This window comes from Mucilaginibacter gracilis (genome assembly GCF_003633615.1).
Classification (GTDB): Bacteria; Bacteroidota; Bacteroidia; order Sphingobacteriales; family Sphingobacteriaceae; genus Mucilaginibacter; species Mucilaginibacter gracilis.
This window is the reverse complement of the sequence record NZ_RBKU01000001.1, coordinates 1,384,113-1,499,455: the sequence shown is the minus strand read 5'-3', so window position 1 is coordinate 1,499,455 and position 115,343 is coordinate 1,384,113. Positions and strand designations below refer to the sequence as shown.

At 40.6% G+C, this 115,343-nt stretch carries 99 protein-coding genes and 1 pseudogene (1 of these 100 only partly in view); 56 read left to right on the top strand and 44 right to left on the bottom strand.

The features are described from left to right. Nucleotides 1–89: 89 nt before the first annotated feature. The 3 genes from BDD43_RS06315 to BDD43_RS06305 all read left to right on the top strand — a co-directional run bounded on the left by BDD43_RS06315 (nt 90) and on the right by BDD43_RS06305 (nt 3,483). Nucleotides 90–1,187, top strand: a complete 1,098-nt coding sequence (locus BDD43_RS06315; protein WP_121196879.1) for a Nif3-like dinuclear metal center hexameric protein — start codon at nt 90–92, stop codon at nt 1,185–1,187. Further along, nucleotides 1,187–1,930 carry a zinc ribbon domain-containing protein gene (locus BDD43_RS06310; protein ID WP_121196878.1) on the top strand — a complete coding sequence of 248 codons (744 nt, stop codon included), beginning with the start codon at nt 1,187–1,189 and terminating at the stop codon, nt 1,928–1,930. The genes BDD43_RS06315 and BDD43_RS06310 overlap by 1 nt, the downstream gene beginning before the upstream one ends. Nucleotides 1,931–1,995: 65 nt before the next feature. Continuing rightward, nucleotides 1,996–3,483, top strand: a complete 1,488-nt coding sequence (locus BDD43_RS06305) for a tetratricopeptide repeat protein (RefSeq protein WP_121196877.1) — start codon at nt 1,996–1,998, stop codon at nt 3,481–3,483. Between the two features lie 4 nt (nt 3,484–3,487). Here the strand turns inward: BDD43_RS06305 and BDD43_RS06300 are convergent, their stop codons facing one another. From BDD43_RS06300 to ffh, 4 genes are all read right to left on the bottom strand, one after another. Beyond that, nucleotides 3,488–4,558 (bottom strand): PA0069 family radical SAM protein, encoded by a 1,071-nt coding sequence (locus tag BDD43_RS06300; RefSeq protein WP_121196876.1) that lies wholly within the window; start codon nt 4,556–4,558, stop codon nt 3,488–3,490. A 58-nt stretch (nt 4,559–4,616) separates the two neighbouring features. Further along, nucleotides 4,617–5,393 (bottom strand): sensor histidine kinase, encoded by a 777-nt coding sequence (locus BDD43_RS06295; protein WP_121196875.1) that lies wholly within the window; start codon nt 5,391–5,393, stop codon nt 4,617–4,619. 630 nt (nt 5,394–6,023) lie between these two features. Then, on the bottom strand, nt 6,024–6,368 hold the full coding sequence (locus BDD43_RS06285) for a hypothetical protein (RefSeq protein WP_121196873.1): 345 nt from the start codon (nt 6,366–6,368) through the stop codon (nt 6,024–6,026). A 238-nt stretch (nt 6,369–6,606) separates the two neighbouring features. After that, nucleotides 6,607–7,935, bottom strand: coding sequence for a signal recognition particle protein (gene ffh, locus BDD43_RS06280; RefSeq protein ID WP_121196872.1), 1,329 nt, complete (start codon nt 7,933–7,935; stop codon nt 6,607–6,609). Between the two features lie 201 nt (nt 7,936–8,136). Between ffh and BDD43_RS06275 the strand changes: the two genes are divergently transcribed. After that, on the top strand, nt 8,137–10,587 hold the full coding sequence (locus BDD43_RS06275) for a DUF5916 domain-containing protein (protein WP_121196871.1): 2,451 nt from the start codon (nt 8,137–8,139) through the stop codon (nt 10,585–10,587). 27 nt (nt 10,588–10,614) lie between these two features. On the opposite strand, the gene BDD43_RS06270 is transcribed toward BDD43_RS06275, so the two are convergent. The 7 genes from BDD43_RS06270 to ruvX all read right to left on the bottom strand — a co-directional run bounded on the left by BDD43_RS06270 (nt 10,615) and on the right by ruvX (nt 15,532). Continuing rightward, complete coding sequence (locus tag BDD43_RS06270; RefSeq protein ID WP_246001478.1) at nt 10,615–11,550, bottom strand: DUF3078 domain-containing protein; 936 nt, start codon at nt 11,548–11,550, stop codon at nt 10,615–10,617. A gap of 148 nt (nt 11,551–11,698) precedes the next feature. Beyond that, a complete protein-coding gene (locus BDD43_RS06265; RefSeq protein ID WP_121196869.1) occupies nt 11,699–12,445 on the bottom strand; it encodes a hypothetical protein in 747 nt (248 codons plus the stop codon). A gap of 62 nt (nt 12,446–12,507) precedes the next feature. Continuing rightward, nucleotides 12,508–13,344, bottom strand: a complete 837-nt coding sequence (locus BDD43_RS06260; protein WP_121196868.1) for a glucosaminidase domain-containing protein — start codon at nt 13,342–13,344, stop codon at nt 12,508–12,510. A gap of 63 nt (nt 13,345–13,407) precedes the next feature. Beyond that, nucleotides 13,408–13,944 (bottom strand): glucosaminidase domain-containing protein, encoded by a 537-nt coding sequence (locus tag BDD43_RS06255; protein ID WP_121196867.1) that lies wholly within the window; start codon nt 13,942–13,944, stop codon nt 13,408–13,410. Further along, entirely contained in the window at nt 13,941–14,585 is a 645-nt protein-coding gene (locus BDD43_RS06250) for an O-methyltransferase (RefSeq protein WP_121196866.1), read from the bottom strand. The genes BDD43_RS06255 and BDD43_RS06250 overlap by 4 nt, the downstream gene beginning before the upstream one ends. Nucleotides 14,586–14,629: 44 nt before the next feature. After that, nucleotides 14,630–15,034 carry a GxxExxY protein gene (locus BDD43_RS06245; RefSeq protein ID WP_121196865.1) on the bottom strand — a complete coding sequence of 135 codons (405 nt, stop codon included), beginning with the start codon at nt 15,032–15,034 and terminating at the stop codon, nt 14,630–14,632. 87 nt (nt 15,035–15,121) lie between these two features. Beyond that, nucleotides 15,122–15,532, bottom strand: a complete 411-nt coding sequence (ruvX, locus tag BDD43_RS06240) for a Holliday junction resolvase RuvX (protein ID WP_121201897.1) — start codon at nt 15,530–15,532, stop codon at nt 15,122–15,124. A 144-nt stretch (nt 15,533–15,676) separates the two neighbouring features. On the opposite strand from ruvX, the gene BDD43_RS06235 reads away from it, so the two are divergent. Genes BDD43_RS06235 through BDD43_RS06225 form a run of 3 tightly spaced genes read left to right on the top strand, consistent with a single transcriptional unit; the run spans nt 15,677 to nt 18,738 of the window. Then, nucleotides 15,677–16,822: a DNA polymerase III subunit gene (locus BDD43_RS06235; RefSeq protein WP_121196864.1), complete on the top strand. Its 1,146-nt coding sequence runs from the start codon at nt 15,677–15,679 to the stop codon at nt 16,820–16,822. Nucleotides 16,823–16,825: 3 nt separating this feature from the next. Further along, the gene (locus BDD43_RS06230) at nt 16,826–18,250 is read left to right on the top strand and encodes a PSP1 domain-containing protein (RefSeq protein ID WP_121196863.1); all 1,425 of its coding nucleotides are present in this window, start codon (nt 16,826–16,828) and stop codon (nt 18,248–18,250) included. Next, nucleotides 18,250–18,738, top strand: coding sequence for a gliding motility lipoprotein GldH (locus tag BDD43_RS06225; RefSeq protein ID WP_121196862.1), 489 nt, complete (start codon nt 18,250–18,252; stop codon nt 18,736–18,738). Before BDD43_RS06230 ends, BDD43_RS06225 begins: the two co-directional genes overlap by 1 nt. Before the next feature lie 3 nt (nt 18,739–18,741). On the opposite strand, the gene BDD43_RS06220 is transcribed toward BDD43_RS06225, so the two are convergent. Beyond that, nucleotides 18,742–20,034: a tetratricopeptide repeat protein gene (locus BDD43_RS06220; RefSeq protein WP_121196861.1), complete on the bottom strand. Its 1,293-nt coding sequence runs from the start codon at nt 20,032–20,034 to the stop codon at nt 18,742–18,744. Between the two features lie 134 nt (nt 20,035–20,168). On the opposite strand from BDD43_RS06220, the gene rmuC reads away from it, so the two are divergent. Continuing rightward, complete coding sequence (rmuC, locus tag BDD43_RS06215) at nt 20,169–21,530, top strand: DNA recombination protein RmuC (protein ID WP_121196860.1); 1,362 nt, start codon at nt 20,169–20,171, stop codon at nt 21,528–21,530. 3 nt (nt 21,531–21,533) lie between these two features. Here rmuC and BDD43_RS06210 read toward each other — a convergent pair whose 3' ends face one another. Then, nucleotides 21,534–22,403, bottom strand: coding sequence for a hypothetical protein (locus BDD43_RS06210; protein ID WP_121196859.1), 870 nt, complete (start codon nt 22,401–22,403; stop codon nt 21,534–21,536). 143 nt (nt 22,404–22,546) lie between these two features. On the opposite strand from BDD43_RS06210, the gene BDD43_RS06205 reads away from it, so the two are divergent. Beyond that, the gene (locus BDD43_RS06205; RefSeq protein WP_121196858.1) at nt 22,547–23,314 is read left to right on the top strand and encodes an exodeoxyribonuclease III; all 768 of its coding nucleotides are present in this window, start codon (nt 22,547–22,549) and stop codon (nt 23,312–23,314) included. A gap of 8 nt (nt 23,315–23,322) precedes the next feature. On the opposite strand, the gene BDD43_RS06200 is transcribed toward BDD43_RS06205, so the two are convergent. The 5 genes from BDD43_RS06200 to BDD43_RS06180 form a co-directional block, all read right to left on the bottom strand. Beyond that, nucleotides 23,323–23,823, bottom strand: a complete 501-nt coding sequence (locus BDD43_RS06200; protein ID WP_121196857.1) for a GNAT family N-acetyltransferase — start codon at nt 23,821–23,823, stop codon at nt 23,323–23,325. 7 nt (nt 23,824–23,830) lie between these two features. Next, nucleotides 23,831–24,553, bottom strand: coding sequence for an ABC transporter ATP-binding protein (locus BDD43_RS06195; protein WP_121196856.1), 723 nt, complete (start codon nt 24,551–24,553; stop codon nt 23,831–23,833). A 2-nt stretch (nt 24,554–24,555) separates the two neighbouring features. Next, nucleotides 24,556–26,028, bottom strand: a complete 1,473-nt coding sequence (locus BDD43_RS06190; RefSeq protein WP_121196855.1) for a DUF5687 family protein — start codon at nt 26,026–26,028, stop codon at nt 24,556–24,558. Between the two features lie 92 nt (nt 26,029–26,120). Beyond that, complete coding sequence (locus tag BDD43_RS06185) at nt 26,121–27,401, bottom strand: replication-associated recombination protein A (RefSeq protein WP_121196854.1); 1,281 nt, start codon at nt 27,399–27,401, stop codon at nt 26,121–26,123. Nucleotides 27,402–27,469: 68 nt separating this feature from the next. Then, nucleotides 27,470–29,137, bottom strand: coding sequence for a MutS-related protein (locus BDD43_RS06180; RefSeq protein ID WP_121196853.1), 1,668 nt, complete (start codon nt 29,135–29,137; stop codon nt 27,470–27,472). A gap of 38 nt (nt 29,138–29,175) precedes the next feature. Here BDD43_RS06180 and BDD43_RS06175 point away from each other — a divergent pair, with 38 nt between their 5' ends. From BDD43_RS06175 to BDD43_RS06140, 8 genes are all read left to right on the top strand, one after another. Further along, nucleotides 29,176–29,799: a DNA-3-methyladenine glycosylase family protein gene (locus BDD43_RS06175; protein WP_121196852.1), complete on the top strand. Its 624-nt coding sequence runs from the start codon at nt 29,176–29,178 to the stop codon at nt 29,797–29,799. Between the two features lie 71 nt (nt 29,800–29,870). Further along, entirely contained in the window at nt 29,871–30,485 is a 615-nt protein-coding gene (locus BDD43_RS06170) for a hypothetical protein (RefSeq protein WP_147425581.1), read from the top strand. A 21-nt stretch (nt 30,486–30,506) separates the two neighbouring features. Then, on the top strand, nt 30,507–31,130 hold the full coding sequence (locus BDD43_RS06165; RefSeq protein ID WP_121196850.1) for a response regulator: 624 nt from the start codon (nt 30,507–30,509) through the stop codon (nt 31,128–31,130). A gap of 319 nt (nt 31,131–31,449) precedes the next feature. Next, on the top strand, nt 31,450–33,597 hold the full coding sequence (locus tag BDD43_RS06160; RefSeq protein ID WP_246001476.1) for a carboxy terminal-processing peptidase: 2,148 nt from the start codon (nt 31,450–31,452) through the stop codon (nt 33,595–33,597). A gap of 136 nt (nt 33,598–33,733) precedes the next feature. Beyond that, on the top strand, nt 33,734–34,483 hold the full coding sequence (locus BDD43_RS06155; RefSeq protein ID WP_121196849.1) for a hypothetical protein: 750 nt from the start codon (nt 33,734–33,736) through the stop codon (nt 34,481–34,483). A gap of 88 nt (nt 34,484–34,571) precedes the next feature. Further along, nucleotides 34,572–35,708: a ligase-associated DNA damage response exonuclease gene (locus BDD43_RS06150; protein ID WP_121196848.1), complete on the top strand. Its 1,137-nt coding sequence runs from the start codon at nt 34,572–34,574 to the stop codon at nt 35,706–35,708. Continuing rightward, nucleotides 35,705–37,318 carry an ATP-dependent DNA ligase gene (locus tag BDD43_RS06145; protein WP_121196847.1) on the top strand — a complete coding sequence of 538 codons (1,614 nt, stop codon included), beginning with the start codon at nt 35,705–35,707 and terminating at the stop codon, nt 37,316–37,318. The genes BDD43_RS06150 and BDD43_RS06145 overlap by 4 nt, the downstream gene beginning before the upstream one ends. Nucleotides 37,319–37,362: 44 nt before the next feature. Next, on the top strand, nt 37,363–38,115 hold the full coding sequence (locus tag BDD43_RS06140; protein WP_121196846.1) for an SDR family NAD(P)-dependent oxidoreductase: 753 nt from the start codon (nt 37,363–37,365) through the stop codon (nt 38,113–38,115). Between the two features lie 16 nt (nt 38,116–38,131). Here BDD43_RS06140 and BDD43_RS06135 read toward each other — a convergent pair whose 3' ends face one another. Continuing rightward, nucleotides 38,132–39,622, bottom strand: a complete 1,491-nt coding sequence (locus BDD43_RS06135; protein WP_317128750.1) for a glycoside hydrolase family 10 protein — start codon at nt 39,620–39,622, stop codon at nt 38,132–38,134. Nucleotides 39,623–40,023: 401 nt separating this feature from the next. On the opposite strand from BDD43_RS06135, the gene BDD43_RS06130 reads away from it, so the two are divergent. Then, a complete protein-coding gene (locus tag BDD43_RS06130; RefSeq protein WP_121201895.1) occupies nt 40,024–40,935 on the top strand; it encodes a hypothetical protein in 912 nt (303 codons plus the stop codon). 175 nt (nt 40,936–41,110) lie between these two features. On the opposite strand, the gene BDD43_RS06125 is transcribed toward BDD43_RS06130, so the two are convergent. The 4 genes from BDD43_RS06125 to BDD43_RS06110 form a co-directional block, all read right to left on the bottom strand. Further along, the gene (locus BDD43_RS06125; protein ID WP_121196844.1) at nt 41,111–44,827 is read right to left on the bottom strand and encodes a sensor histidine kinase; all 3,717 of its coding nucleotides are present in this window, start codon (nt 44,825–44,827) and stop codon (nt 41,111–41,113) included. A 54-nt stretch (nt 44,828–44,881) separates the two neighbouring features. Next, nucleotides 44,882–45,760 carry an ACP S-malonyltransferase gene (fabD, locus tag BDD43_RS06120; RefSeq protein WP_121196843.1) on the bottom strand — a complete coding sequence of 293 codons (879 nt, stop codon included), beginning with the start codon at nt 45,758–45,760 and terminating at the stop codon, nt 44,882–44,884. Between the two features lie 108 nt (nt 45,761–45,868). Next, nucleotides 45,869–46,510 carry a GTP cyclohydrolase I FolE gene (gene folE, locus BDD43_RS06115; protein WP_121196842.1) on the bottom strand — a complete coding sequence of 214 codons (642 nt, stop codon included), beginning with the start codon at nt 46,508–46,510 and terminating at the stop codon, nt 45,869–45,871. A 5-nt stretch (nt 46,511–46,515) separates the two neighbouring features. Then, on the bottom strand, nt 46,516–46,932 hold the full coding sequence (locus BDD43_RS06110) for a 6-pyruvoyl trahydropterin synthase family protein (protein ID WP_121196841.1): 417 nt from the start codon (nt 46,930–46,932) through the stop codon (nt 46,516–46,518). A 69-nt stretch (nt 46,933–47,001) separates the two neighbouring features. Here BDD43_RS06110 and mqnB point away from each other — a divergent pair, with 69 nt between their 5' ends. From mqnB to aat, 5 genes are all read left to right on the top strand, one after another. After that, nucleotides 47,002–47,631, top strand: coding sequence for a futalosine hydrolase (gene mqnB, locus BDD43_RS06105; RefSeq protein WP_246001473.1), 630 nt, complete (start codon nt 47,002–47,004; stop codon nt 47,629–47,631). Between the two features lie 11 nt (nt 47,632–47,642). Then, nucleotides 47,643–48,485 (top strand): menaquinone biosynthesis family protein, encoded by an 843-nt coding sequence (locus BDD43_RS06100; RefSeq protein ID WP_121196839.1) that lies wholly within the window; start codon nt 47,643–47,645, stop codon nt 48,483–48,485. Nucleotides 48,486–48,715: 230 nt separating this feature from the next. Next, complete coding sequence (locus tag BDD43_RS06095; RefSeq protein ID WP_121196838.1) at nt 48,716–50,689, top strand: DUF3857 domain-containing protein; 1,974 nt, start codon at nt 48,716–48,718, stop codon at nt 50,687–50,689. Nucleotides 50,690–50,706: 17 nt separating this feature from the next. Next, nucleotides 50,707–52,629, top strand: coding sequence for a DUF3857 domain-containing transglutaminase family protein (locus BDD43_RS06090; RefSeq protein ID WP_121196837.1), 1,923 nt, complete (start codon nt 50,707–50,709; stop codon nt 52,627–52,629). Nucleotides 52,630–52,639: 10 nt separating this feature from the next. Further along, nucleotides 52,640–53,278: a leucyl/phenylalanyl-tRNA--protein transferase gene (gene aat / locus BDD43_RS06085; RefSeq protein WP_121196836.1), complete on the top strand. Its 639-nt coding sequence runs from the start codon at nt 52,640–52,642 to the stop codon at nt 53,276–53,278. 44 nt (nt 53,279–53,322) lie between these two features. Here aat and BDD43_RS06080 read toward each other — a convergent pair whose 3' ends face one another. The 3 genes from BDD43_RS06080 to dapF all read right to left on the bottom strand — a co-directional run bounded on the left by BDD43_RS06080 (nt 53,323) and on the right by dapF (nt 58,060). Beyond that, the gene (locus BDD43_RS06080; RefSeq protein WP_121196835.1) at nt 53,323–56,217 is read right to left on the bottom strand and encodes a DEAD/DEAH box helicase; all 2,895 of its coding nucleotides are present in this window, start codon (nt 56,215–56,217) and stop codon (nt 53,323–53,325) included. A 185-nt stretch (nt 56,218–56,402) separates the two neighbouring features. After that, the gene (locus BDD43_RS06075) at nt 56,403–57,083 is read right to left on the bottom strand and encodes an NAD-dependent epimerase/dehydratase family protein (RefSeq protein ID WP_121196834.1); all 681 of its coding nucleotides are present in this window, start codon (nt 57,081–57,083) and stop codon (nt 56,403–56,405) included. Between the two features lie 191 nt (nt 57,084–57,274). Beyond that, nucleotides 57,275–58,060: a diaminopimelate epimerase gene (dapF, locus tag BDD43_RS06070; RefSeq protein WP_121196833.1), complete on the bottom strand. Its 786-nt coding sequence runs from the start codon at nt 58,058–58,060 to the stop codon at nt 57,275–57,277. A 197-nt stretch (nt 58,061–58,257) separates the two neighbouring features. On the opposite strand from dapF, the gene BDD43_RS06065 reads away from it, so the two are divergent. Next, entirely contained in the window at nt 58,258–59,790 is a 1,533-nt protein-coding gene (locus tag BDD43_RS06065) for a Do family serine endopeptidase (protein ID WP_121196832.1), read from the top strand. 249 nt (nt 59,791–60,039) lie between these two features. Here the strand turns inward: BDD43_RS06065 and BDD43_RS06060 are convergent, their stop codons facing one another. The 4 genes from BDD43_RS06060 to BDD43_RS06045 form a co-directional block, all read right to left on the bottom strand. Continuing rightward, entirely contained in the window at nt 60,040–60,972 is a 933-nt protein-coding gene (locus BDD43_RS06060; RefSeq protein WP_121196831.1) for a bestrophin family protein, read from the bottom strand. Between the two features lie 18 nt (nt 60,973–60,990). After that, nucleotides 60,991–61,488: a hypothetical protein gene (locus tag BDD43_RS06055; RefSeq protein ID WP_121196830.1), complete on the bottom strand. Its 498-nt coding sequence runs from the start codon at nt 61,486–61,488 to the stop codon at nt 60,991–60,993. A 96-nt stretch (nt 61,489–61,584) separates the two neighbouring features. Continuing rightward, entirely contained in the window at nt 61,585–62,937 is a 1,353-nt protein-coding gene (locus tag BDD43_RS06050; protein WP_121196829.1) for a sensor histidine kinase, read from the bottom strand. Nucleotides 62,938–62,939: 2 nt separating this feature from the next. Then, nucleotides 62,940–63,623, bottom strand: a complete 684-nt coding sequence (locus tag BDD43_RS06045; protein WP_121196828.1) for a response regulator transcription factor — start codon at nt 63,621–63,623, stop codon at nt 62,940–62,942. Between the two features lie 155 nt (nt 63,624–63,778). Between BDD43_RS06045 and pdeM the strand changes: the two genes are divergently transcribed. Beyond that, on the top strand, nt 63,779–64,438 hold the full coding sequence (gene pdeM / locus BDD43_RS06040; RefSeq protein WP_121201894.1) for a ligase-associated DNA damage response endonuclease PdeM: 660 nt from the start codon (nt 63,779–63,781) through the stop codon (nt 64,436–64,438). Here pdeM and BDD43_RS06035 read toward each other — a convergent pair whose 3' ends face one another. Beyond that, nucleotides 64,439–65,575, bottom strand: a complete 1,137-nt coding sequence (locus BDD43_RS06035) for a TlpA family protein disulfide reductase (protein WP_121196827.1) — start codon at nt 65,573–65,575, stop codon at nt 64,439–64,441. It abuts the gene before it with no gap. A 162-nt stretch (nt 65,576–65,737) separates the two neighbouring features. Here BDD43_RS06035 and BDD43_RS06030 point away from each other — a divergent pair, with 162 nt between their 5' ends. The 3 genes from BDD43_RS06030 (at nt 65,738) to BDD43_RS06020 (ending at nt 69,346) form a co-directional block, all read left to right on the top strand. Then, on the top strand, nt 65,738–66,514 hold the full coding sequence (locus tag BDD43_RS06030) for a succinate dehydrogenase cytochrome b subunit (protein ID WP_121196826.1): 777 nt from the start codon (nt 65,738–65,740) through the stop codon (nt 66,512–66,514). A gap of 40 nt (nt 66,515–66,554) precedes the next feature. Continuing rightward, the gene (locus BDD43_RS06025; RefSeq protein ID WP_121196825.1) at nt 66,555–68,489 is read left to right on the top strand and encodes a fumarate reductase/succinate dehydrogenase flavoprotein subunit; all 1,935 of its coding nucleotides are present in this window, start codon (nt 66,555–66,557) and stop codon (nt 68,487–68,489) included. A 74-nt stretch (nt 68,490–68,563) separates the two neighbouring features. Beyond that, nucleotides 68,564–69,346, top strand: coding sequence for a succinate dehydrogenase/fumarate reductase iron-sulfur subunit (locus BDD43_RS06020; RefSeq protein WP_121196824.1), 783 nt, complete (start codon nt 68,564–68,566; stop codon nt 69,344–69,346). A 111-nt stretch (nt 69,347–69,457) separates the two neighbouring features. Here BDD43_RS06020 and BDD43_RS06015 read toward each other — a convergent pair whose 3' ends face one another. Both BDD43_RS06015 and BDD43_RS06010 read right to left on the bottom strand, forming a co-directional pair. Beyond that, nucleotides 69,458–69,682 carry a twin-arginine translocase TatA/TatE family subunit gene (locus BDD43_RS06015; protein WP_121196823.1) on the bottom strand — a complete coding sequence of 75 codons (225 nt, stop codon included), beginning with the start codon at nt 69,680–69,682 and terminating at the stop codon, nt 69,458–69,460. 68 nt (nt 69,683–69,750) lie between these two features. Then, a complete protein-coding gene (locus BDD43_RS06010; RefSeq protein WP_121196822.1) occupies nt 69,751–72,255 on the bottom strand; it encodes a PIG-L family deacetylase in 2,505 nt (834 codons plus the stop codon). Nucleotides 72,256–72,516: 261 nt separating this feature from the next. On the opposite strand from BDD43_RS06010, the gene BDD43_RS06005 reads away from it, so the two are divergent. From BDD43_RS06005 to BDD43_RS05990, 4 genes are read left to right on the top strand one after another with little or no spacing between them, the layout of a single operon-like run. After that, entirely contained in the window at nt 72,517–73,152 is a 636-nt protein-coding gene (locus BDD43_RS06005) for a TetR/AcrR family transcriptional regulator (RefSeq protein ID WP_121196821.1), read from the top strand. Further along, complete coding sequence (locus BDD43_RS06000) at nt 73,149–74,519, top strand: TolC family protein (protein ID WP_121196820.1); 1,371 nt, start codon at nt 73,149–73,151, stop codon at nt 74,517–74,519. The genes BDD43_RS06005 and BDD43_RS06000 overlap by 4 nt, the downstream gene beginning before the upstream one ends. 11 nt (nt 74,520–74,530) lie before the next feature. Then, nucleotides 74,531–75,586 carry an HlyD family secretion protein gene (locus tag BDD43_RS05995; RefSeq protein ID WP_121196819.1) on the top strand — a complete coding sequence of 352 codons (1,056 nt, stop codon included), beginning with the start codon at nt 74,531–74,533 and terminating at the stop codon, nt 75,584–75,586. A 4-nt stretch (nt 75,587–75,590) separates the two neighbouring features. Further along, nucleotides 75,591–77,138 (top strand): DHA2 family efflux MFS transporter permease subunit, encoded by a 1,548-nt coding sequence (locus BDD43_RS05990; protein ID WP_121196818.1) that lies wholly within the window; start codon nt 75,591–75,593, stop codon nt 77,136–77,138. A gap of 237 nt (nt 77,139–77,375) precedes the next feature. Here BDD43_RS05990 and BDD43_RS05985 read toward each other — a convergent pair whose 3' ends face one another. The 3 genes from BDD43_RS05985 to BDD43_RS05975 form a co-directional block, all read right to left on the bottom strand. Next, entirely contained in the window at nt 77,376–79,073 is a 1,698-nt protein-coding gene (locus tag BDD43_RS05985; RefSeq protein ID WP_121196817.1) for a M56 family metallopeptidase, read from the bottom strand. A 4-nt stretch (nt 79,074–79,077) separates the two neighbouring features. After that, nucleotides 79,078–79,455, bottom strand: coding sequence for a BlaI/MecI/CopY family transcriptional regulator (locus BDD43_RS05980; protein WP_121196816.1), 378 nt, complete (start codon nt 79,453–79,455; stop codon nt 79,078–79,080). Between the two features lie 81 nt (nt 79,456–79,536). Further along, nucleotides 79,537–81,099: a M28 family metallopeptidase gene (locus tag BDD43_RS05975; protein WP_121196815.1), complete on the bottom strand. Its 1,563-nt coding sequence runs from the start codon at nt 81,097–81,099 to the stop codon at nt 79,537–79,539. Between the two features lie 165 nt (nt 81,100–81,264). Here BDD43_RS05975 and BDD43_RS05970 point away from each other — a divergent pair, with 165 nt between their 5' ends. The 9 genes from BDD43_RS05970 to BDD43_RS05930 all read left to right on the top strand — a co-directional run bounded on the left by BDD43_RS05970 (nt 81,265) and on the right by BDD43_RS05930 (nt 92,027). After that, on the top strand, nt 81,265–82,644 hold the full coding sequence (locus tag BDD43_RS05970; RefSeq protein WP_121196814.1) for a M20/M25/M40 family metallo-hydrolase: 1,380 nt from the start codon (nt 81,265–81,267) through the stop codon (nt 82,642–82,644). A 194-nt stretch (nt 82,645–82,838) separates the two neighbouring features. Continuing rightward, nucleotides 82,839–83,648, top strand: a complete 810-nt coding sequence (locus BDD43_RS05965) for a polysaccharide biosynthesis/export family protein (protein WP_121201893.1) — start codon at nt 82,839–82,841, stop codon at nt 83,646–83,648. 2 nt (nt 83,649–83,650) lie between these two features. Continuing rightward, nucleotides 83,651–86,014, top strand: coding sequence for a GumC family protein (locus BDD43_RS05960; RefSeq protein ID WP_121196813.1), 2,364 nt, complete (start codon nt 83,651–83,653; stop codon nt 86,012–86,014). A gap of 21 nt (nt 86,015–86,035) precedes the next feature. Beyond that, on the top strand, nt 86,036–87,412 hold the full coding sequence (locus tag BDD43_RS05955; RefSeq protein ID WP_121196812.1) for a lipopolysaccharide biosynthesis protein: 1,377 nt from the start codon (nt 86,036–86,038) through the stop codon (nt 87,410–87,412). Between the two features lie 6 nt (nt 87,413–87,418). Beyond that, entirely contained in the window at nt 87,419–88,120 is a 702-nt protein-coding gene (locus tag BDD43_RS05950) for a CatB-related O-acetyltransferase (RefSeq protein ID WP_162846992.1), read from the top strand. Between the two features lie 21 nt (nt 88,121–88,141). Then, on the top strand, nt 88,142–88,774 hold the full coding sequence (locus tag BDD43_RS05945; RefSeq protein WP_121196810.1) for an acyltransferase: 633 nt from the start codon (nt 88,142–88,144) through the stop codon (nt 88,772–88,774). A gap of 22 nt (nt 88,775–88,796) precedes the next feature. Further along, a complete protein-coding gene (locus tag BDD43_RS05940; protein ID WP_162846991.1) occupies nt 88,797–89,570 on the top strand; it encodes a glycosyltransferase family 2 protein in 774 nt (257 codons plus the stop codon). 40 nt (nt 89,571–89,610) lie between these two features. Then, nucleotides 89,611–90,927 (top strand): O-antigen ligase family protein, encoded by a 1,317-nt coding sequence (locus BDD43_RS05935; protein ID WP_121196808.1) that lies wholly within the window; start codon nt 89,611–89,613, stop codon nt 90,925–90,927. Next, a complete protein-coding gene (locus BDD43_RS05930; protein WP_121196807.1) occupies nt 90,924–92,027 on the top strand; it encodes a glycosyltransferase family 4 protein in 1,104 nt (367 codons plus the stop codon). Before BDD43_RS05935 ends, BDD43_RS05930 begins: the two co-directional genes overlap by 4 nt. A gap of 1 nt (nt 92,028) precedes the next feature. On the opposite strand, the gene BDD43_RS05925 is transcribed toward BDD43_RS05930, so the two are convergent. Beyond that, a complete protein-coding gene (locus BDD43_RS05925; RefSeq protein WP_121196806.1) occupies nt 92,029–93,162 on the bottom strand; it encodes a glycosyltransferase in 1,134 nt (377 codons plus the stop codon). 173 nt (nt 93,163–93,335) lie between these two features. On the opposite strand from BDD43_RS05925, the gene BDD43_RS05920 reads away from it, so the two are divergent. From BDD43_RS05920 to BDD43_RS05910, 3 genes are all read left to right on the top strand, one after another. Beyond that, nucleotides 93,336–94,445: a glycosyltransferase family 4 protein gene (locus tag BDD43_RS05920; protein WP_211339659.1), complete on the top strand. Its 1,110-nt coding sequence runs from the start codon at nt 93,336–93,338 to the stop codon at nt 94,443–94,445. A 777-nt stretch (nt 94,446–95,222) separates the two neighbouring features. Next, entirely contained in the window at nt 95,223–95,528 is a 306-nt protein-coding gene (locus BDD43_RS29680) for a hypothetical protein (RefSeq protein ID WP_147425580.1), read from the top strand. A gap of 152 nt (nt 95,529–95,680) precedes the next feature. Beyond that, nucleotides 95,681–97,030, top strand: a complete 1,350-nt coding sequence (locus tag BDD43_RS05910) for a sugar transferase (RefSeq protein ID WP_121196803.1) — start codon at nt 95,681–95,683, stop codon at nt 97,028–97,030. A gap of 28 nt (nt 97,031–97,058) precedes the next feature. On the opposite strand, the gene BDD43_RS05905 is transcribed toward BDD43_RS05910, so the two are convergent. The 3 genes from BDD43_RS05905 to BDD43_RS05895 form a co-directional block, all read right to left on the bottom strand. Further along, the gene (locus BDD43_RS05905; protein WP_121196802.1) at nt 97,059–97,481 is read right to left on the bottom strand and encodes a response regulator; all 423 of its coding nucleotides are present in this window, start codon (nt 97,479–97,481) and stop codon (nt 97,059–97,061) included. Then, nucleotides 97,450–98,535 (bottom strand): helix-turn-helix domain-containing protein, encoded by a 1,086-nt coding sequence (locus BDD43_RS05900; RefSeq protein WP_121196801.1) that lies wholly within the window; start codon nt 98,533–98,535, stop codon nt 97,450–97,452. The genes BDD43_RS05905 and BDD43_RS05900 overlap by 32 nt, the downstream gene beginning before the upstream one ends. A gap of 855 nt (nt 98,536–99,390) precedes the next feature. Further along, nucleotides 99,391–99,585, bottom strand: a complete 195-nt coding sequence (locus BDD43_RS05895) for an Arm DNA-binding domain-containing protein (RefSeq protein WP_121196800.1) — start codon at nt 99,583–99,585, stop codon at nt 99,391–99,393. Nucleotides 99,586–100,128: 543 nt separating this feature from the next. On the opposite strand from BDD43_RS05895, the gene BDD43_RS05890 reads away from it, so the two are divergent. From BDD43_RS05890 to BDD43_RS05840, 11 genes are all read left to right on the top strand, one after another. Then, nucleotides 100,129–101,358, top strand: a complete 1,230-nt coding sequence (locus BDD43_RS05890) for a site-specific integrase (protein ID WP_121196799.1) — start codon at nt 100,129–100,131, stop codon at nt 101,356–101,358. Nucleotides 101,359–101,416: 58 nt separating this feature from the next. Further along, the gene (locus BDD43_RS05885) at nt 101,417–102,733 is read left to right on the top strand and encodes an ATP-binding protein (RefSeq protein WP_121196798.1); all 1,317 of its coding nucleotides are present in this window, start codon (nt 101,417–101,419) and stop codon (nt 102,731–102,733) included. A 133-nt stretch (nt 102,734–102,866) separates the two neighbouring features. Beyond that, on the top strand, nt 102,867–103,970 hold the full coding sequence (locus tag BDD43_RS05880) for a hypothetical protein (protein WP_121196797.1): 1,104 nt from the start codon (nt 102,867–102,869) through the stop codon (nt 103,968–103,970). 68 nt (nt 103,971–104,038) lie between these two features. Continuing rightward, nucleotides 104,039–104,341 (top strand): helix-turn-helix domain-containing protein, encoded by a 303-nt coding sequence (locus tag BDD43_RS05875; protein WP_121196796.1) that lies wholly within the window; start codon nt 104,039–104,041, stop codon nt 104,339–104,341. Then, nucleotides 104,338–105,204: a toprim domain-containing protein gene (locus tag BDD43_RS05870; RefSeq protein WP_121196795.1), complete on the top strand. Its 867-nt coding sequence runs from the start codon at nt 104,338–104,340 to the stop codon at nt 105,202–105,204. The genes BDD43_RS05875 and BDD43_RS05870 overlap by 4 nt, the downstream gene beginning before the upstream one ends. 170 nt (nt 105,205–105,374) lie before the next feature. After that, on the top strand, nt 105,375–105,758 hold the full coding sequence (locus BDD43_RS05865; RefSeq protein ID WP_121196794.1) for a plasmid mobilization protein: 384 nt from the start codon (nt 105,375–105,377) through the stop codon (nt 105,756–105,758). Nucleotides 105,759–105,853: 95 nt separating this feature from the next. Further along, nucleotides 105,854–106,609, top strand: a complete 756-nt coding sequence (locus BDD43_RS05860) for a relaxase/mobilization nuclease domain-containing protein (protein WP_394339622.1) — start codon at nt 105,854–105,856, stop codon at nt 106,607–106,609. 10 nt (nt 106,610–106,619) lie between these two features. Beyond that, entirely contained in the window at nt 106,620–107,150 is a 531-nt protein-coding gene (locus BDD43_RS05855) for a hypothetical protein (protein WP_121196792.1), read from the top strand. Between the two features lie 30 nt (nt 107,151–107,180). Then, nucleotides 107,181–107,597 carry a hypothetical protein gene (locus BDD43_RS05850; RefSeq protein ID WP_147425579.1) on the top strand — a complete coding sequence of 139 codons (417 nt, stop codon included), beginning with the start codon at nt 107,181–107,183 and terminating at the stop codon, nt 107,595–107,597. A gap of 8 nt (nt 107,598–107,605) precedes the next feature. Further along, nucleotides 107,606–109,024, top strand: coding sequence for a zeta toxin family protein (locus BDD43_RS05845; protein WP_121196790.1), 1,419 nt, complete (start codon nt 107,606–107,608; stop codon nt 109,022–109,024). A gap of 98 nt (nt 109,025–109,122) precedes the next feature. Further along, a complete protein-coding gene (locus BDD43_RS05840; RefSeq protein ID WP_121196789.1) occupies nt 109,123–109,362 on the top strand; it encodes a hypothetical protein in 240 nt (79 codons plus the stop codon). Nucleotides 109,363–109,662: 300 nt separating this feature from the next. On the opposite strand, the gene BDD43_RS05835 is transcribed toward BDD43_RS05840, so the two are convergent. Continuing rightward, nucleotides 109,663–110,256, bottom strand: coding sequence for a master DNA invertase Mpi family serine-type recombinase (locus BDD43_RS05835; protein ID WP_121196788.1), 594 nt, complete (start codon nt 110,254–110,256; stop codon nt 109,663–109,665). A 231-nt stretch (nt 110,257–110,487) separates the two neighbouring features. On the opposite strand from BDD43_RS05835, the gene BDD43_RS05830 reads away from it, so the two are divergent. Continuing rightward, on the top strand, nt 110,488–111,267 hold the full coding sequence (locus BDD43_RS05830) for a TaqI-like C-terminal specificity domain-containing protein (RefSeq protein ID WP_211339658.1): 780 nt from the start codon (nt 110,488–110,490) through the stop codon (nt 111,265–111,267). On the opposite strand, the gene BDD43_RS31180 is transcribed toward BDD43_RS05830, so the two are convergent. From BDD43_RS31180 to BDD43_RS05820, 3 genes and pseudogenes are all read right to left on the bottom strand, one after another. Then, nucleotides 111,207–112,079, bottom strand: coding sequence for a TaqI-like C-terminal specificity domain-containing protein (locus tag BDD43_RS31180; RefSeq protein ID WP_449406650.1), 873 nt, complete (start codon nt 112,077–112,079; stop codon nt 111,207–111,209). The two genes, BDD43_RS05830 and BDD43_RS31180, sit on opposite strands and share 61 nt — an antisense overlap. Nucleotides 112,080–112,196: 117 nt before the next feature. Continuing rightward, a pseudogene (locus tag BDD43_RS31175) lies at nt 112,197–114,059 on the bottom strand (type IIG restriction enzyme/methyltransferase); the annotation flags it as partial. 30 nt (nt 114,060–114,089) lie between these two features. Next, nucleotides 114,090–115,343, bottom strand: the 3' portion of a protein-coding gene (locus tag BDD43_RS05820) for a transposase (protein WP_121195838.1). The gene runs 219 nt beyond the window's last position; the window shows 1,254 of its 1,473 coding nt (coding positions 220–1,473); the start codon falls outside the window, past its right edge; it ends in the stop codon at nt 114,090–114,092.

The following is a 115,343-nucleotide window of genomic DNA, read 5'->3' as shown; positions in this document are numbered from 1 at the left end:
GGTACAACTGGGGATTTATAGAAACAAACTTTATGATTAGTTAATATTGGGGTTGCCACTATTGCTATTTATTCTGACTTTTGGTTGATATGAAACTTGCCGAACTTACCAGCTATCTCGAAAGCATTGCCCCGCTCAGCTATCAGGAAGATTACGATAACTGCGGCCTCATTGTGGGTAGCCCTGAAATGGAAATAAGCCAGGCCCTTGTATCGCTTGATTGTACCGAAGCTGTGGTTGACGAGGCTATTGCCAAAAACTGCCAGGTTATAGTATCGCACCACCCCATTGTATTTAAGGGACTGAAAAAATTTAACGGCAAAACCTATGTTGAGCGCGTTATTGAAAAAGCCATTAAGCACAACATAGCCATATACGCCATACACACCAATTTAGATAGTATTGATACCGGTGTAAACGCCCGCATTTGCCAAACCCTTGGTTTGCAGGCCTGCCGTATTTTATTGCCCAAACATGGCTTGTTAAAAAAGCTGGTTACTTTTGTTCCGGCGGCTTATGCGGTTAAGGTGCGCAATGCCTTGTTTGCAGCCGGGGCCGGCCATATTGGCAACTACAGCGAATGCAGCTTTAATGTCGATGGAACCGGAACCTTTAAAGGCAACGAAGGTACCCAACCATTTGTTGGCCAGCCGGGCAGCAGCCATAACGAGCCCGAAGTGAGGATAGAAACCGTTTACCCCGCAAACCTGGAAAGCAAAATACTGATGGCGCTTTTTATGGAACACCCTTACGAGGAGGTTGCTTACGATTTGTACCCCATTACCAACCAATACCAAAACGTAGGCTCGGGCATGGTAGGCGAATTGGAAACGCCCATGACCGAACTGGATTTTTTGCAGTTTGTAAAATATAAAATGAATGCAAGTGTGATAAGGCATACTAATTTGCGCGGTAAAAGCGTTAAAAACGTAGCGGTATGCGGAGGCTCGGGAAGCTTTTTATTGAAGCACGCTATTGGTGCCGGAGCGGACGTTTTTATAACGGCCGATTTTAAATATCATGAGTTTTTTGATGCCGAGCAAAAGATAGTTATTGCAGACATAGGACATTTTGAAAGTGAGCAATTTACGCAGAATTTAATATCTGAAATTATTCGAAAAAAATTTGCTAACTTCGCCGTCCGTTTAACAGAAGTAAATACAAACCCCATCAAATATTTGATTTAATGGAACAAACCGTAGAACAGAAGCTTAAAGCTTTATACGACCTACAAACAATCCACACAAAGGTTGACAAAATACGCCAGGTAAGAGGTGAACTTCCAATGGAAGTTTCGGATCTGGAAGATGATGTTGCCGGGTTGGAAACTCGTATTCAAAAAATAAAAAGTGAATTAGATGACCTGGAAGACTCGATAGTTACCAGGAAAAATCTAATCAGAGATGCGCAGGCAAATGCTAAAAAGTATGAAACTCAGCTAAATGATGTTAAGAACAACCGTGAATATGATGCAATTTCGAAAGAAATTGAAATTCAAGGTCTTGATATCCAGGTGAGCGAAAAAAAGATTAAGGAATATGGTTTTGAAATAACCAGTAAAACCCAAATCTACGAAAAAGCAGTTGCCGACCTTGAAGAGCGCCAAAAAGACCTCGATGTGAAAAAAGCAGAATTGGATACCATTACTGCCGAAACACAAAAAGAAGAACAAGAATTGGTGGCTTTAGCCGATAAGGCAAAAGGTGGTATTGAAGAACGCTTGTTAATAGCTTACACCCGCTTGCGCCAAAATGCAAAAAATGGCCTGGCTGTAGTTACCATTCAGCGCGATTCGTGCTCGGGTTGCTTTAACCAGATCCCTCCGCAAAGACAGTCGGACATTCGTCAAAGAAAAAAAATCATTGTGTGCGAACATTGTGGACGTATTTTGGTTGACGAACAAATGGCTTTGGATGCCGAACCAGCTTAATACGAAATTATCGTAATTAAATGAATAGATTTGGCGCCCTTTAAAGGCGCCATTTTTTTTATCAAATGTTTCGCAAAGTATTATCTATCGCTCTCGTTTTTGTTTGTTTTAGTTCAACAGTTTTAGCAAACTTTGATTTTAACAGCAACTGTATCCATGCCTATAAAAGCATACTCGCGCTCCGTTTAAACGAAGGAAGGCTGCTAATTGATAAAGAGAAGGCACTGCACCCGCAAAACGCCATAACAACCCTGCTTGATAATTATTACGATTTTTTTTTAATACTCACCAACGAAAACAAGGCCGAGTTTGGAAAATTAAAAGAAAATAAAAGCATCCGCATAAACCGCCTGGAAGACGAAGACCCTAACTCGCCCTACTACAACTTTTGTATAGCACAGGTAAATTTACAATGGGCCCTGCTGCATAGCCATTTTGGCGAATATACTACCGCCGGTTTAGAAGTTAACCGGGCCTATCGTTTGCTACAAAGCAACAATAAAAAGTACCCGGCTTTTTTGCCCAATGGCATCCCGTTGGGTGTGGTAAATGTTTTATTAGGTTCATTACCGGGCGGCGCACTAAAATCAATTTTAAGTTTTTTAGGGATAAAGGGCGATACGCAAACAGGCGTTAAAATGCTTGAGCAATTATCGGTTGATTTACCAAAGTCGCCCTATTCGTATCATTACAACGAGCTGATCTATTACCTCACCTATATACAAACAGATGTAGTAAACAACCCGTTTGCGTACAGCAAAATGTTGCAAATGGTTACTGTTGCCGATAGTACAAGCCTCCTAACCGATTATATTAGGGGTTATGTGGCATTACGCACCGGCCATAGCGCGGAAGCTATTGGCTGGCTCCAAAACCGCCATCAGGGTAGTGATTACCTGCCGTACCCTTACCTTGATTATTTGATAGGCATTGCCAAGATGAACCGTGAAGATACTGGCGCCAATAATTACTTCTACAAATTTTTACAAAGCAATACCGGGGTGAACTTTATTAAGGATGCCTACCTGCATCTGGCCTGGAAATGTTTGCTTGAGGGCGATATACACCGATACAACGGTTTTATACAATTTGTAAAAGCAAAAGGCTATTTATTTAACGATAAAGACAAGCAAGCACTTGACGAAGCTAACGATACGGCCCCAAACTTGTTTTTACTGCGCGCCCGCTTACTATGCGATGGAGGTTTTTATGCCAGGGCCCTTGCTGCTTTAAAAGGCAAAACCGTTGCCGATTTTTCGCTTGAGCGCGATAGGATAGAATATTACTACAGATTGGGCCGTATTTACGACGCCATGAACGAGGACGACACCGCCCTGAAGTTTTACCAAAACGCCATTAATATAGGTAAAAACTCAAACTACCATTACGCGGCAACATCGGCAATAAAAATGGGGGTTATATACGAGGAACAAAACCAACCCGTAAAAGCACGCGAAGCCTACCACCATGTTTTTGATTTTAAAAACCAGCAGTTTAAAAACAGCCTCGAACAAAAAGCTAAAGAGGGCCTAAAACGCCTGGCCGCTAACTAACCTTTTAAAAAAGCGATGTTTGCTTTCCCTTTAAAGGGGTAAAATGCTGCATATTATACTCGGGCATTTGCCTATCCGCCAAAAAGCGGGTGCAGGCAAGCTTAAAAAGCTGATGGATAGATTCGGCAATGTTGCCTTCGCCGCTGATGCGGGTTCCCCAACGGCTATCATTTAAGTTACCACCGTGGCAGGAAGCCACCATATTTAAAATTTTTTCGGCACGGTTCGGAAAAGCTTTTTCTACCCAGTCGGTAAATATTTCGCCAATACTACCGTTTAGCCTAACAATAGTAAAACCTGCTGCCAGCGCACCACGGTTAGCAGCAGCTTTAATAATATTGGGTACCTCGTTGCTGGTTAAACCCGGAATAATTGGAGCCACCATTACCCTTACGGGGATATTACGTTCTGATAATTTCTCGATAACGGCTAAACGCCCGCTTGCTGTAATGGTGCGCGGTTCGAGCTTTTGGCGCAATTGCTCATCTAACGAGTTAAGCGATACGTTTACATGTACCAGGTTAAGTTTGGCAAGGCTATCTAAAATATCAATATCGCGCAGTATTAAATTGTTTTTGGTGATGATGCTTACCGGGTTTTTGTACTTCAAAAATACTTCGAGCAATGAGCGGGTTATTTTTAATTTCCGCTCAATGGGTTGGTAACAATCGGTATTGCCGGATAGCATAATTACCGTGGGCTGGTAATTTTTTTTATTGAAATGTTCTTCAAGCAAAGCGGCGGCATTTCGCTTTACAATAATTTTGCGTTCAAAATCTAAGCCCGCGCTAAAGCCATAGTATTCGTGCGTGTTGCGTGCGTAGCAGTAAATGCAGCCATGCTCGCAACCCTGGTAGGGGTTGATAGAACTCAAAAAAGGCAAATCCGGACTGTTTGATTCGCTTACAATTTTTTTAGGATGTTCTTCAAATATCTGGGTATTGCCGTTTTGGAGCATAGGTTCGTCAAGCCCCTCCATGTGCTCCAGTACATATTTGTTTTTTAAAAACTTGTTGTGCGTATTTACCTGCGCCCCCCGTCCCTTAAAATACTCCGGATTATCCTCATGTGACATAGAAACAAATTTGCTAATAAATTTAGTAAAAGCAAATTGTTTTTAGTTGATATTTAATTTAGCGTTTAAGGCTGATGGTTAACGATGTACCCTCGTTTTCGCTGCTGGTGGTTATTGCCCCGGCGCCAATTAAACCGGCCCTGGTGTGCATGTTTTTTAGGCCCGAGCCGTTTTGTTTTTGTTTAACATCAAACCCAATACCATCGTCGGTTAATTTAAGTACCAATTTATCAGCACTAAATTGCAGGTTGATAACCAAAATTTTGGCTTTGGCGTGCTTTAAGGTATTGTTAATAAACTCCTGAATAATACGGAACAATACCAGTTCCTGATGTTCGCCAATGCTATAAACTTCGCCATCAATATCTAAACGGGCTTCAATTAAGCGGCTTTTATTTAAGCGCGCAACCTCGGCTTTAACAGTGGCTGTTAAACCGTTGCTGATTATATTATCCAAACTAAAACTTTTGGATAAGTCGCGTAAATCATTCATTGATTGATTTACGAGCGTTCGGCTTTCGGTTATCAAACTATTTTTTTGCGCATCGCTTAAATCTGTCGCCCTATCAAGGCTAAGGGATACGTATGATAACACCTGGCCAATGTTATCGTGTATTTCCTGGCTAACGTTGCGTAGGGTTTGGTCCTGTATTTCAAACTGGGCCTGTAAAATAGCTTGTTGGTAGGTAACTTTTAAAAGTTCTTTTTCGCGTATCAGGCGTTTTTTGCTGTTGGTGTAATAAACGGCTATAGCAAGCATAATTACGGCAATTAACACCAACAAGGCAACAACAACAAATATGGTTAAGACTGCTTGACTGTTAGTTTCCTGCATAGTATAAATGCGTAGCTATAGCTAATGTACAATACAAAATTTAAAGCTTTTGTTACGTATTGATAAATGTGCTTTCCATAAAGGAAAATCTTTTTTTCGATGATATAATCTGATAAACCCATAATAAACAGTATTCCTAAGCCAAAAATTACGGTGGATCCGTTTATCCAAAAGTAAGGATGTTCATTCAACATCGTGGCGGCATCGTCTTCTAAAAATTGTCTGAATATGGCTATTAACGACCAAATAACCATAAAGGATTCAACCGTTAAATACGAATATGTGTCTATTTTGTGAAGGCCCTGCAAAAAAAATGTGTTATACGTAACAAAAAGCATCAGACAGCTATTTATTAACCAGTATATTAATTGCCCTTTTTTTTTAAAGGCCAACATGTTATTTAGGATGTACAATAATATTGGGGTAGATAAAATAAAATACAGGTCGTAGACTATGTAATTGCTAGGCCAGCCCCACATTTTGTAATTACCCGCAATAAACTCAACAATACAAACAAGAATTAAAAGGGGGACAAAAGCAGTTAACTTGAATTTTTTGAGCCCCTTATAACAAAAAATAGCAGTGATGAGACTAATTAGCTGGACAGCCTGATATAAACCGAATTCCATATCACGGTTGACTACTACCCAGATTAAAAGGGTCGCCAGTTGGAGGCACAGGGTTTCCTAAACCACCACCGTGGCCTTTGGATGATTCAAGGTAAAGGAAAAGGCTCATCCGCCCCTCTTTAGCACCGTCGTACTGCTTGGCAAACTCTTGCGTATAAATACCGGGTACTATTGTAAGCGTGTCGCAATCGGGTTGGCTTTTAATAAAAGCCAGAATTGATTCTATAGGGAAGGAAACTGCCGACGTGTAAGCTTCTTTACAAGAGGGGTTATCAACTTCCTGATATTCATACTGATATTTTAAAACGCATTCGGCTGCGGGTTTTGCATCTACTATTTGTGCCATTATAATTAGGGGTTAGTTTTTATTAATGCTTAAAAGTACAAACAAATAAATTAATCTGCGGGTTATGCGGCACTTAGTTTGATATAATTTAATGCTTTTTTAAGCCTCAAAGCATTAAATTACTAAAGGCAAAAGCATGAACGAGCTTTCCACATCGGGCAACACAGGCAGTAATTTAAAATGCTACAATAGCACGGCTGTAAATAAAAACAAACCCGCTTGTGTCACTATCTTAAAACTACATTTTTGGCATACGCTTCATCATATTGGCCATAGCTGCCGGGTTGCTCATTTGTTTCATCACCTTGCGCATATCGTCAAACTGCTTAATAAGGCGGTTAACTTCGGCCAAATCTGTGCCCGAGCCTTTGGCAATGCGGTTGCGGCGGCTTTGGTTAATGCTATCGGGGTTTTCTTTTTCAAAAGGTGTCATGGACGAGATGATGGCTTCGATTGATTTGAAAGCATTATCGTCTACTTCAATATCTTTCATGGCCTTGCCTACGCCCGGTATCATGCCCATCAAATCTTTCATGTTACCCATTTTTTTGATCTGCTGTATTTGCCCGTAAAAGTCGTTAAAGTCAAATTTGTTTTTCCGTATCTTTTTCTGGAGCTCGGCAGCCTGTTTCTCGTCAAATTGTTGTTGGGCACGCTCAACAAGCGATATAACGTCGCCCATACCCAATATCCGCGATGCCATCCTATCCGGGTGGAAAACATCAAGGGCATCCATTTTTTCGCCGGTACCAATAAACTTAATGGGCTTGTTAACTACCGATTTGATTGATAAAGCCGCACCGCCGCGTGTATCGCCATCAAGTTTGGTTAATACAACGCCGGTAAAATCAAGCCTGTCGTTAAATACCTTGGCGGTATTCACGGCATCCTGGCCGGTCATGGAGTCAACCACAAACAATATTTCGTGCGGGTTAAGCGCAGCTTTAACCTGCTCAATTTCAACCATCATGGCCTCATCAATAGATAAGCGGCCTGCGGTATCCACAATTACCACATTGTTTCCGTTTTGTTTAGCAAGAGCCACACCTTCGCGGGCAATACTTATCGGATCCTTAGATTCCATATTGGCATAAACCGGAACTCCAATTTGCTCGCCCAATACCTTTAATTGCTCAATAGCCGCCGGGCGATAAACGTCGCCGGCAACCAATAAAGGCTTTTTACCTTTTTGGGTTTTTAAAAAGTTAGCGAGTTTACCGGTAAACGTAGTTTTACCCGCACCGTTTAAGCCGGCAATTAAAATAATTGTTGGCGTAGCCGGAAAGCTCAGTTCGGCGGTAGCGCCACCCATAAGCTCGGTAAGCTCATCGTTCATTATTTTAGTAAGCAATTGCCCCGGCGAAATGGTAGTTAACACATTTTGCCCAATAGCTTTTTGCCTTACATCATCGGTAAAAGCTTTTGCTGTTTTATAATTTACGTCGGCATCCAAAAGGGCTTTGCGAATTTCCTTCATGGTTTCGGCCACGTTTATTTCTGTAATTGTTCCCTGGCCCTTTAGTACTTTAAACGCCCTGTCGAGTTTATCCGAAAGATTTTCAAACATCTTTTTATCTTATTATAAAATCGTAAAATTAAGGCCACAAAGTTATGATTTTGAAACAAAACCACATGCAGGATTGCGCCTCATTTTTGCTTTTAACCAAAAAACATTAAATATAGCTATCAAGTATTTGCGTTTTGGCAATTTGGGTTGTAACCTATTTTAAATTCGGTAGTCTTATAATCATAAACGTTTACTAACTGCATGAAATATTTTTACCTTTTTATTGTATGTTCAACCTTTTACTGCACTGCATTAGCGCAGCCGGTAATAAAAAAAATGTCCGCTAAAAAAGCCGAAACAGCACCTAAAATTGATGGTATTTTAGATGACGCCGTTTGGAAGGATGCACCCGTTGCAACCGATTTTGTTGAGCTAAACCCCGTAGCCGGAAGGCACGAGAAAACCGAGGAGCGTACAGAAGTACGCATTTTGTATGATAACACAGCCATTTACATAGGGGCGCGCATGTATGAAACCAGCGCCGCAAAAGTAGCGCACGAGTTAACAACCCGCGATAACATAGGCAACTCCGACTTTATAGGTGTTGTGTTTGATACTTATTTGGACGGACAAAATGCATCGGGCTTTTACGTTACCGCAGCAGGTGTACAATTTGATGCCAAATACTCGCCAAGTGCTGGCGGCAACAATGAAGACGCTAACTGGAACGCCGTTTGGCAAACCAAGGTGGTAATTAACAACGACGGCTGGACAGCCGAATTTAAAATACCTTATTCGGCCCTGCGTTTCCCTAAAAAGGATATTCAAACCTGGGGGATGAATATGGTGCGCAAACGCCAGTTTGAGCAAAAGCAACTGTTTTGGAACGAGCTTGACCCTAAAAAGAACGGTTTTGTAAACCAGGAAGGGCAACTTGCAGGTATACAAAATGTTACACCGCCGGTTAGGCTTGCCTTTTATCCTTATTTTTCTACCTATGTTAACAACTATCCATACAACACACCGGGGGTTAAAAACACCACAAGCTCGGTTAATGGTGGCATGGATTTTAAGTATGGGATAAACCAAAGCTTTACGCTGGATATGACACTGATACCCGATTTTGGGCAGGTGCAATCCGACAATCAGGTTTTAAATTTAACACCTTTTAGGGTGAAGTATAACGAGAACCGCCCTTTTTTTACCGAAGGCACGGAATTGTTTAATAAAGGCAACCTGTTTTACTCGCGCAATATTGGCAGTACCCCTATTGATTATTACAACGTTAGCTTAAACGCACACGAGGAGATTATTAAAAACCCTTCGGAAACGCGCTTGCTTAATGCTACCAAAGTATCTGGCCGGTTGGCAGGTGGTTTGGGTATAGGTATTTTTAACGCGGTTACACAAAATGCCGAAGCGGTTGTACAAGATACACTTACGGGTAATAAACGGTTGGTTAAAACTGCGCCTACTACCAATTACAACATTTTGGTGCTGGATCAAAACCTGATCAACAACTCGTCGGTAACGTTGATAAATACCAATGTTACCCGTTTTGGCAATGATTATAATGCCGATGTTGGCGGTTTTGCATTTAATTTACAAAACAAAAAAAATTCGTATGCCCTAACGGGATATGGTTTTATGAGCAATTTATCTTATCCGGATAAACCGGATGTATCCGGCTATACCTATGAGTTTGGTGTTAATAAAAACCTGGGTAGTTTTACCTGGAGCGTGATTGAGGATTTTGCCAGCCCCAACTATAACCCCAACGATTTGGGATATTTAACCAACCCTAATTATTTAGATCATACCATTAACTTGCAATACGCCGATTACAAGCCTAAAAAGTTTTTAACCTTTTGGAATATATGGTCGTATGTTTACTACTCGAGGCGATACCAGCCTTCGGCTTTCCAAACCATGGATGCAGCAATTGGCGGTAACGCAAGGTTTAAAAACTTTTGGAGCATTAATATTAACACGCACCTGCAACCTGGCGGTCGCGATTATTATTCGCCCGAAATAGCTGGCATGTACTATAACACACCGGCAAGTTACCGTTTTAATGTATCGTTAAATACAAACCAGGCCAAACGCCTAAGCGGAGGCTTTTTTGTGCAGGTGCGCCCGGTAAACAACGGACAAAGCTCGTTTACCAATACCGACGAGATTTTTTATAATTTACGCATCAGCAATAAGTTTTCGTTTGGCGAAGATGTTACTTATAACCCCGAGCACCACTCTTACGGCTTTTACACTATCGACGGAGGCAACAACTCCATATTTTCGTTATACAACCGCAGCACGGTTGAAAATATATTTAACCTGAAATATACCTTTAACAATAAAATGGGACTAACCTTGAGGTTAAGGCATTATTGGAGCCAACGGAATAATCAGTCGTTCCAGATGTTGCAAACCGACGGATCGTTAAAGGCGTTAACCACAACCGACTATACGGCGGCTAATGATGAAAACTTTAACACCCTGAATACCGATATGATATATACCTGGGAATTTTCGCCGGGTAGCCAATTGAGTATTGCTTACAAAAATTCGGCCCTAAGCGATAACAACGAAGCGCGCGACGGTTATTTTTATAACGTACACAAAACATTTACCAATCCGCTTAACAATAACTTATCCCTTAAAATATTGTACTATATAGATTATCAGGATTTACGCAAAAAGCATAAAGGTTAAAAAAAAATCTTACAATTTCCCCCCTCATTAGTTAGGGAACTTGTAGATGAGGCCCAAAGCCAGGCCCTGTGATGCTTGCACGCTTTTATTGGTGGTAATATCGTAAAGCACTGTTCCGTTAAGGGTAACGTTAATTAAGCGGTTAACCTTTGCCGTAAGGGTAGCATCTAACCGGTGTGTAATTTGGCTGAAATTATTGTAGGGTATAAAAAGGGCGTACCGGGCCTGGAGGTTCATGTTGGTGGCAACATCTTTATTAATGGTACTAACTACCTGGAAGGCCAGTTCGTTACGGAGTATATTGTGCGGGGTTACACCGTAATTGCCGGGTATGTTATGGTATATGGTGGTATCTAACACAAAGGTTTGGCGCGCGGTACCTGTACCCAGGCGTATATCAATATATTTTACGGGTTTATACTCAAAACCTATCGACTCGGTAAAGTAACCGGGCGACATAAACTTGGATATTAATAACGGAGCATAACCATCGGCATATTGATAGCCAACATCAAATTGCGATTCGAAACTTACCGAACCGAAGAAGTACCATTTTTTTGACAGTTGCGAAGCTACTTTGTTATCATAAAAAATACGATCGTTGGTTTTGCGCGAAAACTGACCTTTGTTTTTTGATATACCGTAGATGAGTAATAATTCGGTTGTATAGCTTAGGGGCTGTTTATTGTACTCGGCTTTAAAATCAAAATTGGCACCAAGCGCAAACGAGCTTACACCACCGCCGCTCCAGTTATTACTAAAGGCCGTTTGGTTAAGGTTTAAACCCGCCGTTAACGATTTACGCCAATAACTAACCTGGAAATCAATTGTTGTAACCGGTATGGGTTGTGGCGTTAATAAAATTGGCCTTATACGTACCGGCAACGCATTTTTGGGTGGGTTAATGCGGTACTTGTTAAGCAGGTTGGTATCAATTTTAACCGAATCGGTTTTTTGGGCCATCGCCGGCCCGATGCAAAAAAACAAAGCTATTGTAAAAATGCAAATGCCGGATTTTAACATGAGGCAAATAAAAGCATTTTTTTTAAAATCAACATCGTAATTTTAAAACGGAGAGCACTTAATAGTATTGCGTTTTGTAAAAAAATGTTTACTTAACCTCGTTTATGTACAGGTGCTGTAACGAATATGCATCGGGGTTGCGCTGGTAGTGCCGGTAATTGTTACGTATGTATTTAATAAATTCGTAATCGGTAGCTTCGGTTGCAAAATAGTAGCCGGGGCGGTATTTAAACATAAAATCGGTAAGCTGTGGGTCTTTTAAACCGGTTACCGATGCCACCAGGGTGCTGTTAAAACGGCTATCAATAATGCTTTGGTGGTATTCGCGGTCAATATCTTCGCGCAAGCGTGTGGCATTACGGCCCTCGCGGCTTAACATATTGTACAAGGCATCAATACTTAAGCCAACACCGCCCGAGCCAAAACTCAATAAATCATGATTGGCCAGTGAGCCATAAGCCTTGTTGTATAACTTTTTATTAATCTCTAACTGGTTTTGTGGTGCTAAAAAGCGGCCTGTAATGTACACCGGCTTTAGCGGTATACTGGTGCGCTTTAAATAAACCAGTAGGGATGTTTCGTCTTTAAGTTTGATGGTATCATTAAAAAAGCCTTCTTTATAGAATACCAGCAAATCGCCTTTTTGTGCGGGTAGTTTAAACTCGGCTTTTAAATTATTATAAATACTGGCCTTTGTGCTTAGGTTAACAATATTTACTTTGGCAATACGCTCTTTGGTGTTGTTATCAAACACAATACCGTCGATAGTTTTTGACTGGCTAAAAGCTACCGATAGGTTGATACTCAATAAAATAATGATCAGCCATGTTTTCATTGTGGAATAAAGCTAATCGTTCTGCCCTTAATTGTCATAACTTTAACAAAAATTAACACCCCTTACTTTACAACAACAAGTTTTTGGCCAAGTTTGATATTGTTATCGGCCATGTTGTTTAACGCCTTAAGTTCGTCAACAGTTAACCCAAAACGTTTAGAAATGTTGTAAAGTGTGTCGCCTTGTTTTACAGTGTATAATTTATCGGTTGGGGTTTGGGAAATAATAGAATCTTTCACGCTTTTGCCGATATTTTGATTGATCTGCGTAAGCACACGGTCTTCGCGTTTAATTTTTTGCACTTCGCCTTCAGGCCTGTCGTACTGATCGAGGTTATATTTTTCAATAACGGCAATAAGTAACTGCGGATATTTAGGGTTGGTAGCATAACCGGCAGCCTTTAAGCCGTTGGCCCAGCCCATGTAGTCGTTTTTATCCAATTCAAAAAGCGAAGCGTAACGTTTACGTTTCAAAAAGTTGGAATGGTCTCTGAAAGAATCTTCCGGGTTATCATAAACGCGGAAACAATCGTTTACCTGGTCGTCGTTTTTATAATAGCTTTTGCCTTTCCAATCGCTGGTGCATTTAATACCAAAGTGGTTGTTGGCTATACGCGCCAAATCGCCGTTGCCGTTGCCCGATTCAAATAAACCCTGCGCCAGTGTAATACTTGCCGGCACGCCATAAGCGTTCATTTCTTGTATGGCAATTTTTTTAAAACGTTGTATGTATTGGTCGGCGGTATAGGTGGGGTAATTGCCAATTGCAGCCTGGTGTTCTTTTTGTATCTCCTGGTTATTGTGCCTGGCCTGGCCGCTGCTTATGGTAGCAACTTTTTTACGTGCCGAACACGATGCTAAAGTAATAATAACAAACAAAGCACAGGTAATTTTTCGCATAAGCAGGGTTAATTATCGGCAAAGATAATAGATGCTTTTGTTTACACTGGCGATGCTTCGTAATTATTGCACATCATCCAATGCCGCGGCAAGGTTTGGTTGTGCTTCGGGCGTTTCGTCCAGGGTGTTGAGCTGGTATTTGGTTATGATGCTTAAAACCTGTGCGCCCCATTTGCGGCTGCTGGCATAGCCTGCTTTTTGAATGCCGTGTACCCAACCTAAATAATCGTAATGGGTAAATTTGGTGCTCAGGCCACTAAATTTTTTCTTTTCTGTAATTACACGGGCAAAATCCTCAAACGATTCGGCAATAGAATTGTATTGTTTATAAAGCGTACTCACTCTTTTATGACGGCGCTTATAAACTACAACGCTGTTGCCCTTCATGCCAAACTGGTTGTTTAAATGTTGGGCCAAAACGCTGTTGCCGCAGCCCGATTCGTGCATGGCAATGGCTAAAGTAATACTTGCGGGGATGCCGGTTTGGTGCATGATGCGGATGGCATCATCTTTAAATTTTTCGATATACGATTTTGAGGTGTTTTGCGCAGAGGCTTGTGCGGCTATAAAAAGCAATACAATCAGTACGGTTTTTTTCATAGTTGTTTTTTTCTGATCAGCATAATTCCGTCTCTAACAGGTAGTATTAATTGCTCTACCCTGTCGTCGGTACTAATCAATTTATTAAACTCTCTAATTGTGCGGGTATCGGTATCATTTGCTTGGTTATATACCTTTCCCTTCCACAAAACGTTGTCAACAATAATTACCCCTCCGGGCTTTAGCTGATCTATAATGAGCTGAAAATAAGCGTAATTGCTTTTTTTGTCGGCGTCAATAAACACAATATCGTAATTTTTATCCGATAATTCCAAAATTATTTGCGCCGCATCGCCAAAATGTGGAAAAATACGATCTTCAAAACCCGAGTTTTTAAAGTTTTTTCTAATCATTTCTTCCATCTCCAAATTCACTTCAATGGTATGTATTTCGCCGCCCTCAACCAAGCCTTCGGCCAGGCAAATTGTGGCGTAGCCGGTGTAAGTGCCTATTTCCAATATGCATTTAGGTTGCAGCATTTTGCTTAACATACTCAACAACCTGCCCTGGTAATGGCCCGAAAGCATGTTGGCTTTTAGCACCTTTAAATGAGTTTCCCTGTTAATAGTTATTAACATTTTGGGCTCGGGAGGGCAATGTTGCTCCAAATAGGCTTGCAGGGCGGGGTCGAGAATCTCCATACCGTTGATTTTTAATGATTTTTATGATTTCGCTGATTGATTTATTATTTGATCTGATTTTTCAGTTTTCTTTCGTTGGTGATTCTTTTGAACTCTAGGCTTTTTGAGCCAAAGTTTATAAGTAGCCCTGTTTCAAGGTTATAAGCTTCCAGATAGTTAATGGCTTGCGCAAGGTGAGCAGCTTCTAAACGTGATGTTGCTTTTAGTTCAACTATAATTTTATCTTCAACCAAAAAGTCAACGCGGCGAGATCCAACGTTTATCCCATCGTAATAAACAGGCATTTCATATTCCTTTGTAAAAAGCAAAACCGCTTTATTTAATTCAATTGCTAAGCATCGCTGGTAGATAACCTCCGGGAAACCATTCCCTAATTGAGTATGCACCTTCATGGCACAGCCGATAATTTTACCAGTCAGCTCCGAATGCTTGTAATTATTATTTATCATATCTAACAAATCAATTAGGATCTAAATATGTGTAATTATTTATATCATACGACACAAAAATCAAATCAGCGAAATCATAAAAATCATTTAAAATCTGCGGTCCATATAAGATTGCAATATTATAGTTGCCGAAATCGTATCAACCAATTCCTTATTTCGCCTGTCCATTTTACCCATGCCGCTTTGTGCAATTACCGCCGATGCCATTTTGGAGGTAAAACGTTCGTCTAACATTTCAATGGGTATATCTGGGAAGTTTTTTTTGAGGATGGTAACAAAACCCCTAACGTGCGGTGCCGATTGTGATGCCGTATTATCCATTTGCTTAGGTTCGCCCACAATAAAGCGTTCCACAGGGTTTGTTATGAAATATTTTTTTAGGTATTCCACAATATCCTTAGGGTGTACGGTATCTAACCCGGTGGCAATAATTTGCAAAGGGTCGGTAACGGCAATGCCAATGCGTTTGGTTCCGTAGTCAAAAGCCATTATTCTCATGGGGCGTATTGCGTAATGCGATATGCGTATTGCGCCATGCAAAAGTAGCTTATTTGCTTTTAGCGATTTATTTTTTGTCATAAATCAAAAAAATCGCAATACGCAATACGCATATCTCAATACTAATTTAGTATTTTGCACCAAATGCAGTTTAGTTCGATAGTTGGGCAGGGCGAGATCAAGCAAAGATTGATTAATACGGTTAAAGAAAACCGGGTTAGCCATGCGCAGTTATTTTTGGGTCCCGAAGGTTCGGGTAGTTTGGCACTTGCCATAGCCTATGCCCAATATGTATCGTGCGAGGATAAAAGCGACCACGATTCGTGCGGAGTATGCGCATCGTGCCGCAAGTATCAAAAGCTGGTTCACCCCGATCTGCATTTTTCGTACCCCTTTTTTGCTAAACATAAAGACGATACCGCACTCAGTTTTATTGAACAATGGCGCGATGCTATTATAAAGCACCCCTACCTTAGCCTTGATATTTGGCGCGGATATTTGGATGCCGAAAACAAGCAAGCCAATATTAACATTGCCGAGTGCCACCAGATAATAAAAAAACTAAGCTTTAAGCCGTTTGAATCGGCCTATAAAATTTTAATACTCTGGCTACCCGAGTACCTGGATAAAACGGGTAACGCCCTGCTCAAAATTATTGAAGAGCCGCAGCCCAATACCTTATTTTTACTGGTGGCCCAAAACCAGGACCAAATACTTAACACCATTTTATCGCGCACGCAGCTTGTAAAAATACCCTGCCTTAATGATAACGAGGTTAAACAGTATTTAATAAACGAACATCACCAAACCGAACACGCCGCTGCCGAAATTGCCTTTTTAAGCGACGGTAACCTAACCGAGGCTTTGGCTATGCTGAACAACGACGAGAGCAGCTATCACGATTATTTTTTAAAGTGGCTGCGCATGTGTTTTTCAAATAAAGGTTTAGAGATTGTTGATTTTGTTGATGTACTGGCAAAGCTGGGCCGCGAAAATCAAAAAAACTTTATGCGGTATGGCATAAGCTATATACGCGAATGCTGTATGTTGCTGGCCGGTGCCGGCAACCTGGTACACCTGCCGGCAAAGGAGCTGGATACGGCGCAAAAAATGATATCGGTTATGAGTTTGCCCATGGCTGCCGCCATTAGCGAACTGCTTGAAAAAGCGCATTATCATGTAGAAAGAAATGCGAACCCGAAAATTTTATTTTTAGATGTATCTTTACAAATTGTTAAGATACTAAAATTTAAAACGATCCCGCAAGGGACACACTATATACCGAACTAAATTATGGGATGCGGAAGTTGCTCAACAGGCGGATGTGCGCCTGCAGGCTGCAAAAGTAATGGCAGTTGCCTTACTAATGGTTGCAGTAAATTAGATGTTTACGATTGGCTTTCTAACATGGATATGCCAACAAATTATAAGCCTTTTCCAATCATTGAAGTAAAATTCAAAGGTTCGCGGAAGGAATTTTTTGTTAACCTGGATAATATTTACCTGGAAGCAGGCGAACTGGTTGCCGTTGAAACCACCACCGGTGGGTTTGATATTGGCCATGTATCTATAACTGGCGAACTGGTGCGTATGCAAATGGTTAAGCGCCATGTAAACGAAGCCGACGTTGCTAAAAAGATATATCGAAAAGCCACACCCGCGGATGTGGACAAATGGAAAATAGCAAAGGATCTGGAATGGGAAACCATGCACAAGGCGCGCACGCTTGCCATTGAACTTGGCCTATCTATGAAGATAAGCGATGTTGATTACCAGGGCGATAAAACTAAGGCTACTTTTTACTACACTGCCGAGGGCCGGGTTGATTTTAGGGAATTGATTAAGCGCATGGCCGAATCATTTAGGATAAGGATTGAAATGCGCCAGATTGGTATGCGCCAGGAAGCCAGCAGGCTTGGTGGCATAGGCTCATGCGGCCGCGAATTATGCTGCTCAACCTGGTTAACAGATTTTAAAACTGTTTCAACATCGGCGGCAAGGTATCAAAACCTGTCGTTAAATACATTGAAACTGGCTGGCCAGTGCGGTAAACTAAAGTGCTGCCTTAACTATGAGCTGGATACGTACATGGATGCGCTTAAACACATACCCGATAACGTAAACTATTTGAAGACCGAAAAGGGGGATGCCCGCTTGCAAAAGACGGACATATTTAAAAAAATAATGTGGTTTAGTTATCCTAAAGATGATAACTGGGTGCCGGTTGAGATAAGCCGCGTAAAGGAAATTCAGAAACAAAACCGCGACGGCGTAATACCTGCCGACCTGGGCGAATTTGCTAATATAGAGGAACTGATTAAACAACCTGACTATGAAAACGTAGTTGGGCAGGATAGCTTAACCCGCCTTGACGACCGTAACCGTAATCAAAATAAAAACAACAAAAACCGCAATAATAAAAACCGGAAGCCTTCGCAGGATGCACGGCCAGCTAATGCTAATGCCGATGCCAGGCCTGCCAAGCCAAACCAACAACAGCAGCAGCAAAAACAGCATCAACAGCAACAACCTCGGCCGCAAGGGCAGCCTCAGCAGCCTCGTAACATAATAGAGGGTGCTAAACCAACCGAAGGCGGCGTTGCGCCGGCTAATAATGCCAACAGGCGCAACAACCGCAGGCACAGGCCAAACCGCGGTGGTGGCGGCAATGCTAATAACCCCAACAATAACAAACCCAAACCAACAGGAAACGAATAATGAAACCGGCTTTAAAAAGCTTTATTGTTTGCCTAACTGCTATAGCGGTATTGGCGTTGGGCAGCTGCGGCATACATGACCGTAATAGGATTATTGACCAAAATACCGAGGTTGAAAATCAAAATTGGGGCTATCATAGCCGCATAAGTTGTGTTTTTGACATTGCCGATGCGGCAATTGCTTACAACCTGTATCTAAATTTACGGGTTACGCCCGATTATAAGTACTCAAACATTTTTATACTTATTCACCAGGTGGGCCCGGATAAAAAAACTGAAACTACCCGTTACGAGTTTACCTTGGCCGATAAAGACGGCCAATGGTTAGGGCGCGGAACGGGTAATTTATACACCTATCAGGTTCCGTTCCGAACCAGTTATAAATTCCCTGTTAAGGGTAAATACCGTATAGAAATAGAGCAAAACATGCGCGATAACCCCCTGCACCAGGTTAGCGATGTTGGGTTGCGGGTTGAAAAGGCCGAGTAGGGTTTATTCAATAATCACACCATTTTCAACAAAATCTTTAAATGTTGCCAACGACTCTGCATTGATAAACTCGCAGCTATCCAATAATATAAAATAATAGAGTTTGCCATCAAACCGGCTAAATTTGCGCGCATCTGCGTAGTATTTAATCTTATCTCCACTCCCGTTAGCTTTGGGTGTTTCAACTGCGTCTTCCATTAACATACCGGGGTATGCGGGTCTGCTGCGTTCAAAAGCAATGGCGTATGAGTGTCCCCCGCCAATTTGCGGATACAGGGTAGGGTCAATAATTTCGTAGGCAATGCCGTTTTTAATCTGGCCAACAGTAAAGCTAATTGGTTTGCGGTTGGTGTATTGTGCAGTAAACAAATCCATAAACTGGCTTAATGATTGATTTGGCTTTGCAGCGCGTGTAAACATTAATATACTGAAGCCAATTTTTTGACCGCTTTTTGCAGTAGCCCGCGGAGGGGTAATCATAGTATAAGTTTGACCGCCTTTATAATCATTAGGCCTGAAACCCCATGTACTATCAATACTCAACTTGGTGCCCATCACCCAATTGGTAAGTATTACATGGCTTTTGTTTGTACCATACATAAACCACATGTTTTTAGCTGCAATGGTTGTATCAACAGGCGGAGCATGTAGTGCCCCCTTTTTGTAAAAGGCTAACTCTTTTTCTATATAGGATGTTTCGCCCTGTATGGTACTTGATTTTTCTGCCGCAAATAAAGCAGTTGCGGGCATGCTGGCCAGGGTACAAGCTACAGCATAGTCGGCCCAAAACAAAGCGTGCGCTACCGGAAGCTGTTGATATTGCAGCGCCAGCCGGTAGTTATTAAACGAAAGATCTATCCGGGCAGATAGCGCGTAATGATTACCTAAAAACCAATAAACCCGGTAGTCTGTAGGCGAAAGTGCTTTTGCCACTTCATAGCAATCAATAGCTTTTTGATAATATTCTTCTACCTCCATATTGTACAGATAGTGGGCAATATCGCCAATTAGCAGGTTGGTTTCAATGTTACCTGCCGGTAGTTTTTTAAGTTCGGTATATAAGCCGGTTAGTTTTTTTATAACAGCGTTTTTTGGTACTTTATAATTCCAGTTGTGTACCCAGTGGTTGTAAAACCCTTGGTTGTTTTTTAAAAAATCAATATCAGGCTGTACGCCCTGCGGATAACCAACTTTATTAAGTTCAATAGCGTTAATATTGGCGCGCAACGTGGTTACTGTGCATAATAACACAAAAACCGCAATCGCTTTTATTGCCCGGAAGAAATGTTTTTTCATTGTAGTAAAACGGTTTGGTAACGATAAATATAGATAAAACAGATAAATATACTATAACTTTTGCCTACAGTTATTTTAGCAATATTTTTAGTTTAATAAATTTTATACCTTTGTTTTGCTAAAAATATTATCAAATGGAAATTGCTTTATTAGCCTTTGCGGTAGTAATATTAACTGTTGCTATTGTTTTGTTTTTGCGGAGGTTAACCGCAACAGCAGGCAACCAAAACCAGCTTATTGCCGAAAATAACGAGCTTAAACTTAAAGTGGCCCGCACCGAAGAGCGTGCCGCAAATATGGCTGCCGAACGGGATAATACCGCCCAGGCCCTGCATAGCGAGCGTTTGCGGTTGGAAGCCGGCCTTGCCGCTTTGAACGAGCAATTACTTACCGAAAAAAACTTTAATGCCAAAACCCAGGAAGCCTTAAATGCCCAACGCCAACGTTTGGTAGAGCAGGAAGTGTACCTGCAACAGGTGCAAGCCAAGTTTAAGCACGAATTTGAAAACATGGCCAGTAAACTGCTGGATGATAAATCGGCTAAGTTTACCGAGCATAACCGGACAAATCTGGATATAATATTGAATCCGTTTAAAGATAAATTGAAGGATTTTGAAGACAAGGTTGATAAGGTTTACAAAATGGAGGCCGAGGAACGCAATGTTTTGCGGGGCGTTATAGGCACGCTAATGGATTTAAACAAACAAATAAGCGAAGAAGCCCAAAACCTGACAAAGGCATTAAAGGGCGACAACAAAAAAGCGGGTAATTGGGGCGAGGTTATTTTGGAGCGTGTTTTGGAACGCTCGGGCCTGGTTAAAGATCAGGAATACCGCATACAAGCCAGTATGCAAACTACGGATGGAAACCGATACCAGCCAGATGTGGTAATTGACCTGCCCGACGAAAAGCATTTGGTTATAGACGCTAAAGTATCGTTAGTGGCCTACGAGCGCCTCGTGAATTGCGAAACAGAAGATGACCGTAAACTTTTTGCGCGCGCACATATCGAATCCATCAAAAGCCATATTAATTCGTTATCATCAAAAAGATACCATGATTTGTATCAGATTAATTCGCCCGATTTTGTTTTGTTATTTGTACCCATCGAATCGTCCTTCAGCATAGCGGTGCAGCTCGACGGCGAATTGTTTAATTACGCCTGGGATAAACGGGTGGTAATTGTTAGCCCCTCAACCTTGCTGGCCACCCTGCGCACCATTGCAAGTATCTGGAAGCAGGAACGCCAAAACCGCAATGTGTTGGAGATTGCCCGCCTAAGCGGCGAAATGTACGATAAGTTTCACGGCTTTATTGTTGATATGGAAGGCATCGGCAACAGCATCCGCTCAACACAGGTTAATTACGATAAGGCATTGAACAAACTATCAACCGGGCGTGGTAACTTAACCGTAACGGCAGATAAAATAAAGCGCCTCGGCGCTAAGGCCGATAAACAAATTGATCAGAAATATTTGAACGACGTGGCCGATTGATGATCATTTGCTACTTATAGTGGTTTTCATGTCCATTAACATCTTCATTTTTCCATCCATTTTTACGCCAGCAGCTTGTGGCATTGTCATGTTATAATTAATATTCATGTTTTTTTTAATGCTAGTGGGGTAGTTGGCCTTGATGTCAAAAACAAGTTTGCCATCTCCGTCGCCTGTCATGTTCATTGCCATCGCCATGCCTGCTGCATTGCCTGCTACATCCATAGTAATATCATATACCGCATCAAAATATGCAATGTTGTCTTCTATAGCTGTAAGTTTGTATGTGGTTTTAGATATAAGCTTTAACTGCATGTCTGCAATTGGCAAATCCATTGGGGTATCTTGCGTAAACGAATCTCCTATTTTCATGGGTTTTTCCGGAAATTTGACAATAGCTTGAATTCCTTTAATCGTTGTTGTCATGCTGTTTTTTATTTCATCAGTGGCTTTTGTTCCGGCTATTGAGTCAAGATTCATTTTTCCGTCTGCTGTGTAGGTTCCATACATAACTGTGCTCGTCGCTGGAACGGGCATTGGGTTTTCCTTTCCGTTTATGTTCATTTTTGAAGCCAGCGTTTTCATGGTCATGGTAAACGGAATTTTATTTACGGCATTAACCAATCCGGTTTTAATATCACCGTTGACGGCGCTTTGCGCATTCATTATCATAGGGAAACTTTGCCCGCTTTTTATCTGGTTTATTGTTGCCGAGTCGCCCGAAATGTTCATTTCCATGTTCATATTCATATTCATCACCATATCATAATGGTAGTTTGGCTTAACCAACATTTTAAAGATCATTTGTTTTTGTGCGTGCGATTGGGCTCCAATAAATAAAAATAAGGCGATTATAGAAAGTGATTTTTTCATATGCTGATGATATACAATAAACGTACTGATTATTTTGAAAAAAGCCCGTGTTATAGCTCAAAAATATCCACATCGATGCGGATACTGAATAAATATTCGATATTCGTGATTAACAACCGGTGCCCGGTATTTGCTCGTAATTTATGAAGATCATCACATACAATGTTAACGGAATACGCTCGGCGATGAGCAAAAACTGGCTTGCATGGCTACAGGCGTCGGATGCGGATGTGGTTTGTTTGCAGGAAATAAAAGCAACTCCCGATGTTTTAACCGACTTGCATTTGGTTGAAAACCTGGGTTACGAACACTATTGGTACCCCGCCGAAAAAAAGGGTTACAGCGGCACTGCCATTTTAACTAAATGCACCCCAAAGCATGTTGAATATGGTTGCGGCATTACTGATTTTGACCGCGAAGGCAGAAACATCCGCGTTGATTTTGATGAGGTATCGGTAATGAGCACCTACTTCCCCTCCGGCTCAAGCGGTGATGAGCGGCAGGTTTTTAAATACCGTTTTTTAGATGAATTTGGCCAGTATATCGATCAGTTAAAGTTAGAATGCCCTAACCTTGTAATTAGTGGCGATTACAACATTTGCCATAAGCCGATAGATATTCATAACCCCAAATCGAACGCTAATTCATCCGGCTTTTTGCCCGAAGAACGGGAGTGGATGGAAAACTTTGTGCAAAGCGGCTTTGTAGATACCTTTCGCCACCTAAACCCCGAACCACATAACTATACCTGGTGGAGTTTCCGCGCTAATGCCCGCGCCAAAAACCTCGGGTGGCGTATTGATTATAATATGGCAAGTACGCCATTGCTGGATAAAATAAAACGTGCGGCCATTTTACCCGAAGCAAGGCACTCCGACCATTGCCCGGTATTGTTGGAATTGGATTTTTAGTTTCGGGTTTATACGGGGCCAAGCTCTTTTCGCATTACAAAATCATTCATCCAGTACGTCCCAATGGGTATGTCTTCTTCATAAGCCACTGCAAAGCCCATCTTTTCATAAAAGCTAAGGGCTTTATTATGGCGGTTAACGTTCAAATCAAGCGTATGCTTACCGGTGGCCCGTACTCTCTTGCAAACTTCATCAATTAAAATTTTACCATAACCTTTGCCTTGCGTTTGCGGCAGGCAATAAAGCTTGTGCAACTTATAAATATCGGCATCCTCTTCACGTGGCGAATAAGCAGCAAAGGCCACAGGTACATCATCCGCAAACAACAGGATGAACGTTTGCTCACCCGTACTTATCTGCCGGCTTATTTTTGCTTCGCTATACAAAACACTTAGCATATAAGCTATTTGCTCTGTACTCAATATTGGCGAATAAGTTGGCCACCAGGTTTTTTGCGCAATCTCTAAAATTGCGGCTACATCGCCAATAATTGCTTCGCGGATATTCATCAATAATTTAAAGCTCGGCTTCGGTGCTTGTTGCGCCTACTGCAAAATATTGCTCCAGTTCGGCCAGGGTGGATGAGTTGGTGGCAATATCCTTAATTATCTTTCCCTTTTCCATCAGCAAAATACGATCGCAAACGTCGGTAACATGGTTTAAATCGTGGCTGGATACAATTGCAGTCATGCCGCGCTGTTTATTTAAATCCTTAATCATGTTTTTTAACCTTATTTGCGTGCTGGGGTCAATATTGGCAAAGGGCTCGTCCAACATTAAAAGTTCAGGGTTTTGTAAAAGGCAAGCGGCCACGCCAACCTTGCACTGGTTTCCTTTACTGAGGTCGCGAATGTATTTGCCGCGCTTTAATATTTCGCCATTAAAAAAATCGGTAAGGGTTACCAAAAATTCGTCAACATGGGCTCGGCTTTGCTGGTGCAGGCCGCCTATAAAGTAAAAATACTCTTCGGGCGTAAGGTAATCAATCAAAAAGCCCTCGTCCAGATACGATCCTGTATAATCCTTCCATTTTTCGCTTTGGGCAACGTTTTCGTTGTTTGATAGTACTTCGCCATTATCCGGGCGTATCAAATCAAGCATCATGCGGAACAACGTGGTTTTACCCGCACCGTTGTTACCAACCAGGCCAACACACTCGCCCTTGCGTATCTCTAAATAGGGTACATTAACCACCGTAACGCCACCATAAACTTTTTTCAGATCTTTAACTTCTATCATAACTATTTGTTTCTAAAGCCTTCGGCAATGGTATATTTTCTATTATTAAAATCTTTTTCGAGGTATTTTATCCAGTAAGGGCGCATCATAAACGAGAATGCACCAATGGCGCCTAATATAAGCAGGGCTATATCGGGGTGTTTAAGCCAGGCCAGCGGGCCATAAACAATGTAAGGCGTTATCATTAACGGAAAACCAACTAACAATTGGGTTGCGCCAACGCCTTCCCAGTTGAACGATGCGCCTTTGCTTAGGTCAATCCGTTTGTAATTACGGTTGGCAAAAAACAATACTACGTTTGTGCTTATGCCAATATTCCACAGGTACATGGCAAAATGTACAACAATAATGTGCCAGCCAAAATATGCATAAGGCAGGGTTAGGATAAAAGCCACAGTTGAAACCGTAGTAAACAACAAGTACTTGGCCTTTAAAAAATCGCTGAATTTAACCTTGCTCACCAATATGCCATCAAAATGGCTGGCCTGCCAGCCGTACATAAACTGACCGTAGTTAATAATGAAAATACCCGTCATAAACTGACCGCAAAAAACTTTCCAGCCTTCGCCATACACCTTATTGGTATAAAATAGTAAACCGTATAACAAGAATATACTTGTCATGATAAAAGCGGAACGCGAGCGCTTATTGCGGAAAATGAGTTTAATTTCGTTGCCAACCAAATCGCCAACTTTGCCAAAGCGGTCAAGTACCGGGTATTCGGTACTGCTTTTATAGGATGTTTTGCGCGAACCTAATTCTTCTAAATAAAGGTTGCTTTTGAGGTATAAAAAGTTAACGTAATACATGCCAACAGCTAATAATACGGGCAGGGCGAGTAAAGCTGGTTGCGCACTTAAATGACCGAAGAACCATAGTGATGGCACGCGGAACGAAACAACACCCCACTTAAAATCTAAAGCGACGAGTATGGATAGCGTTGCCGCAAAGGCCACCGAAATCCACCCGTTGATATTAGAGCGGCGTTTGATATATAGTGCCAGATAGTTATTGAAACCCGCAAACGCAATTATAGAAAGGAAAAAAACTAATGCGGTTATAAAACCCTGGTTGTACCAAATAAATTTACAGATAAACGGTGTAAAAAGTATAAACGGCCACAGGTTAAAAAACGATTGAAGCGAAGCAAATGATAAATACCTAACCAGTGCATTTTTTTTAATTGCTAAATGCAGATAAGGTTGAACCTGCAAAGTAGGTAGTTCTTGCAGTTGAAAGCGCATCAGCAAATCGAACAAAAAGTAATAAAATAAAATGCCCGAGAACGATGTGATGAGGTTTTGTTTAGGAAAACTCCTTACCAAAAGTGTATCCATAAAAAAGGCCAGAGCCAATACCTCTAACAGCAACAATGCTATTAATATGCCCATAACAATGCGTACGGCTAGGGCCTTTCCCGAATTTTTTGAGCGCCAAAAGGCTTTTAATTCATGTCGGATAAAAGTTAATGTCATGCGTCGGTTATTAGTTTTTGTATTTAGATACCAGATGGATTAAAATATTACACATTGTGTTGTTTTCTTTTTTGAGCAGGAGGCTTAAAGTGTTAATATTTATACCTGTCGCCCCAAAGCTTCTTTAGTTTTTCTTTGGCCTCGGCTTCGCGGGCATTGTTGCCGGGTTCATAAAGTTTAGTTCCGCGGATAGCATCGGGTAAAAAGTCGAGGTCAACAAAATTGCCTTCAAAGCCGTGGGCGTATTTATAATCTTTACCGTAACCAATGTTTTTCATCAGTTTGGTTGGCGCGTTGCGCAGGTGCAACGGAACAGGTAAATCGCCGGTTTGGCGCACCAAAGCCATTGCCGCCCCTATTGCGGTGGTTGCCGAATTGCTTTTTGGAGATGTTGCCAGGTAAATAACCGTTTGCGATAATATGAGTTGCGACTCGGGCATGCCAATTACATTTACTGCATTAAAGCAGCTTTGGGCAAGCAGCAAGGCGTTAGGGTTGGCGTTACCAATATCTTCGGATGCGAGGATGAGCATCCGGCGGGCTATAAACAGCGGGTCTTCGCCTCCCACTATCATGCGGGCCAGCCAGTAAATGGCACCGTTTGGGTCCGACCCGCGCATTGATTTGATGAAGGCCGAAATAATATCGTAATGCTGCTCGCCCGCTTTATCATAAAGTGCTAGGTTTTGCTGCACATGCTCCAGCACCAATTGGTTGGTAATGGTGATATTTTTGCCGTCGATAGCGTTAATAAGCAGCTCAAAAATATTGAGCAGCTTGCGTGCATCTCCACCCGAAAGGCGGATGAGGGCCTCGTAATCCTGTATGGTAATGTTGCGCTTTTTTAAAACCTCGTCTTGCTGTTGCGATGTTTGCAGCAGGTGTATCAAATCGTCTTCGCTGAGGGGTTTTAAAATATAAACCTGGCATCGCGAAAGCAAAGCCGAAATAACTTCGAACGAGGGGTTTTCGGTAGTGGCACCAATCAGGGTAACTATACCGCGCTCAACGGCACCCAACAGCGAGTCTTGCTGCGATTTAGAAAAACGGTGAATTTCGTCAATAAATAATATGGGCAAGGTTTGTCCCTCGTTGCGCAATTGCGATGCTTTCTCAATCACCTCGCGCACATCTTTAACCCCCGAGTTGATGGCACTCAACGAAAAAAAAGGCCTGTCTAACGATTGGGAAATGATAAAGGCCAGCGTAGTTTTACCAACACCCGGCGGTCCCCAAAATATCATTGATGGCAGCGTGCCCGCTACAATAGCTTTACGCAACACGGCACCGGGGCCCACTAAATGTTTTTGCCCAACATAATCGTCGAGGTTTTTTGGGCGCATACGTTCGGCCAGTGGCGGTAGGGTACTCATAAAAGTAAAATTAGGAAAATATGAAATGGAAAGCCTAAAAAAGTTAGTAGGCAATCAAAATGTATGCCCTAAATCTTATACTTCTCCCTAAGTGTTTCGCTCATGGCATAAGCATCGGCAATAACCGCTTCAGGGTAGCCTAAGCCAGCCATTATGGCAATGGCGTTTTTGTTTTTTAAAATGCCGGGCTTTATTTTGTAATCAAAAACCAGGCGGGTATCTGCCACCTGCTCTTCAAAGCAATAAATGGCATATTCGTTGCCCAATAATTCGGCCAGCTCTAAATCGTGGGTAGATACAAAAACAAAGCTTTTGTTGGCCGTAAAGTACGATAATATTGCTTTTGCTGCGGCCACCCTTTCAATGGTGTTGGTGCCGCGAAAAATCTCGTCAATAATAACCAGGCTTTTAACAGGCCTGGCCTTGCTTTGGTTCATGATGTTGAGTACCGATATTGCTTCGGCCTGGAAATAGCTTTTGTGTTCTTCCATATCGTCGCTAATGCGGATACTGGTGAACAGTTGCAGCAATGGCGCTTCGTATTGTTTGGTACACGATGTGTAAAGTGTTTGCGATAACAATGTGTTTGCGGCTAATGCCCGTATAAAAGTTGTTTTGCCCGACATGTTAGAACCCGTAACTAAAACACCTTGATTATCAAATGTATGCAGTGAATTGGGTACGCAGTTTTCAACGAGCGGATGATAAAGCCCCGTTACGTTTAAAGCATTATAATTGTTAATAAAAACCGGTTTGCTATAGTAAGGCAACCCCAGCCTGAACGATTGGATGGATATGGCCATATCAATTTTGCCCACGTAGTTAAACAGCGCCTCAATATCATCGCGGTACCGGGTTACTTTGTTAATAGATGAGATAAACATGGCGGGCTCAATAACCAACATAATTTTAATGAGTTCCCAAATGGCATAAGCAATGTCGGTAGGGTCGTTGGCAACGCCGCTCTCCAGGGTAACATAACGTAACGATTTATTGAGACGCTTTATGTTTTTAAGCCTGCCTTCAATTTCGGCATTTTCTGTTGTGGTAATTTTGTTATAAATGTTTTTTGATACCTGTGTTAGAATATAAAGCTGCGGCAGCGAGTGAATGTACTTTAAAATGTTGCTTTTGTTATTGTAGTGCAGGTAAAAATTAAAAAGCGTTAAACCCAATGCCAACAAAAACAAAGCCGATGTATGGATAATAATAGTTAAAATAACGGCCGAAATCCAAATAGCCCAGGCCAGCCTAATGTATAAGCTCAAGATAAAACCGTATAACGGGGGGTGCTTTTTAGCGAACAATTGATAAAGGTAATAGGCGTTTTTATTTCCCAACCTAAATAGTTCCATCTGGATAGCTGTACGTTTATCCTCGTCGGCACTTAATTGTTCGGCAAGTTTGTCCAGTGCTTGTAACCGGGAAATATCCTCCTGGGGCGAGCGTAGCTGATGGTATAAACATTGCTGCCCTGGTTTTGAGCAGGTTCGGTCGGCATAGTTGTAAATATTGTCGAGATCAATATCGTTGGCTACGCTATCGGGAATTGAGTTTTCTGTTTTTAGGTATTGGTGATAGCTGGCTATTAAATCAATATCGCGATAGTTATCGGTTGGTTGGCCCCAGTTATTAATTAGCTGCTCAATAAATAACTTGCGTTTATTAGCCCTACGGTTTTTGTTGAACGCATAAAATAAAACAAGCCCTAACACAATAAATACCAGGTATACCATATCCTAAAGTAATAGTATTTAGTTAATTTGCCTGCACAATGTTTAATCAGTTTAACAAAACCAACTACCGCCACCTTTGCGATCAATTGGGTGATACTGACCCTACGTTACAACAAATTATAAAGAAGCATGGCTATCCGCCTTTTTGGGAGCGTCCAAATACCTTTGAGTCGTTAGTTCACATTATATTGGAGCAGCAGGTTTCGCTGGCTTCGGCACTATCGGCATTAAATAAGCTGAAAGACAAAATAACCGAAATTACCCCGGCCCGCGTGGTTTTGCTTACCGATGAGGAGTTGCGCGCCTGTTATTTTAGTCGCCAGAAAACCATTTACATCAGGCACCTTGCCGAAAATATATTGAACGGCAACATTGTGCTTGACGAGTTAGCCTTAATGGACGATGATACCATTCGTCAAAAACTAACTGCTATTAAAGGTATTGGCAACTGGACGGTTGATATCTACCTCATATTTATTGCACACCATTGCGATGTTTTCCCTATTGGCGATTTGGCAGCGGTAAACGCGTTAAAGAAAATAGCAAACATTCCCTTAGCAAGCCGAGAAGATGTTTTGGCTATTGCCGAAGGATGGAAACCTTACCGTACTATTGCTACGATGCTGTTGTGGCATTTTTATTTGGAAGAGCGGAAGAAATAGTAAAAGCGGGCATACCGATAAAAGTAAAATATTTTAATTTAAACGTATATTTGTTTGCATATAGGTATATAATGGGCAAAACATTTTTACTAATTTTATTAAGTGTGTTTACAGCATCGGCGGCAAGTGCGCAGTTTTGGAAGCGAACACAGCAAACACGGTTGCCGCTAATTGCACCTGCAAATACCCATACGTTTAATTACCTCAAAAGCAACCCCTTAAAGGCAGTGGCTGTTTTGCCAAAAGTCAACTTTGGCCGCTCGCGCTACAGTTACGATTTGGAAGAGGCTGCTATTATGAAAGAGCTATACCACACCCTGCGTTTCAGGATGTATGCCGAGGCTATTGGCAGCATGAACAGGTTGGTTGTCATCTACATCGACGAAAGCCGTTACTCCGAAGCTAAGTGGTACCTGTTGCAATGCAACTATTTTGGGCATAAATGCAATAACACGCACGTTATCATTTCGTCGCTCATGTCATTGGGCATGTTAAAGGCCGACATTGGTGAGTACGAACAGGCTAAACAAGATTTACTGGATGCCAAAAACATATGTTTTGAACAAGGCTTGAAAACGATAGCTGCCGACATTGATGGTAAGCTAAAATTGGTTGAAGCCAAACGCATCACCAACGTAAAAAACGATGTGCAATACGCCGAGGTTTTTGAAAATAAAAAAGGATAGTTTTTAAAAACACCCACACCAATGCCTTCCGCTAAACTCAAAATTTTTATAGTAGACGATCATTACCTTATATTACAAGGTCTAAGCTCGCTTTTAACGGATGAGCCTGGCTTTGAAGTTTGCGGACTAAGCAAGGACCCTACCGAGGTGCTTGCCCTGCTTGAAACCGCCCGGCCTGATATTTTACTAACTGACATTAGTATGCCTGTTTTATCGGGTGCAGAGCTTACCACGCTGGTGCTAAAAAAATATCCGCGTATCAAGGTAATAGCCTTATCAATGTACAACGAGCCCAAAACAGTTAACGAAATGGTTGAGGCCGGGGTATCTGGCTATTTGCTTAAAGCAACCAGCAAAGCCCAGCTCATACAGGCATTAAAAACCGTAGCCAATGGCCGTACTTATTTTACCGCCGAAATACAAGATGCGTTTAATCATAATGAAAACCCCGCATCGCGCTTTACCAGCCGGGAAATAGAGATATTGCGTTTAATTGTTAAAGAAAACAGCAACAAACAAATAGCTCAAAAGCTTTTCATCAGCGAACGCACTGTTGAAACCCACCGCCGTAATATTTTGCGCAAAACCGATGCCGTTAACACGGTAGGTATGGTTAGGTACGCTTACGAAAATAAAATCATCTAAAGGTAAAATCAACACGGGTTTTAATATGTGGTGTTATGCTTTGGCAAAATTTAGCTGCATTAAAAATGCCCCTTAGCCAATTAAACCGGCATAAACAATAATCGGTTAAGCCGTAAAGTTTTTACACATAACCAGGCCGGCGGCTTGTAACATATTTTATTTTACAATATCAAACAATAAAAGTGCGTTATTCGTACTATTGTTAAGTAAAAGGCAATTTGGTGTGTTAGCTATTTTGGTTTTTATATACATTAGCAAAAATATTACAGATAGAAATTGGATGTTTGGTTACAAAATTGATTTAAATAGTGTGAAAGATATGTTTAAGAAACTATATTTATTTGCGTTGCTTGGTGCCGCTTTGGCCTGTAAAGGTGCGCCCTCTCATCCAATAAAAGTTGCTGGCTCCAAAGACCTGCAACCCGATGAAAAACAGATGGTTGTGAGCCGTTATATTGCCCAGATGATAACCACGCAAAACTACAAAAAGGTTGAGCTTGGCGATTCGTTGTCGGTAGTGGTGTATAACAAATACCTTAAGCTGCTTGATGAAAATCATAACTACTTCCTGGCGTCGGATATACAAAGCTTTGAGCCGTTAAAAACCAAGCTTGATGACGACATGAAAAGCGGCGATTTGAACGATATTTTTTACATTTTTAACGTGTACCAAAAACGTTACGTAGATCATATTAAGTTTTCGCTTACGCAGGTTGACAACAATTTTGATTTTAACACCAAAGAAGTTTTTACTTACGACCGCGACAACATGCCTTTTGTTAAAACCGAAGCCGAGATGAACGAACTTTGGGCTAAACGCGTGAAATACGATTTACTTAACCTCAAATTGGCTAATGCCGATATGGTGAAGAATAAAGAGATATTGAAAAAACGTTATCAGGATTTGCTTAGCCAGAGTAATAAGTTAACCAATCAGGATGTTTTTCAAACATTTATGGATGCCTTTACCACATCTGTCGATCCGCACACCAACTATTTTAACCCTTTTAATGCATCGCAGTTTAACATGGAAATGTCGCGTTCGCTGGAAGGTATTGGCGCAACCCTGCAATCGGTAAACGAATATGTAACCATCCAGAGTGTAGTGCCAGGCGGCCCGGCTTTTAAAAGTAAACAGGTTGACGTGAGCGACCGCATTGTTGGTGTAGCTCAAGGGCATAACGGCGAGTTTCAGGAAATAATTGGCTGGAGGCTTGATAATGCTATTTCGCTTATCCGCGGAGCAAAAGGAACCGTTGTTAAACTTAAAATATTACCTAAAGGCGCTCCGGCGTCTGACAAGCCAAAAATTGTAGAGATCGTTCGCGAGAAGATCATTTTACAAGAGGCATCCGCCAAAAAGGAAATCCGTATCTATAATTCAAACGGGCGCACAATTAAAGTAGGCATCATCAATATCCCAGCATTTTATATGGATTTTGAAGCCTACCGTAACGGCGATCCTAATTACAAAAGCACCACCCGCGATGTTAAACTGATATTGGATACACTAAAAAAAGCTGGTGTGGACGGTGTAATTATTGATCTTCGCCAAAACGGTGGTGGTTCGTTGCCCGAGGCTATTAATTTAACAGGTTTATTCATCAAATCGGGTCCGGTGGTACAGGTTCGCGATACGCGCAACCGGGTTGAAGTTGAAGAAGACGAAGACCCAACCGTTTCTTACGCTGGTCCGCTTGCCGTTATGACTGATCGTTTCAGCGCCTCGGCATCCGAAATTTTTGCCGGTGCCATACAAGATTATGGCCGTGGTTTAATTATCGGTTCGCAAACCTACGGTAAGGGCAGCGTACAAAGCGAGATTAGTATGGATAAAGTTATACCAACGTCTATAAAAGATCAAATTATGTCGTTAATTGGTAACACCACACCTAAGCCCGCTAAAGGTAATTTGAGCGATTTTGGTCAAATTAATTTAACAATGGCTAAGTTTTACCGTGTTACAGGCAGCTCAACCCAGCACAAAGGTGTAACGCCCGATATTGCATTTCCATCAATAATACCGATGGATAAATATGGCGAAGATACCGAACCATCGGCCATGCCCTGGGATACCATTGCAAAAAGCAATTATACCAAAGTAGGAAGCTTTACAGCCGTAATACCTAAATTAACTAAAATGCATGCCGATCGTATGGCAAACAGTGCCGGGTATAAATACCTGTTGAATAGCATTGCCGATTATAAAAAGCGTGACGACGAAAAAAGCGTATCATTAAACGAGGCCGATTTGAAAAAACAGCGCGACGAAGATGAAGCTAAGGCTTTGGAAGATAACAATATGGTGCGCACTTCGTTAGGTTTGCCAACCTTGAAAAAGGGACAGTCCAAACCCAAACACGAAGACCTTGACTTTAACAAAGTTGAAGCAGGCCAAATTTTAACCGATTATATTTTAATGGATAACAAAATAACAAGTACTGCTACTCCTGCCAAAGTGCAGTAAATACACATCAAAGTAACTACAATAAACCCTGGCCAAAAGCCGGGGTTTATTGTTTAAAAACAAATTATAATTTGTTTTAGGTGTATTAATATTTATTTTAAGGGCTTAAATAAATATTAATCATCTAAATAACTTTATGAAACGCATTTGCCTAAACACATTACTTTTTATTATTACTGTTTTATGCTTTACATCGTGTAACCCTAAATACCGCTTTGTAACGCATGGCCTCCGCGAGGTCGATTCAAGCTACGTTATTACAAAAAAAGGCGAACGTATTAATGCAGCCAGTGTTATTGTTAAGAGAAGAACCCTTACGGTTGATGGCAAAGAGATGAGTTTACAAGGATTGTCGGCAATCAAATCCAAAAAAATGTATTTTGTAATTAACGACGACGAACTTTATTTTGGCGAAATATATGGCAAAATAAACATGATATATAAAATTGTTTATGGCTATTCGTATAATGGCGGTGCCGCCTATGGCACTGGCGGCGTTGCCGGTTCTGGCTACGGAGGTGTATCGGGCAATGGTTACCAAAGAAACGCAACAAGGGTTTATTATCTCCAAAAGCAAGGTTCGGCTGATATTGATAAATTGAACAAAGGCGTGTTGTTAGATTATTTATCGGATAATGACGAAGCTCTGCACAAAGCCCGCGGAGCGTACGCTTGGCGATATGCAAGCTATGGTGCCGCAGCGGCTTTTGCAACGGGAGTAGTTTTAACAGGTGTAAACCTTATTAATAGTAAAGATGGTTCGTCACACCCTATAGGTACACCATTGGCTATAGCCGGTGCAGCCCTACCGGTATACTTTGTAACAAGCGGTATAGCAGACCACAAAATTAAAAAAGCCATATACATTTACAACGGCATTCAATAGTGCAATCACAAGCTGGCGTGTCAAAACATTGAGAATGTATTGATGTTATTTATAGGCCGGGCAAATTTGCCCGGCCTTTTCAACTATTATGGCAAAAAAACCATTGCTCGAATTTACTGATAGCGGAATTTATTGCGCCCAGGGCCGGTTTTATATCGATCCATGGAAACCTGTAGACGATGCCGTAATAACCCATGCCCATAGCGATCATGCCCGTTGGGGTAATAAACGTTACCTGGCACATCAATTATCTCAGCAGGTGTTGCTTTACCGCCTGGGCGATATTCAGTTGCAAACCGTTGAATACGGCGAAAAGGTGATGAAAAACGGTGTAGAGATAAGCCTGTACCCGGCTGGGCATGTTATAGGTTCGGCACAGGTTAGAGTTTGCTATCAGGGTGAGGTTTGGGTAGTATCCGGCGATTATAAGTTAGAAGATGACGGCATATCTACGCCTTTTGAGCCTGTGCGTTGCCATCATTTTATTTCGGAATGTACTTTTGGTATGCCCGTTTATAAATGGAAACCGCAGAAGCATATTTTTGATGATATGAATAACTGGTGGTGCCAAAACGTAAAAGAAGGCCGGGCATCTGTAATAGTTGGTTATTCGTTGGGTAAGGCACAGCGCATTTTGCAAAATCTGGATCTATCTATTGGCAAAGTATATACGCATGGCGTTATCGAGAATACCAACGAGGCCCTGCGCCGTAATGGCATAGGGCTCAAGCCAACCACGCGCATTACTATTGATACCCCTAAAGAAGAAGTACGCAGAGGCATTATTTTAGCCCCGCCATCATCGGTAGGCACGCATTGGATGCGACGCTTTAACCCTTACGATTTTGGTTATTGCTCTGGTTGGATGAGTATCCGCGGGGCAAAAAAACGCAGGGCTGCCGACCGCGGTTTTGTACTATCCGACCATGCCGATTGGGACGGACTGATTGCCGCCATTGAAGCTACCGGTTGCGAAAAGGTTTATTTAACTCATGGTTATACGGCCAGTTTTTCGCGGTATTTATCCCAAATTGGTTTTGACGCCCACGAAGTGCATACTTTATTTGGCGATGATGAAGAGGGCGAAGAAGCAGCCCCCACCCAACCTCCCCCGGAAGGGGAGGCTTTGACAAGCGCCCTGACAGAAAATGCGGGCCCCAAACATTTAACAGCCGAGAATTTTAAAGTCTCCCCTTCCGGGGGAGGTTTGGAGGGGGCTCTATGAAAGCATTTGCCCAACTTTTTCTCGCTTTAGACGAAACAAACAAAACCAACCAAAAGGTTAAGGTATTGAAAGACTATTTTTTATCTGTGCCGGATACCGATAAAATGAACATGCTGGCCTTGTTTACTGGCCGCAAACCCAAACGGCAAATTAACGCAACGTTTATACGCAACTGGGCCATGGAGGCATCGGGCATACCGGTTTGGTTGTTTGAAGAAAGCTACCAGGTAGTTGGCGACCTTGCGGAAACCATTGCCCTGCTGTTACCCCAAAGTGATAACAGCAGCAATAAAACATTAACCGAATGGATAGCCGAGATAAACACCCTGAATGCAAAAACCGACGACGAGCGCAAACAATGGTTGCTGGCATCGTGGGCCATGTTGGATACGCAGGAACGTTTTGTTTTTAACAAAATACTTACCGGCGGTTTTAGGGTTGGCGTATCGCAAAGTTTGGTTATTAAGGCACTTGCCGATATTACTAACCACGATGCAGCAACACTAACGCACCGTATTATGGGTAATTGGATGCCCGATAATTACACCTTTGAACAACTGGTTCAGGATGAAGGAGCATCCGACGATGTATCCCGCCCCTACCCTTTTTTCCTGGCCTATCCTATACAAGAAACATCGGAGAAGCAAAAATCGCCGGATGAGTTGCAGGCATCTTTGGGCGATAGCAACCAATGGCAGGCCGAGTGGAAATGGGATGGCATAAGGGCGCAAATGATAAAGCGCAACGGCCAAATATTTATTTGGAGCCGGGGCGAAGATTTGGCTACAGAAAAATTCCCGGAATTGCATCCGTTTTTAAATGAATTGCCTGATGGTACGGTTTTAGATGGCGAGATACTAAGTTTTCAAAACGGACTGCCTTTACCCTTCAATATTTTGCAAACGCGCATCGGGCGAAAAAACCTAAGCAAAAAGATACTGGAAGAAAGCCCGGTTGCAGTAATTGCGTATGATTGCCTGGAATACCAGGGCACCGACATCCGCAATAAAACACAAACCGAAAGGCGGGAGATATTAGAAAGCTTACAAATGGCCACCGCTTACCCGGAAATATTCAGAATATCGGCTTTAATTGAATTTGGTGGTTGGACAGCTTTGGAGGCCGTTAGAACACAGTCGCGGGCTATGATAGCCGAAGGTATTATGTTAAAACGAAAAAGCGCGCCTTACCAGGTTGGCCGCCGCCGTGGCGATTGGTGGAAATGGAAAATAGACCCCCTATCGATAGATGCGGTAATGATATACGCCCAAAAGGGCCATGGCCGCCGCGCCGATTTGTATACCGATTACACCTTCGCCGTTTGGGATGGCGATAAACTGGTGCCCTTTGCCAAAGCCTACTCCGGTTTAACCGATGAAGAGATACGCAAGGTTGATAATTTTATAAAACGCAACACACTCGAAAAATTTGGCCCCGTGCGAACCGTAAAACCGCAATTGGTTTTCGAGATAGGCTTTGAGGGTATTAATAAATCAACAAGGCATAAATCGGGCATAGCATTACGCTTCCCGCGGATATTGAGATGGCGAACTGATAAGCCAATGGAGGAGGCCGATACTTTAGAAACCTTGAAGGCTTTATTGGGTTAAATAGTTTCATTACCTATATTAGCCTATTATAGCAAATATACAACATGGCATCAAAAACATATATTATAAGTGGCGCAGGTAGCGGGATAGGCCAGGCTATAGCCCAAAAGCTTGCCGAGCAGGGTAACCATTGTATTTTATTGGGCCGTAATAAACAAACGCTGCAACAAACCCTATCTGCGTTAAGGGGAAACGGGCACCGCATGCTGGTTGCCGATATACGCAGTAAAGAAAGCCTGGCAAAAGCTGCCTTGGATATTGATGGCTTTACTATTCATGGTTTAATTGCCAATTCGGGCGTCGGCGGCGAAAACTACTGGGGTGATGCCGACCGCTGGGACGATATTATAGCCACAAACTTAACAGGTACCTATAATTTTGTAAATACTTTTTTACCACAACTTAGAAAAGCGGGTGATGAAAAACAGATCGTTATTACATCGTCGGTATTGGCAAGGTTGGGTGTTGCCAATTATTCGGCCTATTGTGCCTCTAAGGCAGGTTTATTGGGCCTGATGCGATCGTGGGCGGTGCAGTTTGCACCCGAAAAAATATTGGTGAATGCCATTTGCCCCGGATGGGTTGATACCGAAATGTCGCAAGATGGTTTGCAGGGCATAGCCGATGGTATTGGCATCACCAAAGCCGAGTTTTACGATATAGCCATGCAAAGCGTTCCGTTACGCCGCATGAGCGAACCCGAAGAAATTGCCGATCTGGTTTTTTACCTCACCCAACAACGTTCCATCACAGGCCAAACCATCGATATTAATTGCGGTGCGGTAATGAATAGTTAGTTACTATATCAACCTGCTATTTCTCGCCCGTGTTTACAACTGCGCTGGGGTAGCTTTCATTTTTCAGCCTATCAATGGCTGTTACTACGTATTGGTAGGTTTTGCCGGGCTCAATGGTGGCGTCTACAAAGGCGGTTTCGGTGTTGTATTTAATTTGTAAAATATATTGGGGGTCTTCAATATTTGCTTTTTCGCCCTGGTAAAAACGGTATATAACGTAGCCGTAAACAGGTTCTTTATCTTTAGCAGGTAACGGTGCTTCCCAGCTTAATACCGCCGCTTTTGGTTTAAGTTTTACCAGTAGGTTACGCGGGGCATTTGGGGCTACCGAATCAAGCCAAAGCATGGTTGGCGGCATTGCCGGATAACGATAATAATTTTGCCTCAACGAATCGGCAAAACCAAGCGGGTTTTTAGTTACCGATTTTGAGCTGAAATATATGCTACCCTGTACCCGTGCGTTTTTACGGATATACTTTAACTGGTCCGGAAGTTGGGTGCTCAACCTAAAGGCGGGGCTAACGTTTTCAATAATACGGTATGGGGCCTGGCCAATATAAAGGTGCCTGTTGTAAGTATTATCGCTCCACCAGTCAATCACTTTTTCAAAAGCAGCCAGGCGGTAACCTAAACTCCAGTACACTTGCGGGTTTATATAGTCAACCCAGCCCGACATAATCCATTTACGGGTATCGGCATAAAGTTCGGTATAGGTTGATATACCGTTAGTTTCCGATCCGCGTGGATCTTGGCTACGGTTTTTCCAGATTCCGATTGGGCTTATACCGAATTTTAAATACGGCTTATGTTTATGAATGCTGTCGCTAAGCATTTTAATCATCAGGTCTACATTGTTACGGCGCCAGTCGTCAACACTATCAAAGGCTTTACCATATTCTTTATAAGCTGCCGAATCGTTAATTTTTTGCCCGTGAATTGGGTACGGATAAAAATAGTCGTCCATGTGTATACCGTCTACATCGTAATTATCAACCACATCCAAAACTATTTTGAGGATGTAGGCGCGTACCTCGGGCAAACCCGGATTAAATATTTTTTGGCCACCGTAGGTAAAAAACCACTCGGGCTTTTGGTTAATAATGCTGTTAGCCGCCACACTGCTCCCCGCCGAAAACGTGGCCCGGTAGGGGTTTAGCCATGCATGCAGTTCCATGCCGCGTTTATGGGCTTCGTTTATAGCAATTTCTAAAGGGTCGTATAAAGGGTTTGGCGCACGGCCTTGTACACCGGTTAACCACTGCGACCATGGCTCGTGGCTTTTGGCATAAAGGGCATCGGCAGCGGGCCGCACCTGAAACATAATGGCATTAATGCCCGTTTTTTGGTGCGAATCTAAAATATCGGTAAGCTCCTTAATTTGGGTTGATGATGACGAATGGCTGCTTGAAGGCCAGTCAATATTACTAACTGTAGCCACCCACACGCCGCGAAACTCGCGTTTAGGTTGGGGTTTTGGCTCAGTTTTAGTCTGTGCGTTTATATTCAAAACATATAGCGGTAAAACAGAAAAAATAAATAACGCTTTTTTATACAAACCCATTAGCAAATAAATTTTTTGAGAAGCAAAGATATTAAACTGAAAGTAATGCAGTTTATTATGTTATTGTTTTAACCCGTGGAAACAATAATAAAACAGGGTTTAACAAACCGTTGCTTAAAACCTGGTAATACGTTAAAACAAAACCAACAATTATTTGTAATTGGTTAACGGTTACTGTTGTTTAAACCGGTACGTAAATGCACAAAATTGAAAGCATAAGAGTTTAAATTTGAAAAATAACCTTTAAAAATAATATCTTAGAGCCATTGTTGTGTGAGTAGCGCAGCATGAGTACACCTTTAATTTAAACACTTTTTTGCCTAATAGTAATTAACATGATAGAAAACATGGAAGATCAACAAGACAGAGCCCCCAAAAAAAACTCAAATGTAATTTACTTTTTAATAGTAGTTATTTTAGCTTTAGTGGGTAGCGACATTTACCTGTTGGTAACGAAAAGTAAAACTGATAATGTTATAGTTTACCAAAACGACGAGAAAACCCGTTTACAAACCGAGCTGGATAGCCTTGAAACGCAAATAGAGCAGGTAAATATGGGTAAAACCCAAATGTCGGCAGTGTTGCAGGCCAAAAACGACTCGCTTAAAGTTAAAATTAAAGAACTGCGCAAACAGCTTGATAAAGGAAAGCTAACTGCCGAAGACTTGAAAAAAGCTCAGGAAGATGTAAAACAACTTAGGTACTTTGTAACCAAGTACACTGCAGATATTGATGAGCTTAAAAAGCAAAACGAATCGTTAACTACCGAACGCGATACCTTAAAAAACAACCTGGCTACAGTAGCACAAAAAGCAACTACGCTTGAAAAGCAAAACGCAGACCTTGGCACTAAGGTTCAAATTGCTTCGGCTTTAAAAACAGGCAGCATCAATATAGCAACACTAAAATTAAAGTCGAGCGGTAAAGAGGTTGAAAAAAACCGTGCGGCGGTTACCAAAAAAATAAAAATTGATTTTACCATACCTGGCAATGCCGTTGCCGAAAAAAGGCTGCATGATGTTTACGTGCGTATTATTGACCCAACCGGCAACCTGATTACGCAAACAGACTCTGGCAAATTTGAGGCTGATGGTCAGGAATTTCAATATACCTTTAAGGCCGCCATTGATTTTAAGGATGATGGTAGTGTTTACAGCCTTGACTGGGTAAACCCGGGAACTTTCCAAAAAGGAGCCTATACCGTGCTGCTTTATGCCGATGGTTACACCATGGGTAAATCGAGCTTTACGCTGAAGTAAGCAGAAGTCGGAAAGTCGGAAAGTCAAAAGTCAAAAGTCAAAAGTCAAAAGTCAAAAGGCAAAAGGCAAAAGGCAAAAGGCAAAAGGCAAAAGGCAAAAGGCAAAAGGCCCGTTGAGCAAACACTCAACGGGCCTTTTGCTTTAAGGGAGGTGGTTACAGGCTGCATTTACTACATTAAACGGCAACCGGGAAGCTTATGTAAAACGTAGTGCCTACGCCAATTTCGGTATCAAATGATATACTGCCGCGCGCGTGTTCGATAGCATTTTTAACCAGTGCCAGGCCCAAACCGGTACCCGATGTTTTTGTGGTAAAGTTGGGTACAAATATCCGTTTGCGCAGGGCCTCGGGTATGCCATTGCCGTTATCTTTTATTTTTATAAATATTACCTTGTTAATCACTTCGTACGATATGTTGATAACGCCCGAACGGTCTTCGGGCACTGCTTCTATGGCGTTTTTAAGCAAGTTATTAAAGCTGCGTAATATTTGGTCTTTATCGGCCAAAATTACAAAGGGCTCGCCCATGTTGTAAAAAATAATTTGGAAATTAATGGTTTGCTTAAATATGGTAACAGCCTGGCCTAAAATATCTATAATGTTAAAACGCTCTAACTGGGTTTCGGGCATTTTGGCAAAGTTTGAAAACTCCGACGCAATTTTTGATAAGCTGTCTATCTGCTCAACAAAAGATGCGCTAAACCTTTCAAATTTAATATCAAATTTGGGGTCCTTATCTTTCCACGATTTTTCGAGCAATTGCAAGCCAAGTTTTAAGGGCGTTAACGGGTTTTTAATTTCGTGCGCAACCTGTTTGGCCATTTCGCGCCAGGCATTTTCTCTTTCAGACTGGGCGAGCTTTTGGGCGCTGTTTTCCAGTGCCGCAATCATGTTGTTGTATTCTTTAATAAGCGAGCCAATCTCGTCGTTATGTTGCCATTCAATGGGTTCGTTTTTGCGGCCGTAAATGGTTTTGCTTAAACTTTGTTGTATAATGGTAAGTGGTGTGGTAATTTGCCGTGCTACTGCAATTGCAAATAAGCCAATGGCCACAAATACAAGTGCATATACATTAATCATGGTGTTTAAAAAGGCACCAATGCGTTCCCGGTATTCGGTTTCGTTAGAAAAATACGGAAGTTGCAAAAAGCCGGTAACGTTGTTTTTGGCATCTCTTACGGGCGCGTAGGCGGCCTTGTATTTAAGCGAGCCAATAGTTTCCTCGTTAATATACCCCGATTTTTGAAACGTACTTAGGTATATAAATGCCGTAGCATTCATGCGGCGTGCTATCAACCCGTCGTCGTATAACTTGGGTTGGGTAGTGTAAATGGGGGTGCCGTCTTTATCAAAAAGTGTTATGTCTGATGAGTAGGTATCGGCAAAGGAATTAAACGTTAGTTGATTATCTTCATTGGTATTGGCTATGTTTTTATCAAACATCAGTTTTTCATAAGCCGAAGCTATGCGCGATATTTTGTCGTGTATAAAATCGTCTTGCTGGGTTTGGTATTGCGCACTCACCGATACAAAAGTTAAAACCCCAATAATTAACAAAGTAATAACAACCGCAAATACCATTGATAGCTGTATGCGGGTTTTATACAATATTTTATCAAAACTATCCCAAAAGTTCCATTTCAGGCTTTTAACCTTATCAAATTTTCGATAATTATTCCATAACCACTCTGCACCAAGCAATAAAAAAACAAAAATTAAAAACACTAAAAAAAAGAAGGTTAACGACGTTACAATGGTGTAAACCTTATCATCCTCTTTGCTCACTACTATTAGTTTGCTTTCGGTTGGCTGGTATATCAGGTGGTTGTAATTGGAGTTGCCTTTGTCGGTTTGGTAAACGTATTGTTTCAGTTTACCCACAAACTCGTAGTTGGCTAAACTGTAAACATACTTACCTGTTTGGTTTTGCAGCTTACCATCAAAGTAATAGGCGTACGAATATCCTTTAAACGCATCAATATCTTGCGGCTTGCCTTCTACCAATAATTCGGGGAAAGCCTCTGTACTTGTAAGCGGTTTTGATTTAAGATCGATAACCACGGTACCCAATCGCCCCGAATCTGTAGTAATCGGGATAATTGCAAAGTAGCTTTGAAAGCCAAAAAAGTTATTTACCCTATAAAAATAACGCGTTGGCCTTACTTTAAAAGCACTGTAAGCCACCATGTCTTTATAATTATCCAACTCGTATTCGCCGCTTCCCGGCAAGGGTTTATTGTTGGTATCGTATTCGTAAGTTTTAAAATCGTACTTAGATAAATAGCCTGTGAAAAACAGTTTTTGAAATTTACTTTTTAAAAAGTTATGGTTACGGCCGGTGTTATTAAAATAAGAAACAACAAAGTTGGAGTGCGATATGTCGTATTCTATCTGGTTAAACATGTTTTCGGCTCCCGGGTCTTCTGCCGATTCTAACTCTTGTATTAGTAACCGGCGTGTTTGCTTTTCTTTAACAGCCTGGAAAGTGTATAATTTGATAGATGATATGATAGAACAAAGAATGATGATGCCAATATAGGTTAGCGCATTAAACTTGCCTTTATCGTAAACAGTTGCGTAACCGCGAATAATAACCACCAGCGACCACAATAGATAAAAGCCAGAAATATCGTGATGGCGGATAGCTTCTGCTATTGTTGTAAGTAGCGTAAGGCCAACTAAAACAATTAGTTTGTTGCGGTTTGTTACGTTAAGTTTTAAAGCAACGGCCAGGCAAGTTTCGCTAAATAAAATAAATATAAAAAGGCCAAAGCAAAGCAAAACAACACCAACAACGCTAAAACTGGTTAAATTAAGTACGTTGTTTACATCAAAATTGATGTGCGAATTAAATACCAGCCCCGCAAATAAACCCAGTAACACGCGCGAGAGGCCAATTAAAAAAAGCACACAAGCTACCAATATACCGTAACTTAATGCCGTGCGTTTTATTGGGCTTTTAATTATTTTATTGCGTGTGTTGTATATAAATAACCCCAGCCAGGTTATAAGTATTACGTTGATAACAAAATCGCCCAGAGACGGAAATATGGTGTTAGCGGCATAATAGGAAGGCTCAAATAAGCTTATTCCCTGGTAAATATTAGGCCAGTGGTAGTAAAGGTTAACAAACCGTACCGCAATAATTAAGGCAGCAATAATTAAGTACGCAATAAAAACGTGGCCCTTTGAAGCAACAATATTGGCAAGGTTATTAATTAATGCGCACAGCAATAACAGGCCACTTATCCACAGCATAATTTGCATCAGCGCAAATAGTGGGTTAAGATTATCGGCTATAAGTTTAACCGAAAACAGATACTCGTTTTTTACACTGCGTATGTTGTAAACATTGGGGTCGGCAAAGTCGGCAATGGCAATGTTATTGTCGCGCAGTAGTTGGGTTGCGAAATTGTTTTGCAGATACTGGTTTTGATAGTGATAATTATTTTTTACCAAAACAAAAATGGCAACGCAAAAATTGCCATCACTTTTTTTAATTAGTTCGTAATAACCGTTTGTTGTTTTTATAAACGAGGTGCCGTCTTTGTATTGCGCAATATTATCGGGCAATGCCGAAACTCCGTTCCAATAGCTTAGTTGATTGTTTGAATAGGTGCAGAGGTATAGGTGTTCGTTTTTTACCAGGTTTGTTAAATCCAGCGCGTATTGCTCACTATTAGCAACGCTTTTAAGCTTTATAAAATTGGTTTTATTGTCAATAAAATCGCGCGCAAAGGTTTCTTTTTGCCTTAAATTTGTTTCGAGGGTTTTGGCACTGCTATCCAGATTGTTACGCGGGCTGTACGATTGTTTTGCAATGATGGCTGTTAAAAACAGGCTTAAGCAAATAAGCGCAAGTAACCAGCGTATTTTGGCGGCAGTATTCAAAATTATAGTGTGTTAATGTAATAGCAATATAAAACCAAATACTGTGTAATTGTTTTATAAGGTGGCGCTTTCTGTTTTCATTGCCCTGTCAACCTTTTTAACCAGGCCTTGCAAAACATTACCGGGCCCAACTTCGGTAAACGATGTTGCACCATCTTGTATCATACGTTGCATGGTTTGTGTCCAACGTACAGGGCCGGTTAGCTGCGATATGAGGTTTGCCTTAATAGCAGCCGGATCGGTATAAGGTTTGGCATCAATATTTTGATAGATAGGGCATATAGGGCTCTTAATTTCGATAGCAACAATAGCCGCTTCCAATTCAACCTTGGCCAGCTCCATTAATGGCGAGTGAAATGCGCCGCCAACGTTTAACTTTAATGCTCTTTTTGCCCCGGCAGCGGTAAGCTTTTCGCAAGCTTCGTCAATACCGGCAATGGTGCCCGATATAACCAGTTGCCCCGGGCAATTGTAATTTGCCGGCACAACCACATTGCTTATCCTGTGGCAAATTTCTTCAACTGTATAATCATCAAGGCCCAAAATGGCTGCCATTGTTGATGGTTGAATGTCGCAGGCTTTTTGCATCGCGTTGGCGCGGGATGCTACCAAACGCAATCCATCTTCAAACGAAAGCGCACCGGCAGCCACCAACGCCGAAAACTCGCCAAGCGAATGGCCCGCTACCATCTCCGGCTCAAAATTGCTAATTGTTTTTGCTAAAATAACCGAATGCAAAAATATAGCCGGTTGGGTAACATTGGTTTGTTTCAGGTCTTCGTCGGTACCGTTAAACATCATATCGGTAATGCGGAAGCCTAAAATGCTATTGGCCTGTTCAAATAATTCGCGGGCTTGTTCGGATTGGTCGTAAATGTTTTTACCCATGCCTACAAACTGGGCGCCTTGTCCTGGAAATATGTATGCTTTCAATTTAGTTATTGGTTAGTTAGTTATTTGGTTCATGGTTCATAGATAATGGTTCATGGTGTTTTTAGCCTTTCTACTATGATCTATGAACCATCAACTATGAACCTTTTTTTAGCTCAATTTTGATGATATCAAATGTAAAAATTCGGCACGGGTTTTTTCTTTAATAAATTCGCCTGTAAAGGCCGATGTTGTTGTTACCGAGTTTTGCTTTTGTACACCGCGCATGCACATGCATAAATGGCGGCACTCCATTACAACGCCTACGCCAATGGGGTTTAAGGTTTCTTGTATACAATCTCGTATTTGGTTGGTTAAACGTTCTTGCACCTGTAGGCGGCGTGCAAAGGCATCAACCACGCGGGGTATTTTGCTCAGGCCAACTACCTGCCCGTTTGGTATATAGGCAATATGTGCCTTTCCAAAAAAGGGTAACATATGGTGTTCACACATCGAGTAAACTTCAATGTCTTTTACCACAACCATTTGGCTGTATTCCTCGGTAAACTTTGCCGATTCTAAGATGTCTTTCGGGTTCAGGTCGTAACCATGTGTTAAATACAGCAATGCCTTAGCTACACGTTCGGGCGTTTTAAGCAAGCCTTCTCGGTTAGGGTCCTCACCTAACTGGGTTAATATATCCTTGTAATGGGTTGATATATTTTGGATGAGTTCCGGGTTATAGCGGTCAATTTTTACATAACCGTCCACATCTTCCTCATCATCGTATCGGTCGTAATTTTCTTTGCTCATGTTGCTTAGTCGCCAAAGTACTCGGCGCTGTTGTTTTCGGTTTCATACAGCTTTACCGAATGTAAAAAAACGCCCTCATTAGCTTCAATGGGAGCTTTAAGTTGGTTAAATATCTCAATGCAAAGTAGCTCGGTTGATGCCATTTTACCTTGCATAAAAGGTACGTCGAGGTTAATGTTTTTATGGTCAAGTTTTTCTATAACGTAATCGTTAATAATCACCTTTAAATCTTTAAGGTCTATCAGATAGCCTGTAGCGTGCGATATTTCACCCTTTACAGTTACAAAAATATTGTAGTTATGCCCGTGCCAGTTTGGGTTAGCACACTTACCAAAAACCTCGTTATTTTTTTCGGCACTCCATTCATCGCGGTACATACGATGTGCAGCGTTAAAATGTTCTTTCCGTGTAATATAAATCATCATAGCAATTGTTGCTGCAAATATATAAAACAAAAACAGCCTAATAGTTTATAACTTAGTGTATAAAACATGATGAAAATTTTAATTGTTGCCGCTACCGAGCCCGAAATAGAGCCCCTACTGGCCCATTTTAATATAAAAAGACCGTTTGATGTATTAATTACAGGCGTAGGTATGGTTGCAACAGCCTATGCGCTGGGCAATTATTTTACGCTAAACCAACAACATTTGGTAATTAATTTAGGTATAGCAGGCAGTTTTGACCGCGGCATTGCCTTAGGCGAGGTGGTTGAAATTGTTAGCGACAACCTATCGGAACTTGGTGCCGAGGATGGCGATGCGTTTATTGCTATCAAAAATCTGGGTTTCGGCGAAAGCCAGTATTACACTACGGCCAGTCTGGGTAATTATTTAACCAATGCCGCACTAAAAAAAACCACAGCCATAACGGTTAATACCGCTCATGGTAACGAAGCATCTATCCAAAAAGTGATGGAGCAGGCAGCCCCGCAAATGGAGAGTATGGAAGGCGCGGCATTTTTTTATGCCTGCCAAAAGGCAGGTGTGGCGGGCTTACAAATCAGAGCCGTGTCAAATTATGTTGAAAAGCGTAACCGCGATAACTGGAAGATAGGGCTGGCTATAAAAAATCTGAATAACTTTGCCATTGAGCTCATCAGCTCAATTACTAAGGTTTAATATATCTGCAAATGAAACTTTCCCTCGGCTTTTCTCCCTGCCCTAACGATACCTTTATTTTTGATGCCCTTATTCACCATAAAATTGATACCGAGGGCTTAGATTTTGAAGTGTTTTTTGATGATGTAGAAACACTTAACCAAAAGGCAATGAATGGCGTGCTTGATATTACCAAATTAAGTTACCACGCATTTGCCTACGTTACCGATAAATATGTTCTGCTCGATTCGGGCAGTGCGCTTGGGTTTGGCGTAGGGCCCATGCTCATTACCAAACAGCAGGATATTCCTTATTTAATATCTAATATTTCAAACCTTAAAATAGGCATTCCCGGTAAGTTCACCACCGCTAATTTTTTACTTGGCCTGGCATTTCCGGAAGCTAAAAATAAGGTGGAAATGGTGTTTTCGGCAATTGAAGATGCATTACTGAATGATGAGATAGATATTGGTTTAATTATTCACGAAAACCGCTTTACCTATGAGGATAAAGGCTTACATAAAGTTATTGACCTGGGCGATTATTGGGAAAAGCAAACCGGTTGCGCCATTCCGCTGGGTGGTATTGTAATTAACCGCAATTTGCCACCGGATGTACAGCTAAAAGTTAACCGTATTATAAAACGATCGGTTGAGTTTGCTTTTGCCAATCCAAAATCGGGTTTGGAGTTTATCCGTTCGCACTCGCAGGAAATGAGCGAGGCGGTGATGTACAAACACATAGACTTGTATGTAAACAAGTACTCGGTTGAGTTGGGTATCGAAGGGCGCAAAGCCATCCAACTATTGTTTGATAAGGCTTTGGCCAATGGTATTATACCGCCAATAACACAAAACCTGTTTTTAACGGCATAAAAAAGGCCCCGGTAACCAGCCGGGACCCATACCTAAACTAAAATATAAAAGAGATTATCGTCGCTCAATTTTAAAGTTTGACTCGGAACTTTTTTAAAGGTTTAACGGCTGGTAAACTTTTTTAATAAAAAAACGTGGCAAACCAGCGCGTATACAAATGGAGGTGAATTTTGTTTTAAAAAATATTATTTGTATTGATATTTTAACTATTTTCCGTCAAAATATCACATATGAAAAAAGTATTTACCTCTGTTTTCTGTTTATTTTTTGTTACCCATGTACTGGCGCAGGCCCCCACACCAGCAACGATGCCTTTTGGCAAGGTTGATATGGCCGACCTACAGCTTAAAGCCTGCGAATTTGAAAAGGATGCCAATGCAATGGTGCTTTTTGATAAAGGTGATGTGTACTTTGATCAGGATTTTAATATTGTGATGGAGCGCCACAAGCGCATTAAAATATTTAACGATAAGGGTAAAGACGAAGGAAACATCCGTATAGAGTTTTATGGCGGAAACCGCGCCGAAAACATAACCGATGTGCAGGTTGAAACCATTAACGAAAACAATGGTAAACCCGAAATAACCAAACTGGAAAGGAAATTGATATATACAGAAAACGTTGACCAGTTTAGGCAGGCCATTGTTTTTGCTTTTCCAAATGTAAAGGCCGGTTCTATTATCGAATACAAATACCGGTTTCAAGATGTTGCTAGTTATTCACTACCAGATTGGTTTTTTCAGGGTAACATACCATGCCGCTACAGCGAGATAAGTACCGAAACCCCCGATTTATTTGTGTATAAAACTCAAACACATATTTTACAGCCATTTGTGAAAAACATTAGCGGGTCCGATTCTAAAACAATTGGCATGGGCGCACAAGCCTTTACATATAATACAGATAAACGCACCCGGGGACTTGCTAATATTCCGTCGTTAACCGACGAGCCTTATATGAGGTCGAGGGCTGATAACTTGCAACGCATCTATTACCAGCTAACATCTATTAGGCCGGTTGGCGGTTTTGTGCGCTCGTTTATCGACACCTGGGAGAAGGCCGGCAACAGCCTTATTGAAAATGACAATTTTGGCGGACAACTAAAGCGAAAATTAAAAGATGAGGAATTAATTATAAGCAAGGCTAAAGCATTTAAAACCGACGACGAAAAAATAGCCTTTGTTTTTAAACAGGTTAAGGATAGAATGAAGTGGAACGATGCCGACTACAGATACACTGTAGACGGCACAGTTAAAGCCTGGGAAAAGCAAACCGGCAACGCAACCGAAATTAACCTGGCACTATGCCACTTGCTTAAACAAACTGGCGTTAAGGTATATCCAATGGTGGTTAGTACGCGCCAAAATGGCCAGGTATCGGGTGCATACCCCTCATTATTTCAATTTAACCGCGCCGTGGTTTATATCCCGGTTGATAGTACCAAACATTATGTTTTAGATGCATCCGGCAAATACAACGTTTATAACGAAACACCTTACGAATTGCTTAACTCGTTTGGCTTGTATATTGACAAGGAGGAAAAGAAATATGATCTGTTATTTATAGACCACGACATAGCTGCAAGGGAGGTGGTACAAATAGTAGCAAGTGTTTTGCCCGATGGAAAATTAGACGGAACGGCAGAAATAAACAGTTACAGCTATCATAAATTGAGCAATGTTGAGAAATATAAAAAAGATGGAGAGGAGAAGTACAAAAAGTTTTTGAAAAACGGTGATAATAACCTGGAAATAGCTTCTCTAAAGTTGGAGAATATGGATATCGACACCTTGCCTCTGTGCCAAAAAATAGGCTTCAAACTCGCACTCCCCGCTTCCGACGAAAATTATATCTACATTAATCCTAACTTATTTAGTCCGTTAAAAACAAACCCATTTTTAAGTGAAAACCGTGCCACCGATATTGACTTTGGTTGCCGTAATAATTATGTAATTACAGGCAGCTATAAAATACCTGCAGGTTTTAAGGCCGACGCGCTGCCGAAAAATGTGAGTATGACAATGCCTGATAAAAGCATAACCTTTAGGCGCTTTATTGGTGAAGAGGACGGTATGATTAAAGTAAGCTACATAGTAAACTATAAAAAAACGGTTTATTATAATGTTGAATACCCCGAATTTCGCGAATTTTATAAAAAAATGAACGATATGCTGAATGAGCAAATTGTATTAAAAAAAGGATAAGCTGTAATATTTGAGCCATGTATAATAAATTATTAACTATTGCGGCATTAATCCTGCTTACGGGGCAGGTTTATAGCCAGAGTAAAGATGTGCCTGCCGAGCTTTACAAAGCATCAACCATACCCGATTCGTTAAAAAAGGATGCAAATGCAGTTGTGCGCTATAGCTTAACCGATATTACCGTTAAGGGCCCGGGTAAAATGGTGATAAAAGAGCATTCGGTTGTAACGGTATTAAATGAAAAGGCCGAACGCGAAGCCGCGATTGTGCTATGGTATGATAAAAAGTTTAGCAGTGTAAGCTCTGCCGAAATGATAATATATGATGCTGACGGGAAACAAATAAAAAAATACCGCAAAGGTGATATGTATGACAGATCGGCTTCTGATGGGATATCAATAATTACAGACGACCGTATGCTTGGCACCAGCCATACCATTGTTAGCTACCCGGTAACTGTGGAGCAAATTTCGGAAACCGAACAGAACAGTTATGTTGATCTTAATAAATGGCTTATTCAATCGTCGGAGAAGTCGGTTCAAAATTCAATATATCACTTCCTGGTTAACCCAGCTATTGGTTTCAGGTATAAAAACTGCAATACTACCATCGCACCCAAAAAAGATGTTGTAAATAATATGGATTCGTACACCTGGGAGGTGAAGAACCTAAAGGCGTTTAAACTTGAAGAGGAGGCCTTGGATTGGAGGGTTTTGCCATCAGTAATGTTTGCTGCCAACTCGTTTGAATACGGCGGCATGCCCGGCGATATAAGTACCTGGGCCGGTTACGGCAAATGGCAACAGGCATTAAATGCCGACGTATGCTCGTTAACACCGGCCCGAGAAGAAGAAATAAGGCAGATGACTGCAGGCATAAAAACAGACAAGGAAAAGGCTAAATTTTTGTATAACTATATGCAAAAAAACATGCGCTATGTAAGTGTGCAGTTGGGCATTGGCGGTTTAAAGCCTTTTGCCGCAACGTTTGTAGATCAAAAAAAATACGGCGATTGCAAAGCATTGTCAAATTATATGACGGCTTTGCTTAAAGCAGTTCATATACCGTCGTATTATGCAATAGTGCGAGCGGAGGCAAACCGGGAGCCTGCCGACCCATCGTTCCCGGCCGATCCATTTAATCATATCATAGTTTGTGTGCCATTTAAAAATGATACTACCTGGCTCGAATGCACCAGCAGCACGCAACCCTTTGGCAAGTTGGGCACATTTACCGAAAACAGGAACGCCCTGCTAGTAACCGAAGACGGCGGGAAATTGGTTAATACACCAAAAAGCACCATTACCGATAATCAGTTTAAAAGCGAGGCACATTTGTTTTTACAGCCCGACGGCGGTGCCAAGGCTACGCTTAAAATTTGGGCCACCGGCGAGTACCGCAGTATGTACATTGGTTTGGCGCAGCAAAAAATAGACGAACAAAAAGAGTTTCTGATACGAAATCTTAATATTAAACAACCGTCGGTTTTTGATTTGAAACCAGCTGGTGATAAAGAAGGTGTTGACGAGGTTAATGTTGAAATGGAATACGATAAGTTTTGCGACATTATGGCCGGCGACAAGCAGTTTTACCGCCCCCGTTTGTTTGACTTATGGCGGCTAACCGTGCCCGTTTTAGAAAAACGCAAAAGCGATTACTATTTTGAGCACCCCATGGGCAAAACCTGCGTTACCACTATTGATTTGCCCGCGGGTTTCGAAGTAGAATCGTTACCGCCAAATGCAAGCCTCAAGTTTAGCTATGGTAATTACGATGTAACCTATGTTTACGATGCCGCAAAAAATCAAATTGTTAACACAACAAAATTTAACCTAAACAACTACGTAATACCTGCTGCCAAATACAACGAAATGCAGCAATACATGGATAATATAGCCAAAGTTCAAAATAAAAAACTGGTGATACGCAAGAAGGCTTAATTTTGCCTTAATGATATTCAGGCTTGATGAACGCTTGCTTTTCCCCAACCCCGAACTTGCCGAAGATGACGGGCTGCTTGCCGTGGGCGGCGATTTAAGTGCGGATAGGTTAATGCTGGCTTACCAAAATGGGATATTCCCATGGTATAGCGATGACGAGCCTATTTTATGGTTTTCGCCGCACGAGCGCTTTGTGCTTTACCCCAACGAGTTAAAAGTATCAAAAAGTATGGGCCAGATTATCCGCGCAAAGCGGTTTGATGTAACGTTTGATACCTGTTTTGCCGACGTGATTAAAGCCTGCGCCGATGCCGAACGTGCCGGCCAGGATGGCACCTGGATTACCAACGATATGCAGCAGGCTTACATTGCATTACATCAATTAGGCCATGCACACTCGGTAGAGGTTTGGCAAAATAACGAGTTGGTTGGTGGCCTGTACGGCGTACAGATAGGCGAGGTTTTTTGCGGCGAGAGTATGTTTAGCAAAGTAAGTAATGCATCAAAACTGGCTTTGATAACGCTTAGCCAAACCGGTAAATACCGAATGATAGATTGCCAGGTTTACACCGACCACTTATCGTCCCTAGGTGCGAGAATGATAAGCCGGGCCAACTATCTGGCAATATTGAATAATGAGGAAATATAACTTTTTTTATTCCCCCTTTTTCCCCCCTTTAGGGGTTTAGGGGGCTAACCCAAAATTTCCTTAATATCCTCCGGCGATAACGATTTGATAAAACTTTCTTCGGTGGTTATTAACGCGCTTGATAGTTTAAGCTTGCGTTGTTGCAGGGCCAGTATCTTCTCCTCTACCGAATCTTTGGTGATGAATTTGTAAATGAATACATTTTTGGTTTGGCCTATACGGTGTGTACGATCAATAGCCTGTTGCTCAACGGCGGGGTTCCACCAGGGGTCCAGAATAAAAACATAATCGGCTTCAGTTAAATTTAAACCTACGCCGCCCGCTTTTATCGAGATGAGGAATACGCGGGTCTTTTCGTCTTCCTGAAATTTTTTGACTATCTCGCCACGGTTTTGGGTGCTACCATCCAGGTACAAATATGGAATGTTTTCTTTTTCCATGTGCTGGCGGTAAATGGTTAGCTGCTTTACAAACTGCGAAAATATCAGCACCTTATGCCCTGCTTCCAAAACATTGGTTAAGGTGTGGGTAACATTTTCAAACTTGCCCGAGTCGCCTTCGTAATTCTCATCTATCATAGATGGATGGTTGGCTATTTGCCTTAGCTTAATAAGGCCCTGCAATACCTGCATCTGCGATTTTGCAAAGGTGCCATCTTCCAAACTTTTTAATAACTCGTTGCGGTACTCCGATTTTACTTTTTCATAAACCTCGGCCTGGTCGTCGCTCATCTGGCAGTAAAACAGGTTTTCGGTTTTGGGCGGTAGTTCAGTCGCAACCTGCTCTTTAGTGCGGCGCAATACAAAAGGTTTAATTAGGGCCTGTAGTTTGCGGGCCTTTTCTTCGTCTTTCTTTTTTTCGATGGGCGTTACAAACTCGTTCATAAAAAACTGCTGACTGCCAAGCAAGCCAGGGTTTATGAACGACATTTGTGTCCACAAATCATTCACCGAGTTTTCTACCGGCGTACCGCTTAATATCAGCTTGAACCGCGATTTTAACAGCTTAACCGAGCGGAACGATTTTGATGACGGGTTTTTGATGTTTTGGCTTTCGTCTAAAATAATGTAATCGAAAAAAAAGTTGTTCAGCACATCAATATCAATACGGGTAATGCCATAGGTGGTTATCACCACATCAAAATTGCCAAAATGTTCGGGCAGTTTATTACGCAATGTGCCCGTATGTACCATTAATTTGAGTTGCGGCGCAAACTTGGTGGCCTCGTTAAGCCAGTTGTAAATTAACGAAGTTGGCATAACAATGAGCGATGTTGCTTTACTGCCTGCAGCCTCGGCTTCTTCTTTGTTTTTTTGTAACAGGGCCAGCGTTTGTATGGTTTTACCCAGGCCCATATCGTCGGCAAGGCAGCCGCCAAAATTATAATCTTTTAAAAAGTGGAACCAGTTGTAACCCGCCTTTTGGTAGTGGCGAAGGGTGCCTGTAAAATGCACCGGCATGTCCACATCGTCCATTTGCTCAAAATCGGTAAGTTTTTGCATTTTGCGGTTAATAGCAACCCTGGCCATAGTGCCGTCATCCAAATCATTTAAGAGGCCTATGTGGTGTTTTTTTAGCTTTAAACTTTTGTCGTTCTCGGTAAAAGCCAATAGGTTGCCGTATTGCGAAAACCATTTTTCGGGTATTACAGCTATCTCGCCCGACGGTAAAATAAATTCTTTTTTGCGGTTTAATATATGGTTACGCAATTCCATAAAAGGTATTTGGTAGGGCCCAAAATGCACAATAGCGTGTATATCAAACCAATCGTTCCCTTCTTTAACTTCGAGGTCTATTTTACTGTTGCCAAACACATAGCGTTTTTTTCCTTCGGGTTGTTCAAGCTCAAAGTTGAGGCCGGTAAGCTCGTCGTGGTGTTGGTTTAACCACTCAAATACCGAGAAGGAATGGTCAATCTCCTCATCGCCACCCTTTACCTCCAGGTTTTGGAACAGGCTCGATACAATTTTTAATCCACGGTCTTCCAGCTCCTTTAGTTTGCCTCTTTCCCAGCCAATGGAGCGCTTAACGCGATGGATGGTATACTCGTCGCCAATTTTTTCTATCCGTACAGATACCTGCCTGCCATCCCCAAAGGGGAAAACATAACTGGCATATTTAAAGTAAAGTTGTATTTGCGATGTGCCGTTTTCTATATAAATGGGTTTCAGTACGGCCGTAGCTTCGTGCTTTTCGTTGTTTATTGTAAAACCTTCGGCGTAAACGTGGTGTTTTTCTATAAGCGGTGCAACAAATTTTTCGAAGTACGATTGCTCGGACGAGCGCGGAATAGCGATGTAGCGTTTGTTTAAAAACGGAAATAGCTTTTTGCCTTCAATATCTTTATCAAAGTAATACAAAGTGTCATCAAGCAGCATCCAGGCGGGGTGGTTGCTTATAATTTCGGCATTTTTAAACATGAACTCGATGCGCATGTTTTGGTATTTGATGGTAGGGAAATACCTTATTTCGGTTTCGTTGCGCCTAAAATGGAATAATACCGACGCCTCTTCGGTAGCTATCTGCAAGCGTTTGCCGGCGGGGTAGCCTTCTTTGCTCATTTGGTAAACCTGCTTGTTGTGTAACAGGCTTAGTGCCTCAACCATACGCTTTTCAATTTTTGGGCGGATGGTGTCGAAAAACTGCTCGTTAAAAATTTTAGAAAAAAACTCAACCGGGCGTATGGCTTTTTTATGGTATTTGCGAATGATGGCACCTTGTTCAAGCTCATCTAAAATTTTAACGAGTTTAATATCGGTATCGTCAATAAAGTTTGCAAACTCTTTTACCGTGTTTGAAAATAAACGTTGGTGGGTGAGCGAAAACTCGCCGTTAGGGTTTAGCTGTACGATGTGAGGCTCTATAACGTACGACAAATACTCGTGCTTACACACCGAATATACTATTTGGCAAGGTTTTGTACTGTCTACACGTAGCATGCTTGTATAAAAAATTTGTGCAAGCTACATCAACAAAAAATTCAAACGTAAACAGAATATTTAGCAATCAAAAGCATTTGGCGCTAAATAATTATTAACTACAGTTGTTAACATAGTATTTGGGTTGTTATTAAAACATTGAATATAGCCACGCAGCGAAAGGTGCAACTTGTTTAAGTTAATTCTCAATTATGCGCTACAGCCACAATATCACTCACCTCTAAAATGTTTTTATCAAAGCCATGCAGGGTAACATTAATCATGGCCTGGCCAACTTCGGATAATAAGCATGATGAGTTGGGAAACAACAAATGTAAAAAAGGATACAGCCACTCTAAATACTTATAAAGTTTCGGTGTTTTTTGGGCATCGGGCGCGGCCTTCATTAAGCCTGGCCTAAAATTAAACTCCTGTTTAAAAGGTAGCCTGGCCAGGTGGTTCTCGGTTTTACCCTTAACGCGGGCCCACATACTGCTGCCTTTTTCGGTGCTATCGGTATGCGCTCCGGATACGTAAGTAAAAGTCATATCGCTATTTAGGCGGCTCAGAGTTTTTGCAAAGTTCAGCGTCAGGTCGTAAGTCACTGTGGTATACTCCGGCTCCTTCATCCCTACCGACGAAACACCTAAACAAAAATAGCAGGCATTATATCCCACCAATTGCTGTTCAATAGCAGTGAGGTCAAAAAAATCGTTATGAATAACCTCAGTCAGTTTGGCGTGGCTAAAGCCCGATGGTTTGCGGTTCACAATCAATACCGCTTCAACCTGAGGATGATTAAGGCACTCGTGCAAAACACCTTCGCCAACCATGCCGGTTGCTCCTGTTACTATTACCCTTATTTTTGTACTGCTGCTTTGGTTCATGCTTTTAATGCTTACCCGTATAACAGCTATAGGTATAACTTGTTATTTTAGTTATCCAAATATCGATAATATAACTTCGCGGTGTTTTGTTTTAAGGCTCAATTTCGCTTTGGTGAAAAGCTCACAGAACAGCATTAAAACCCGTGTTTGCGGCTATGTTTTTTTTAGGATCTGTCATCAGCATTCCGTTCTCACACATCTAAACAACCCTCAAACACCAACTTCGCCGGGCCCTCCAAAAATATATTGGTAAATCGTTTCCCATCGTAATCAAAACGGATATTCAAATCACCACCCAAAACCTTAATGGGGGTAGTAACATGTCCGGTTTGGTTATGGTGTTGCGCCATTGCTAAAGCAACTGCCGTTACGCCGGTACCACAGGCAAAGGTTTCGTCCTCCACGCCGCGCTCAAAGGTTCGTACAAAATAGCCATCGTTTAAAGGCTCAATAAAATTGATGTTAATACCTTTTTCGCTGTAAGTTGCGTTGTTGCGTATGGCGCGCCCGTCGTGGTAAACATCTTTACTTTTCAAATCGTCTACCTGTAGTACATAATGCGGCGAACCGGTGTTTAGTACATAAGCTTCGCCGTCGCTGTTTATCGTGTCAACATCAATCATTTGCAAACTAACCCAGTCGCCCTCTGCGGAAATTTTGGCATAGTGTGGGCCGTCCACCGCCAAAAATTCAGTTTCGGTTTCAATTACGCCCAGGTATTTGGCAAAGGCAACTATACAGCGGCCACCGTTGCCGCACATGCTGCTTGGCTGCCCATCGGCATTATAGTAAACCATCTCAAAATCGTAGCCTTGCTTATCTTGCAAAAACATCATTCCATCGCCGCCAACGCCAAAGCGCCTGTTGCATATTTGAGCAATTAAAGCCGGATTTTGGTGATCTACAACATTTTTCCGGTTATCAACCAACACAAAATCGTTGCCGGCTCCCTGGTACTTATAAAACTTAATATTCACTATTTTTAAATAAAGTTGTCACAAAAATATTCATTAAAGGGCATGTTTTATATCATTAGTTTGTGATAATAAAACATGCTAAATTTATGATGTTAAAATGTTTAACATTTTTTAACACAATATACTGTTATTAAGTATTGACGTAATAGTATATATGGTATTAAATTTGAAATAAGAAAAGTGAAAAAGAAAAAGCTATGAAAAAATTTGGTTTAACAGTTTTAACTGCCTTTTTAGGTGGCGCTATGGCGATAGGCGCTTATAAGGTAATTGAGAACAATAGAGACGGTAACCTGTCGTTCGAAGATCGCCAAAAAGTTTATTTCGCAAGCAACAGGGAGCAACCCGTAATTTCGTCAACCGGGAATGTTGATTTTACCGAAGCAGCGGCAGCAGTAACCCCGGCAGTAGTTTACATCCGTACTACTTATGCAGCAACAAGCGGCGGCAGCCAGGACGAGATGGAGCAAATGTTTGGCCAGATGTTTGGCCAGCGCGTGCGCCCGCAAGGCGTTCAAAAGGCATCCGGCTCGGGGGTAATTATTTCGCCGGATGGTTATATTGTAACCAACAACCACGTTGTTGAAAAAGCTGATAAAATTGAGATCACCACTAACGACAAGCGGGTTTTCCAGGCTAAGGTTATAGGTACCGACCCTAATACCGATTTGGCTTTGCTTAAAATAAGTGCAACCAATATGCCAATAGTAAAATTAGGCAACTCGGACGATGCCCGTGTTGGCGAGTGGGTATTGGCGGTAGGTAATCCGTTTAATTTAACTTCAACAGTAACTGCGGGTATTATTAGTGCTAAGGGCCGTAATATCAACATCATCGGTCATGGTGATGAGGAAGAGAATAACCCTTTTGGCCGCACCCGTTTACAACAAAGTGCGCCTAAGTTAAATAAGGCTATCGAGTCGTTCATCCAAACCGATGCCGCCATTAACCCGGGCAACAGTGGTGGTGCATTGGTAAATACAAAAGGCGAGTTAATAGGTATTAACGCCGCAATAGCGTCGCAAACAGGCTCATACGAAGGGTATGGTTTTGCCATCCCGGTTAACCTGGCTAAAAAGGTATTGAATGATATTCAAAAATATGGTTCGGTAAAACGTGGCTTAGTGGGTGTTAGCTTTACCGAGTTAAACCCGGATGCTGCACAACAATTAGGTATTGACCGTACCGTTGGTTTATACGTTAACGACCTGGTAGCAGGTGGCGCAGCCGAAGCAGCCGGTTTACATAAAGGCGATATCATATCAAAAGTAAACGGACGTACCGTTACCGAGTCTTCCGACTTACAAGAAACCGTTGGCCGCTTGCAACCGGGCGATAAAATTAACCTTACTGTAATACGTGGTGGTGCCGAAAAGACTTTCTCGGTAACCTTAAAGGCTGAAACTGCCGAAACACGCACCGCGGCTGTTAGCAAATCTGCCGAAGAACTATACAACAAATTAGGCGCAGGTTTCCAGGCTTTAACCGATAATCAGAAAGCTAAATACGGCTTAAAATCGGGTGTTGCAGTAACCAATGTGCGCCCCGGTAAAATGTTTGACGACCTGGGTATTGAAGTAGGCTCGGTAATTACCAGCATCAACAGTATGCCAATTAACGCTCCAGCCGATATTGACAAGGCACTTACCAACCTAAAAAACGGTAACCTCAAAATATCTGGCATAGACCCTCAAGGCGCAGCCTTTAATAATGTTTATACAGTTAGATAATATTGATTAGTATGTTTTTAACGCCCGGTAGGTTAAACTGCCGGGCGTTTTTTTGTTGATCGCTATACTGGGCTTGATAAATGAAGCTAATGGCAATGTGATTAAGTTAAGGAACAGAATAAATATAGAACACCGTTAGGAACTTGTTAAGGATTGTTATCATCATTATCTATAAACTCAAACAGCCGGTAAAAACCGGCTGTTTGAGTTTATAAAGGAATATAAAAAAAGAAAACCAGCGTATGAATATTATAAAACGTAGTACATCGTTCCCTTGGTTCCAACAGTGGTATTCTCTTTATCCCTTGCCTGCGGAACATCTTCGTTAAGTAACTGCTGCAAATCGTGCTCAATTTTGTTGCTTATTGTTGTTGTTGGGGTATCGGTTGGTTTGTTTTCAAAAGGATCTTGCAGGTGAATGGCCATCTTTTCTATCAAAAAAAACGATGAAGATATAGCCACAACCAAAGGTATTTGAAACACACCGAATAATTCAATAAGCCCAAACGGTAACATCATTACAAACAGTAGTACCAATATGTGAATGTAAAAGCTGTACGTTACCGGGAAAACCGTGTTTTTTATCCGCTCGCAGCCACCCATTGAATTAGAAAAGCGGGTTAATGTTTCGTCCATGGCTACCTGCTGATATTCGTTTATCCAATTTAAACGAAGCAGTAAACGAAGATCGGATCCGTGTTGTTCCAATAGTGCTAACGGAACGTGGTCTATGTGGGCGATGGCCCTCCTTTCCTCTTCGGATATATACTTATCCAGTGCCGGGCGGGCATTGTGGCCACGTAGGTGCTTGCTTAAGCTTTGACACCAGGCCATTTGCCGTTTAATAATGCGCTCTTTCATCATGCGCTTGTCGGCATCGTTGTACGAGTTATCAACAAATGCAAATACTTGCCGAGCAAATGTCCGGGAATCATTTACTATGGCTCCCCATAATGTTCTGGCTTCCCACCACCTATCATAAGCCTGGTTTGAACGGAAAGCAAGCAGTAGCGAAATAATGGTTCCCAAAATACTCGGTATGGCAATGGGGATAGATACGCCCGGAAAATTAAAATACGTGTGAGCTACATATACCGCTGTTGAGTATATAGCCAGTAGCGTCATTTCTAACTTTATTTTGCCAAAAACATAGCTGATAGGAATATTCTTTTTAAGTAACATAAACCTTGTTTTTTAACGTTAAACTGCGTTTGGTGTTAATGGGTTTTTTTGGTTTTTTTCTACCTTGGGCAAGTCATAGTCAACAGCGGTTTTACAGTCAAGTTGTACTACAGGCTTGTTGCAGCGGGCTATAAGTGCAGTTGGGTCAATGCTGTTTTGTGTAAGCTGGTCGTAATGGTAATCATTCAATTTAACCACAACATCAATACTGTTTGCTTCTAAAAGATTATTAAACAAGGCCACCGTGCTTCCATAAAAAAATTCAATTCTAAAATTGTCTATCCTTTCGGGATATAATTTTTTTAACCTGGCGCATGCTGCGTAAAACTCGCCGGGTATATGGCGGTATTCAGACGATCGCCTTGCCAGCATCAGTAGTTCTTGTTCCGAGTAGGTAATATCCAATAGGTGTACCAATATAATGTTGAGTCTTTCCGGATAAACCTTTTTTAATAATTCGGGAACACAGTTAAGGGTTTGTGCTTTAAAGTCTGTAGGGATTAGGATAGTTGTCATGGTTGTAATTATTTAGTTAACTAATATTGTTTAATGCAATGTTAGCGCACGGTAATTAACAACTGATAAGAGAGTTATTAGAAATTGATTAGAATATCAGGCCTCAGCCGATGGTAAAAATATTTGCATTTCGGTACCGGTATTTACCTCCGACCGTATACCTATGCTGCCTTTGTGCAGGCGTACTATATTGAGTGCCAATGGCAGGCCTACACCATGCCCATTATAATCGCTCGTGTTTGATGCCCTAAAAAAAGGTTCGAAAATATGCTGCATATCATCCTTGGGGATACCTATTCCCTTATCGGTAACTGATATAATGATTTTTTTATTTTGCACGCTTAACTTAACCACAACCAGTTTATTTTGCGAATACTTGCACGAGTTGCTAATAATGTTGCTTATGGCCAGGTTAAGCAGGTTACTGTTGCCCTGTGTAATTAAGGCTCCTTCATTATCAGGCAGCTGGCTTACATCAACCTCTATATTGCTTTCGGGATGAATTTTTTTTATAGAAGCTACTGACTGCCATAAAAGCTCGTCAACACGTATGTTTTGCCAGTTTTGTTTTTTGCCGTCATAGCCCGATTGTGCCAGCAGCAAAAGGCTGTTAAGTATTTGCGTTAATTTATTTGTTTCGCCTTGTAGCGTATTTAAAAACTGTTGCCCCTGCTTACCGGCGGGGTAATTGTTTAGGGCAATTTCAATTTCGCTGTTAATAATGGTTAACGGGGTGCGTAACTCGTGCGAGGCATTGCTAACAAAATTATTTTGTGTTTCAAAAGCAGTTTCAAGCCGGTTAAGCATGTCGTTAAAGGTGTGCGATAGCTCTGCTATTTCATCCTTCCCTCTGGGCTCAAGCCGCATGTGCAAATTGTTTGATGTAATGCTTTTTACTTTCTCGGTAAGGTTGCTTACGGGTATAAATGTATAGTGCGAAAACACTTTGCCCGCAAAAAAAACCACCACCACCGATCCTAAAAAACCAATCAGTAATATTTTTTGCAGTTCGTCTATTTCGCGCAGCCCGTAAGGGTTGGTTGCCGATACTATTACAATAAACTTTCCGGTACCATGGTTTACCAGCTTACCGGCATAAAATTGGTTCCCTTCTTTATGCGTATCGGCTCCATTGCCTATGATGGTGTTAAAAAAATCGGCCGGTACCGTGCTATTTATAAACCGGCCTAGTGTATCGGCTTTAAATATGAGTTCTTTTTCATTGTCAAGCTTTTCAATATATTTATTACGCACCTGTTGATAGGCCCGGCTCTCTTCGCCCGGAAAAAGATGTATCTGCGCGGTAAGGTTTACCCGTGCTTCTAAACGCCTATAAAAATCCTGGTAGTTAAACTTGTATTCAAAGTATAAAATAAAAGCATTAAGCAACAGTAAAATTCCGGTTGATATGGCTAAGAAAAGTAAAGTTATTTTGGCCTGTATTTTCATTTTTAATCGCCCTGTTTCATCATATAACCCATCCCAAAAACGGTTTGAATATATTTGGTGGAATTTTTTTTATCGAGCTTTTTCCGCAGGTAATTAATATATACGTCAACCACGTTAGTGCCCAGGTTAAAATCAATATCCCAAACGCTCTCCAGCAATTGTATACGCGATAGTACTTTGCGCTGGTTTTTTATAAAATACTCCAGCAACCGGTATTCGGTAGCGGTTAAATTTAGTGGCTCGTTTTTAAGTGTGGCAATTTTGGCATCGGCATCCAGTTCCACTTCGCCTATTCTGTACAGGTTTTTTAAAGTTTGTGGGTTGTTACCCGCTCTTCGCAAAAGGGTTTTTATGCGGGCCGCTAGTTCGGCCATTTTAAAAGGCTTAACCATGTAGTCATCGGCCCCGCTGTTAAGGCCGGTCACAATATTTTCTGTCGAATCTAATGCGGTAAGCATCAATATGGGTAATTGATTATTGTGTTCTCTTATATGGTTGCAAAGCTGTATGCCATTCATGCCAGGCAACATAATATCCATTATAACGAGGTTAAAGTTATGGTCGGCAATCATTTGCAGGGCCGTTAGGCCATCAATGGCAACACTTATGCTGTATCCTTCGGCATCAAGGCCTCGTTTAATAACCGATACAATATTGGGTTCGTCTTCAACTAATAATATCGTCATTCGGCAAAAAGTATATTATAAAGGGTTTTGAATTATAAAACCTCAATATGCGGTTTAACTCCACCTTACAATTAAATTGCGGAGAAAATGTTTTTAATCTTTTTGTAAGATTTTTACGTGGCGGCATTCTTAAACACATTAAATTTGCATCTGCAATGATGTGTGACGAATTAGTGTTTCCCTTTTTACAACAAAATTTAGTTTTGCTTTGTCAAAAAGCCATTTATTGGAAAGAAGAAAAAGCCCTGATTGCGGCCGATGTTCATTTAGGAAAAGGCGGTCATTTCCGTAAGGCCGGTATAGCCGTTCCGCGAGATCTGGCTCAGGATGATCTGGCTGTATTGTCTGATCTGATAAGGGAGTATCAACCTCAAAAGCTTATTTTTTTGGGAGATTTGTTTCATAGCGATATGAATACCGATTGGGATTGGTTTGCTCTTTGGCGCGGGCAATTCCCTAACCTCAAAATTGTTTTAATACGCGGCAATCACGATATTATACACGATAGTCATTATCAAAAGCTAAACATTAGCCTGCATGCGCAACTATTGATAGAACCGTTTTTGATGCTCCACCACCCCCTGCCGCCTGTACAATTACAACAAGCTACTGGTTATGTACTATGCGGGCATATTCACCCGGGTGTTAATTTACGGGGGCGCGGCAGGCAATCAGTAACTTTACCGTGTTTTGCTTTTGCTGATAAGCAAGCCATACTGCCATCATTTGGCCGGTTTACTGGTAAGGTTGCATTGCAACACCAGCAAACCGACCGCGTGTTTGGCGTACTGAGCGATAAGGTAATAGCCCTTTAATTAAGGATGCTTATCCAGATACTGCGATGCCTCAAGCTTTATTTGGCCTATTCCAATATTTTTTTTGTAAATTTTCCAATCCGAATCTACAAGGTAGTAAGTAGGTATGGTGCTAATATCCCAGTTTGCCCGGTTGGGCGAGTCGTTACCTTTAAGATCGCTCATTTGCGGCCAGGGTAGCTTGTCGTCCTTAACTGCCGTTGCCCACCAAAGTTGTTTACTATCTAACGAAACACTGATAACCTGGAAACCACGTGCGCTCAAATCCTGATAGATGCCCGAAATTTTTTCGTGATTTACGCGGCTAAACTGATTAACGGATCGCCAAAAATCAATCAGAAATATTTTTTTTCCTGCGGTAATTGCAGCAAAGGTTTTTCCGTCAAAAGTTTTCCCGGCTATAGCCGGTGCTTTTTTGCCGGGTTGCAGCTTTAAGGCAATATCAAGGCTGGCTGCCAGTTCAATACCATCGCTGCTGCTTTTTGCAGCCGGGCTTAACTTAGCAAATAAGTCGGCATATTTTTGCGGCTCTTCATCATAACTCCGTCTGGCCATAAAGTGAGCGGCCAGTTCGCTGGTGGGGTATTTTTTTATAAATTGTTCTAAAACCTCAAATTGTATATTGCGTTCCTTGTCTTCCGATTGGGCAATTTTGGTAAGCAAGTTACGCTGTGCGTCTTTTGATAGTGTTGTTTTTTTTGCTTCAAATTCTTTGTTAAGGTTTGCTGTTTCTTGTTCTATGCCGTTGCCCAATTGGTTGTTGAGGGTATTATAATCATTAATCTCTTGTTGCTTTTTCGAGTCGGTTTCAATTTTAGGATAACTGGCCAATTCGCTTGCGGATGCCGAAACCTTGTATGTGCCCGGTTCAAGGTAAACCTCAAAAGGTAAATGTTCCCTATCTCCGGTTTTAATAACATCCAGCAAATAAAAACCGGGTGCATCTAGCTGTCCTTTTACGGTGCATTTGCCATCCTTAACGTTTTCGCCAAAAATGGTTTGGCCGCCCTGGTCTTTAACCACAAAAACGCCGTTTTGCAGGCCGCTTGCGGTTACGTCAAATTGAATAATTTTGGGGTTTTTGCAAGCTGTTAACATAAAAGCAGCCAGCCCAATTAAAATACTGTTTTTGTTCATAGGTTTTTTTTGATGATGCAATATAAAGTTTTACGTTGTAGGCAATGTTTACATTTTTATATTAGAATGTTTCTAAATAAATCATAATGCACGATTAAGCAAATTCCATTTATATCTTTTGCTATTTAATAAATACTTTTGTCGAAATAAATCTGATAAATAATGAGCGAATTTAAACAAACCTTTAACTCTTCATTGGGCAAAAAGCTGATCATGGCTTTAACAGGATTGTTTCTTTGTACTTTTTTAATAGTGCATTTAGGGGGTAACTTACTGTTATTTAGTAACGATGGCGGTTACTCGTTTAACGTTTACGCCAACTTTTTAACCCATTTCCCGCCGATAGAGGTTATTGCATATCTGTTGTACATCAGCATACTGGTACACGCACTATATGCAACTATACTTACCATAAAAAACCGCAGGGCAAGGCCGGTATCTTATGCATCGAGCCCAAAGTCGCCAACATCATGGTCGTCACAAAACATGGGTTTGCTAGGTTCTATCCTGTTATTGTTTATCGTTATCCACATGGGCGATTTTTGGTATAAGTATAAATTTACAGATACCGTTGCTTTTAAAGAGTACCGTACCGATTTATCAAGCGGAGTAACAACAGCGGCAAACTTTACGCCAGCGTCTAAAGATTTTGAACATTCGGTTTCAACCCAGGGTAACGAAGAGATAGTTCGTGTTAAAGATATTCACGCCAAGGTAGCAGCAAGCTTTAGCCAGTTATGGTACGTTATTATTTACGTAATAGCCATGGGTGCTTTATCTTTCCACTTGCTACATGGTTTTCAAAGTGCTTTCCGCACTATGGGTTGGATACACCGTAAATACACACCAATTGTTGAGTTTATTGGCACCTGGTTTTTTGCAGTAGTTATTCCGCTAGGTTTTGCGGCTATGCCGATAGTGTATTTCTTAAACAAATAATATAATCCTTTAGGGGAACAATATAAATTATATCAAAAATATGATCTTAGACGCTAAAATTCCAGCAGGCCCGTTGGCCGAAAAATGGGGCAAGCATAAGTTTAACCTTAAATTGGTTAACCCTGCAAACAAGCGTAAATATGATGTTATTGTTGTAGGTACCGGCCTGGCCGGCGCTTCGGCAGCAGCATCACTGGCCGAGCTTGGCTACAATGTAAAAGCGTTTTGCTTTCAGGATAGTCCGCGTCGTGCACACTCTATTGCCGCGCAAGGCGGTATAAATGCCGCTAAAAACTACCGTAATGATGGCGATAGCGTTTACCGTTTATTTTACGATACCATTAAAGGTGGTGATTACCGCGCCCGCGAAGGCAACGTTTACCGTTTAGCCGAGGTATCTGTTAATATTATTGACCAGTGTGTTGCACAAGGTGTTCCTTTTGCACGCGAATACGGCGGTTTGTTAGATACCCGGTCGTTTGGTGGTGCGCAGGTATCGCGCACGTTTTATGCCCGTGGCCAAACCGGGCAACAATTGTTATTAGGTGCATACTCGGCATTAAACCGCCAAATACACTTAGGCAAGGTAAAAATGTACACCCGTACCGAAATGCTGGACGTTGTAGTAGCAGACGGTAAGGCACAGGGCATTATTACCCGTAACTTAAAAAGCGGTGCTATTGAAACCCATACCGGCCATGCTGTATTGTTATGTACAGGTGGTTATGGCAACGTGTTTTACCTATCTACAAATGCAATGGGCTGTAATGTTACAGCAGCCTGGAGGGCTCACAAACGTGGCGCTTTCTTCGCTAACCCTTGCTATACACAAATACACCCAACCTGTATCCCGGTATCCGGAGATCATCAGTCTAAGTTAACGCTGATGTCTGAGTCGTTACGTAACGATGGACGTGTTTGGGCCCCAAAAACAGTTGAAGTTGCACAAAAGTTGCGCAAAGGCGAATTAAAAGTAACCGACTTAAAGGAAGAAGACAGGGATTATTTCCTGGAACGTAAATACCCATCATTTGGTAACCTTGTACCGCGCGACGTAGCATCGCGTAACGCTAAAGAAGCAGTTGACGAAGGTAAGGGTGTGGGTGCATCGGGCGTGGCTGTATTCCTTGATTTTGCTGATGCCATAGCCCGTTTAGGCGAGGACGAAGTAAGGGCTCGTTACGGTAACCTGTTTGACATGTATGCCCAGATTACCGACGAAAACCCATATAAAACACCTATGCGTATTTACCCTGCTGTTCACTATACTATGGGCGGCCTTTGGGTTGATTATAACTTGCAAACCACTATTCCTGGTTTATATTGCTTGGGCGAAGCTAACTTTTCCGATCACGGTGCTAACCGCTTAGGCGCCTCGGCGTTGATGCAAGGCTTGTCCGACGGGTATTTTGTTATCCCCTATACCCTGGGCGATTATTTGGCAACCATTGGCCCTAAACCGGTTGATGCCAGTAACCCGGCTTTTGCTAAAACTAAGCAAGATGTTGAAGAACGCATAGCTAAACTTTTATCACTACGCGGAACCAAAACGGTTGATGAATATCACCGCGAGTTGGGCCTAATTATGTGGGAATACTGCGGAATGGCCCGTACCGCAGAAGGCCTAACCAAAGCCAAAGGTTTGATACATGCCTTAAAAGAAGATTTCTGGAAAAATGCTATTGTGCTTGGTGTAAACGAAGAGTTTAACTCATCGTTAGAAAAGGCGGGTAGGGTTGCAGATTTCATCGAATTAGGCGAATTGATGGTTGACGACGCCTTAATGCGCTCGGAATCATGCGGTGGACACTTTAGGGTAGAATCGCAAACAGAAGAAGGTGAAGCTTTACGCGATGACGATAACTTCGCCTTTGTAGCTGCCTGGGAATACGCCGGTGAAAACCAACCCGAAGTGCTTAATAAAGAAGCACTGGTATATGAAAATGTTAAGTTAACACAACGATCTTATAAATAAGAGGCAAGAATTAAGAATCAAGATGCAAGAGTCTTGGTTCCTGATTCTTGATTCTCGACTCTAATTCAAAAAGAATGAGCGGAAATATGAACCTAACGCTAAAGGTATGGCGTCAACCAAATTCGGAAACACCGGGTAAATTGGTTACTTACAAGGCCGAAAGCATTTCTCCGGATATGTCGTTCCTTGAAATGCTTGATGTGGTTAACGAGAGCCTGATCCATAAAGGAGAAGACCCTATCCACTTTGACCATGATTGCCGCGAAGGTATTTGCGGTATGTGCTCGTTGTACATCAACGGCCAGCCTCATGGGCCAAAGCGCGCCATCACAACCTGCCAGTTACACATGCGTAGCTTTCACGACGGGCAAACCATTACTATTGAGCCATGGAGAGCATCAGCATTTCCGGTGGTTAAGGATTTGGCAACAGATCGGTCGGCTTTCGACCGGATACAGCAGGCTGGTGGTTACGTATCTGTAAATACAGGTGGTGTACCCGATGCTAACGAGATAGCCATCCCTAAAGTAATTGCCGATGAGGCTTTCAACTCTGCCACGTGCATTGGCTGCGGTGCTTGCGTTGCAGCATGTAAAAATGCTTCGGCAATGTTGTTTGTTTCTGCTAAAATATCACAGTTTGCACTGTTACCTCAAGGCCAGCCCGAGCGTTACCGCCGTGCACAATCAATGGTAGCTCAAATGGACGAAGAAGGTTTTGGTAGCTGCACAAACACCGGTGCTTGCGAGGCCGAATGCCCTAAGGAGATAAGCCTGGTAAACATAGGCAGAATGAATAACGATTACCTGAGTGCCAAATTATTCCGCCAGGAAGAGATAGCACATCACCAGGAATAAGCTAAACCTTATTAAATTATACAACAAAAAAGCTGCCCTTAAAGCAGCTTTTGTTGTATAATAGTATTTCGTTAAATAAGCCTATACCCCACCGGGGCAAGCTTGCAAAAATTAGTGCGATTGAGGTTGCTCAACCGGAACGGAAACAGTTTCGGTTGCCTTCGGCGTGTTGTTATCGCCTGTAACGCCCGATGTAGCATCTTTAAATTCCTTAATACCTGTACCCAGGCCACGCGCCAATTCGGGTATCTTTTTTCCACCAAATAAAACCAGGGCCAATACGGCTATAATAGCAATATCGGGTGCGCTCATAAATAACAATGTTGAGTGTAGCATATCTTTTAATTTAAAAGTTTTTCGTAGCAGTTTAAATTAATATACGGGTATCGGCCTCGTCTGGTTTTTTAATTTGCGGGTTTAGTTAATAAATTAATAAATAAACGGTAAGCACCAGGTACGCCAGCGGGCAGTTCTCTAAAAAACACCAAGGATGTGTAAATAAAACGCCCTTTGCCATAATCGGTTGTAATTAACGATCCATTGTTGGATGCTTCGTTAGGGTCGTTCATTTGGAATATCGTTTTGTAATTCGGGTCAATTTTATCAACATGGTAAATGCTGCGCTCTTGTACCCAGCCATCAAAGTCGGCTTGGGTTATTTTATTGGGGTAGTTTAATAAAGGGCTTTGGGCATCTAAAATGGTAACTTTGGCATCCTCATCAGTAATGCGTTGGTTAATCACCCGGAAGGGGTATGGGCCAATATCGGTTGTAACCAAACCCGCATTGTTGTTATATTGAATAACCAGGTTGCCGCCGTTTTTAACATAGTTAAGTAGTTTGGGCTGCTCAACAGCCATACGGTCGTTAACGTTATAGGCGCGCACTCCGGTAACAATAGCATCGTAAACTGATAGATCGCCTTTCATTACGTCTTCCTCGCTCAATAAAACCACTTTGTAGCCTAATTGGCGCAGGGCATCGGGCACCAGGTCGCCGGCGCCAACTATATAGCCAATGGTTTTGCCGGGCGTTTGTATATTTAACTTTAAAAGCTTTGTTTGTGCAGGTGGGAAAACCGTTATAGTTGGGATATGGTTATACGCCATACGTTTTAAGCCCATTTGGTATTCCGTCCCATTCACTGTAGTAATAACCTTTAAAACATCATTACGCTGTTGATTGTCAAGCGGCCAAACGGTAAAAGTTTCCGTCCATTCTTCGCCTTTTTTCTTTCCGTTAAAAGCTATTTGTTCGGGCATTATCTTCCATCCGGCGGGGGCTTTTAAGGCAACGCTTCCACTTGTTTGCGTAAAGCTTTTAAGCTTAACGGCAATTTTTTGGCTGCTAACGTCCTTAAAAATATAAACGCTGTTATCAATATTGGCCGTTACCGGAGGTGCTATTTCCACGTTACGATAAACTTCGCCACGCACCGGATCTACTGATTTGTAAACCAGCCTGCGCTCAAACTGTATAGGTTTACCCTCAATAATAAACTCAAAAGTAACCTTAGGCAAGTCGCTATTTTCGGGGTCGCCAACCAATAGCTGATTTCCAATAACATATGATCCTAAAGTTCGGGGCTTTTCCAACCAGTAGGGCTGGGTTATTTTCGCCGCGCCGTCTTTTAAATTAAAGGTTTGTAGCTGATTAGCGGGGATAAGCCGTTGAATATCTAACGAAGCACCGGCCATATACGAAATAGTGTTTTGATAAACCGGAATAGCTTGTAAAGCCGCTCCCGAATAGATGCGGTTTATTTTATACCCGGTGTCATACCTGTCAATTAGCTGTGCCTTTACATTCATGGTATCGCCAATAGCGTATGTTGGCTCGGCTGTGTAAGCCTCAAACCATAGTCCTGCGCAGGCGGCAATTAAATTTTTTAACTCTTTGGTTTTTTGCTCGCGCCAGTAGGTGTCGTTTAGTTTTTCTACCCGGCTTAGTACTTTGACCAAACCAGGCACCGATGCTGCCGGTGTATTCTCATCAAACTGTTTAGCTATGATATTGATATTGGCATCCAAGCCCTCTGTATTGCCAATGCGCTTCCAGGTGGTATTAACACCGTCCATCAAATCGGTATGAGGTGCATCTCCCAAAATGGTTTTAAAATATTCAATAGCCTCGCCCCTTTCTTTAGCCGTACCCATGCCCTGGCTCTTGTGCTGCGACCGGCTTTCGGCAGCAATTTCGCCGTAGCCTTTACCCAACACAGGGTTATAAACACCAACATCTAATTTAAACTGATTTTCGGCGCTGGTATTCACACTGCCAAAATTAAAGCTGTTAAACAACAGGCGTTTGGCTTGCCAGGGCTGCACAAATTGCAGTTGTTCCGGGAAACGTTTCGGGTCGGCTGCGGCGGTAAAAGCCTCCTGCGCCAATATTGCCGATGCGGTATGGTGGCCATGCCCGCCTTCGCCTGTAGTAGGCCAGCGGCAAATAATAACATCGGGTTTAAACTTGCGTATCACCCACACAACATCGCCCAAAACAGCTTCCCTGTCCCATATCTTTAAAGTTTCGTCTGGCCCTTTCGAGAAACCGAAATCGTTGGCACGCGTAAAAAATTGCTCGGCCCCATCAATATGGCGCGCAGCTAACAGCTCCTGGGTGCGTATCAGTCCTAAAAGTTCGCCTTGTTCGTTACCTATAAGGTTTTGGCCGCCATCGCCGCGGGTGAGCGATAAATAGCCCGTGCGATAATGCTTTTCTTGTGCCAGGTAAGCCAGTAGCCTTGTGTTTTCATCGTCGGGATGGGCGGCAACATATAAAACGCTACCTAAAATATTTAGCTTTTTAAACGCTTGTTTAATGTCAACCAAACCGGCTTGAGGAGCCGTTTGAGCATAAGCTGTTATGCCAAACAAAAAAAGAAAAGCAAGTAACTTTATTGATCTCATGTTTTAAAAATAATAACGAAAGGTACTAAAAACTGTTTACAACCGTAGATGTGATAGCGAGCGGGCTTAATTAACGATTTTATATATTAATAAGCCAATGTGCATTTTCTTAACAAACTATTGGTTTGTTGGCTTGTTTTTTGTGATATTATCAATACATTAAGTAGTGTGCTGATTAATTAACAAGTCTTTTACAAATGAATGACAGTTAATCGATTGATTAATTCAATCGATTGATTAACTTTGTGCCGGAGTTTAAAAATGGACAAGGACAAAATAGACAAGAAGGATCATATCCTTGATATTTCGGAAAAAGTTTTTTCTGAATTGGGATATGATGGCGCCTCCACCCGGCTCATTTCCGGCGAGGCAGGTGTAAATATGGCAATGCTTAATTATTACTTTGGTTCAAAAGAAGGGTTGTATCTGGCCGTGTTCGAGCGCAAAATATCGGCTTTCCGCACCCTGCTTCAAAACATTGGTAACGACGACAGCATATCCTCGTGGGATAAAATGGAACGTTGCATTGATAACTATGTGGAAAGGATAATCACAAACAGTTGCTTTCAAAAGCTTATCAACAGAGAGATGTCGTTAGCAAAAAAGTCAGGTGTGACCGAGAAAATGACCGCTATTTTGATGGGTAACGTTTTAGAGTTTAAAAAAATTATACAGGAAGGTATTGATAGCGGGTTGTTCCATCAGGATATCGACCATGAATTTACCATCCTTACCATATTTGGCACAAAAAATTATATTATTAATTCGCCCCATATCTCATCAACAATGCTCGGGCATGATATTGGCGATGAGGCCTTTTTAGAGAGTTCAATAAAACCACGGATGAAAGTTTACATGAAAAGACTTTTAAAATCTTACTTAGTAAAACAACAATGATAAACAACACTAATCAAACCAAAAACCACTACGTATTTGCTAAGGTGGCTAAACCTTTAAAAGGGTACGGGAGTGCATTGCTGTTATTTGGCTTGCTAACTGCACAGGTGGCCAAAGCACAGGATAAAACCCTTACCATACAAGAAGCAATAAAATTAGGGATTGATAACAGCAAAACCTTAAAGCTATCGCAATCAAAAATAGACAGGGCGGTATCGCAGTACAACCAGGCTAAAGACAGGCAATTGCCTACCGGGAATGCAAGTTTTGCATACAACCGTGCCCAGATACCTGCACACACGCTTAACCTTGGCGGCCAAACAATAGAGTTGCCCAACAGTGCAAACGCTTATTTGGGTATAGCCTCGGTTGAAGAAACTATTTTTGCAGGCGGCAGGCTTAAATATGCACAACAATCAACCGAGTTGTTAACGCAGGTTGCCCGTTTAGATGCCGATAAAGACAAAGACCAAATAGTTTATGATGTAATAAACGCGTACTATAACCTATACAAGGTTTTGCAGAGCCAAAAGGTTGTGGCGCAAAACATTACTTCTATCGATCAGCAATTAACACAGGCGCAACGCTTTTTCGATCAGGGCCTGGTTACCAAAAACGATGTTTTACGTTTTCAACTACAAAAATCAAACATCCAGTTAAGTGGTCTTGATTTGGAAAGCAACCGTAAAATTATTAACTATAACCTGGATGTATTGCTGGGTTTGCCCGAAACAACCGAATTAAAAATAGATGTTGTTAACGAGGCTAACCACTCGTTGGCGCCTTTAACAGCGTATATTGACTCGGCCATGAATACCCGCCAGGAGTTAAGGCAGCTTGATTTGCAAAACCGCTACGCCGAAACCAACATTAAAAGTATAACAGCGCAAAGGCTGCCAACAGTTGGTGTGGGTGCAAACCTGTATTATCTTGATTTGAGCGGTAACCCTATACCAACATCTGGTAACTATATTGTACCTATTACACTGGCTGCAACGGTATCGTGGAATTTTGGTACACTTTGGACAAACAAAAACAAAGAAGCCGAAGCACGCATACAGCGCGAGGAAACTGTAATAAACAAAAGCATAACTACCGATTACCTGAAAGACGAAGTTAACCGCAATTACCAAAGCTATGTTACAGCTCAGGATAAAATCAAGTTATTGGAAACTGCAATTGCACAGGCTAACGAGAACAACAAAATACTCGAATCAAAATATCAAAGCAATATAGCATCAGTAACCGACAGGGTTGATGCACAAACTTTGTTATACCAGGCACAAATTAACCTGGAGCTGGCTAAAGCCGATGCTGGGCTGGCCTATTATACCCTATTAAAATCAACCGGAAAACTGAACAAATAAAATAAACAACAATGGCAAATACATCAGAACAAACAGATAATAAAAAACCAAACCGGATAATGCCCATTATATTAGGCATTTTGCTTATAGGCGGGATAGTGTTTGGGGTTAAAGAATACATATACTACAGCAAGCACGAAGATACCGACGACGCGCAGATTGATGCCGATATAAGCCCCGTTGTTGCCCGCGTTGGCGGTTATGTTGATAGTATTAATTTTGAAGAAAACCAGCACGTTAACCAGGGGCAGCTATTGGTTAAGCTTGATGAAAGAGATTATAAAGTAAAGCTTGAGCAAGCGTATGCGGCCCAAAAAGGAGCTAGTGCTACAATTGGCGTTTCGCAATCACAGATATATACTACTACAGCAAATTCGGCAAGCGCTAAGGCCAATGTTGAAACAGCTAAAGTTAAATTATTGCAAGCCAAACGCGATTACGACAGGTATGCAAACCTGGTTAAAGATGGTTCGGTAACGCAGCAACAATTTGAGCAAGCACAAGTTACCCGTGATGCTGCACAGGCAGGCTTCCAGGCCGCGCAAGACCAATACAAGGCTGCTTTAGAACAAGTAAAAGGTACCGAAAACCAATTGAGTGTTACTAATACAGGTGTTACGGCAAAACAAGCCGACGTTGATTTTGCGAAACTGCAATTAACTTATACCAGCATTACATCGCCAGCAAATGGTATTGTTTCTAAAAAGAACGTTCAAAAAGGCCAATTGGTGCAAGCCGGACAAACACTGTTCTCGGTTGTAAACGATAATAGCATATATATTACAGCTAACTTTAAAGAAACCCAGTTAGCCCACGTTAAGGCTGGCGAAAAGGTAGAAATTGAAGTTGATGGTTTACCCGGCGAAAAAATTGAAGGCGAAGTTTATAATTTTTCTCCGGCCACTGGTGCCAAGTTTTCTTTGCTGCCGCCGGATAATGCAACCGGTAACTATGTAAAAGTTGTTCAGCGTATACCTGTAAAAATCAAAATCAATGCAAGCAAAGATATTTTGGCGAAACTTCGCCCGGGCATGAGTGCAACAGTATCTGTAATATATAAAAACTAATAAAATGGCAGAAACAGGTTTTAGGAAATGGATCATCACCATTACGGTTATCATGGCCGCTCTGTTGGAGCTTATTGATACCACGATTGTGAATGTGTCCCTTCCCCAGATTCAAGGTAACCTGGGAGCCACACTTGAAGACGTTGCCTGGGTGGTTACCGGCTACTCGGTTGCTAACGTTATCGTATTACCAATGTCGGGCTGGTTAGGCAGCCGCTTTGGCCGCAAAAATTACTTTTTAGCGTCTATCATCATTTTTACAGCGGTATCGTTTTTATGCGGTAATGCCACTAGTTTAAATGAACTGGTAATATTCCGTATTATACAAGGCTTTGCCGGTGGCGGTTTAATATCAACCGGCCAGGCTATCCTGATAGAAACATGGCCGCGCGAAGAAGTGGGTACTGCTACCGCATTATTTGGTTTAGGTGCTGTATTTGGCCCAACGGTTGGCCCAACTATAGGCGGCTTTATTACCGACCATTATGCATGGCCGTGGATATTTTATGTAAACATTCCGGTTGGTGCGCTGGCAGCATTTTTAACAGTTACGTTTGTGAGGGAAACACCAAAAGATGCTAAGGGAAAACCAGTAGATTGGTGGGGAATTGGCTTGCTTGCTGTAGCTGTTGGCAGTTTGCAAACTATTTTGGAGAAAGGCGAAAGTGAAGATTGGTTTTCTAAAACCTATATCCTTGTATTAACTATTGCTGCAGTATTGGGCCTTTTCTTCTTTATGTGGAGAGAAATGACATTCGGGTTCCCGATAGTAAACTTTAAAATTATGCGGCACCGGAGTTTTGCCGTAGGTATGTTTACGTCGTTTGTACTCGGTTTTGGTTTATACGGATCGGTGTTTGTGTTCCCTATATTTTGTCAAAATTTATTGGGCTTCTCTGCACAGCAAACAGGTTTAATATTATTCCCGGGGGGCATTTGTACCATTGTTTTAATGCCGTTTATAGGTAAAATGCTAAAAGCAGGGGTGCCGGCGCAATTTATGGCCACGGGGGGTATGATACTCTTTTTTGTATTTACAACCATGTTAAGCCACTCCACGCTGGCATCGGGCACCGGCGATTTCTTTTGGCCGCTGGTAATACGCGGTGTTGGTATGGCGCTGTTATTCGTTCCGCTAACAACATTAGCCATTCAGGATCTTAAAGGGCCCGAATTAGGACAAGGAACCGGTTTAAATAACATGATGAGGCAATTGGGTGGTTCGTTTGGTATAGCCGCCCTAACAACCCTTATTCACGTTAGGCAGGGTTTTCACCGCAGCAATTTGCTTTCAAACACCAATCAGTACAATACGCCATTTAACCAGCAGCTTGATGCGTTTGTGCATAAGTTTGTGGCTATGGGCTATGGCGTAGGCGATGCTACCAAAATGGCCCTAAAGGCAATTGATGGCCGCGTTATTAAACAAACGCTGCTGTTAACTTATAACGATGCCTATTGGGTGGCCGGTTTAATAATGTTATTTAGTATACCATTAATTTACCTGCAACCATTTAAAAAGAATGTTGAGCTCCCGGTTGATGCTCATTAATAATAAAAGCCGCCCGGTTTGTAACCCGGCGGCTTTCCCCAAAAAAATTAACAATTAATTTATAAACCCCTAAACCAGTAATAATTTTTTTGCTGGTACTTCAAAAATAGGTGCCTTATTAGGGGAGCTTAATCTTATTGTTATAAAATTAGTTTTATTGCTTTAATTATCAAAATTAATTTTGTAAAATAATTATTTCTTTAAAACATAAGTAGTTGCATTTTCGTGGTCGGTTTTTTAACCTTTTGATGTGCCCTTGGCTGTTTTTGTTTTGATAATTATAAAATTTGTATTGCTGTTTGTTTGAGCCCCTTTTGCAGTATCGGCCTTAATAACACTAATGTTTTCAATATTTTTTAAATCCACGCCCTTTAGCTCATCGGCGGTTATAATTTTACCATTCATTTTTATGGTTGTTATGGTTTTATGGTTAAGTTGTTTTGAACCATTGGCCGTTAAGGTTGTGGAATCGCCGGTTTGATATTTGTATAAAAAAAGGGTCATCGGCTTCTTGGATGTTGCAGTTACACGCACACTATCAATCTCCGGTTTTTTATAAGCATCGTCAATTAGCGAAAAATTTACGGGTACTGTATATTGCACCCTCACACGTTTGCCGTTTTGTATTCCGGGCATCCACTTTGGCGATATACTGAGCACACGCATGGCTTCCTGCCCTAAGCCATCTCCAGGGTCGCGCAGGCATTTAATATCCGACAAATCTCCGTCGGCTTCTACCACAAACTGAATAAATACCCTGCCTTTAGTATTGTTTGCCTTTGCTTTATCAGGATAATGAATATTCTGCACCAGGAATTTGCCAAAGCCGCGTTCTCCTCCCGGAAAAGTAGGCTGAATTTCTACAGCATTAAATACCTGTAACGAAACACTGTCTTTTTGCACCGTTGTGGCTGCACTTCCTTTGTTTACATCGGAAACTATACTGCTGGTTTGTTTAAAAGTGAGCGAGCCTTTTTTTAATTCGCTACCGCTTGTGCTGGCGACTGTAATTGTTGACGTAGAATCGTTTATCTCTGCTTTAAAATGAATGGCATTGATAGCAAATGCCTGCTCTGTTTTTTTATTGATGACGCGAATAATGTTGCTGTTGTTAACCGTTGCCGACGAAAAAACAAGCATTGCAGCAAATAAAGGTGCCGATAAACCATATTTTAACAATGCCCTTCGCCGCGATTGATTTTGGTTAAGCATCATAATGCGCTGCTTGAGCAAGCTATGGTTAAAAAAATTATTGGTAAGCTGCTGCGGTACGGTGCCAAAAGTTTGGCTTAATAACAACAAAGCATATTCGGTTTTTGAGGTGCCGGTTTCAATTGCTTTTCTGTCGGCAATATATTCGTGTACACGTTTAACGGCTTTGCGGTAAAAATAAACTACCGGGTTAAACCAGTTAATTATCATTACGGCCTCAATCAATAAAACGTCTGCCGAATGCCATTGGCGGGTATGTACCTGCTCGTGCTCAATAATGGTTTGTTGGTTAGGCAGGCTTGTGCTAACGCGTATTTTTTTGAAGAATGAAAATGCTGCGGGTGCATCGGTTTCTCGCATCATTGCTTTAACCAGGTAAAGCTGGTAAATAAGGCGGCACAGCAATGCAACTGCACCCAAAATATAAACCAATGCAATTATTTGCCCAAGTGTGAGCGGGTTACTTTCTACCGGCTTAACCTGGTAAATAAACTGCGGGTTAACCGTAGCGTAAATGGTTTGGTGTACACGTTGGGTAATAAAAAGCTGGCGTATCCAATCGGACTGCATTACCGGTATCACAAACGATAAAACCGAACCCGCAATAAGGTATGCCCTGTTGAGTTGGAAAAAGGTTTCTTTATCCAGAAATATCCTGTAAAACACAAAGAATAGTACCAGGTAAAGGTTTACCAATAACAAGTAATGCCACCAACTCATCATAGTTTTATTTGTTTTTCAGTTTCTCAATAAGTTTCATTATTTCGTCGGCCTCTTTAAGGTCAATTTTTTCTTTTTTAACAAAGTACGAGAACATGTGCTGCACCGAATTATCAAAATAACCATTAAGCAATTTCTCGGTAGCAAAATTTTGATATTGCTCTTTGCTGATGATAGGGAAATACTCATGGCTTTTTCCGTATGCTTTATGATCTATAAAGCCCTTGGTTTCTAATATCCGTATAATGGTTGATACCGTATTATATGCCGGCTTGGGCTCGGGTAACTCATCTATCACATCTTTTACGTAGCCTTTTTTTAACTGCCACAGTATCTGCATCAGTTGCTCCTCGGCTCGGGTAAGTTCTTTAATCGGGGTCGTCATAACATGAAATTAAAACTAATATATTAGTTTTGCAAGTTTTGTTACAAAAAAGCGCCCGTTAAGGGCGCTATATTCCAGTATTTAAAAAGTGCGTGGTGGGCTGGGTTTAGGCAGCTCCTTGCGCGGTATCATATCTGTGCGTTGTGCGGTATTATAAACAAACGATGCAACAATGGTTGCTGCCTGTTTCAAATCGTCTTCGCTTAGTTTATCATAGGTATCCTGGTTGCTGTGGTGTGTACGGCTACCGTAGTCCATCGAGTCTTGAATAAACTGAAAACCAGGTATACCTAAGGCATCAAAAGGCACATGATCTGTGCTGCCGGTATTACGGATAGTAACCGTGCCCGCTCCTAAATCCTTAAACGGATTTAACCAGCTTTGAAATATTGGCCCGGCTGGTGCATTGCCTTGTAAGTATATACCACGTATTTTGCCGGTACCATTATCAAGGTTATAATAGGCGGAAATTTTAGCCTGATCTGATTTCAGTTCCATAGTTTGCGAGTCGCCAAAATGGTTTGTTACATAGTTTTTCGAACCAAACAAACCCTGCTCCTCGCCGCTCCACAATGCAATGCGGATGGTGCGTTTGGGCTTAAAGCCTATGGCTTTTAAAATGCGCATCGCTTCCATCATCACTGCTGCACCGGCTCCGTTATCGGTACCACCGGTTGCGCCGTGCCACGAATCAAGGTGCCCGCCAAGCATTACCAATTGGTCTTTTAATTTGGCGTCGGTACCCGGTATTTCGCCCACAACGTTGTAACCCTGCAAATCGTTGGTAAAAAACTCTGTTTTAATATCGGCTTCCATTGTTACTTTAATGCCGGCTTTTACCAGGCGCAAAATACGCTGATAGTCTTCGCTGCTGGTTTCCAGTTCGGGAGCAACAGCCCTGGCTGTATCCCGGTAAGATGCGCCATTAGTTGTGAATACGGTGCCATCTGTGCCACGCGCCTGGCTTAACACCAGGGCTACACCTTCTTTAACCTCAAATGCGCTCAACGCAGTACGCAAGGCCAATAAAGAGGCAAAGTTTCCCCGGCGTTGGCCTATGCCACCCCTGCCGCCGCTTTCCTGCGGTGTAGCTGCAGCCATTACGTTTAGTGCGCTATCGGTATAGCGGGAGGCATCGGGTTTGGTGAAGTTTATTTCTACAGGGGGCTTGGCATCCAATATAACAACTTTGCCTGCTAACTTACCCCTATATTTTTCCAGGTCGGTAATGGTATCGGCTTTTATGTAAACAACATCACCTTTTATGGCTCCGTTTGTGCCGGGTGTCCATGCCTTGGGTATTGCAATAATTGCATGGTAGTACGGTACGGTTATAGCCGCATAGTTTTTTTGAACTTCCCAGCCTTTGCCAAATTTGCCCCAAGCTTCGCGGTTGGCATTAACCATTCCCCATGTTTTTAATTGGCTCACTGCCCAATCTTGCGCTCGCTTTAAGCCGGGCGAACCCGATAATCGGGGCCCAGATACATCGGTTAAGTTAAAAGCTATTTCCATTACTTTGGAATTTTTTAAGCCCTCATCGCGTATCTTTTGAACTATTGCCGGGTCGGGCGCGTCCTGTGCAAACATATTTATTGACACACCGGCAGTTAATAAAACAGAAAGAAGTAAATTTTTTTTCATTAGAATAATATTTTTAGAAGTCAGTTAAGCAAACTTATTCAATTACATTATTAAAAAGTAAGGGTGCCGCTAACAAATTTGTTACAAATTAATATCAATACACCTAACTTATAGTAAGTTAGTAGCAGCTATATTGTGTTGGGTTAGCTATATAATTAATTAAAAATGAAAATAAATATAACATTGTTATTACTTGTAATTAGTTTTTACGGTCGCGCTCAAACCGTTATAAAACAGGATGCTGTAATTAAGCAAATGGTTAGCGAGGTATCTGATAAAAATATAGAAGCTATTGTACGCAAATTGGTAAGTTTTAAAACCAGGCATACTTTAAGTGATACCATGAGTAAAACCGAGGGTATTGGCGCGGCACGCAACTGGATAAAAAGCGAAATGGAAAGATATGCCGCTGCCTCGGGTGGTAGGATGACCGTTAAGTTTGACGAGTTTTTGCAGCCCGCCGGCGACCGCTTTGATAAACCAACTGTATTGAAAAACGTTTTGGCCGTTTTAAAAGGCACAGATGATGCCGATAGCCGTATTTATATCGTATCGGGCCATTACGATTCGAGGGTAAACGATGTTATGGATGCCAATTCTGTTGAGCCCGGCGCCGTTGACGATGCATCCGGCACAGCAGTATCTATGGAGATTGCCAGGGTTATGGCTAAACACACCTTCCCGGCAACAATTATTTTTATGGCCGTTGCCGGAGAAGAGCAGGGTTTAAACGGCTCAATACACGTTGCCAAAATAGCAAAGGAAGAGAATTGGAACGTTGATGCGATGCTCAATAATGACATTGTTGGCAATACTCACGGCATGGAAAACGACTTGAAAGATAATATGCACGTGCGTGTTTTTAGCGAAGGCGTACCATCTACCGATGTTGCAGCCCGTGGCGATAGCCTTGCCATGCGCCGTGCCACGGCTGCTATTAATTTACTGGTGAATAATGGCGGCGAAAATGATAGCCCATCGCGCCAACTGGCCCGCTATGTTAAAGAAATAGCGGAGCGCTATGTTGACCAACTGGACGTAAAAATGATATACCGGCGCGACCGCTTTTTACGCGGCGGCGACCATGTTCCGTTTTTACAGCAAGGCTTTAGCGCTGTGAGGTTTACAGAAATGAATGAAGATTTTAACCGCCAACATCAAAACGTGCGCAAAGAAAACGGAACGGATTACGGCGATGTACCTGAATATGCAGATTACCAATACATGCAAAAGGTTGGGCGCATGAATTTAGCTGTACTGGCCAACCTGGCCATCGCCCCGGCGCAGCCACAAAACGTATTAATCCTTACGGCCCAGCTCACCAACAAAACCAGCCTGAAATGGAACTCCCCAAAAGGCAAAGCGCCAGCCGGCTACTACGTACTCATGCGCGAAACCACAAGCCCCTACTGGGAAAAAAGGTTTTACGTAACCGAAACCAGTGCCACCCTCAACTATTCAAAAGACAATTACTTTTTTGCAGTACAAGCCGTTGATGCCGATGGCCACGAAAGTTTGGCCGTATTTCCAAAGGTTGGGCGCTAAAATTTGATAAATAATAAAACCATATTGAAAACAAATTGTTATAAGAGACTTTCAAGCAGAGCGGTGCTTTATTTTTTACGCAAAACATAATCTGCATTGTTATGTTTGGTTGGTGGTTAATGGCGATGAATTTTTAGATGAAAAGGCTATTGTGCCAAAATGTAAGATATCCTAATTGTTTTTAATATATGCAAATGAATACTATTTATAGATTAAGCCTTTTATTGTTATTGGTTATCTTATATGCCTCGTGCTCTTCCATAAAAAATGTAAAGTATTTTAGCAATTTAGCAGATACTACACATAGGGTTGAATTAGAAAAGTTAAATTTTACTGAGCCTAAAATACAGCCCGACGATATACTTTCCATCAATATCCAAACGGTTGACCCCACCTCGAGCCAAGTTGTTACAACAGGTAATATGCAAAGCTCGGCTGTTGGTAACAGCAATACATCTGGTAACACAGGTCAAATTTCCGGATATTTAGTTGATAGCAAAGGAAATATTGAACTGGCCGTAATTGGATCTATCCATGTAGCAGGTTTAACTACCGAACAAGCTAAAGAAGTTATCAGAACGCAAGCGCTTGAGTATTACAAAAAGGCATCGGTAAGTTTACGGTTTGCAAATTTTAAAATTACCATTCTTGGCGAGGTATCAAAACCAGGAACCTACGTGCTATCAAACGAAAAAGTTAATATACTTGATGCTTTGGGGCAGGCCGGCGATTTAACGATATACGGTAAGCGAACAAATGTTACGTTGATAAGAAGCTATGATGACGGCCGCCGCGAACTGGTTCATCTGGATTTAACCAGTAGTCAAATCTTAAATTCGCCATATTACTACTTACGGCAAAACGATTATATTTATGTAGAGCCAAGTAAATCAAAAGTTGTAGCATCTGATGCTATCCAAAATCGTAATATATCAATTATAACGGCTGTTGCGGCCTCTTTGGTATCGTTATTAGCTATTCTTATTAGTACCAATAAATTGTAATTATGCCATCCGCGATCGATCAATCTGGAAATAAACCCTCACAACGTAACGACGACGATGTTATAGATTTTAAGCAAATCATCTCTGTTGTTATAAAACATTGGTATTTGTTTGTATTAAGCATAGCAATATGTTCTGTTTTAGCTTTTGTGTATGCGTATTATGCCTCGGCTGAGTGGAGTGCATCAGCAAAGATATTGGTTGATGATTCTAAAAATAACCCGTCTTCGGCGGCAAGTGCAAGCGGCTTAGGCTCAGATTTTGGTTCTCTTTTTAATGTAAAAAGCAGTGCCGATAACGAAGTGCAGATATTGAAATCGCGTAGCTTAATGGAAAATACGGTTAAGCAATTGCAATTAAATGTTAGAGTTTTTAGTAAAGAGGGGTTAAAAGAAACCGAGATATACCAGGAGTGCCCATTTTCAATTAAGCTTAATTATAAAGCGGACACGCTTTTTGTGCAAAAATACAACATTAAATTTGATGCAAACGGGCAATATACTATTACCAATAGCAAAGAAAATGTTAATGAAACGGCAAGAGTTGGCCAAACTATCAAATTAAAAAATTATGATTTTGTTCTCAATCCGATAACAAACAGGTTACCTACAGGCTCTTATACCATAAAAATTGTATCTGTTGATGACGCCGTTGCTCAATTGAGCAATAGTTTTATTGCTGCTTTATCTGATAAACAGGCTACAACAATTGATTTATCTTTAAGCTACCCGCAGCCCAAAAAAAGCGAGGTGATTTTGGAAGAGATAATGAAGTTGTACCTGCAATCTAACTTACAAAACAAAGTGCAAATAGCCGATTCTACTATAGAATTTATTAATAGTAGAATAAACCTTGTTGGTAAGGAGCTTAACGAAATAGAAGGTGATTTTGAATCCTACAAAACAAGAAATGGAATTGCCGACATCAGTACCCAATCAAAGGTTTTAGTGAGTAGTGCCAACGATTATTATGATAAGCTTAACCAGACGGAAACCCAGTTAAAAGTTATTCAGGATCTGGAAAAAGTTTTGCATAACCCGCAAAATAAATCAGTAATCCCTAGCTCTATGGTTGCGCCTAACGATGTAGCATTTGGGCAGTCCATCAATACGTATAATGAAATGCTCATTCAGCGTGATAAAGCAAGTTTGGCCTATACTAACAACAACCCCATTATACAAAACTACGACCAGCAAATTGAAACCGCCCGGCAAACGTTGCTCAGAAGCATTACTTCGTTTAAAAGTAACCTGCAAACATCTGAGTCAGAACTGAAACGACAAAATGGAAATGTAAATAATAAATTACTCCAGGTTCCGGCTAAAGAACGGGGGTATCTGGATATACAGCGGAAGCAAGCACTGAAGCAGGATTTGTACCAGTTTTTATTGCAAAAAAGAGAAGAAACGGCCATATCAAAAACCTCCACTATTTCAAGTTCCAGAATTATAGATCATGCTAAAAGCGATTTTTATCCCTTTAAACCTAAAAAATCAATCATATTTTTAGTGGGCATTTTTTTGGGACTGGTACTGCCCACCGCTTATTTGTTTATAAAGGAGTTATTGAATATTAAAATAAACTCGAAGCAAGATGTTGTAAAGGCAACCAATGCAACAATTGTTGGTGAAATAGGCCATAACGAAGCGCAGGAAACATTAGTAGCCATAAACCATTCGCGTACAATTATATCTGAGCAGTTTAGAAGCTTACGAACCAAGTTAAATTATTTACTAAATACATCGAAGCCAAATGTTATTTTATTTACTTCGAGTATGGGTGGCGAAGGCAAGTCTTTTCTTTCGGTTAATTTGGGTAGCGCGTTGGCACTTACGGGTAAAAAAGTAGTTTTTATTGAGCTGGATTTACGAAAGCCCAAACTTTCTGAGATAATGGGCCATGACCATAATACTTTTGGTTATAGTAACTACGCTGTTTCTGAATTTACTGATATTAATAAGTTAATTAAACCAATCTGGTTTGATGAAAACTGTTCTTTAATTTCATCCGGACCTATCCCCCCTAATCCAACAGAGCTTTTAACCAACCCTAAGTTGGAACGGTTGATTAATGAGTTAAAAACCAAATTTGATTATATCATAATTGATTGCGCGCCGGTAGGCTTAGTTACCGATGCCTTAATAATAGAGAAACTGGCCGATTTAACGTTTTATGTTGTTAGAGAAAAGCATACTTATAAAGAACAAATTAACATTATTAACAGCCTTAGGGATACAAACGAAATTAGGAATTTGTACATCATTTTAAATGATATAAAAATTAACCGAAATAGTTATTCTTCTTATGGCTATGGTTTGGAGAAACCACAAAAATGGACTTCGAAACTTAAAGTGAAAAGAAATTGATTATTTATATAGGTAGTCAATATGCGATTAAGAAAGGTGATTGTGGTTATAAAAGATAAGCTTATTAAACTCCTTTCCGGAGGCCATGAGCGAACCATCAAGGCACGAAAAAATATATTTCTATCAATTTTATACAAAGGTGGAAGTATTGCAATTAGTATAATAATAATACCGTTAACAATTACCTACGTAAACTCCGACACTTATGGAATTTGGATTACTTTAAGTTCTATTATTTCTTGGTTTAGTTTTTTTGATGTAGGGTTGGGTAATGGGTTAAAAAACAAACTGGCGGAAAACAATGCTTTAAACGAAACCTCAAAGTCAAAGTCTTATATAAGTACAACATATGTAATACTGGGTGTAATATCGCTTATTGTTTTTGTGGTGTTTTATTTTGCTAATAAGTTTGTAAACTGGAATACAGTTTTAAATACTAAAATTACAGACAATCATTATCTGCGTCATGTGGTTTTGTTGCTCGTTAGTTTATTCTCAATTCAATTTGTAACTCAAATAATTAACTCAATATTAACTGCTTTCCACAAATCTGCACGTGTTGCCTTAATAACATTTCTGGGGCAGCTGTTAAGTTTAACATTTATATTTTTTATCCGGTATTATATTTCGGGTTCATTAATTCTATTAGTTATCTCCATGGCTGGCATACCATTAATAGTACAGTTATTGGCAAGTTTAATTTATTTTTCCAAAGAATATAAAGTCTATTCGCCGTCTTTTAAATATGTGGATTTATCGCAAGCAAGGGATTTATTAAGTGTAGGAGGAAAGTTTTTTTTTATTCAAATAGGCGCATTAATACTATTTCAAACAGATAATATAGTTATCACGCAAGTATTTGGTCCTGCGGATGTAACTATATTTAATATAGCCTATAAACTTTTCTCGGTGCTCATACTTTTATTCAGTATTATTATAACTCCGCTTTGGAGTGCCTATACCGATGCTTACGCAAAAAACGATTGGATTTGGATTAGATCATCGATGATAAAAATGCAAAAGTTTTGGATGGTTTTATCTGTATGTAGTTTGGCGCTGTTAGCAGCCTCTTCTTTTGTATACCGTTTGTGGCTGCACGGTAGCGTATCGGTTCCGTTATCATTATCAGTAGCAATGGCCGTATATGTTATATGCTATGTTTGGCAATCAATCCATGTTTATTTTTTAAATGGCGTGGGCAAAGTAAAGTTGCAATTATATCTTGTTATGGGGTGCTCGGTAGTTAACATTCCAATGGCCATTTTTTTTGCCAAATATTGGGGGCTGGCAGGCGTTACTTATTCGAATGTGGTTTTAATTTTTATAACGGGTGTTATTTTTTCTATTCAATGTAAAAAAATCATTAATCATACCGCAACCGGCATTTTTAATAAATAGATGATTATGTATAATTCAAAATACTTAGATAAAAAGTTATTTTTTTTAAACCCATTGTTTATTTATCTAAAATGGTTGTTAACTAAAGTTAGCTATCAAAGTAAATATTGGGGAAAGCATTTAAGAATAGGTTATTTAGCTCACGTAGATCAATGTGTTTTTAGCGAGTACAATAATGTTGGGGCAAACTCCGATGTTTATAATTGCAACATAGGGAAGTTTAGCTATTGTGGTGATAATTGTTTGATTTTACATGCCGACATAGGTTCGTTTTGTTCTATCGGGCCTAACGTAATGATAGCACCCGGACGGCATCCTACCTCCACGTTTGTTAGTACGTTTCCGGCACTTTTTGCCCGCTTTCAACACATAAATTATGACTTTAACGCTAAGAGCTCATTTGAGAGTCATCAAAGAGTGCTCATTGGAAGTGATGTATGGATTGGTGCCAATGTTTTGGTTGTTGATGGGGTGAAAATTGGTGATGGCGCAGTTGTAGGTGCTAATTCTGTTGTTACAAAAGATGTTGAACCTTTTCATGTAGTTGGAGGTGTGCCGGCCAAATTTATTAAAAAGAGGTTCACTGATGAGCAAATAGATGTTTTAATGAAATCGAAATGGTGGGCGAAAGATAATGAATGGATCAAAAACAACATCCATCTTTTTGAGTCAATAGATCAGTTTATTAGTGTTATAAATAACGTATAATTTAAGTGTTAAAGTCGCATTATGAGTTATATCCGTATCGTCAATAAAGCAGTAAATCGTGCTGTTAAATCTGTAATGGGTATTGCATATTGGGTAGTAACCTGGTTTAGGTTTAAAGTAAACGGCGTTACGTTTTCTTTAAAATATTATCCAAATGGTTTCCCGGTAGTTAACGTTAATTTAAAAGGTAGTTTTTCGATAGGGCATAATTTTAGGTTTAATAGCGGCAGGCGTCATAATATCATTGGTAGGCAACAACTTTGTTATTTTGTGGTTGGTCCGCAGGGAAAGTTAACAATCGGCAATCATGTGGGCATAAGCAGTACGGCAATTGTATGTTATGAAAGCATCATTATCGGCGACAATGTGAAAATAGGTGGGAATACGGTTATTTATGATACAGACTTTCACTCATTAAAAGTTAGCGAAAGAACAAAAGTTCCTGAGGATTTTAGTAAAGTAAAAACTAAGCCGGTGAAAATTGAAGACAATGCTTTTATTGGCGCCCATACAACCATATTAAAAGGTGTTGTAATTGGCCGTAATTCTATCGTCGGGTCGTGTTCGGTAGTAACTAAAAACATTCCGCCAGATGAAATTTGGGCCGGAAATCCGGCACGGTTTATTAAAAAAATTGAACCGGAAAATATATGAACCCAATGATCTTAAAAAAACTATGCAACCATTAATATCAATAATTACAGCAACATATAACTCTGGTAAAGTTTTGGAGAATTACCTGCTCAGTATAAAAAACCAAACCTATAAAAATATTGAGCTGATTGTTGTTGACGGTGCGTCAACTGATAACACAATAGAAATAGTAAAAAAATACCATGATGTTGTTAATAAATGGATTAGTGAAAAAGATAGTGGTGTTTATGAGGCCTGGAACAGAGGCTTGGCTTTAGCACAAGGCGAATGGATTGCATTTGTTGGTTCGGATGATGAGGTATACCCCGATGCCTTTAGTAGTTATGTGCAGTTTTTAAATAAAGCAGAAAGTGAAAATTTTAATTATATATCATCACGAGTAAAAATTGTTGATGGCAAGGGTAAATTTATTCGGCTATTGGGCTGGCCGTGGGTTTGGGAAACATCACGAAAAGTTTGCAATATTGCGCATCCGGGTTCGCTGCATCACAAAAGCTTATTTAAGCAATTTGGTAACTATAACACATCTTTTAAAATTTGTGGCGATTATGAATGGCTGCTGCGGGTTGGTGAAAACTTAAAGGCGGGGTTTATGGACCAAATAACAGTTAAAATGGCACTAGGCGGGCTAAGTGACACTTTGGGTGTAGTTAAGGAATCATATAGGGCTATAAGCGAAACGGGTAGTGCTACAAAGCAGGAAGCACTTAAATTATATTACTTGCAGACTATTAAGTTTGCCGCTAAAAAAGTTTTAAGGAAATTGAACATCAATATTATACTTAAAAAAGATTAGTGAAATTATTATTTGTGTAAGTATATCAATAAAAATATAGGTGATTGAAATTCAGAAATTAAAAAACAAGTTAAGTTATTACATACTTGCTTTTATCGCCTTCCAGCAATTTCCTGTTATCAGGATTGGCGGTAGCTTTAAGATATACGAACTGCTAGCATTGCTACTGCTTATAGTTAACATATTGTCGTTTGATAAAACAAAAAAAATTACCAAATTAACTTTTATATTGTTTTGCTTTTTTGTTGCTTCGCCGGTTATTAGCTATGTACTATCTTATATAACCCAAACATATCCCATTGGCTTTTACAATAAATATCCCGAAGCAAATTCTTTTAAATACAATTACTACTTCTTTCCTACGCTTCAGCTCATATTTATGTTTTTTAATTATGCGGCTTTTAACACCATAAGCTCATCTAAATATATTTATGATAATGTTGAAAAAGTAATTAAAACATCAATAATCATAGCTACGGTTATATCAATCTATTCTTTAATATCCATGGTTTCGTTTGATGTGGTGCAGGCGCTGCCTTCATTTATTCAAAACAAATCAAAATATTATTTCAGAGGTAGTGGATTATCGCAAGAACCGGGTATATACGTGTTGTATCAGGCCTGGATATGTTTGTTTGTTTTTTATTCAAGGCATTTTTTTAAGCAAAACATCTGGTTAATTATTGCGGCCATTAATGTTGCTTCCTTGCTTTCCACTATATCAACTACGCTTATTGCTCTGCCAATTATTTTATTGTTTTCTGTTTTTGTTTTCAAAAGCAGCTTTAAAAATAAATTGATTGTGATCTCTGTTGTATTCACATTTCTGTTAATAGCAATAATTACAGTTTATTACTACAATTTATTTGATTCGTTTGACGCGCTATTTACCAACAAGATAGCCAATTTTTTTCAAGATCCCGATCATACATTGGATAGCGGGTCTTTCAGAAGATATACTTCACGTATAGGATTAAAAATGTTTAACGATAATTTTTTTACCGGCGTGGGTGTAGGTAAAAGCATATACTATATGTATTTGTATGAGTTTAAAATGGGCATACGTACATTTGGCTTAACGTTAGAAGCCGGCATCTTTCCTCAAAATTTGTTTTCGATAGTTTTGAGTGAACAGGGTATCATTGGAGGTATTTCTTTATTGTCTCTCATTATATACACGCTAAAAAAATTATGGAAAAACCGTAGTGCATCAAAATATCACCAAATGTTTTTTATCGGAACGCTTTTTAACATATCAGCAATGTTAACCTTGGCACCGGCATATTCATTTTACATCTGGGCCTTTATTGCCCTTGCCCTTTGCTATAATAAATTTTATAAATATAACTTTGAATGAAAAAGATATTATTTATAGATCAGTTTAACAAAATTGGCGGTGGCCAAAGTGTATTGTTAGATTTGGTTGCTGCTGCCAATGCCAAAGGTTTAAAAACTACAATAGCTTTGCCCCGAGGTGATTACGTAGAAGCAAACGCTGCCGCTGGAACCGGTTTTTTTTATTTGCCGCAACTAAAACTAACCAACGGAAAAAAAAGTGTTTTGGATTTGGCAAAATTGATAATCCATTACCTGAGTTTGTTTAGGTTAGTTAAAACTATTAAGCAACATGATTATGTTTATGTAAATGGGCCTCGGTATTTTATGTTTATATATCTGCTTTCATTTTTTGTGAAAAGGAAGTTTATATATCACATCCATATTGATTTTACCCACTCGGGCAAGTTGCTGCTGCAAAAAATAGTTGATTCTCCTCAAGCCTATAAAATAGTTTTTAATTCAAATTACATATTAGAAACTTTTTTAGAGTCGGCAAATTTAAAATGCACAAAAAGTAGTAAGTTGTTGGTAATTGAGCCATCGCTTTCGGCAACGTTTAGTAACCTTGAATTTGAAGATAGGTTTAGCGAACCCAAGGATAGCAATTACAGCTTTGTATGTATTGGGCGTATTATACCAGAGAAAGGCTTTGATACCTATTTAAACATTGCGTTAAAGTATCCTGATATTGAGTTTTATATTATCGGCGATGCTGAAGTTGGCACATCAAACTACTATCAATCGCTTCGGAATAGGGCAACGGCTAACGTTATCTTTACAGGCAAGTCAACCAATGTTTCTTTGGCAATAAAATCTAAAGGTGTGCAGTTCTCTATAGTTCCATCGCAATGGAACGAACCTTTCGGTATTGTTGCTATTGAAGCCATGGCTTGCTCTTGCATTACGTTTGTTGCAAATAGAGGCGGATTAGTAGAGATTGCGAGCCATACAGGAGCCGTGAATTTTAAAGATGAAGAAGACCTTGTTTTAAAAATAGACTCCATTCTAAAAAAATCAGGTACAGAAAAGTTGGACATAGCGTATGCGCAATACCTTAAAACGCAAGCAAAGTATAATTTTGAAAATTTTTCGGCTAAATTTAGTAATCTGATACAGTAATTTATCTGACATCATCTAAAAGAGCCGTCAACTTTTTTCCTGCAGAATTCCACGTCAGTTCCTGTTCGTATCGGTTAAATGATGAGATGCATAATTCTTGATAAACCTGTGGGTTATTAAGAGTATTATAGATGTAATCCGAATATTTTACCGCAGGCGTTCCTAAATCAAACAATTGTCCATTAATGTTATTTTTAACAATTGTTGGTATGCCTCCAACATTAGTGGATATTGCCGGCAAACCAAACGAGCCGGCCTCACAAAAAACCAAACCATAAGCTTCGGCAAGGGATGGTACAATTAAAAAGTGTGCATTGGTAAATAAGTTATCAAGCCGTTGCTTACCTTCGGCATTGCCTTTACTAACAAAACCATGGTTTACTACGTAGGGCGGAATGTTTTTTAAAGGAAGTTTGGGCAAGCCAACAACGTGTAAGGTTGTTTTTAACCCCATTTCGTTGAGCCTTTTGGTAACATCTAATGCAAGCGGACCGCCTTTTCTTTCCCACTCAACGCCTACAAACAGTAAGTTGCAGGTATAGTAGTTCTTTTTTGATACAATAGTTTTGATGTCATTTAAGTTTCTGTCACTATCAATATTTGCTCCAAAAGGCACCACTTTAACTTTTTGAGGATTTATTCCGTAATTGTCTATTGCGGATTGCGCAGCCCAGTCGGATGAGTATATAGCCAGGTCGCAGTTGTTCAATGCGGTTTTTTCCAGCATTGTTCCGTTTTCTATCGTTTCCCTGCTTAGGTTAGTAAATGATTTATAAAAATCTATCATGCCGGCAAAAGTGGCATCTGTATAAAATACTTTAGGCTTGTTAGTTTCCAGGTAGCTAAAAATTGTTGATCCGGGCGAAAATACAATGTCGGTATTTTGCTTTATTTTTTTTTTGGCTTCATCTGCAAAAATTTTTGATTCCGAAGGTATGCGGTCAAATAAAAATCCCTTTCCTAACGATTTGTAAAATATCTTTTTGAGTATGGCTATGGGCGTTCTTGGTTTAATTATACTAATATAATCAAGATTGTTGTTTTGTGCTTCTAAGCCTTTTGCTATATAATACCCCAATCCAGACCACTTATGAACGTCCTTCGAATCATATGATGTTATATAAGAAATCTCCATTTTATACTGCTTAAATTATGGTGTAATGCGTTTGTTTACGAAACTATTGCAATAATAACGATATGAAACGAGTGTTACTCCAAATTTTGTTAATTTCGCTATTGCTTGAGTGTGAATTTTTTTTCGCCAAGCTTTAAAAAAAAAGTTCTTTCTTAAATATTGTCAAAAGTAAAATGAAAGTAGCTATTGTTCAAGAGTGGTTAACAACCATCGGCGGGTCAGAAAAAGTTGTTCAGGAAATAGCAAAAATTTATCCTGAAGCAGATTTATTTACATTAGTAGCTATTAGCGATACAGTTGATAAATTGGGTTTAAGTGCCCATAAGCTAACAACATCCTTTATCCAAAAACTGCCATTTGCTAAAACCAAATGGCGCACCTATCTCCCTTTATTTCCATTAGCCATAGAGCAGTTTGACTTATCAAGCTATGATTTAATTATAAGCTCGTCGCACTCGGTTGCAAAGGGGGTGTTAACAAATGCTAATCAAACTCATATCTGTTATTGTCACTCGCCCATCCGCTACGCCTGGGATTTATATCACCCCTATTTAAAAGAATCTGGTTTAGATAAAGGTTTAAAAGGTTTTTTAGCAAAATATTTCCTTCACCGTATTCGTTTTTGGGACATTATCAGTACAAATAGAGTTGATTTTTTTATTTCTAATTCAAACTATATTGGCAAAAGAATCAAGAAAATTTACGATAGAGATAGTTTCACAATTTATCCAAATGTAGCTGTAGACGATTTTGCTTTAGAAGAGGTAAAAGACAATTATTATTTTACCTGTTCGCGATTGGTGCCTTACAAAAAAATTGATTTAATTGTTAAAGCCTTTTCCGAAATGCCGGATAAAACTCTCGTTGTTATTGGCGATGGACCGGATATGAAGAAAATTGTAAAACTAAAAACCGACAATATACAATTATTGGGTTTTCAACAATTTGATGTTTTAAAAAAATATATGTCGAAAGCAAAAGCCTTTGTTTTTGCTGCCGAAGAGGATTTTGGAATAGTGCCCGTTGAAGCCCAGGCTTGTGGAACCCCGGTTATTGCTTTTGGAAAAGGAGGAGCACTGGAAACAATAATAGAGAATAAAACAGGCGTTTTATTTTATGAGCAGAATGTTGATGCTATTAAAGCGGCGGTGTTAAAATTTGAAGCTCTTGAACCTGCGTTAGATTTTAAATTTATCAGAGATCATTCACAAAAGTTTAGCTCGGCAATATTTGCACAAAAATTTAAAAAGTTTGTTGACGAAAAGCTTAAGAAAACCAATTAGATTTTGACGAGTAATTATTAAAAGCGTAAAATTTCGAATTTTCATTTTGGTTATTAATGATGAAAGGCTACACATATGCTGTAAGTTAGCGTTGCGGTAATGTGGGTAAAAATTATTAATGTGATTTAGGGATGGTGTATTAAAGCCAAATTGCCAATAGTATTGGTATTAGGCAGCCTTATAAAAACAAACTTTACGGAACCAAATATAAAGCGAGCTGTATTTAAAAAATTAAAATGCTGAATGGCACTAATTTAACTTTAGAGACGCTTTGTGCTATAAATATTTAGTTGTTTTGGTTAAACTATTATGACGGAGAACCGTTTAATAGTGTTGTTGGACAAATGGTTTTATGTTAGTTTTGGGGGCATATTGATAAATAGGATTAATAATTCCCCTGATTTTTTAAATTTAAGTGGCCTAATAATTGACTAACCATTGAGACAGTAACTTGTGGGTATTTAAAATTTGTTATATGTACATTTCTATTCAAAAAAACATTTATTGCGAAAATTGCAGAATTTGTGGAGCGCGACCTGTTATTGAACAATTGCCTAAAGCCAAATTTAAACTCGTTTGCCCAAACGATAAAGACCATTTTAAATTAACGTCCGCTTTTATAGATGATAGTATTAAAGCTTGGAATAAATTAAACGAAACCCCGGTAGGCCTCAGAAATGTTGGTTAAGAAAACTATTAGGCAATTGGTATAAAGTAATACGTTTTATGTAACGTACATTAAATGCGGTGCAAATAAACCGACACAGATAAGTAATAATGGATGCTATCCTGGCCGAAAATGATCGCGATGACCAGGTATCAACACAAAAAATTAAATGTCGTCCGCATCCAGTAGGCAAACCATTCGGTAGCCAGCTATCATCAACTCAATCAAAATACTGCATTCACAAAAAAACTTTTGGGGATAATTGCCAATTGGATAACAACATTCTGGCTCTCATGTTGCACTTTACTCAATTGGGTAAAGCGGTTAGTGATTCGATTTCCGACAGGCTTGTTAATTATCGCCGGGTGTTACATAAATTTCGTTTAGATATGTATACTTTAATGTATCGATTATAATACATCTTTTCAGTTTAAAAGGTTTCTAAATCCTTAAAAAATACAAATATAGCTTGCGGCATCATTTTTGGTAAAGCACCAATATTAATCACTGCGTTTTGTTAAATAATTAAGCGGTTAGTATAAAAAAGTGTTTTATTTAAACTGAATATATGTCTGTACGTTACTCTAAGTATTTCCCCGGATTGATATTCATTACAGATCTTTTGTTATTGAATTGGGCTTTTTATAGCGGGCACTTAATACAAACAAAATCGTATTTGTGGGATGCAGATACCACCCTTTTCCTTCTTTTTATTAATATCACATGGCTATCTGTTGCGGCTATATCCGGAAACTTTAAAATAAAACGGCCGCTACAATTGGGTGATAACATTAATAAGTTTATGGCATCGCTAATTTACCATTTGCTTATTGTATTTGTTATATTCTATTTTTTTAAGCTGGCATACATCCCCAGGTTTTTTTTAGTTGTATCATATGTTTTATTTTTCTGTTTTGTAGTCATTTATCGGTCGGTTGTTTTCTTCTGTTTAGATTTTATCAGGAAGAAGGGTTATAACAATAGGCAGGTTGTTATTATAGGAGACGAAGAAATAGCACAGCGCCTTTTAAATTCGTTCAGCCACCATCCGGAATACGGTTATAATTTAGCCGATTTTATTGCCGAAGAGCGCGTGCTAAATATGGCCGAGCAAGAGTTAACCGACGCACTTTTAAGCAAAAAACCCGACGAAATATTTATTTGCTATAAACAAATGGATGGCGAATTTTTAAAACGCTTGGTGCAATTTGGTGATAGCAACTTTATAAAAATAAATGTAGTATCTGATTTGATTTTAAACAATAATGGTGCTCAGTTAGTTAACTATAATGAGCTTCCAATACTGCATATCACATCGCATCCTCAAATTTCAATGAAGATACGGTTTTTAAAACGCGCATTTGATATCGCCTTCTCGGCAAGTGTGCTGATAATGGGCTTCCCTGCATTTTTAATTTTGGCAATAATTACTAAGCTAACATCCAGAGGCCCGGTATTTTACAAGCAGCAAAGGATTGGCCGTAACGAAAAACCATTTTACATTCACAAATTTAGAAGCATGCGTATTGATGCCGAAAAATTTGGTCCGCAATTAGCAAGAGAGTATGATCCGAGGGTTACCAAGTGGGGCCGTATGATGCGCAAAACCCGGCTGGATGAACTCCCTCAATTTTGGAATGTACTAAAAGGCGATATGTCTGTAGTTGGCCCAAGGCCCGAACGGCAGCATTTTATCGAACAAATAGTAGAGAAGACACCTAATTACAAAAAACTGCTTCGGGTGAGGCCGGGAGTTACCTCTATAGGGCAGGTACATTACGGCTATGCCGAAAATGTGGACCAAATGCGTGACAGGGTGCGTTATGATTTACTTTACCTGCAAAACATAAGCCTAAACTCCGACCTTAACATTATTTTTAAAACAGTTAAAGTTATGGTGCAGGGTAAGGGTAAATAACCCCATACAATAGTGTACTTTTTTGCTGTTAACTAACTTTTATAGCTGTTAATTTTTTAATAGCATCAATCAGCTTTAATGCGTTTGGCTGCTTTAAAATAAACATGTCGGCACCATCAGCAATGATCTGTTGATGAACAGTGTCGCTTGTTAACGACGAGTGTGCAATAATTGGCAAACGGGGCCACGCTTGTTTCAAATATCTTACCACCTCAAAGCCATCCATTATGGGCATTTCAATATCAACAATAACCACTTTAGGGTGAATTAACATTGACTGTAGTTCGGCCAATCCACACTTACCGTCTGACGCATTAAACATAACTTGCATATTGGCGCGCTCCAATTGCCTGGATACTATGGTGCTGTAAAATTTATCGTCGTCAATAATGCCGACCGTAGTTACCTTACCCATTTCCTTACGATTTAGTGATATAATTTTGATGATCATTTATGTTTTTATACCACGCCGAAAAGTTGCTGCTTTTTTTAAAACCTAAATCGGCAGCTAATTCCTTAGCCGTTTTTTCTCGTTCTTTATAGGAAACCATTGCATAAGTAACCTGGAGGTTGCGGAAATAATTCAGCGGTGTTATACCATAAATTTTCTTGAAATCTCGTTTGAGTTTGGATACCGAGATATTACAATCAAATGCCAGTTTATGAATTCCGGGGAAACGGTCAGAAAAATGCACTTCAAGTATCTTAGCCGCTTTTAGCATTGCATAATTGTCCTTTTTGTTGAGATCATTCATTATCTCTTTTTTGCCAGATAGAAGTTTTAAAAAGAATGTCGTCAGCCCATAAGCTGCGCTAAAGAGTGATGCCCGGTAGTGATACTCATTGCGCTCGTAACGTAAAATATTAAACAAACGATCCTGAAGAAAATCTTCTGCCTTCACCATCGTCCTATTGCTGATGGTCTGATTGAACTGGCCTTTCTCTGATGAGAAATTTATTTCACTGCCAGCCAGAGCGTTAAGAAAATTGTTGGTATAAATAAGTCGGCTGCATTTTACTCGCGTTCCTTTTTTGAGGTAAATCTCATGAGACGTACTTGGATCAAAAAAAAGCACTTGGGTACTATCCCAGTGAATATCTTTGCCATTTTGATATCCGATTTCCGTTGAGCTAGAAATGAAGTTAGCCGAGTAGAAGTTGGTTTTGTGCTTTGGTGTAATATAATAGTGAATATTCTCTTTCGACCTGATTTCCATTGCAATCATCCAGAAACCTTCCTGCACTTTTTCAACAAAAACCTCACATGCTGCAAATTCATTGTTTAGGTAAAAATATCCCTTGGTGGTCAGTCCCGATACTGTAGACTGCTTTTCGTATACAGTAGAATGTCTTTCGTAATAACGTAAATAAATAAAAGGTGCAACACGGCTTAAATTGACGTTTTTCCATCTGGTAAAAAATGCGTCATTATGCATCTTCTTCAACCCAACATTATATGAATTATACGGTAATCCTATATTCTCGTTTATCAAAATATTCAGCATGCTTGGGGATTATTTTTCTGGGCTTTCTAATATACCTTGATCTCATGCATTTAAAGCAAAAATATTTCTTTACATGGGGGAAAAGCAGTTTTACGAACGCCGACCGCGGCATTCTTTGAAGCGTATCTGCACACCTAGGACACTTGGGAATATGCCATGCTGTTTCACTTTTCGATAGGATAGTGCGGCTTTTCATAGGATGATAAAATAATAAACAATTTTATATAATATAATGGCACCTAATAAGCCCAAAAAATACCATATAGGCTCTTTTTTAAGCTCAAATTAACGTAATCCAAATTAGCATTTGATGGGTTTTAGATTAATAATTGCTACAACGAAGCTTTAAATTTTTGAGCATTGTTTATATGCCAGTGTGATTGCCGCCAATGTCAAATACATGCCTTAAAGTGGGGTGGGTGCTTTTATTGGTATTGTTAAAAGCTTGCGGATGGGAGAGTATTATAATAAGCCGCCAAAAACAAATATAACAGCCTTGCATTGGCTGCTGCTATCAAGAGTATATCGAGTTTAATTAATTGCAGAATTGCTATTTTACAAGATTTTACCTTAGTGGTTTTCCACTTCTAAGTTGGCCATAAACTGCCTGGGTAATTCAAGGGGCTGATCTATTGTTTGGAGATATCTGTTGTGAAATATCTTTTTTTCATGTACCACCAAGCAAGTTCTATCGGATTAAGGGCGTGCAAATAAGGTGGTCATAAAATCAATTCGAATTGGTGATGGTATCTTTCCAATACAGTTTTTATCCTTTGTGAATGATGATAGGCGGTTACCTGCATTATAGCACTGAGCATTATTGAAGAACCTTTAAATAAGCTACTACAAATAAATTTAGATGAGAAATTTATCTTTATACGCTTCCTCGAAATATAATCGCAAAGAGCATATTCTTTCACGTTTAACAGAAATTTCAATGCGCTTGCCGTTTACTGTAATGCGGGCATAAATCGGTGATTTTCCCGCTTGGGTGGTCTTTTGCTTTTTAAGGTAAAAAGCAACGCAGAAGGTGTTGTTTGTGGTACTCATAGCTATTTCAATTGATAATTTACAAAAGCATGGTTTTGACCGATTTGATATATCCTTTGAAAAAGGGGCACGGATTTGATTAAAAAACAGGTATCAAACGGCATCAAAATGGGTCAAAATAAACCAATCAATTAATTGACTATCAGTTTTAAAGTACTTCCGTTGACTAAAAGTAAAAAATAGAAATGGGTCACCGAATAGGTCCCATTATCCTTGAATAACTTGTGGTAGAATAAAAAAGAAGGCTCCTTAAATCATACGATTTAAAGAGCCTTCGGCTCGATTGGTATCGCTTTTGTCGGGATGGCAGGATTCGAACCCACGACCTCCAGCACCCCATGCCTTTAAGTCAGCTATTTTCATTAACTAAAAACCGCATTTCATAGCTAAAATTGCCATTTTTCATTTTTGCGATTATGTATTTTTAGGTTATTTTTTGCTATTTTTGACTAAAATGTTAGACCTATGTTAGACCTAAAAAGTTGCATTTTACCTTAAGAATGAGCCTTTTAATCGTTAAATTTACAAAATGTTAGACCTAATATGGCAATTACGACGAAATTAATGTTGAGAATCAACAAAACGCTTCCCTCTGGCGAGCATCCGATCATGTTTCGGATAACAGAAAATCGGAACAACTACGAGGTGTCGACGAAGGTTAGTTCTACGAAAGAGAATTGGAATAAGGCGTCACAATGCGTGCTGGATTCGCATATCAATCATAAATCTATCAATGCGTTGCTTAATAATATTAAGGTTAAGTCCACATTCTATTTTGCCAATGTTCCCGACGACCGGTCACCACGGGTCAGTGAAATTAAATCCCTTGTTGAAAAGCTGACAGGTGCAGTTAAAACAACCCCTAAATTGATGCTTTTGGAGTTTTTTGACAGCGAGGTCGCCCGCTTAAAATCAATGGAACGATATGGTTATGCCGGCGTTCATATTGTGACCCGCAGCCGACTTAACAAGTTTATGAAAGAAAAAGACATGAACTTCGAAGATATTGATGTTAATTTTTTGCGCCGGTTTGAAGATTGGCTGATCAAGAACAATATTGCAATCACTACGCGAAGCATCGATTTTCGGACATTCCGCACCGTTTGGCGTAATGCAATGAAAGAAAAGATCTGCCGGGAAAACCACTATCCATTTAAAGATTTTTCCTATTCGAAATATAATGCCCCAAAGACCAAAAAACGCGCAATTAGTGTCGAGCAGATCAATAAAATAGTGGAATTAAACCTCGAAGACGACAAGCTGATCAATTCGCGCAATTATTTCCTGTTCAGCTATTATTGCCGCGGACTAAATTTTGCTGACCTTGCCAGTCTTAAATGGACAAATATTAGGGACGGGTTTATTAACTATGTTCGTGCAAAAACAAAAGAGGAGTTTGATTTTAAACTACATCCCGAAGCTCTTAAAATACTCGATTATTACCGTGTCCTGGAAGGCAATAGTGATGCCGGTTACGTTTTTCCGATACTTTATAAACGTCACGCGACTGTGCGATCACAACGGGACAGGAGACTTAAAATATTGAAACGCGTTAATAAAGATTTGAAAACCATGGCCGGAGATGCTGAAATACAAAAAAACCTGACCACCTATGTTGCAAGGCACAGTTACGCTTCTGCATTGAGGATCAAAGGGGTATCGAAAGAAGATATTGGTAAGTCTCTTGGTCACGATAGCATTAAAACCACCGAAATCTATTTAGATGAAATAGGCGATCCGTTGTTTGACGACAGGATCAACGAATGTATTTAAACATTCTTATTTTTGCGGCAAGCCAATGATAACCATATTGTAATACTTATAGCAACTAATGCAGGAGGACAGCCATACAGAATTTAAAAGTAGCTTTAGCGATGCCGTTATTGAGAGCTTGGTCGCTTTTACCAACACCAAGGGCGGCAAAGTGCTTGTCGGCGTAGATAACGAGGGCAACCCTATAAAGTCATTTACCATCGGAGGTGAAACCCTTCAGAATTGGGTAAATGAAGTTAAGAATAAGACGCAGCCAAGTATCATACCCGATGCGGAAATAATTACCATACAGGGAAAAGATGTGGCTTCCCTGTATGTTCAGGAATTTCCTATAAAGCCGGTTTCCTTTAAAGGCCGCTATTTTAAAAGGGTTAGAAATTCCAATCATCAACTTTCATTAACTGAAATTTCAGACCTGCATCTTAAATCTTTTAATTCAAGTTGGGATAGCTATATTAATCCAGAATACACAGTAGACACGTTATCCCTGGATAAGGTACGCGACTTTGTTGCCATGTGTAACAAAGATAGGGAGGTTCGCATTGAGGACGACCCTTTAACAGTGCTTACTAAATTTGAATTAATTAAAGCGTCAGGGGTCACCAATGCATGTTACTTACTATTTGCTGATCATGATGTTTTTTCTGCCAGCATGGAGTTGGGTAGATTTGATACCGCTACAAGTATCAAAGATAGTTTATCAATTCGTTCCAATTTATTTACCGAGGTTGAAGATGTTATAAATTTTGTCAGGAAGCATATCAATAAGTCTTACATCATTTCAGGTGACCCACAGCGGGAAGAACGATGGCAATACCCCATACCGGCTATTCGGGAAATCGTTATCAATATGATCGTCCATCGCGACTATACACATTACGGCGATTCCTCGGTCAAGATATTTAATGATCACATCGAGTTTTTCAATCCAGGGAGGCTACCCGGTGATATATCTATTGCTAACTTACTAAGTGGTCAATATATTTCCCAAGCAAGAAATAAAAAAATAGCCGCAACATTCAAAGAAGCTCAATTGATAGAAAAATATGGCTCTGGAATTAAACGGATTCAGGAAGCGTTTGCTGATTATGGGCTAAAGTCCCCTCTTTTTGAAAATATGCAGCATGGTTTTCAGGTCACAGTCTATTCTGCCGCTAAACTAACGTCGGAGAAAACGTCGGAGAAAACGTCGGAGAAAACGTCGGAGAAAATTCTTTTAATGGTAACACAAAACCCAACCATTACCATTGCTGAACTTGCGGCAAATATAAGAGTTTCAAATCGTTCAATTGAACGTAATATAGGCAAGCTACAGAAAGAGAAAAAATTAGAACGAATAGGAGCCGATAAAGGTGGGTTTTGGCAGGTCTTGTAAAACAATGAGGGATTAATGGGGAATTAAATGAGGGATTAAAAGTGGTTAATAATACCGTGGCAACACAAAAATAAAAGAATTTGGTTATGTATAATGTCACCAATTTTGATCCGAATTTGTCAACTAATTGAGCATGTATTTTCTAAACCTGCCGAATTTTCACCCCAATAGGGGTATCAATACAGACAACTACCATAAGGCCGTTTTTTTGTCATCGGTTGATGGGTTGTTCGAGCGTGACCAATCAGTATTCAATTATGGCGGCATGCTATTCCCTTTCAAGGAAATTTTTTTAAGAGAAGAGCATTTTTTTGTTAGTGAAATTAACCTGCAAAAGCTGTTCGACCCATATAACCTCGATCAACTATTGCGGGAGAATAGCTTTCCGGTCAATCCTGAACTGGTCGAAGAAATCAAGGCCCAATTTTTTAAAGGGTATACTGATGGCTTGCAAAACTTCGACCGGGAGATCGGTTCTTTTTTCTTTTCATTAGCCCCTGCGGAACAGCTTAAAGTGCTGGTTGATTTTATGAATTATTGTCATCACCACTTGTATTTTGAAGGCTTTGTCATTCCCGAAGTTTTATATAGCCTGGGGTATATCCAGGCTTGTCTGGTTCAATCCTACAAAACCTATCAGAACTTATCCAAATTATCTGTCAAAGAAATAACCGGCGAACCATTAATCGAAGCTACCCCGGTGGCAGAACCCCCAGTTTTAACGTTACAAAATACCGTGGTGCAAACTAACGGAATACACAAGATCGCGCTCAAATATCCTGCAGACGAGATCATCAAGCTATGGCAGGTACTGCTCGATATTCATCGTTGCAAATCGGTGGCAATACTGCCTTTTTTTAAGACCGAAAAAGAGGTAGAAAACTTGTTGGGCGAACTGTTCTGTGTGTCTGAAAACGCCGGCGTCTCCTTACCCGATAGGGAACACCGCTATTACGAATTATCTTCCGATTATCAGCCTATCCTCTGCCTGCTGATGCACGCTACCTATAAGCTTAACCATACCTTTACCCGTATCAAACTTGAGCCGTATTCGGCACTGCTAAAACAATCTTTTTCCGCTTTCCAAGGCATTGAAAACGTAGCCGACATTTCCGGCAACATCACCAAAAAGAAAGATGCCGGTATTATGTTGTTGGGGGAAATCAAAAGCAGCAAATACGCTAAAAATGCATTGAAAATCTTAGCCAAGATCAAAGATTACCGGATTAAAGCCTAACTACGTTCAACTTCGTTCAGTATCGTTGGGCTTTTTTAGTATTGTTTTGCTTCATCAATTTTTTTACGATGAACGAAACTACATTTATTACAACCCTATCGACCGATCAACTCAAGGAGCTGATCGAGTCATCCGTTAAAAATGCCGTCAGGGTGAACCCAAACAGCAATCCACAGGACGATACTTTACTGGACACCAAAGAAGCCGCCAACCTTATCAAATACGAGGTTACTTCTCTTTATGGTTTAGTCAAAAGGAAAAAAATCCCTTTTTGTAAAGTTGAAGGCAAGCTTTTATTTTCTCGCAAACAATTACTGGCTTGGATATCCGCTGGCAATCATCCGATAAATCAAAAGCAAGGTCGGTTATGAATATGAATTGTAACCAGGCCAGGCAAATCTCGATAATCGACTACCTGGCTAAATGCGGCTTCCGCCCGCAATACATTAATGGTGTTAACCATTGGTATCTCTCTCCGATCCGGGAGGAAAATACCGCTTCTTTTAAAGTCAATACTCAACTCAATGCGTGGTTTGATCATGGCATAGGAGTTGGCGGCAATTTTATCGACTTGGGTATTCGGCTGCATCAATGTACAGTAGAACAATTATTAACCCGGTTAAGCACGGGAGATCGTTCACTTTCTTTTCATCGGCCGGTAACGACTACAGCGGCTGAACCGGAACATAAAATAAATATTATCCAGGCTGGCGAATTGCAAAACCTGACGTTAATAAAGTATCTGCATGAACGTGCGATAGATTATTACACGGCTAAGGCCTGGTGCAAGGAAGTATTGTTTACGCTGAACGGACAACGTTACCTCGCCATCGGTTTTGAGAACCGTTCCGGCGGCTACGAGCTGCGCAACGCGCAATTTAAATTGTCATCATCCCCCAAAGATCTGACCCACATTAGTCAGGGTGCATGCACAATTCATTTATTTGAGGGCTTCACCGATTTTTTGTCTTTGCTAACATTGAAAAAACGCGACCTGCTCGGCGATTTCCTGGTATTAAACTCACTTAGTTTTGTAGGGAAAAGCCTGGAGATTTTGCAACAATATCCTACTGCAAAATTGTACCTGGATCACGATGCAGCGGCAGCTAAGGAGCTGGCTTTCATTAAACAAAGCATTCCGAACGCGGAGGATGCCAGCCGCTTTTATAGCGGCCACAAAGACCTTAACGCCTATCTCAAAATTCAACAGCAAAGCCGGGGGTTAGGGTTATGAAGGAGATCAGCAGGACAGCATCGGCAATTCCGTTTTTGCGGAGCCAGCTATGTTTCGGCCCTGCCGAAACTCGCTGGCCCCCCTCATGCTATCGCATTCGGGGGGATTTTTTGAGGACTTTGATAAGATTGGTTTTAGCTATATAAACATCTATACACCTATTTATTTATATGCAAAAAATAATTAAAAAAAGAACAGGCAATAAGGGTGGAAGGCCAAAAGCAGAACTTAAAAGAAACACCCACTTAACCGTTATGTGCAATATCATCGAAAAAAAGATCATCCAGTCCAATGCCAAAAGTGCCCGCACCAATGTGTCCGTTTATCTGCGGGAATTAGGGTTAAACGGTCGTGTCAGGATGGTGGTTAAAACCTTACCGAAAGAGGTGCTGCAAATTACCGGAATGCTCAATCACATGGCTGCTAATTTGAACCAGATCGCAAAAAAGCGAAATAAAGGGGAAGACCTGAATGCGCTGGACAGAGCATTGCTCAACCAGGAGGTTAGAGCCATACAGGAGGTAGTAAAGGACGTTAAATTCTATTTGGTATGATAGGAAAAATAGCAACTGGAAAAAGTTTCCGGGGTTGTATGCAATATCTACACGAGGGTAGGTTACAGGAAAATGAGGAACTACAAAAGTTGGAAATGGAAAAGAAACAGGCAGAAGTGATTTATTATAATCAATGTTTTGGCAACAAGAAAGAATTGATCCGGCAGTTTGTCGAAGTCAGTAAGCTTAACCCTAACGTAAGCAAGCCTGTCTTTCATATGTCAATCAGCCTGGCGCATCAGGACGCCAATCGGTTAGACCGGCAGGACAAAGCGGATATTGCGGCGGCGCTGGCTCAAAAGTTTGACTTTGCGGATAAACAGTATGTAGTCATCACACACGCCGATACTGACCATGAACACCTGCATATCGTGGCTAACCGGATCGGTTACGACGGGCCGACGGCCAGTGACAGCAACAGTTATAAGCGCATGGCTGAATTTTGCCGGGAAATGGAACGGAGCTATAAGCTGACACCAGTGTTAAGTCCGAACAAATTTTTGAAAGCAGAACAACGTGTAGCACAAAGTCAGCGAGTAGACCAGCGCAAAGAAACCTTGAAAAAACATTTAGGCCATGCAATCAAACAATGTGCAAACATAAGGCAGGTCAAAAACTATATGGAAAAACAAGGGTATGCCGTAGAGCTTGGCAGGGGTATCGCTTTTACCGACCAGCAGCAAGTTCGCTTCAAGGGCAGCCAGGTTGGATATGCCTTACTGGATATTGAAAATAAACTTAAACAGGAACAAATGAAACAACAACAGCAAATCCAACAACAAAAACGACAGGAGGAATTACTTAAAATGCAGCAACAAGAACGTAAACAATCTCATGGTATAACCCGATAAAATTAAAGAAATGGAAATAGACCAATCTACCCTGATGACCATATTAAAAGATATGGTGGAACAGGATATCAAAACGCAACAGTTTATGGAAGCCGAAAAAGAAGCACGTCAAAAGCGCGACCAGGTTATAGACGGGCTGATAGATCAGATCAGGAATTTTAAAGTAGAAGCACCAAAGCCCGATCTTTCGCTGGTCGTGGCTGCAATCGATCAGGGCTATCAGCGAATTACCTCAGCCATAGAGAAAAAGCCAATGTCAATTGAGCGGAAGCTGAAGATCAACCTGTTCCCCGAAACCAATGTAAGAGAGTATTACCGAATGGTTTTCGGTAGGCTCTTTTTCTGGGGGCTGATGTTTTTAATTGTCATATACCTCGGCTCCTTTATCAACCGGTCGATAGATGCCTATCAAGCCCACCAATACAACAAAGAGGGTAACGCCTGTATTTCGGCCTGGAATGAGATCTACGCTCAATCGGGAAAATTACAACGGGAAAGGATGTCAAAAGCTTTGGCTAAGGCAAAAGAAGAACAGCAATAACAATTATTTAATCACTTATAATTATTAAATTTGATAGACGTTATGGATAAGAGTATGGAAACACAATTTGTGACAGATGCCACCGGGACACCAGTTAGGGTAGTGATGGATTACCAGGATTACGTTAAGATAGCGGAACAATTGAACCTGCCATTAACTGCCACTTCAACGGTACAGGAACGTAACCCACTCGATTGGTATTCATTAACCGAGAGTGCTAATTCTATTTTAAATGGATTAGTTGCCCTTGCTTCAAGAGAGCGCCGGAATGAACTTAATAAGGTAAAGCCAGATCAGGATCGTGTCAAAGAATTAGAAACCCTACGCGATGAAGGAATTAAGGTGAGCCGGGACACGGAAACATTTTCCAGTTTGGAAAAGATGGAGCAGGTCATAGAAAAATACAGCCCGATTTTATTAGCTGAGAAAAAAAAACTCCAGATCTAAGCAGCGAGGTGGCCGTAGACTTTACGGCGTCATTAAAAGGACTGTATGCCGTTACACCAGATGAATTCAATCTGATACAAGGCGATATTATTGATGATCTGACCCGTGGCATTCTGCCATCAGGCAGCCCTACCGTAATTATTTTAGGTGGTCAGCCAGGTGCTGGTAAAACAGAATTAGAAAAGCTGGCCATTAAAGAGTTAGGCGGCCAGGCAATTAGTTGTAATGCCGATTTGTTCCGTGACTATCATCCAAAGGCAGAGGAAATCAAAAACAGGTACGAAACCTACTACCCTGAAATAACTGTCAAATATGCACATGACTGGAATAATGGCCTGCGAGGTTATTGCGAAGCCAACAGGTTGAACTATATTCTGGAAACTACATTCTCGTCCGGCCCAGCTATGAACAAGACCATTGCTGAATTGCAACAAAAGGGTTATCGTGTGGAAATCAAATTGCTGGCGGTTCATCCGCGTTTGAGTTTATTAGGTACCCATATCCGTTTCGAGGACATGAAAGCCAAAGAAAAGGGCGGAAGAGCTGTCGGTAAAGAGGCCCACGATTCCAGGTACAATTTGGTTGCGCCGACCTTATTTGCAGTACAATCCGAATCGCTATATCATAAGTTGCAGATTTATGGACGCGCGGTCGAGGCGCTCGAAGGCTCCTATAAAGAGGGGGTTCATCTGCTGGGCACTAATCCACCCAATGCTGTGCAGTTATTCCAGGAAGAGATTGATCGCAAATGGACAACCAATCTGAAGTTATATTTTGATCAACGGGTACAACTGGTGCTCGATCTGATGAAAAAGCGGAATGCCGATGAAAAAGAAATCAAAGCATTCAAGGCGGAGATGAAATCGGAATACCCGACCCAGAAACAGCTGCAAGCTCAAATGGCGCAGCAAATCCAGGAGCAGAAAGCGACAGAGTTGCTGGACAGACGTTTGGCAGGTGAACTACCCCATATTGATATTGCAGGTACCGACTTTACGATTGACTGGCGGTTAAAGCAAATACGGGAAACAGCAGTCCCGAGTAATCAGCTTGAATTTAAAGATATGGAGTTATCAGCGTCCGGTGACACTTACTTATGTTTTTATGATAACAAAAAACATAGCCTGTACGAACCTCCTGAAAATATTAAGGCATTGCCTAAAAATGTGGTATTGCTGGAAATACCTAACGAAATTAAGCTTGATCCAATTGCTGTAGCAAAAGAACATGGAATTGACCATGTTGCGCTGCTAAAAGAAAATCCCATTCAAAGCGAATTAAGGGCCATTGTTAAACCTTTATCTGAATCAGGCTTACCGAATTTGATCGCAGAAAACCTGAAGAACGAGCAACTAATAAAAAAAGGGAGGGGCCCCGGAGAAGATTTAGACCAAGGCTATGACCGTGGCCCGTCATTAGGCCGATAAAATCAACGAAGGAAATGCCTTAAACATTTCCTTCGTTTTTTGATCATAAAACGGGTACTCTTTCGTTCAATTTGTAGTGTTTACGATTAATAATAAAAATGTCTGAACAACCTTTCAAACCCATTTTTGAGCGATCATTTAAAGAAGTTCAGGAATTATTAGAACCCATCATCCAAAAAGTAGAGCAAGAACTTCTTGATAAGGGCCTATATATTAGCTATAGGGATCAAAATTGTACGACCCCCGACCTGTTCATGCACCGTTATAAAGACGGACGAAAAGAAATGGTTAGCGTGAATGTAAAAACCGGTGAAATTACTCTCGTTCGTGGCTTCTAAATTGCAATCGATGTTTTTATAAACGAGCAGGGGGCAATCATTCTTTCTTAAGTATTTGACCGTCTACACCGCCAAACCGAAATAGAATAACTGCCATTCCTTATTCACCTGTGCCGCGAAGATAGCCCACCGCCGGGATAAAAAGTAAAGGCTATACAAGCGGGCGGGAGTTGTTCGCTTTCAGCGGCCCCGCCCGGGCCTTGACTTTTTACCCGGCTCGCGCTGTTGGTTGCTTAACAGTTGAATAAGGGATGGTGGGTTCAGCGGGTCGCAGACCTGTCGCTTTAATTTAAACAGGTTCTATATTTTTTCACGTACAAATGAAGAGACGGTTAAGCGGTGAACTCCAAGAATTCTACCTATAGCACTATAAGATATTTTTTTATTCATCAATGATTTAATATCGTCTTCTTTCCCTGTAAGTTTACGCATTTGCGATTTGCTGCCTTTTGGACGGCCAAGTATCTGTCCTTCTGCTTTCCTTCGCGCGAGCGCCTCTTTTGTTCGTTGGGATATTAAGTTACGCTCTATTTCGGCTGATAAGCCAAAAGCAAACGCCAATACTTTTGAATTGATATTATTACCGAGTTCATAATTCTCCTTAACCGTATATACCATAACATCTTTTTCCATACAATCATGCAAAATCTTCATGATCTGCATTAAGTTGCGCCCCAAACGTGATAATTCGGATACAATAAGGACATCCCCTTTTTGCATCCTCTGTAATAACGCTCCGAACTTGCGGATTTCCAATTTTTTTGTAGAGCTTATAGTTTCGTCTATCCACTCGTTTATAAATATTTGCCGTTTGTCCGTAAAGTTTTGAATTTCAAACCGTTGATTTTCTGTTGTCTGTTTGTCTGTGCTAATGCGAATGTATCCGTAGTTCATGTTGATTAATTTATTACTTGATTTAATTTATATAAGACAAGTATAAATTAAGCTTGCCGTGTATTTAACTATGATAGGTATATAATAAAAACAACGAGCGTTTTTATTAGGCAATCGGTCACCACCCAAAAGGGATTCAAACCTGATAGTGGATGGGTAATCCTCACTCCGCTGGAGGCTTCGATAAAAAGTAAAATAGAGTCCATCGGAACCCCTTTAAAAGATTGGGACTTGGAAATTAATTATGGCATTAAAACTGGATTTAATGAAGCCTTTATTATTGATGCCGACAAAAGAAACGAATTGCTAATAAATTGTCCTGAAGCTGATGAAATTATACGTCCGATTTTGTCCGGCAAAGACATTAAACGTTACCAAATTAATTGGGATAATAAATGGATCATTTTTACGAGAAAAGGAATAGATATCGATCAATACCCTAGTATCAAAGAATACCTGAATTCATACTACGAAAAATTAAGGCCGCGCAACAACAATGAACCAACTGGCAGAAAACCGGGGCCTTACAAATGGTTTGAAATTCAGGATAATGTAGCCTATTACAAAGATTTTGAAAAGCCCAAAATTGCCTGGGGTAATCTTGCACTTAATGGCCAATTCTCATTGGTAGATGCTGGATACTATATTAATGCACCATCATCGTTTATCGCTACTGATGAAACTTATTTAGTTGGAATATTAAATTCGAGGCTTGCCGATTTTTATATAAAACAGTTAGGTGTAACACGAAATGGAGGTTACTTTGAATATAAACCAATGTTTGTTGAACAACTACCTATACCGGCAATTCCAAAGGATATTCAGATGCAATTGGTGTTATTAATCGAAAAATTATCAGCCTCCCCAAGCCTCAAAAAGCAAATTGAAGAGGAGATTGATGATGTTGTATTTTCTTTATATAATATAACTCTGGAAGAAAAGCAATTAATTTATAAAGATGCATTTATTAATAAGTCGATTTCCTCAGAAGAGAGCTTAAATATATCATAGATTTTATTATCAAGACTTTTGTAAAGCTTCATGTCAAATGATTCGTTTAACGAGTCTACTATACCAGTAATTTTTGATTCTATTTCCTTATCAGGAAATGGTACGCAAATTTGGTCGATGTACATTTTGATCCAACGTCTGGTTCCCGCCCCGGAAGTCGCTGCGATTTTGTCAAAGTACCATTCACAAAGCCTGGAATTTAAAAATGCTAGCAAATATTTCAAATGGTCGCCGGTCATGAAGAAAATAGTATTATTCAGGTAAAATGCACTTTTGTCAAGTGCAAAATTTGGTTGATCAGTTAATTCGATCCAAACAATTTTTTCACTTTCAAAATTTTCCAAGTAGGCGCAATTTCTTAGGTTCGACCAATGTTGCCCCTTATCTAATCGTTTTGATAAAGCATCCTCGTATTTTGATAAATGGTCATACACCGCCGGATAGTCTTGTTTTACATCAACGGGTGGAATTTTCTTTTCCCTGATACCATTGTGGGTGTTAATAATCCATTGATTGGCAAACTGAGCATTATATTTTTTTATATCCCTGCCACGAAGAATCGGACGTATAATTTCATCATTTTTAGGCGAAGCCTCTATGAGCGCATCTCTGGTTTTCTGGTCGATAATAAAGGCATCGTTGTACCCCGTTAATATACCTCGGTAGATATTGATATCCCAATCTTTTAAAGGTGTTCCTGCCGCTTCAATCTTGTTTTTTATGGTGGCCTCTAATGGCGAAAGTATAACCCACCCGCCGTCTGGTTTAAAGCCCCCCTGTGTGGTAACTGACTGTCTAATAAAATCGCTCATTTTTTCTAAACTACCCAGGCTTTTATCTAGCAAGCATGTTTGTGTTTTGCCGGTATTTTCAGCCTTTTGGGAAATGAGCATATTCGTGTCGACAGTTGCCGATTCAAACACCTGGTAACCACCAAAATCAACCAATAAAAGTGGATTAGTTTCCCCCAAAAAGAACTTACGGGTCGCAACTCCATAATTTGCCCGCATCCATTTGTTAGAAGTTATAAAACCAAAATAGTAGTTAGGCCTAAGTAAACGAATGGCTTGTTCGTAGAACAAACAATAAATATCACCGGTACGGGTAAAGGTATTGTAATCGCCTTTTTGCAAAGCATCTGCATCCTCCCCCATTTTTTGCAACTGGATATATGGCGGATTCCCTATCACGACTTCAAAGCCTTCAAAATCACCGCTTTCATTTAAGACCTCCGGAAATTCAAACCGCCATTCAAAAGCATTTCGGTAAGTGATGTCGTTTTTTGCAGCTTCAATACTCTTTGAAAGCTCTTCAATTTCTTTTTCCAATAATCCCCGTTGAGCTACTTGCTTATTATCGTCGTTCCGCTCGAACAATTGTATAGCTTTATATTTTAAGATATATTCCTCGTTCTTCTTAATAAATAGCTTTTCAAATTTTGTTATTCGGGGATCTTGGCGCTTGAACTCATTAATGAAAAGTTCTATGTTGCCTTTTAACTCTTCCTTGAAGTTTTTGTCATTGGTGTCTTTATATTTTTTTACCCAGCTTTTATAATTATCGAGCTTTTTTATAAAGGAGGGTATTCTTTCAAATATTTCATCTTTAACCTTAAATCGACTGATTAATGAATTACCATGTTTGATATTAATATCAATATTAGGTAATGTCTCCAATTGCGTGTAGTTCTCATCTGATTTATAATAGGCGTGTTTTAAAAGTTCTATCCACAATCTTAACTGGCAGATCTTTACAGAGTTAGGGTTAATGTCAACCCCAAACAAACTCCCCTCTATAAGTTTGCGTTTTTCATTAAATAAGGTTTCCTGAATACGCTGAATTTCCGGCGCAATGATGTGACCGCCGGATACAGTTGTTGTAACAGCATATTCAAAAAATGAGGAGTTACGATAGGTAACGACCAACTCATCATTGGCTATACTAACATCAACATCACTCAGACGGCTTCCTTCGCTATCCGCCAGTATCCCTAATTGCGCTTTGATGGCAATTAATTCATTTAAGCTTGATACCAGGAAATGGCCGGAACCGACAGCTGGGTCAACAATACGAATGGACTCAATCAGTAAGTTAAATTCTAAAATATCTTTGCGATTCTTACGATCAGCCAGATAATTTTTCAGGTCATTTATATCTTCACATTTCCACCCATATGCGTCGTTGAATTTTTGAACCACTGCTTTACGAATGGTTTCCTGGCATAAAAACATAGTGACGGCACCCGGGGTGTATATTGAACCATCGCGGTAGCCATTCATTTTCTCAAATACCAGACCTAATACTGCAGCATTAATAATCGTCTTGTTTTCTTCCTGGACTTCTTCTTTACCGATAGAAGCAAAATCGTACGCCTCTAAAAACTCAAAAAAATAATGCAATGTGTTCATTGCGGTTAAATCTTTACTTTTTAGGCGTTTCCGGGTAAGAATTGAATTACTATATAAATCTATATCTAAATTGTCATCCAGGCCATTAACCTTTAAGCTGACATCCTCCAATGGAGAAATTTCAAATAAAGAACTGTTCAAATATGGGATATGACTATATTTCTGTTGAATGGCGGAGGTTCGACTGGCGGATTGTCTGGCAAGTACCTGAAAAAAGAGTTTATGCAGCTCATCATAATCGTTGACTGTTTGCACATTCAGAAACTTGAACCTTTCATTACCGTTATGGTATTTAATTAACTGAGCCTCTAATAATTTTAAAAAAAGTATTCGGTTCACCCAGGTGATGCTCAACTCAAGCCCTAAATTGAACAGCTGTTCCTCTGTTGTTTTGCCATTTAAACCCTAACTCCGCTAATTTAGGTAGTCTATGTCAATAGATTTAAAGAGGTCTTTTGTCTTTTTTGTTATTTCGGATCTTACCCAGGTGTTTCGGATTTTAGTTTGGTAGATGCTTTTTGATATTTCTACTATGTCCTTTGGTGCATATTTTGAAAGTTTGTTTGCTGTTTTTAGTCGTGTATACAACCTGTAGTATGCGATCATGGCTATAAAATTTGCCATTAACCATCCTTCCAGCACATATCGGTTCTGCATGTAGGTTTTGTCTGCAAGCAGGAAGTGCTTGTAGGCGTCAAACATGACTTCTATTTCATTGCGCTGTTTGTAGGTTTCATATAACATTTGTGCGGACACCGCTTCAGGCAGGTGATTCGTGAGTGTAAGTGTTCCAAAACGGTCAACCCGTTCAAAGAAATCAACTTCTTTATACTTATCAGGATGTGTTTGAGTACGGGTAAGGAAATCAGCTTCTTCTTCTACTCTAAGGCGCTCGTCAAGGTAAGTAGTTAGCATCAGTCCTTCTTTTTCATATTCATAATACCAGACCACCCTCTTCTGATAGGTGAAATAATTCTTTATACCTTTTTTAAAATTGGCTTGCTGTAGCGGTTCATAATCTATGAGATTATTATTTCTGTATAGTGGGATAATGAAATGAATGGAGGCAGTTTTGAGGTCAGCGACGTTTTTCTTGCTGTAAAATCCCTTGTCGGCAATGAAAACCACATCTTTGATATTTAGTTCGTCTACACATATCTTCATCGATGTAACGTCAGTAATATTCCCATTGATAAGTCTATAATACACCGGTTGTTGCATTTGTGCAGAAAAAATGTACATCAGGCGTATTTGTGGATCATAGCTATGCTGTGGATTATAACCCATTGCGTTGACTGAAAGATGTTCTGAAAGGGATGGTATGTGCGTAGAATCAATCATTACAAATTTATCCTGCATAGCTTCCCTTACCCCTAATCTGCCTTTCATCCAGCCCAGCAATAGTTCTCTGTTTTCTCCTACATATTTCAATGCAGCTGTAATTGCTTTGTCATCAAGACCTTTTGTGACCCAGTTCAGAGAACAGTAGTCATGTGCATGTTGAAACGGCATACGCTTTATTGGGTGCTGATAAGCAAAACGCATCATTGCTACTGTCAATAATGTTTGACTAACAGGCTCTGGGAAGAGTGTAAGTAAACTGGGAAGATCCTCAGCAAGCAAAGACGTAAAGAGATTATACAATCCGTATGTTTTGATATCTACTAC

What these genes read in the sequence shown, in the direction of transcription:
- BDD43_RS06315 (WP_121196879.1), top strand. Translation starts at nt 90, where the DNA reads ATGAAACTTGCCGAACTTACCAGCTATCTCGAAAGCATTGCCCCGCTC.
- BDD43_RS06310 (WP_121196878.1), top strand. Translation starts at nt 1,187, where the DNA reads ATGGAACAAACCGTAGAACAGAAGCTTAAAGCTTTATACGACCTACAA.
- BDD43_RS06305 (WP_121196877.1), top strand. Translation starts at nt 1,996, where the DNA reads ATGTTTCGCAAAGTATTATCTATCGCTCTCGTTTTTGTTTGTTTTAGT.
- BDD43_RS06300 (WP_121196876.1), bottom strand. Translation starts at nt 4,558, where the DNA reads ATGTCACATGAGGATAATCCGGAGTATTTTAAGGGACGGGGGGCGCAG.
- BDD43_RS06295 (WP_121196875.1), bottom strand. Translation starts at nt 5,393, where the DNA reads ATGCAGGAAACTAACAGTCAAGCAGTCTTAACCATATTTGTTGTTGTT.
- BDD43_RS06285 (WP_121196873.1), bottom strand. Translation starts at nt 6,368, where the DNA reads ATGGCACAAATAGTAGATGCAAAACCCGCAGCCGAATGCGTTTTAAAA.
- ffh (WP_121196872.1), bottom strand. Translation starts at nt 7,935, where the DNA reads ATGTTTGAAAATCTTTCGGATAAACTCGACAGGGCGTTTAAAGTACTA.
- BDD43_RS06275 (WP_121196871.1), top strand. Translation starts at nt 8,137, where the DNA reads ATGAAATATTTTTACCTTTTTATTGTATGTTCAACCTTTTACTGCACT.
- BDD43_RS06270 (WP_246001478.1), bottom strand. Translation starts at nt 11,550, where the DNA reads ATGGCCCAAAAAACCGATTCGGTTAAAATTGATACCAACCTGCTTAAC.
- BDD43_RS06265 (WP_121196869.1), bottom strand. Translation starts at nt 12,445, where the DNA reads ATGAAAACATGGCTGATCATTATTTTATTGAGTATCAACCTATCGGTA.
- BDD43_RS06260 (WP_121196868.1), bottom strand. Translation starts at nt 13,344, where the DNA reads ATGCGAAAAATTACCTGTGCTTTGTTTGTTATTATTACTTTAGCATCG.
- BDD43_RS06255 (WP_121196867.1), bottom strand. Translation starts at nt 13,944, where the DNA reads ATGAAAAAAACCGTACTGATTGTATTGCTTTTTATAGCCGCACAAGCC.
- BDD43_RS06250 (WP_121196866.1), bottom strand. Translation starts at nt 14,585, where the DNA reads ATGGAGATTCTCGACCCCGCCCTGCAAGCCTATTTGGAGCAACATTGC.
- BDD43_RS06245 (WP_121196865.1), bottom strand. Translation starts at nt 15,034, where the DNA reads ATGATAAATAATAATTACAAGCATTCGGAGCTGACTGGTAAAATTATC.
- ruvX (WP_121201897.1), bottom strand. Translation starts at nt 15,532, where the DNA reads ATGAGAATAATGGCTTTTGACTACGGAACCAAACGCATTGGCATTGCC.
- BDD43_RS06235 (WP_121196864.1), top strand. Translation starts at nt 15,677, where the DNA reads ATGCAGTTTAGTTCGATAGTTGGGCAGGGCGAGATCAAGCAAAGATTG.
- BDD43_RS06230 (WP_121196863.1), top strand. Translation starts at nt 16,826, where the DNA reads ATGGGATGCGGAAGTTGCTCAACAGGCGGATGTGCGCCTGCAGGCTGC.
- BDD43_RS06225 (WP_121196862.1), top strand. Translation starts at nt 18,250, where the DNA reads ATGAAACCGGCTTTAAAAAGCTTTATTGTTTGCCTAACTGCTATAGCG.
- BDD43_RS06220 (WP_121196861.1), bottom strand. Translation starts at nt 20,034, where the DNA reads ATGAAAAAACATTTCTTCCGGGCAATAAAAGCGATTGCGGTTTTTGTG.
- rmuC (WP_121196860.1), top strand. Translation starts at nt 20,169, where the DNA reads ATGGAAATTGCTTTATTAGCCTTTGCGGTAGTAATATTAACTGTTGCT.
- BDD43_RS06210 (WP_121196859.1), bottom strand. Translation starts at nt 22,403, where the DNA reads ATGAAAAAATCACTTTCTATAATCGCCTTATTTTTATTTATTGGAGCC.
- BDD43_RS06205 (WP_121196858.1), top strand. Translation starts at nt 22,547, where the DNA reads ATGAAGATCATCACATACAATGTTAACGGAATACGCTCGGCGATGAGC.
- BDD43_RS06200 (WP_121196857.1), bottom strand. Translation starts at nt 23,823, where the DNA reads ATGAATATCCGCGAAGCAATTATTGGCGATGTAGCCGCAATTTTAGAG.
- BDD43_RS06195 (WP_121196856.1), bottom strand. Translation starts at nt 24,553, where the DNA reads ATGATAGAAGTTAAAGATCTGAAAAAAGTTTATGGTGGCGTTACGGTG.
- BDD43_RS06190 (WP_121196855.1), bottom strand. Translation starts at nt 26,028, where the DNA reads ATGACATTAACTTTTATCCGACATGAATTAAAAGCCTTTTGGCGCTCA.
- BDD43_RS06185 (WP_121196854.1), bottom strand. Translation starts at nt 27,401, where the DNA reads ATGAGTACCCTACCGCCACTGGCCGAACGTATGCGCCCAAAAAACCTC.
- BDD43_RS06180 (WP_121196853.1), bottom strand. Translation starts at nt 29,137, where the DNA reads ATGGTATACCTGGTATTTATTGTGTTAGGGCTTGTTTTATTTTATGCG.
- BDD43_RS06175 (WP_121196852.1), top strand. Translation starts at nt 29,176, where the DNA reads ATGTTTAATCAGTTTAACAAAACCAACTACCGCCACCTTTGCGATCAA.
- BDD43_RS06170 (WP_147425581.1), top strand. Translation starts at nt 29,871, where the DNA reads ATGGGCAAAACATTTTTACTAATTTTATTAAGTGTGTTTACAGCATCG.
- BDD43_RS06165 (WP_121196850.1), top strand. Translation starts at nt 30,507, where the DNA reads ATGCCTTCCGCTAAACTCAAAATTTTTATAGTAGACGATCATTACCTT.
- BDD43_RS06160 (WP_246001476.1), top strand. Translation starts at nt 31,450, where the DNA reads ATGTTTAAGAAACTATATTTATTTGCGTTGCTTGGTGCCGCTTTGGCC.
- BDD43_RS06155 (WP_121196849.1), top strand. Translation starts at nt 33,734, where the DNA reads ATGAAACGCATTTGCCTAAACACATTACTTTTTATTATTACTGTTTTA.
- BDD43_RS06150 (WP_121196848.1), top strand. Translation starts at nt 34,572, where the DNA reads ATGGCAAAAAAACCATTGCTCGAATTTACTGATAGCGGAATTTATTGC.
- BDD43_RS06145 (WP_121196847.1), top strand. Translation starts at nt 35,705, where the DNA reads ATGAAAGCATTTGCCCAACTTTTTCTCGCTTTAGACGAAACAAACAAA.
- BDD43_RS06140 (WP_121196846.1), top strand. Translation starts at nt 37,363, where the DNA reads ATGGCATCAAAAACATATATTATAAGTGGCGCAGGTAGCGGGATAGGC.
- BDD43_RS06130 (WP_121201895.1), top strand. Translation starts at nt 40,024, where the DNA reads ATGGAAGATCAACAAGACAGAGCCCCCAAAAAAAACTCAAATGTAATT.
- folE (WP_121196842.1), bottom strand. Translation starts at nt 46,510, where the DNA reads ATGAGCAAAGAAAATTACGACCGATACGATGATGAGGAAGATGTGGAC.
- BDD43_RS06110 (WP_121196841.1), bottom strand. Translation starts at nt 46,932, where the DNA reads ATGATTTATATTACACGGAAAGAACATTTTAACGCTGCACATCGTATG.
- mqnB (WP_246001473.1), top strand. Translation starts at nt 47,002, where the DNA reads ATGATGAAAATTTTAATTGTTGCCGCTACCGAGCCCGAAATAGAGCCC.
- BDD43_RS06100 (WP_121196839.1), top strand. Translation starts at nt 47,643, where the DNA reads ATGAAACTTTCCCTCGGCTTTTCTCCCTGCCCTAACGATACCTTTATT.
- BDD43_RS06095 (WP_121196838.1), top strand. Translation starts at nt 48,716, where the DNA reads ATGAAAAAAGTATTTACCTCTGTTTTCTGTTTATTTTTTGTTACCCAT.
- BDD43_RS06090 (WP_121196837.1), top strand. Translation starts at nt 50,707, where the DNA reads ATGTATAATAAATTATTAACTATTGCGGCATTAATCCTGCTTACGGGG.
- aat (WP_121196836.1), top strand. Translation starts at nt 52,640, where the DNA reads ATGATATTCAGGCTTGATGAACGCTTGCTTTTCCCCAACCCCGAACTT.
- BDD43_RS06080 (WP_121196835.1), bottom strand. Translation starts at nt 56,217, where the DNA reads ATGCTACGTGTAGACAGTACAAAACCTTGCCAAATAGTATATTCGGTG.
- BDD43_RS06075 (WP_121196834.1), bottom strand. Translation starts at nt 57,083, where the DNA reads ATGAACCAAAGCAGCAGTACAAAAATAAGGGTAATAGTAACAGGAGCA.
- BDD43_RS06065 (WP_121196832.1), top strand. Translation starts at nt 58,258, where the DNA reads ATGAAAAAATTTGGTTTAACAGTTTTAACTGCCTTTTTAGGTGGCGCT.
- BDD43_RS06060 (WP_121196831.1), bottom strand. Translation starts at nt 60,972, where the DNA reads ATGTTACTTAAAAAGAATATTCCTATCAGCTATGTTTTTGGCAAAATA.
- BDD43_RS06055 (WP_121196830.1), bottom strand. Translation starts at nt 61,488, where the DNA reads ATGACAACTATCCTAATCCCTACAGACTTTAAAGCACAAACCCTTAAC.
- BDD43_RS06050 (WP_121196829.1), bottom strand. Translation starts at nt 62,937, where the DNA reads ATGAAAATACAGGCCAAAATAACTTTACTTTTCTTAGCCATATCAACC.
- BDD43_RS06045 (WP_121196828.1), bottom strand. Translation starts at nt 63,623, where the DNA reads ATGACGATATTATTAGTTGAAGACGAACCCAATATTGTATCGGTTATT.
- pdeM (WP_121201894.1), top strand. Translation starts at nt 63,779, where the DNA reads ATGATGTGTGACGAATTAGTGTTTCCCTTTTTACAACAAAATTTAGTT.
- BDD43_RS06035 (WP_121196827.1), bottom strand. Translation starts at nt 65,575, where the DNA reads ATGAACAAAAACAGTATTTTAATTGGGCTGGCTGCTTTTATGTTAACA.
- BDD43_RS06030 (WP_121196826.1), top strand. Translation starts at nt 65,738, where the DNA reads ATGAGCGAATTTAAACAAACCTTTAACTCTTCATTGGGCAAAAAGCTG.
- BDD43_RS06025 (WP_121196825.1), top strand. Translation starts at nt 66,555, where the DNA reads ATGATCTTAGACGCTAAAATTCCAGCAGGCCCGTTGGCCGAAAAATGG.
- BDD43_RS06020 (WP_121196824.1), top strand. Translation starts at nt 68,564, where the DNA reads ATGAGCGGAAATATGAACCTAACGCTAAAGGTATGGCGTCAACCAAAT.
- BDD43_RS06015 (WP_121196823.1), bottom strand. Translation starts at nt 69,682, where the DNA reads ATGCTACACTCAACATTGTTATTTATGAGCGCACCCGATATTGCTATT.
- BDD43_RS06010 (WP_121196822.1), bottom strand. Translation starts at nt 72,255, where the DNA reads ATGAGATCAATAAAGTTACTTGCTTTTCTTTTTTTGTTTGGCATAACA.
- BDD43_RS06005 (WP_121196821.1), top strand. Translation starts at nt 72,517, where the DNA reads ATGGACAAGGACAAAATAGACAAGAAGGATCATATCCTTGATATTTCG.
- BDD43_RS06000 (WP_121196820.1), top strand. Translation starts at nt 73,149, where the DNA reads ATGATAAACAACACTAATCAAACCAAAAACCACTACGTATTTGCTAAG.
- BDD43_RS05995 (WP_121196819.1), top strand. Translation starts at nt 74,531, where the DNA reads ATGGCAAATACATCAGAACAAACAGATAATAAAAAACCAAACCGGATA.
- BDD43_RS05990 (WP_121196818.1), top strand. Translation starts at nt 75,591, where the DNA reads ATGGCAGAAACAGGTTTTAGGAAATGGATCATCACCATTACGGTTATC.
- BDD43_RS05985 (WP_121196817.1), bottom strand. Translation starts at nt 79,073, where the DNA reads ATGATGAGTTGGTGGCATTACTTGTTATTGGTAAACCTTTACCTGGTA.
- BDD43_RS05980 (WP_121196816.1), bottom strand. Translation starts at nt 79,455, where the DNA reads ATGACGACCCCGATTAAAGAACTTACCCGAGCCGAGGAGCAACTGATG.
- BDD43_RS05975 (WP_121196815.1), bottom strand. Translation starts at nt 81,099, where the DNA reads ATGAAAAAAAATTTACTTCTTTCTGTTTTATTAACTGCCGGTGTGTCA.
- BDD43_RS05970 (WP_121196814.1), top strand. Translation starts at nt 81,265, where the DNA reads ATGAAAATAAATATAACATTGTTATTACTTGTAATTAGTTTTTACGGT.
- BDD43_RS05965 (WP_121201893.1), top strand. Translation starts at nt 82,839, where the DNA reads ATGAATACTATTTATAGATTAAGCCTTTTATTGTTATTGGTTATCTTA.
- BDD43_RS05960 (WP_121196813.1), top strand. Translation starts at nt 83,651, where the DNA reads ATGCCATCCGCGATCGATCAATCTGGAAATAAACCCTCACAACGTAAC.
- BDD43_RS05955 (WP_121196812.1), top strand. Translation starts at nt 86,036, where the DNA reads ATGCGATTAAGAAAGGTGATTGTGGTTATAAAAGATAAGCTTATTAAA.
- BDD43_RS05950 (WP_162846992.1), top strand. Translation starts at nt 87,419, where the DNA reads ATGTATAATTCAAAATACTTAGATAAAAAGTTATTTTTTTTAAACCCA.
- BDD43_RS05945 (WP_121196810.1), top strand. Translation starts at nt 88,142, where the DNA reads ATGAGTTATATCCGTATCGTCAATAAAGCAGTAAATCGTGCTGTTAAA.
- BDD43_RS05940 (WP_162846991.1), top strand. Translation starts at nt 88,797, where the DNA reads ATGCAACCATTAATATCAATAATTACAGCAACATATAACTCTGGTAAA.
- BDD43_RS05930 (WP_121196807.1), top strand. Translation starts at nt 90,924, where the DNA reads ATGAAAAAGATATTATTTATAGATCAGTTTAACAAAATTGGCGGTGGC.
- BDD43_RS05925 (WP_121196806.1), bottom strand. Translation starts at nt 93,162, where the DNA reads ATGGAGATTTCTTATATAACATCATATGATTCGAAGGACGTTCATAAG.
- BDD43_RS05920 (WP_211339659.1), top strand. Translation starts at nt 93,336, where the DNA reads ATGAAAGTAGCTATTGTTCAAGAGTGGTTAACAACCATCGGCGGGTCA.
- BDD43_RS29680 (WP_147425580.1), top strand. Translation starts at nt 95,223, where the DNA reads ATGGATGCTATCCTGGCCGAAAATGATCGCGATGACCAGGTATCAACA.
- BDD43_RS05910 (WP_121196803.1), top strand. Translation starts at nt 95,681, where the DNA reads ATGTCTGTACGTTACTCTAAGTATTTCCCCGGATTGATATTCATTACA.
- BDD43_RS05905 (WP_121196802.1), bottom strand. Translation starts at nt 97,481, where the DNA reads ATGATCATCAAAATTATATCACTAAATCGTAAGGAAATGGGTAAGGTA.
- BDD43_RS05900 (WP_121196801.1), bottom strand. Translation starts at nt 98,535, where the DNA reads ATGCTGAATATTTTGATAAACGAGAATATAGGATTACCGTATAATTCA.
- BDD43_RS05895 (WP_121196800.1), bottom strand. Translation starts at nt 99,585, where the DNA reads ATGAGTACCACAAACAACACCTTCTGCGTTGCTTTTTACCTTAAAAAG.
- BDD43_RS05890 (WP_121196799.1), top strand. Translation starts at nt 100,129, where the DNA reads ATGGCAATTACGACGAAATTAATGTTGAGAATCAACAAAACGCTTCCC.
- BDD43_RS05885 (WP_121196798.1), top strand. Translation starts at nt 101,417, where the DNA reads ATGCAGGAGGACAGCCATACAGAATTTAAAAGTAGCTTTAGCGATGCC.
- BDD43_RS05880 (WP_121196797.1), top strand. Translation starts at nt 102,867, where the DNA reads ATGTATTTTCTAAACCTGCCGAATTTTCACCCCAATAGGGGTATCAAT.
- BDD43_RS05875 (WP_121196796.1), top strand. Translation starts at nt 104,039, where the DNA reads ATGAACGAAACTACATTTATTACAACCCTATCGACCGATCAACTCAAG.
- BDD43_RS05870 (WP_121196795.1), top strand. Translation starts at nt 104,338, where the DNA reads ATGAATATGAATTGTAACCAGGCCAGGCAAATCTCGATAATCGACTAC.
- BDD43_RS05865 (WP_121196794.1), top strand. Translation starts at nt 105,375, where the DNA reads ATGCAAAAAATAATTAAAAAAAGAACAGGCAATAAGGGTGGAAGGCCA.
- BDD43_RS05860 (WP_394339622.1), top strand. Translation starts at nt 105,854, where the DNA reads ATGGAAAAGAAACAGGCAGAAGTGATTTATTATAATCAATGTTTTGGC.
- BDD43_RS05855 (WP_121196792.1), top strand. Translation starts at nt 106,620, where the DNA reads ATGGAAATAGACCAATCTACCCTGATGACCATATTAAAAGATATGGTG.
- BDD43_RS05840 (WP_121196789.1), top strand. Translation starts at nt 109,123, where the DNA reads ATGTCTGAACAACCTTTCAAACCCATTTTTGAGCGATCATTTAAAGAA.
- BDD43_RS05835 (WP_121196788.1), bottom strand. Translation starts at nt 110,256, where the DNA reads ATGAACTACGGATACATTCGCATTAGCACAGACAAACAGACAACAGAA.
- BDD43_RS31180 (WP_449406650.1), bottom strand. Translation starts at nt 112,079, where the DNA reads ATGAGCGATTTTATTAGACAGTCAGTTACCACACAGGGGGGCTTTAAA.